Annotated in this window: 107 protein-coding genes, 1 pseudogene and 3 riboswitches (1 of these 111 cut by a window edge); of the genes and pseudogenes, 86 read left to right on the top strand and 22 right to left on the bottom strand. The window is 44.2% G+C overall.

Translation table 11 applies throughout. From position 1 onward, the window contains the following. The 15 genes from AB4Z30_RS14595 to AB4Z30_RS14525 all read left to right on the top strand — a co-directional run. Window positions 1-710: the 3' portion of a hypothetical protein gene (locus AB4Z30_RS14595; protein ID WP_441927510.1), read on the top strand. 4 nt of this gene lie to the left of the window's left edge; 710 of the gene's 714 nt are visible here — the last part of the coding sequence; the start codon falls outside the window, past its left edge; its stop codon occupies window positions 708-710. Next, a complete protein-coding gene (locus AB4Z30_RS14590; RefSeq protein ID WP_441927508.1) occupies window positions 707-1,537 on the top strand; it encodes a hypothetical protein in 831 nt (276 codons plus the stop codon). Before AB4Z30_RS14595 ends, AB4Z30_RS14590 begins: the two co-directional genes overlap by 4 nt. A gap of 7 nt (window positions 1,538-1,544) precedes the next feature. Beyond that, window positions 1,545-3,371, top strand: a complete 1,827-nt coding sequence (locus AB4Z30_RS14585; RefSeq protein WP_441927506.1) for a pilus assembly protein CpaF — start codon at window positions 1,545-1,547, stop codon at window positions 3,369-3,371. Then, entirely contained in the window at window positions 3,361-5,427 is a 2,067-nt protein-coding gene (locus AB4Z30_RS14580) for a hypothetical protein (RefSeq protein WP_441927504.1), read from the top strand. Before AB4Z30_RS14585 ends, AB4Z30_RS14580 begins: the two co-directional genes overlap by 11 nt. Window positions 5,428-5,490: 63 nt before the next feature. Beyond that, window positions 5,491-5,976 carry an ABC transporter permease gene (locus tag AB4Z30_RS14575; protein ID WP_434750760.1) on the top strand — a complete coding sequence of 162 codons (486 nt, stop codon included), beginning with the start codon at window positions 5,491-5,493 and terminating at the stop codon, window positions 5,974-5,976. A gap of 16 nt (window positions 5,977-5,992) precedes the next feature. Beyond that, window positions 5,993-6,391 (top strand): hypothetical protein, encoded by a 399-nt coding sequence (locus tag AB4Z30_RS14570; protein ID WP_441927502.1) that lies wholly within the window; start codon window positions 5,993-5,995, stop codon window positions 6,389-6,391. Beyond that, complete coding sequence (locus AB4Z30_RS14565) at window positions 6,388-6,939, top strand: hypothetical protein (RefSeq protein ID WP_441927500.1); 552 nt, start codon at window positions 6,388-6,390, stop codon at window positions 6,937-6,939. The genes AB4Z30_RS14570 and AB4Z30_RS14565 overlap by 4 nt, the downstream gene beginning before the upstream one ends. Beyond that, window positions 6,926-7,948, top strand: a complete 1,023-nt coding sequence (locus AB4Z30_RS14560; protein WP_441927498.1) for a hypothetical protein — start codon at window positions 6,926-6,928, stop codon at window positions 7,946-7,948. The genes AB4Z30_RS14565 and AB4Z30_RS14560 overlap by 14 nt, the downstream gene beginning before the upstream one ends. 54 nt (window positions 7,949-8,002) lie before the next feature. Beyond that, window positions 8,003-9,556, top strand: a complete 1,554-nt coding sequence (locus AB4Z30_RS14555) for an ABC-F family ATP-binding cassette domain-containing protein (protein ID WP_441927496.1) — start codon at window positions 8,003-8,005, stop codon at window positions 9,554-9,556. Between the two features lie 39 nt (window positions 9,557-9,595). Next, a riboswitch (TPP riboswitch) is annotated at window positions 9,596-9,705 on the top strand. 241 nt (window positions 9,706-9,946) lie between these two features. Continuing rightward, window positions 9,947-10,630 (top strand): thiamine phosphate synthase, encoded by a 684-nt coding sequence (locus AB4Z30_RS14550; protein WP_441927494.1) that lies wholly within the window; start codon window positions 9,947-9,949, stop codon window positions 10,628-10,630. Between the two features lie 84 nt (window positions 10,631-10,714). Beyond that, the gene (gene thiO / locus AB4Z30_RS14545; protein WP_441927492.1) at window positions 10,715-11,959 is read left to right on the top strand and encodes a glycine oxidase ThiO; all 1,245 of its coding nucleotides are present in this window, start codon (window positions 10,715-10,717) and stop codon (window positions 11,957-11,959) included. Further along, window positions 11,956-12,159, top strand: a complete 204-nt coding sequence (gene thiS, locus AB4Z30_RS14540) for a sulfur carrier protein ThiS (RefSeq protein WP_441927490.1) — start codon at window positions 11,956-11,958, stop codon at window positions 12,157-12,159. Before thiO ends, thiS begins: the two co-directional genes overlap by 4 nt. An 83-nt stretch (window positions 12,160-12,242) precedes the next feature. Continuing rightward, window positions 12,243-13,010, top strand: coding sequence for a thiazole synthase (locus AB4Z30_RS14535; protein ID WP_441927488.1), 768 nt, complete (start codon window positions 12,243-12,245; stop codon window positions 13,008-13,010). Continuing rightward, a complete protein-coding gene (locus AB4Z30_RS14530) occupies window positions 13,007-14,056 on the top strand; it encodes a ThiF family adenylyltransferase (RefSeq protein WP_441927486.1) in 1,050 nt (349 codons plus the stop codon). The genes AB4Z30_RS14535 and AB4Z30_RS14530 overlap by 4 nt, the downstream gene beginning before the upstream one ends. A gap of 146 nt (window positions 14,057-14,202) precedes the next feature. Next, window positions 14,203-14,904 carry a winged helix-turn-helix domain-containing protein gene (locus tag AB4Z30_RS14525; RefSeq protein ID WP_441927484.1) on the top strand — a complete coding sequence of 234 codons (702 nt, stop codon included), beginning with the start codon at window positions 14,203-14,205 and terminating at the stop codon, window positions 14,902-14,904. A gap of 139 nt (window positions 14,905-15,043) precedes the next feature. Here AB4Z30_RS14525 and AB4Z30_RS14520 read toward each other — a convergent pair whose 3' ends face one another. Both AB4Z30_RS14520 and AB4Z30_RS14515 read right to left on the bottom strand, forming a co-directional pair. After that, window positions 15,044-15,544, bottom strand: a complete 501-nt coding sequence (locus AB4Z30_RS14520; protein WP_441927481.1) for a C40 family peptidase — start codon at window positions 15,542-15,544, stop codon at window positions 15,044-15,046. A gap of 340 nt (window positions 15,545-15,884) precedes the next feature. Further along, complete coding sequence (locus AB4Z30_RS14515; RefSeq protein WP_441927479.1) at window positions 15,885-16,526, bottom strand: thiamine diphosphokinase; 642 nt, start codon at window positions 16,524-16,526, stop codon at window positions 15,885-15,887. Between the two features lie 187 nt (window positions 16,527-16,713). Here AB4Z30_RS14515 and AB4Z30_RS14510 point away from each other — a divergent pair, with 187 nt between their 5' ends. Together AB4Z30_RS14510 and AB4Z30_RS14505 are read left to right on the top strand one after the other, a co-directional pair. Further along, a complete protein-coding gene (locus tag AB4Z30_RS14510) occupies window positions 16,714-17,409 on the top strand; it encodes a trimeric intracellular cation channel family protein (protein ID WP_441927477.1) in 696 nt (231 codons plus the stop codon). 6 nt (window positions 17,410-17,415) lie between these two features. Next, complete coding sequence (locus AB4Z30_RS14505) at window positions 17,416-17,883, top strand: low molecular weight protein-tyrosine-phosphatase (RefSeq protein WP_441927475.1); 468 nt, start codon at window positions 17,416-17,418, stop codon at window positions 17,881-17,883. Window positions 17,884-18,089: 206 nt separating this feature from the next. Here AB4Z30_RS14505 and AB4Z30_RS14500 read toward each other — a convergent pair whose 3' ends face one another. Then, complete coding sequence (locus AB4Z30_RS14500) at window positions 18,090-18,824, bottom strand: alpha/beta hydrolase (protein WP_441927473.1); 735 nt, start codon at window positions 18,822-18,824, stop codon at window positions 18,090-18,092. A 254-nt stretch (window positions 18,825-19,078) separates the two neighbouring features. Between AB4Z30_RS14500 and pdhA the strand changes: the two genes are divergently transcribed. The 9 genes from pdhA to AB4Z30_RS14455 all read left to right on the top strand — a co-directional run bounded on the left by pdhA (window position 19,079) and on the right by AB4Z30_RS14455 (window position 31,109). Beyond that, the gene (gene pdhA / locus AB4Z30_RS14495) at window positions 19,079-20,146 is read left to right on the top strand and encodes a pyruvate dehydrogenase (acetyl-transferring) E1 component subunit alpha (protein ID WP_056690070.1); all 1,068 of its coding nucleotides are present in this window, start codon (window positions 19,079-19,081) and stop codon (window positions 20,144-20,146) included. Between the two features lie 104 nt (window positions 20,147-20,250). Further along, complete coding sequence (locus AB4Z30_RS14490) at window positions 20,251-21,228, top strand: alpha-ketoacid dehydrogenase subunit beta (RefSeq protein ID WP_441927471.1); 978 nt, start codon at window positions 20,251-20,253, stop codon at window positions 21,226-21,228. Between the two features lie 175 nt (window positions 21,229-21,403). After that, window positions 21,404-22,726, top strand: a complete 1,323-nt coding sequence (locus AB4Z30_RS14485) for a dihydrolipoamide acetyltransferase family protein (protein WP_441927469.1) — start codon at window positions 21,404-21,406, stop codon at window positions 22,724-22,726. A gap of 3 nt (window positions 22,727-22,729) precedes the next feature. Further along, window positions 22,730-24,145: a dihydrolipoyl dehydrogenase gene (gene lpdA, locus AB4Z30_RS14480; RefSeq protein ID WP_441927467.1), complete on the top strand. Its 1,416-nt coding sequence runs from the start codon at window positions 22,730-22,732 to the stop codon at window positions 24,143-24,145. Between the two features lie 282 nt (window positions 24,146-24,427). Then, a complete protein-coding gene (gene thyA, locus AB4Z30_RS14475) occupies window positions 24,428-25,222 on the top strand; it encodes a thymidylate synthase (protein ID WP_441927465.1) in 795 nt (264 codons plus the stop codon). 30 nt (window positions 25,223-25,252) lie between these two features. Beyond that, window positions 25,253-25,741, top strand: a complete 489-nt coding sequence (locus AB4Z30_RS14470; RefSeq protein WP_441927463.1) for a dihydrofolate reductase — start codon at window positions 25,253-25,255, stop codon at window positions 25,739-25,741. A gap of 580 nt (window positions 25,742-26,321) precedes the next feature. After that, entirely contained in the window at window positions 26,322-27,809 is a 1,488-nt protein-coding gene (locus tag AB4Z30_RS14465) for a glutamate synthase subunit beta (RefSeq protein WP_441927461.1), read from the top strand. Between the two features lie 397 nt (window positions 27,810-28,206). Beyond that, the gene (gene fur, locus AB4Z30_RS14460; protein WP_441927590.1) at window positions 28,207-28,674 is read left to right on the top strand and encodes a ferric iron uptake transcriptional regulator; all 468 of its coding nucleotides are present in this window, start codon (window positions 28,207-28,209) and stop codon (window positions 28,672-28,674) included. 125 nt (window positions 28,675-28,799) lie between these two features. Beyond that, complete coding sequence (locus AB4Z30_RS14455) at window positions 28,800-31,109, top strand: DNA topoisomerase 3 (protein WP_441927459.1); 2,310 nt, start codon at window positions 28,800-28,802, stop codon at window positions 31,107-31,109. A gap of 32 nt (window positions 31,110-31,141) precedes the next feature. Here AB4Z30_RS14455 and AB4Z30_RS14450 read toward each other — a convergent pair whose 3' ends face one another. Then, complete coding sequence (locus AB4Z30_RS14450) at window positions 31,142-31,906, bottom strand: HAD family hydrolase (protein WP_441927457.1); 765 nt, start codon at window positions 31,904-31,906, stop codon at window positions 31,142-31,144. A gap of 58 nt (window positions 31,907-31,964) precedes the next feature. After that, on the bottom strand, window positions 31,965-32,885 hold the full coding sequence (locus tag AB4Z30_RS14445) for an ArsR/SmtB family transcription factor (RefSeq protein ID WP_441927455.1): 921 nt from the start codon (window positions 32,883-32,885) through the stop codon (window positions 31,965-31,967). A 221-nt stretch (window positions 32,886-33,106) separates the two neighbouring features. Between AB4Z30_RS14445 and AB4Z30_RS14440 the strand changes: the two genes are divergently transcribed. The 5 genes from AB4Z30_RS14440 to AB4Z30_RS14420 all read left to right on the top strand — a co-directional run bounded on the left by AB4Z30_RS14440 (window position 33,107) and on the right by AB4Z30_RS14420 (window position 38,691). Further along, window positions 33,107-34,288, top strand: a complete 1,182-nt coding sequence (locus tag AB4Z30_RS14440; protein ID WP_441927588.1) for an MFS transporter — start codon at window positions 33,107-33,109, stop codon at window positions 34,286-34,288. A gap of 83 nt (window positions 34,289-34,371) precedes the next feature. Next, window positions 34,372-35,097 (top strand): phosphonate ABC transporter ATP-binding protein, encoded by a 726-nt coding sequence (locus AB4Z30_RS14435; RefSeq protein WP_154890435.1) that lies wholly within the window; start codon window positions 34,372-34,374, stop codon window positions 35,095-35,097. A gap of 29 nt (window positions 35,098-35,126) precedes the next feature. After that, window positions 35,127-36,425: a hypothetical protein gene (locus tag AB4Z30_RS14430; RefSeq protein ID WP_441927452.1), complete on the top strand. Its 1,299-nt coding sequence runs from the start codon at window positions 35,127-35,129 to the stop codon at window positions 36,423-36,425. Window positions 36,426-36,439: 14 nt separating this feature from the next. Next, window positions 36,440-37,138 (top strand): response regulator transcription factor, encoded by a 699-nt coding sequence (locus AB4Z30_RS14425; RefSeq protein WP_090916668.1) that lies wholly within the window; start codon window positions 36,440-36,442, stop codon window positions 37,136-37,138. Continuing rightward, window positions 37,135-38,691 carry a sensor histidine kinase gene (locus AB4Z30_RS14420; RefSeq protein ID WP_441927449.1) on the top strand — a complete coding sequence of 519 codons (1,557 nt, stop codon included), beginning with the start codon at window positions 37,135-37,137 and terminating at the stop codon, window positions 38,689-38,691. Before AB4Z30_RS14425 ends, AB4Z30_RS14420 begins: the two co-directional genes overlap by 4 nt. 101 nt (window positions 38,692-38,792) lie before the next feature. Here AB4Z30_RS14420 and AB4Z30_RS14415 read toward each other — a convergent pair whose 3' ends face one another. Then, window positions 38,793-40,019, bottom strand: coding sequence for a glucose-1-phosphate adenylyltransferase (locus AB4Z30_RS14415; RefSeq protein ID WP_441927447.1), 1,227 nt, complete (start codon window positions 40,017-40,019; stop codon window positions 38,793-38,795). Window positions 40,020-40,245: 226 nt separating this feature from the next. On the opposite strand from AB4Z30_RS14415, the gene glgB reads away from it, so the two are divergent. Both glgB and glgA read left to right on the top strand, forming a co-directional pair. Then, window positions 40,246-42,237 (top strand): 1,4-alpha-glucan branching protein GlgB, encoded by a 1,992-nt coding sequence (gene glgB, locus AB4Z30_RS14410; protein WP_441927586.1) that lies wholly within the window; start codon window positions 40,246-40,248, stop codon window positions 42,235-42,237. Then, the gene (gene glgA, locus AB4Z30_RS14405) at window positions 42,234-43,667 is read left to right on the top strand and encodes a glycogen synthase GlgA (RefSeq protein ID WP_441927445.1); all 1,434 of its coding nucleotides are present in this window, start codon (window positions 42,234-42,236) and stop codon (window positions 43,665-43,667) included. Before glgB ends, glgA begins: the two co-directional genes overlap by 4 nt. Window positions 43,668-43,870: 203 nt before the next feature. Here the strand turns inward: glgA and AB4Z30_RS14400 are convergent, their stop codons facing one another. After that, the gene (locus AB4Z30_RS14400; RefSeq protein ID WP_441927443.1) at window positions 43,871-45,046 is read right to left on the bottom strand and encodes a M20 family metallopeptidase; all 1,176 of its coding nucleotides are present in this window, start codon (window positions 45,044-45,046) and stop codon (window positions 43,871-43,873) included. A gap of 224 nt (window positions 45,047-45,270) precedes the next feature. Here AB4Z30_RS14400 and AB4Z30_RS14395 point away from each other — a divergent pair, with 224 nt between their 5' ends. The 3 genes from AB4Z30_RS14395 (at window position 45,271) to AB4Z30_RS14385 (ending at window position 48,472) form a co-directional block, all read left to right on the top strand. After that, a complete protein-coding gene (locus AB4Z30_RS14395) occupies window positions 45,271-46,710 on the top strand; it encodes an ABC transporter substrate-binding protein/permease (RefSeq protein ID WP_441927584.1) in 1,440 nt (479 codons plus the stop codon). Next, on the top strand, window positions 46,697-47,419 hold the full coding sequence (locus AB4Z30_RS14390) for an amino acid ABC transporter ATP-binding protein (protein WP_441927441.1): 723 nt from the start codon (window positions 46,697-46,699) through the stop codon (window positions 47,417-47,419). The genes AB4Z30_RS14395 and AB4Z30_RS14390 overlap by 14 nt, the downstream gene beginning before the upstream one ends. Window positions 47,420-47,602: 183 nt before the next feature. Continuing rightward, window positions 47,603-47,798, top strand: a riboswitch (cyclic di-AMP (ydaO/yuaA leader). 2 nt (window positions 47,799-47,800) lie between these two features. After that, window positions 47,801-48,472, top strand: a complete 672-nt coding sequence (locus AB4Z30_RS14385; protein WP_441927439.1) for a 3D domain-containing protein — start codon at window positions 47,801-47,803, stop codon at window positions 48,470-48,472. A 126-nt stretch (window positions 48,473-48,598) separates the two neighbouring features. Here AB4Z30_RS14385 and AB4Z30_RS14380 read toward each other — a convergent pair whose 3' ends face one another. After that, the gene (locus AB4Z30_RS14380; protein WP_441927437.1) at window positions 48,599-49,417 is read right to left on the bottom strand and encodes a polysaccharide deacetylase family protein; all 819 of its coding nucleotides are present in this window, start codon (window positions 49,415-49,417) and stop codon (window positions 48,599-48,601) included. A gap of 151 nt (window positions 49,418-49,568) precedes the next feature. Between AB4Z30_RS14380 and AB4Z30_RS14375 the strand changes: the two genes are divergently transcribed. The 5 genes from AB4Z30_RS14375 (at window position 49,569) to AB4Z30_RS14355 (ending at window position 52,560) form a co-directional block, all read left to right on the top strand. After that, window positions 49,569-49,904 (top strand): hypothetical protein, encoded by a 336-nt coding sequence (locus AB4Z30_RS14375; protein ID WP_441927435.1) that lies wholly within the window; start codon window positions 49,569-49,571, stop codon window positions 49,902-49,904. A 188-nt stretch (window positions 49,905-50,092) separates the two neighbouring features. Next, window positions 50,093-50,764, top strand: coding sequence for a PspA/IM30 family protein (locus AB4Z30_RS14370; RefSeq protein ID WP_441927433.1), 672 nt, complete (start codon window positions 50,093-50,095; stop codon window positions 50,762-50,764). A gap of 95 nt (window positions 50,765-50,859) precedes the next feature. Further along, on the top strand, window positions 50,860-51,261 hold the full coding sequence (locus AB4Z30_RS14365; RefSeq protein ID WP_441927431.1) for a DUF350 domain-containing protein: 402 nt from the start codon (window positions 50,860-50,862) through the stop codon (window positions 51,259-51,261). 31 nt (window positions 51,262-51,292) lie between these two features. Next, window positions 51,293-51,799 (top strand): DUF4178 domain-containing protein, encoded by a 507-nt coding sequence (locus tag AB4Z30_RS14360; RefSeq protein WP_441927429.1) that lies wholly within the window; start codon window positions 51,293-51,295, stop codon window positions 51,797-51,799. 11 nt (window positions 51,800-51,810) lie between these two features. After that, the gene (locus tag AB4Z30_RS14355) at window positions 51,811-52,560 is read left to right on the top strand and encodes a DUF4247 domain-containing protein (RefSeq protein WP_441927427.1); all 750 of its coding nucleotides are present in this window, start codon (window positions 51,811-51,813) and stop codon (window positions 52,558-52,560) included. Between the two features lie 134 nt (window positions 52,561-52,694). Here AB4Z30_RS14355 and AB4Z30_RS14350 read toward each other — a convergent pair whose 3' ends face one another. Then, window positions 52,695-52,985, bottom strand: a complete 291-nt coding sequence (locus tag AB4Z30_RS14350; protein WP_441927425.1) for an HNH endonuclease — start codon at window positions 52,983-52,985, stop codon at window positions 52,695-52,697. A gap of 304 nt (window positions 52,986-53,289) precedes the next feature. Here AB4Z30_RS14350 and AB4Z30_RS14345 point away from each other — a divergent pair, with 304 nt between their 5' ends. Continuing rightward, window positions 53,290-54,558, top strand: coding sequence for a molybdopterin molybdotransferase MoeA (locus AB4Z30_RS14345; protein WP_441927582.1), 1,269 nt, complete (start codon window positions 53,290-53,292; stop codon window positions 54,556-54,558). Window positions 54,559-54,564: 6 nt separating this feature from the next. Next, the gene (gene mobB, locus AB4Z30_RS14340; protein ID WP_441927423.1) at window positions 54,565-55,293 is read left to right on the top strand and encodes a molybdopterin-guanine dinucleotide biosynthesis protein B; all 729 of its coding nucleotides are present in this window, start codon (window positions 54,565-54,567) and stop codon (window positions 55,291-55,293) included. A 958-nt stretch (window positions 55,294-56,251) separates the two neighbouring features. On the opposite strand, the gene xerS is transcribed toward mobB, so the two are convergent. Further along, window positions 56,252-57,343 carry a tyrosine recombinase XerS gene (xerS, locus tag AB4Z30_RS14335; protein ID WP_441927421.1) on the bottom strand — a complete coding sequence of 364 codons (1,092 nt, stop codon included), beginning with the start codon at window positions 57,341-57,343 and terminating at the stop codon, window positions 56,252-56,254. A gap of 198 nt (window positions 57,344-57,541) precedes the next feature. Here xerS and AB4Z30_RS14330 point away from each other — a divergent pair, with 198 nt between their 5' ends. The 3 genes from AB4Z30_RS14330 to AB4Z30_RS14320 all read left to right on the top strand — a co-directional run bounded on the left by AB4Z30_RS14330 (window position 57,542) and on the right by AB4Z30_RS14320 (window position 59,981). Beyond that, window positions 57,542-58,030 (top strand): GNAT family N-acetyltransferase, encoded by a 489-nt coding sequence (locus AB4Z30_RS14330; protein ID WP_441927419.1) that lies wholly within the window; start codon window positions 57,542-57,544, stop codon window positions 58,028-58,030. A 51-nt stretch (window positions 58,031-58,081) separates the two neighbouring features. Beyond that, window positions 58,082-58,855: an SDR family NAD(P)-dependent oxidoreductase gene (locus tag AB4Z30_RS14325; RefSeq protein ID WP_441927417.1), complete on the top strand. Its 774-nt coding sequence runs from the start codon at window positions 58,082-58,084 to the stop codon at window positions 58,853-58,855. A gap of 235 nt (window positions 58,856-59,090) precedes the next feature. After that, the gene (locus AB4Z30_RS14320) at window positions 59,091-59,981 is read left to right on the top strand and encodes an aldo/keto reductase (protein WP_441927415.1); all 891 of its coding nucleotides are present in this window, start codon (window positions 59,091-59,093) and stop codon (window positions 59,979-59,981) included. A 377-nt stretch (window positions 59,982-60,358) separates the two neighbouring features. On the opposite strand, the gene AB4Z30_RS14315 is transcribed toward AB4Z30_RS14320, so the two are convergent. After that, complete coding sequence (locus AB4Z30_RS14315) at window positions 60,359-61,588, bottom strand: DUF418 domain-containing protein (protein WP_441927413.1); 1,230 nt, start codon at window positions 61,586-61,588, stop codon at window positions 60,359-60,361. A gap of 268 nt (window positions 61,589-61,856) precedes the next feature. Here AB4Z30_RS14315 and AB4Z30_RS14310 point away from each other — a divergent pair, with 268 nt between their 5' ends. The 5 genes from AB4Z30_RS14310 (at window position 61,857) to AB4Z30_RS14290 (ending at window position 65,230) form a co-directional block, all read left to right on the top strand. Further along, a complete protein-coding gene (locus tag AB4Z30_RS14310; protein WP_441927411.1) occupies window positions 61,857-62,552 on the top strand; it encodes a response regulator transcription factor in 696 nt (231 codons plus the stop codon). Continuing rightward, window positions 62,539-63,846, top strand: coding sequence for a HAMP domain-containing sensor histidine kinase (locus tag AB4Z30_RS14305; protein WP_441927409.1), 1,308 nt, complete (start codon window positions 62,539-62,541; stop codon window positions 63,844-63,846). The genes AB4Z30_RS14310 and AB4Z30_RS14305 overlap by 14 nt, the downstream gene beginning before the upstream one ends. Before the next feature lie 76 nt (window positions 63,847-63,922). After that, complete coding sequence (locus AB4Z30_RS14300) at window positions 63,923-64,510, top strand: RNA polymerase sigma factor (protein WP_441927407.1); 588 nt, start codon at window positions 63,923-63,925, stop codon at window positions 64,508-64,510. Window positions 64,511-64,527: 17 nt separating this feature from the next. Beyond that, a complete protein-coding gene (gene psiE, locus AB4Z30_RS14295; protein WP_441927405.1) occupies window positions 64,528-64,971 on the top strand; it encodes a phosphate-starvation-inducible protein PsiE in 444 nt (147 codons plus the stop codon). Further along, window positions 64,946-65,230, top strand: coding sequence for a barstar family protein (locus AB4Z30_RS14290; protein WP_441927403.1), 285 nt, complete (start codon window positions 64,946-64,948; stop codon window positions 65,228-65,230). Before psiE ends, AB4Z30_RS14290 begins: the two co-directional genes overlap by 26 nt. 250 nt (window positions 65,231-65,480) lie before the next feature. Here the strand turns inward: AB4Z30_RS14290 and AB4Z30_RS14285 are convergent, their stop codons facing one another. The 3 genes from AB4Z30_RS14285 to AB4Z30_RS14275 form a co-directional block, all read right to left on the bottom strand. Continuing rightward, complete coding sequence (locus AB4Z30_RS14285; RefSeq protein ID WP_441927401.1) at window positions 65,481-66,122, bottom strand: LysE family translocator; 642 nt, start codon at window positions 66,120-66,122, stop codon at window positions 65,481-65,483. Between the two features lie 190 nt (window positions 66,123-66,312). Further along, window positions 66,313-67,062: a YqcI/YcgG family protein gene (locus AB4Z30_RS14280; protein ID WP_441927399.1), complete on the bottom strand. Its 750-nt coding sequence runs from the start codon at window positions 67,060-67,062 to the stop codon at window positions 66,313-66,315. Between the two features lie 387 nt (window positions 67,063-67,449). Beyond that, window positions 67,450-67,806 carry an AMP-dependent synthetase and ligase gene (locus tag AB4Z30_RS14275; protein ID WP_441927397.1) on the bottom strand — a complete coding sequence of 119 codons (357 nt, stop codon included), beginning with the start codon at window positions 67,804-67,806 and terminating at the stop codon, window positions 67,450-67,452. A gap of 137 nt (window positions 67,807-67,943) precedes the next feature. Here AB4Z30_RS14275 and AB4Z30_RS14270 point away from each other — a divergent pair, with 137 nt between their 5' ends. Together AB4Z30_RS14270 and AB4Z30_RS14265 are read left to right on the top strand one after the other, a co-directional pair. Beyond that, window positions 67,944-69,386 carry an amino acid permease gene (locus AB4Z30_RS14270; protein WP_441927395.1) on the top strand — a complete coding sequence of 481 codons (1,443 nt, stop codon included), beginning with the start codon at window positions 67,944-67,946 and terminating at the stop codon, window positions 69,384-69,386. Window positions 69,387-69,598: 212 nt separating this feature from the next. Beyond that, window positions 69,599-71,170 carry a glycoside hydrolase family 43 protein gene (locus tag AB4Z30_RS14265; RefSeq protein WP_441927393.1) on the top strand — a complete coding sequence of 524 codons (1,572 nt, stop codon included), beginning with the start codon at window positions 69,599-69,601 and terminating at the stop codon, window positions 71,168-71,170. 143 nt (window positions 71,171-71,313) lie between these two features. Here the strand turns inward: AB4Z30_RS14265 and AB4Z30_RS14260 are convergent, their stop codons facing one another. The 3 genes from AB4Z30_RS14260 to AB4Z30_RS14250 form a co-directional block, all read right to left on the bottom strand. After that, the gene (locus AB4Z30_RS14260) at window positions 71,314-72,822 is read right to left on the bottom strand and encodes an amidase (RefSeq protein ID WP_441927580.1); all 1,509 of its coding nucleotides are present in this window, start codon (window positions 72,820-72,822) and stop codon (window positions 71,314-71,316) included. A 194-nt stretch (window positions 72,823-73,016) separates the two neighbouring features. Then, the gene (locus tag AB4Z30_RS14255) at window positions 73,017-73,997 is read right to left on the bottom strand and encodes a DMT family transporter (protein WP_441927391.1); all 981 of its coding nucleotides are present in this window, start codon (window positions 73,995-73,997) and stop codon (window positions 73,017-73,019) included. Window positions 73,998-74,142: 145 nt separating this feature from the next. Then, window positions 74,143-74,292: riboswitch (FMN riboswitch) on the bottom strand. Window positions 74,293-74,375: 83 nt separating this feature from the next. Further along, the gene (locus tag AB4Z30_RS14250; protein WP_441927389.1) at window positions 74,376-74,879 is read right to left on the bottom strand and encodes a DinB family protein; all 504 of its coding nucleotides are present in this window, start codon (window positions 74,877-74,879) and stop codon (window positions 74,376-74,378) included. Window positions 74,880-75,041: 162 nt separating this feature from the next. On the opposite strand from AB4Z30_RS14250, the gene AB4Z30_RS14245 reads away from it, so the two are divergent. The 9 genes and pseudogenes from AB4Z30_RS14245 to AB4Z30_RS14205 all read left to right on the top strand — a co-directional run bounded on the left by AB4Z30_RS14245 (window position 75,042) and on the right by AB4Z30_RS14205 (window position 87,563). After that, a complete protein-coding gene (locus tag AB4Z30_RS14245; protein WP_441927387.1) occupies window positions 75,042-75,614 on the top strand; it encodes a CGNR zinc finger domain-containing protein in 573 nt (190 codons plus the stop codon). A gap of 219 nt (window positions 75,615-75,833) precedes the next feature. Further along, window positions 75,834-77,210 carry an amidohydrolase family protein gene (locus tag AB4Z30_RS14240; protein WP_441927385.1) on the top strand — a complete coding sequence of 459 codons (1,377 nt, stop codon included), beginning with the start codon at window positions 75,834-75,836 and terminating at the stop codon, window positions 77,208-77,210. Window positions 77,211-77,536: 326 nt separating this feature from the next. Beyond that, complete coding sequence (gene licT, locus AB4Z30_RS14235) at window positions 77,537-78,376, top strand: BglG family transcription antiterminator LicT (protein WP_441927383.1); 840 nt, start codon at window positions 77,537-77,539, stop codon at window positions 78,374-78,376. Between the two features lie 149 nt (window positions 78,377-78,525). Beyond that, on the top strand, window positions 78,526-80,391 hold the full coding sequence (locus AB4Z30_RS14230; RefSeq protein ID WP_441927381.1) for a beta-glucoside-specific PTS transporter subunit IIABC: 1,866 nt from the start codon (window positions 78,526-78,528) through the stop codon (window positions 80,389-80,391). A gap of 13 nt (window positions 80,392-80,404) precedes the next feature. Then, a complete protein-coding gene (locus AB4Z30_RS14225; RefSeq protein WP_441927379.1) occupies window positions 80,405-81,859 on the top strand; it encodes a glycoside hydrolase family 1 protein in 1,455 nt (484 codons plus the stop codon). A 571-nt stretch (window positions 81,860-82,430) separates the two neighbouring features. Then, a complete protein-coding gene (locus AB4Z30_RS14220; protein WP_441927377.1) occupies window positions 82,431-83,840 on the top strand; it encodes an amino acid permease in 1,410 nt (469 codons plus the stop codon). A 293-nt stretch (window positions 83,841-84,133) separates the two neighbouring features. Next, window positions 84,134-85,222, top strand: coding sequence for a hypothetical protein (locus tag AB4Z30_RS14215; RefSeq protein ID WP_441927375.1), 1,089 nt, complete (start codon window positions 84,134-84,136; stop codon window positions 85,220-85,222). Between the two features lie 91 nt (window positions 85,223-85,313). Then, a complete protein-coding gene (locus AB4Z30_RS14210) occupies window positions 85,314-86,249 on the top strand; it encodes a tyrosine-type recombinase/integrase (RefSeq protein WP_441927373.1) in 936 nt (311 codons plus the stop codon). A gap of 155 nt (window positions 86,250-86,404) precedes the next feature. Then, window positions 86,405-87,563 (top strand): annotated as a pseudogene (locus tag AB4Z30_RS14205) (chromate transporter). 213 nt (window positions 87,564-87,776) lie between these two features. Here AB4Z30_RS14205 and AB4Z30_RS14200 read toward each other — a convergent pair. Beyond that, window positions 87,777-88,706, bottom strand: coding sequence for an L-lactate dehydrogenase (locus AB4Z30_RS14200; RefSeq protein ID WP_441927371.1), 930 nt, complete (start codon window positions 88,704-88,706; stop codon window positions 87,777-87,779). A gap of 349 nt (window positions 88,707-89,055) precedes the next feature. Between AB4Z30_RS14200 and AB4Z30_RS14195 the strand changes: the two genes are divergently transcribed. From AB4Z30_RS14195 to AB4Z30_RS14090, 22 genes are all read left to right on the top strand, one after another. Continuing rightward, window positions 89,056-90,333 (top strand): WD40/YVTN/BNR-like repeat-containing protein, encoded by a 1,278-nt coding sequence (locus AB4Z30_RS14195; protein WP_441927369.1) that lies wholly within the window; start codon window positions 89,056-89,058, stop codon window positions 90,331-90,333. 232 nt (window positions 90,334-90,565) lie between these two features. Continuing rightward, entirely contained in the window at window positions 90,566-90,775 is a 210-nt protein-coding gene (locus AB4Z30_RS14190) for a hypothetical protein (protein ID WP_441927367.1), read from the top strand. A gap of 193 nt (window positions 90,776-90,968) precedes the next feature. After that, window positions 90,969-91,328, top strand: a complete 360-nt coding sequence (locus tag AB4Z30_RS14185; protein WP_441927365.1) for a hypothetical protein — start codon at window positions 90,969-90,971, stop codon at window positions 91,326-91,328. A gap of 498 nt (window positions 91,329-91,826) precedes the next feature. Next, window positions 91,827-92,399 (top strand): histidine phosphatase family protein, encoded by a 573-nt coding sequence (locus AB4Z30_RS14180; RefSeq protein ID WP_441927363.1) that lies wholly within the window; start codon window positions 91,827-91,829, stop codon window positions 92,397-92,399. Between the two features lie 45 nt (window positions 92,400-92,444). Continuing rightward, window positions 92,445-92,780, top strand: coding sequence for a hypothetical protein (locus tag AB4Z30_RS14175; protein ID WP_434750884.1), 336 nt, complete (start codon window positions 92,445-92,447; stop codon window positions 92,778-92,780). 56 nt (window positions 92,781-92,836) lie between these two features. Next, window positions 92,837-93,616 (top strand): phosphotransferase family protein, encoded by a 780-nt coding sequence (locus AB4Z30_RS14170; protein ID WP_441927361.1) that lies wholly within the window; start codon window positions 92,837-92,839, stop codon window positions 93,614-93,616. A gap of 32 nt (window positions 93,617-93,648) precedes the next feature. After that, a complete protein-coding gene (locus AB4Z30_RS14165) occupies window positions 93,649-94,437 on the top strand; it encodes an HAD family hydrolase (RefSeq protein ID WP_441927359.1) in 789 nt (262 codons plus the stop codon). 24 nt (window positions 94,438-94,461) lie between these two features. Beyond that, window positions 94,462-94,938, top strand: a complete 477-nt coding sequence (locus AB4Z30_RS14160; protein WP_441927357.1) for a GNAT family N-acetyltransferase — start codon at window positions 94,462-94,464, stop codon at window positions 94,936-94,938. 85 nt (window positions 94,939-95,023) lie between these two features. Further along, entirely contained in the window at window positions 95,024-96,106 is a 1,083-nt protein-coding gene (locus AB4Z30_RS14155) for a CHAP domain-containing protein (protein ID WP_441927355.1), read from the top strand. Between the two features lie 63 nt (window positions 96,107-96,169). Then, window positions 96,170-96,736, top strand: a complete 567-nt coding sequence (locus AB4Z30_RS14150) for a GNAT family N-acetyltransferase (protein ID WP_441927353.1) — start codon at window positions 96,170-96,172, stop codon at window positions 96,734-96,736. Window positions 96,737-96,768: 32 nt separating this feature from the next. Beyond that, complete coding sequence (locus AB4Z30_RS14145) at window positions 96,769-97,254, top strand: AAA family ATPase (protein WP_441927351.1); 486 nt, start codon at window positions 96,769-96,771, stop codon at window positions 97,252-97,254. A 67-nt stretch (window positions 97,255-97,321) separates the two neighbouring features. After that, window positions 97,322-97,876 carry a GNAT family N-acetyltransferase gene (locus AB4Z30_RS14140; protein WP_441927349.1) on the top strand — a complete coding sequence of 185 codons (555 nt, stop codon included), beginning with the start codon at window positions 97,322-97,324 and terminating at the stop codon, window positions 97,874-97,876. After that, complete coding sequence (locus tag AB4Z30_RS14135) at window positions 97,873-98,484, top strand: C39 family peptidase (RefSeq protein WP_441927347.1); 612 nt, start codon at window positions 97,873-97,875, stop codon at window positions 98,482-98,484. Before AB4Z30_RS14140 ends, AB4Z30_RS14135 begins: the two co-directional genes overlap by 4 nt. A gap of 208 nt (window positions 98,485-98,692) precedes the next feature. Beyond that, entirely contained in the window at window positions 98,693-99,091 is a 399-nt protein-coding gene (locus AB4Z30_RS14130) for a DUF2500 domain-containing protein (protein WP_441927345.1), read from the top strand. 207 nt (window positions 99,092-99,298) lie between these two features. Continuing rightward, complete coding sequence (locus AB4Z30_RS14125) at window positions 99,299-100,048, top strand: SDR family NAD(P)-dependent oxidoreductase (RefSeq protein WP_441927343.1); 750 nt, start codon at window positions 99,299-99,301, stop codon at window positions 100,046-100,048. A 145-nt stretch (window positions 100,049-100,193) separates the two neighbouring features. Beyond that, window positions 100,194-101,954, top strand: a complete 1,761-nt coding sequence (locus AB4Z30_RS14120) for a hypothetical protein (RefSeq protein ID WP_441927341.1) — start codon at window positions 100,194-100,196, stop codon at window positions 101,952-101,954. 178 nt (window positions 101,955-102,132) lie between these two features. After that, window positions 102,133-102,555 (top strand): cell wall hydrolase, encoded by a 423-nt coding sequence (locus tag AB4Z30_RS14115; protein ID WP_251503986.1) that lies wholly within the window; start codon window positions 102,133-102,135, stop codon window positions 102,553-102,555. A 114-nt stretch (window positions 102,556-102,669) separates the two neighbouring features. Next, window positions 102,670-103,131: a spore coat protein GerQ gene (gerQ, locus tag AB4Z30_RS14110; RefSeq protein WP_434752968.1), complete on the top strand. Its 462-nt coding sequence runs from the start codon at window positions 102,670-102,672 to the stop codon at window positions 103,129-103,131. Between the two features lie 227 nt (window positions 103,132-103,358). Next, entirely contained in the window at window positions 103,359-104,894 is a 1,536-nt protein-coding gene (locus AB4Z30_RS14105) for a sigma-70 family RNA polymerase sigma factor (protein ID WP_441927339.1), read from the top strand. A 420-nt stretch (window positions 104,895-105,314) separates the two neighbouring features. Next, the gene (locus tag AB4Z30_RS14100) at window positions 105,315-106,607 is read left to right on the top strand and encodes a hemolysin family protein (RefSeq protein ID WP_441927577.1); all 1,293 of its coding nucleotides are present in this window, start codon (window positions 105,315-105,317) and stop codon (window positions 106,605-106,607) included. Window positions 106,608-107,149: 542 nt separating this feature from the next. After that, on the top strand, window positions 107,150-108,613 hold the full coding sequence (locus tag AB4Z30_RS14095; RefSeq protein WP_441927337.1) for an Msr family ABC-F type ribosomal protection protein: 1,464 nt from the start codon (window positions 107,150-107,152) through the stop codon (window positions 108,611-108,613). Between the two features lie 233 nt (window positions 108,614-108,846). Next, a complete protein-coding gene (locus AB4Z30_RS14090) occupies window positions 108,847-109,374 on the top strand; it encodes a hypothetical protein (RefSeq protein WP_441927335.1) in 528 nt (175 codons plus the stop codon). A 1-nt stretch (window position 109,375) separates the two neighbouring features. Here AB4Z30_RS14090 and AB4Z30_RS14085 read toward each other — a convergent pair whose 3' ends face one another. The 4 genes from AB4Z30_RS14085 to AB4Z30_RS14070 all read right to left on the bottom strand — a co-directional run bounded on the left by AB4Z30_RS14085 (window position 109,376) and on the right by AB4Z30_RS14070 (window position 113,708). Continuing rightward, window positions 109,376-110,317 (bottom strand): hypothetical protein, encoded by a 942-nt coding sequence (locus AB4Z30_RS14085; protein ID WP_441927333.1) that lies wholly within the window; start codon window positions 110,315-110,317, stop codon window positions 109,376-109,378. Continuing rightward, the gene (locus AB4Z30_RS14080) at window positions 110,295-110,885 is read right to left on the bottom strand and encodes an RNA polymerase sigma factor (protein ID WP_123066513.1); all 591 of its coding nucleotides are present in this window, start codon (window positions 110,883-110,885) and stop codon (window positions 110,295-110,297) included. The genes AB4Z30_RS14085 and AB4Z30_RS14080 overlap by 23 nt, the downstream gene beginning before the upstream one ends. A 265-nt stretch (window positions 110,886-111,150) precedes the next feature. Continuing rightward, a complete protein-coding gene (locus tag AB4Z30_RS14075) occupies window positions 111,151-112,383 on the bottom strand; it encodes an aminopeptidase (RefSeq protein ID WP_441927330.1) in 1,233 nt (410 codons plus the stop codon). A gap of 92 nt (window positions 112,384-112,475) precedes the next feature. Then, a complete protein-coding gene (locus tag AB4Z30_RS14070; RefSeq protein WP_253494267.1) occupies window positions 112,476-113,708 on the bottom strand; it encodes an aminopeptidase in 1,233 nt (410 codons plus the stop codon). A 265-nt stretch (window positions 113,709-113,973) separates the two neighbouring features. Here AB4Z30_RS14070 and AB4Z30_RS14065 point away from each other — a divergent pair, with 265 nt between their 5' ends. Next, on the top strand, window positions 113,974-114,240 hold the full coding sequence (locus tag AB4Z30_RS14065) for a hypothetical protein (RefSeq protein ID WP_441927328.1): 267 nt from the start codon (window positions 113,974-113,976) through the stop codon (window positions 114,238-114,240). Window positions 114,241-114,424: 184 nt separating this feature from the next. Then, window positions 114,425-115,234 (top strand): MBL fold metallo-hydrolase, encoded by an 810-nt coding sequence (locus tag AB4Z30_RS14060; RefSeq protein WP_441927326.1) that lies wholly within the window; start codon window positions 114,425-114,427, stop codon window positions 115,232-115,234. Window positions 115,235-115,343 lie beyond the last annotated feature (109 nt).

Raw genomic sequence — 115,343 nt, 5'->3', positions numbered from 1 at the left:
ATATATGGATTTTTGCAGGTTTATGTGAGAAAAACGACCTGATGTTATATCTATGTAAAATACTTGCCTCGACAGGTAAACGAGTTCTACTAGTGGATGGCACGTTGCAACAAAAATATGGATACAGGGTTGGGGATCATCAGCCATCTTTACGGGTTGTGGAATTTGAGGGATTTGACATTGCTTGTCATTTTGTAACTGGGGCAGCGGTGGAACATCATTTGCAGATGAACGGTGAGCATCTGGACAATTATGATTATGTGTTATATGACATAGAAACTCTGCAATTTGCTTCAAGAAATGTATGGCTAACCGCAGAAGTTCGCGTCTGGGTGAGTGATTATAAGCGATACAATCTGGAGCGGGGGAAAGGGTGGCTGGAGCGACTACTCACCGAACAGGAACTTCCTGAAGAGTTGGCTTTCCAGCGAATGTTGATCAATGGTGTGGATTGCAAACTAGAAGCCCATTATTTGTGGGCCTATCTTGAGGGTGGTCCTTTTCGTTGGACTGGTGAGTCCCTAATCCTTCCGTGGGATGAGCTGAGCGCGGCGGTCCAACTAGAAAATGAACATTATTACCGTGTACAGCTTGACCCATTGTCCAGAAACTACAAAAAATCGTTATGTCGTGTTGTAGAACAACTTACAGGTTGGGAAGGCGTTCGCAGCCGCCGAGCGATCAAGGAAGCAGGGAGGCTGAGGGCATGAGTACGATCGCTTTTTGGAGTCCTTTTGCTGAAATGGGATGTTCATCAAGTACATTAATGAGTGCTTATGCGACAGCATTCCAGTATAGAACCAGGGTGCTACTAGTCAATACAGGTCAGGCAAACTGTGGTATAGAAGCAGGTATATTTCAAGATGAGAAGCTTCCTGCTGATGTATTATATTCATTTGAAGAAAGTGGTTGGGATGCTATTGAACGACTGTTTATCAGTGGTAGTCTTAACAAACATAATCTAAGGGATTACACGAAGCCGCTGTTGAAAGATCGACTTGATCTGCTTACCGGGAGCATGAACAAAAGTGAGCGATCTGCGAGTGAAAAGGGGGAAGTATTAAAAAAGCTTCTGGAAACTGCTAATCAATGTTATGATCTCGTGCTTTTGGATGCAGAGCGCTCTAATATCAATCCACAGCTTATCGTGCAGCAAGCCGATTATGTAGTCGTTGTTCTGAATCAAAATATGAGGAATCTTAAACAATTTTTTGAAGAGATCCTGCCTGAACAATTGAGTGAACAAAAGCTACATGTACTTATTAATAAGTATGATTCACATTCTCGTGTTACACTCTCCAATATCAAGCGTGGTTTCAGGTACAAAGGGAGTATTTCCGCGATTCCGTATACAACCGGGTATTTGGATGCGATGAATCGGAGAGATGTTGCCAGGTATCTTCAGCTTGAGAATCTGAGTGAAAAAAAGGACGTTCGTAAGGGGAGTTTGACCGCTGGCATAGGGGAACTCACTCGCCTGATTATGGATGGTGCGGGGATGCGCACTATGCTGAAGAGGCTAGAAAGGGGAGCCTGAATCTCCAATGGTTTGGAATGCGATTATTATAACGATTATTCTGATTGCGGGTATATATTATGTCTGGTTTAAGTATCGAGCTTATACTCGGGAGAAAAGTGGGCGTGTACCTGAGCAGGAATCTCTTACAATCGAGACATTAATTGAACAAGTTAAAAATTTATTGCATGAAATAAGTCATAGCCAGCTTGCCGATGCAGGTTTACACGAGGAAGAGTATCGCCGCAGAATCAATCAGCGTGCTGAGATGAGAAAAGCACTCAAAGGCTGTGTGTCTGGAAGCATCAGTGACAAGACGTATGTCAAAAATCTGATTGGTGACTTGCTGACAAGAAGTATTGGTCTGAACAAATCCAATGTGGATGAAGTGATGATGTTCGCTGAACCCGAACGGTTAAACACGCAAGATCGCTTCGAGATCGTATTTTATTTATACCGTCAACAATTTGGCACAGATGCACTCTCCAGAATGATTGATACGTATGATTTAGGTAAACTAAGGCTGGAAGAAGGTTCACAAGATGGCGGCAGTTATTATATTACCGAGCAAGATATCCAGTATGTCTTTGATTGTGAATACCGGGAACTGAGTTTCAGAGAAAAGGTTGAAATTATCGTGCAGCGCATCTACCAGCACTATAAAGGATTCTCAGTCGTGGATGAGATCAGGGATCAACGGATTGATGGCGTAAGTGGCGGGGTAAGCGGGATTCTCGAAACGCTTCCACATATGGGGAATCACGCACCGGCTTCTTGGAATGATCTTTTGGAACATGCTTTTGAGGATGAACCTGAGGAAGAACCACTTAGCGGGATGGAGAGTGTCTGGATTTTTTATAAGGGTAAGTCCATACACCTGTCTTTTTTGAGCTTTGGCAGCATTCGAGAGTTGAAAAGAGTGTGTCAGAACATATACAAATACAATTATCCTGGTCAATTGTCGGAAGCAAGTGGTTATAAAGTGAATGAAATGAAAGACGGCTCACGTGTCGTCGTCGTGCGTCCTCCTTTTGCTGAATCATGGGCATTCTTTGTTCGGAAGTTTGATATTCCCAATGCTTCTCTTGAACAATTGATTACAGGTAACAACGCACAAATGCCAATAGAACTGTTGCAATATTTGATGAAAGGCAGTCGGATCACGGCAGTAACCGGAGCACAGGGCTCTGGTAAAACAACATTAATGATGGCCATGGTTAAACATATCTATGCTTCCTATACTTTGCGAGTACAGGAGATGGCATTTGAGCTGCAATTAAGACGGATATACAGTCGCCGTAACATTCTGAGTTTTCGGGAAACGGAACATATATCGGGTCAGCAGGGGCTGGATCTACAGAAAAAAACAGATGGGACAGTAAACATTCTCGGTGAAGTTGCGAGTGATGAGGTGGCTACGTGGATGATTCAGATGTCACAAGTGGCGAGTCTGTTCACCCTGTTTACACATCACGCCAAAACATTTCGTGACCTGGTGTTTTCACTCCGGAACTCATTGCTCAAAACAGGCATGTTCCAGCACGAGCATATCGCCGAAGAACAGGTTGTCAGTGTCATTAACTTTGATGTCCATATGAAAAAAGATGCAGAGGGTCGCAGATATATTGAGCGAATCACCGAATGTATCCCCCATTTCCGCGAAGCAGTGGACGTTGAAGAGAGGGCGGGGTTCACATTTAGAAATGTAGTGGAGTATCACCAAGGGAAATATGTGGCTACTGCTCCAATCTCCGCTGCGAGCATTTCGGATATGCAGGAACAAATGACGCTACCGGATGCCGAGAAATTCAGGCAGTTTATTGGACAACACTGGGGTGAAAGCTATGAGCATTAAATGGCTTTTGTTATTTGTAGTCGGCATTTGTGCAATTGGTTTAGCCACGACGTTAATTATTCTTCATACAGTGCGGCGAAGAGAATCTGTCTCATCATACGCTGCCGCGAATGTCGCCCACATTCAAGGTAATAAGCACAGAAATTGGGGATCGTTCTTATTGCAAGCGTATCAAGTTGGTATGAAGGTGCCCTTCCTTTCGGTGTATATCTTACAGGTACAAAAAAGAATATCCTACCGCTATGCCAAGGATGAACCAGCGCTTCGCAGAGTAACAATGAATGTTGTTCTGATCATTATGGGCGGGTATGGAAGTATCAGTGTTGCGCTGTTTTGGTTGCAGCCTGGCCTCACTTTTATCATTCTAGCCATCCTTTGTGCTGTCGTAGTAAACAGTCTTGTGCTGGATATGTGCTTGAGTCGTATGGAGAAAAAACTTCTGATGCAAATGCTTGATCTTTTTGCAGATGTAAGACATCGGTATCACCAACATGGAATGGTTGAGGAAGCACTGTATGAAGCATCCGAGGCGGGGGCAGGAGAAGCAGCCGTGCAAGTCAGACTGATCTATGAAGCACTAACTTCTCCCGATCCGAATGAGGCACTTGAGCGTTATTATGAAGTGGCACCGAACCGTTTTCTCAAAGGTTTTGCTGGTGTTTCTTATATGGTAATGGAGTTTGGAGATAAGGACAAGGAGCAGGGGTCTATTTATCTTCAAGGATTGGGTAATCTGACTAAGGAGATACATCTTGAAATTTTGAGACGTGATCGGCTTGATTATCTGTTGCAGGGATTAAACGTGATTGCGCTTGCACCTGTTCTGTTTACAGGGCCAATTGAACGTTGGGCTCGAGTCAGTTTCCCGACAATGGATGAGTTTTATCGTAGCAAGCTTGGTTTCGTCACCAAAATATCCATCTACGTGATCATCATTGTTGCCTATTTGCTGTTACAACGTCTTCAGCAATATGATGAAACGCGCTATCGCTCTGGACAGAAGCAATCCGGACTGGATCGGTTTCTGTACAAACAAATCTTTTTACGGAAAATGGCTATGCTTTTTGCTCCCAGACCCGGAACTGCCTCGTACAACCAGACGATCAGATTAATGAGAGAGAGTAATGCCGAGTTAAAATACGAATGGCTGGCTATTCGCAGATTCTTGTTGTTCACAAGTTGTGTGGTTCTTAGTATAGGATTGACTCTTATGTTGCATCAAGTCGAGCGTAATCACATATTGTACGATCCAATTAGGGATGACCGTATGTTTGGTGCGATGTCCGAGGCAGATTTGAAAGTAGCCAGAGAGCAGACGGCGCTTGACGAAACGGTTATGGCGTATGTTGAAATGCAGCGCGGAGCCACATACGAGGATATCTCCAATGCACTGTTACAGCTTGCGCCAGTCCAACTTGACCATGATACACAGACTGCAACAATTCAGCGGATTATGTCGAAGTTAAAGGCGTATAACAACCAGTATATGCGATGGTGGGAAATTGTTTTGTCACTATTCATGGGTATAGGCGGCTACTATTTGCCGATCTGGCTCATGTTGTTCCAACGTAAAATGCGAAACTTGGATATGCGGCATGAAATCTATCAATTCCAGACGGTGATTTCGATTTTGCGTGAGATGGATCGTATGTCTGTGGAGGAGATTGTGGAATGGCTCAATCGATTCGCTGTTATTTTTAAAAGGCCACTGCAAAAGTGTCTACTTCACTTCGAACATGGTCCTGAGCAAGCTCTTGAACAATTAAAAGCGGAAGTGGGCTTACCTGAATTTCAACGTTTAATTGATAAACTTCAACTTGCTTTAGGTAAAATATCCATTCGGGAAGCTTTTGATGATTTGGAAAGCATGATGGCGTTTTATTTTGAACAGCGCAAACAAGAGTACAGCAAAATGATTGATATCAAGGCAGGCTGGGGAAGAACGATCGGTTTCACACCTATGTACGCTCTGATCTTCCTTTATCTCGTAATTCCGCTGGTTGGTATGAGTTTCATGCAAATGAACATGTATTATGAACAAATTCAAAAACTGTAGTGTTTGGCTTTTAGAAACATCTGAACATAAAATCAAACATTTCACTCTAGGAGGGCATTTCATATGAATAATGCATCAAGTGCTTTAAAGGTGGCAGCAGGAATATTTTTGACCATTGCTTTGATTACGATTGTGGTGTTGTTATTTATTTCGGCTCAGGAGGCAACGAAAACAGCCCAGAATAACTTTGCAGATATTCAAACAGAATTGTCTCAGGCAGCATTTACCGTGTATGACGGAACAACCATCAGTGGTTCACAAGTGACCAATGCTTTACGTAAATACGCGGACAAAGATCAATTTGGTATCCAGGTCATTACGGGAAAAAATAAAAGCGGACAATGGTACGGCAATCAGCTCAACATCTCTCAGGATCTGAATAATGCTGACTATGGGTCTGTGATTGCCCCTGATGACAAGGTGGGGAGCATCAATCAGACGATGAGTGAAAAAGACAATCAATACGTTAATCCTAGCGGCAAATTCAAGGCCATTATCGTTAAAGACAGATCCAATGTGGTTAGAGGTCTGATCTTCCAGCAATCCTGACTGGAGCTGGTAGAACATGTCGCGGAACACACAGCATCTGATGCTGTTCTGTACAGCGGTTGTCCTTTTTGTGACAGCCTGCTTGTACGGGCAGTGGAACATCCGTTTTTTAAACGAGGCCTTGAACGACAGGGTGAAAACAAATGTGGCCATGGAAGGCAGAGTACACACGACACTTCAGACGAGCGGAATGGTCAGTTATACAGGAGCTGAGGTTTTGCATACTGTGCGGCAAATGACAGGTACAGGAGTTCAAGTGGAGGTGGACGGTCATGCGTATATAATTGATCCACTTCTAGATCCATCAGCGATAATTCCGGTTGAACTAAAGGGGAAATATCGACCTGAATATAACCGAAGTGCACTCGGAGAATTGTTAAAGCTTTCTTTTTGGAAGGAGGTAGAGATACAGTGATCAATGCAGCATCCAAGTTGTTTGCGGTATTGCTTGCCGTTCTTCTGCTCTATGTGTATCCTGCGGCAGAGACCGCCGAACGTCAGGATGATATTGCGCGCTTGACAGCGACTCAGAGTGTCACACGATTTGTGGATGCTGTCCGCACTAAGGGATATATCTCACCTCGAATGCTGATGGAATTCCAAGAGCAGTTAGCACAAACCGGAAACAACTATGATATTTCCATGGAACATTTACATAAAAAATATGTTCCTCACTATACAGATCCGATAATTCAAAACAGCTTCACGGGTACATATGAGGTTGTTTACGATGCGTACTACTTGTCCCAGATTCAGGAGCGTTTATTTCCATTGTCTAGTACATTGTCAATCGGTGATCCGGGGCGCAGATATACACTAATCATGGGTGATTTCTTCACCGTCAGTCTTAAAAGCACCAATCGTACCCCTTCTATGATGATAAGGGAGTGGTTACAAGGCACAGCCCAGGCTTCTGCGGTTTTTGCTTCGTATGGAGGCATGGTATTGAATGAAGATTACTGAGCTTTCCATTGTTTTTGTACTCATATTCTTTCCTCTCTTTTACATTCTAACGTTCCATACGCATGATGCGCAAAAGGCCAGTGAACTGTCTTATCGCTACCAAACGGCACTTCAAACCGCAGTGATGGATGCTGGTGCAGTTATGCACCAGAATGAAAAACAAGATGCTGAAGCAGGTTATGATTCTGCCAAGTTCGTGAAGGCGGATAAGGAGCTGGCTTTGTTTACCTTTACTCAAACGATGGCATTAAACATGGGCATACAGGATGACAAGGTGGCTATCCAACATATGTTTGATTACATCCCTGCGATCGTTATTCTGGATTACGACGGTTATTATATTTTTGCTAAGGAATCCGAGATGACAGGCACGATGGAAGCATCTTTCATACAGGTGTGGAGTCCGAAAAAACCATATACATATTCAGATTCGGAAGGCAACAGCATTAATTTCACACTTGATGGTTATGTACATGCTTATGATGCCAGGGCACGGAAATGGATCGAAGGATTTCAGCATGAGTTGGCCACGAGTTCAACAATTGCACTGCTTCAGGATTCAATACTTTTTGAACAGGTACGGCGCACCCACATCGTGACTCGTGTTCAGGACGAGCTGGCAGGTGTAATTAATCGCCATAATGAGTTCGCAAGAAAGAATGGGGTGTCTTATTTGTTTACGATGCCCTTAATCTCGCAAGAAGATTGGTACAATTCGATCAATGATACAGGTATCATGGCTTTTATACAGGGCATTGCTGCAGGGAGTCAGAAGATTAACAATTATGCGATTGGCGGAGGCAGACTAGTCAAAAAAACAGCAGTTGTTGGCGGAGTTGATCCCGCAACAGGGATTAAATATCATTATCCTGCCACCTGTAACCCCGGTTTTCGTGCTGAAGAGGTATTCACGACTGCAAAGCAGGCAGCGGCCAGGGGTTACTTTGAATATGATTGCTCTGCCCATTTTTCATTACTTTCAGAAAAGACTGAACCTGTGCTAGAATAGGGGTTTGAAACGATAACTAAAAGTAATGTAAATAGATAGGAGCAGTCTCATCTTATGAGTTTATTGTCAGTAGAGAACGTCAGTCACAATTTTGGAGACCGTACGTTGTTTAAAAATGTTTCTTTTCGTCTACTAGCCGGAGAACGAGTTGGTCTGGTTGGAGCTAACGGTGCCGGAAAATCAACCCTCATGAATATCCTGACTGGAAAATTGCTTAAGGATAGCGGTAAAGTGGAGTGGACCCCTAAGGTCCGTTACGGTTATCTTGATCAACACACGAAGTTAACACCAGGCAAAACGATTCGTGATGTACTCAAAGATGCTTTTCTCCCATTGCTGGAACTGGAAAAGGAAATGATGGCGATCACGGATCAGATGGCTGATGCCGATCCAGAGAAGCTGGAACAGTTGCTTGAAGATATGGGCGAGATTCAGGAACAGCTGGAACAGGGCGATTTTTATCTGATCGATGTGAAAGTGGAAGAAATGGCAAATGGTCTGGGATTAAATGCCATCGGCCTTGATCGGGATGTTGCAGCTCTTAGTGGTGGACAACGCACGAAGGTACTTCTCGCGAAGTTATTATTGGAAAAACCTACTGCCCTTTTATTGGATGAGCCGACCAACTATCTGGATGTAGAGCATATTGAGTGGCTAACACGCTATTTGAAAGACTATCCTTATGCTTTTCTGCTGATCTCTCATGATACGGAGTTCATGAATGAAGTTGTTAATGTTATCTATCATTTGGAGTTTGCCAAATTGACTCGGTACGCTGCAAACTATGATAAATTCCTGGAGATGGCAGATATGCAGAAAGCACAGCATATTGATGCCTACGAGAAACAACAGGAATACATCAAAAAGCAGGAAGATTTCATTCAACGCAACAAAGCTCGAGCTTCGACCTCTGGTAGAGCGAAAAGCCGGGAAAAACAACTCGGAAAGGTCGAGCGAATTGATCGACCGGACGAAGCCGCAAAACCAACATTCAAGTTCAAGGATGCGCGCGCGAGTAGTAAAACTGTTTTTGAAGGTATCGACTTTGAAATTGGTTATACGTATCCGCTATTACCCAAGATGACGATGACGATTGAACGTGGAGAAAAGATTGCGATTGTGGGATGTAACGGGGTAGGTAAATCAACACTTCTCAAAACAATTTTGGGTAAAATTGCGCCGATCAGCGGTAAAACATTCCTTGGAGATTACTTGGAGACAGCTTACTTCGAGCAGGAAGTGAGAGCGGGAAATATTACACCGATCGATGATGTATGGAACGAGTTTTCACATTTGACACAGAATGAAGTGCGAGGTCATCTTGCACGCTGTGGGCTTAAAAATGAGCATATCACTCGTCCTCTTAACATGCTGAGTGGAGGAGAGCAGGCTAAAGTGCGATTATGTAAGTTGCTGATGCGTGAAAGCAACTGGGTTCTGTTTGACGAACCGACGAACCATCTGGATGTAACAGCAAAGGCTGAACTGCAGCGTGCGTTGCAGGAATACAAGGGAACCGTTTTACTTGTATCTCACGAACCGGATTTTTATGAAGGCTGGGTCACCAAAACGTGGAATGTAGAAGAGTGGTCTGAAAAAGCACAATGACAAAAAAAACCGGTTGTGGTAATATAGGCTACAACTTCATATGAACACTAGGGGGGCCGCACGATGCGGCTGAGATGGAAGAATGCGATTCCGGACCCTTCGCACCTGATCTGGATCATACCAGCGTAGGGAAGTGGCGCGTTTCAGCGAAAAAGGTAGTAAATGATTCTTCAATGTAAAGATGGGATCTTTACTACATCGTGATGCAGGCATCTCAATACATGAGCAGACAGTTATAGGGTTACCGATTAAACTGTTTACCAGGTATTCGTCGAATGTTTGTTATTGAACTGAACCTTTTTTAATACGCAGCCACTCCCTACGGGAGTGGCTTTTTTTGATTTTATTTTCGTTACGCCGCTCCCAAGTCTGAAAGGAGGGAAAACGAGATTGCATCCTACGGTGACTGAGCATGAAGAGAACGAATTAAATGAATGCTCAAAAAGCCATCCCTGTTTTGAGTTACATGTGATATCTACGAATCAGAGGGAACAGGTAGCTATGTTAAAGGCAGCCAAAGAGATATGGCCTTATGTGCAATACATTCACATCCGCGAAAGGCAGCTTTCGCAGCAGGAATGCTTCAACTGGGCGAAGTTGATGGTAGAGTCGGGTGTTCCAGCCTCCCGCATTGTGATCAACGGTGCGAATCTGTTTTCGTCAGGCGATTTTTATCGCGGGGCACATTGGAGCCAAGATATGCTGCAAAAAGCGAAAGTAACGGTAACGCAGAAAAACAAGCATAACCCGCGGCTTCGGTTAGGAATATCCGTGCATTCCTTACACGAAGCAAAAATTGCAGAAGAGTATGGCGCAGATTATCTTTTTTTCGGGCATGTATACCCAAGTGCAAGCAAACCGGATATAACACCAAGGGGATTAGAAGCATTAACCGAAGTATGCTCGGGTGTGAAAGTACCTGTTATAGCAATCGGTGGGATTCAGACGAATAACATTCAGGCCGTCATATCTGCGGGAGCCAGGGGTGCCGCTGTGATCTCAGGTGTATTACAACAAAAAAATCCTGCCCATGCTGCTGCTCTTTTAAAACAGGCTATGGAAGCGGTAAAGTGAATGCTTCTCAATCAAAATAATGTGAATGATCTCAAGTAAGCGGTATCTGAATGTTGCTTAATATGCAATGAAGGAGATGAAAAAATGAATCAGAGCGGAATGAGTCAACATGAGGGAACTGTCGCCCCATCGAATGATGAACATAAGTTTGCAACAATGTCCATATCCTCCACTTCAACAGAATCACAGGGAGCTTGGCATTCAGAAACGATCATTGTGGGCGGAGGGGTTATAGGCTGTGCGATTGCTTTTGAGCTGGCATCGAGAGGCCAGGAAGTACTTCTTGTTGAGCAATCCCAGATTGCCAGCGGGGCCTCCAGCGCAGCTGCCGGCATGCTTGCAGCAGATAGTGAAGCTTTTGCACATCCACTCATGGTAAAAGCCGCGTATGATAGCAGAGAATTGTTGCATAAGCACAAAGAGCAAATATCTGCTCTGACAGGTATAGACTTTGGATTGAGACGCAGTGGCTTTATCACACCGTTTCGATCATACAGTGATTTAAATCAATACAAGAACAAATGGAAAGGTTCTTCGGGCGCAGAGCAGTTTTGGTGGGACCGTCCCACGGTGCAACGAGAAGCGGAATGGCTAAACAGGGAAACATATGGCGCTTATTACAGACCACTGGAGAGTGAAGCGCTGCCTGTGTCGTTGACTAGAGCTTATGCGAGGTCTGCTCAGATGATGGGTGCACGGATATGGGAAGGAGTGCAGGATGTGCGTCTGGTCGTGAACAACGATGGAGTCCGAGGGGTTGCCACTGCCAAGGGTGAAATATCTTGCAAACATGTTATCGTGGCTGCTGGTTTGCATGGAGGGGAACTAATGTATCAAGTAGGTGAGACCTTGCCTACAAGACCAGTGAAAGGTGAAATTATGGCCATCCGTTTTCCACAAGATCAAGCGGTATACAGACCTGATCGCACTATATATGCAGAAGATGTCTACATCGTTCCAAAAGTAAATGGCGAGGTGTGGATTGGAGCAACCAGTTTGCCAGGAAGAAAAGATCACAGCGTATCTGCAAATAGTGTGCAACGATTACTTGGTGCGGCAAGTTATTGGGTTCCGGGAATCAAGGGGGCAGACTTTGTACGGGCATGGGCGGGAGTAAGACCAGCCACCCCGGATGGGTTGCCGTATATAGGAAAATGTGAAAACATTGCTGGCTTGTACACAGCATATGGCCATTTTCGCAATGGAATATTACTTAGTGCAATAACTAGTCAATGGATTGCTGACATGCTGGAGGGCAAAAGTGCGCAAGAGATCGGAATTGAAGCATTCTCGCCAGATCGATTGAAGAGAAAGGGTGTTATGTTGTGAACATTATCGTGAATGGCCAAAAGATGCAGGTTGACGACGGGGTAAATCGTGTCGACAAATTACTGCAATCATTCAACCTGCAAGTGAAAACGGTAGTGGTTGAATTGAATCGCAATATTTTGACCAAAGACCACCATGAAACAACTATGTTAAGAGAAGGCGATCGGATTGAGATTGTTCATTTTGTCGGAGGTGGCTAAGCGAAGTAATACTCAGGCGATGGTTGAAAACTATGGAATAGTAGTTGAAGGTGAAAACGTATTGAATACTAGGAGGTCATAGGGTGTTAACTATTGGAAAATACTCGTTTGAATCAAGGTTGTTGCTTGGAACAGGCAAGTTCAGCGATTTGGAAGTCCAGAGCCAAGCTGTGGAAGCCTCAGGAACGGAAGTGCTAACCTTCGCAGTACGTCGTCTGAATCTGGAGGAGACGGGCAAACAGCACTTTTTGGATACGTTGGATTTAAGCAAATATACGCTGCTTCCCAATACTGCAGGTGCTTCAACTGCTGGGGAAGCTGTAAGAATTGCAGAGCTTGCGCGAGCTTCGGGGCTTTGTGATATGATAAAAGTCGAAGTTATCGGAGACGGAGTCACGTTACTCCCTGATCCGATTGAAACGTACAACGCTTGCAGCATTTTGCTTGAAAAAGGATTCACCGTGCTCCCCTATATCTCGGACGACGTCATTTTAGCTAAACGGCTCCAGTTGCTGGGCGTACATGCAGTCATGCCAGGAGCTTCTCCGATCGGTGCAGGTAGAGGGATCATCAATCCGTATAATCTGGAAATCATCATCGAACAGGCTGTAGTGCCTGTTATCGTAGATGCAGGTTTGCGATCACCAAAAGATGCAGCTTATGCCATGGAACTCGGGGCGGATGGCGTTCTGCTTAATACGGCTGTATCTGGATCGGGTGATCCTGTTAACATGGCAAAAGCTATGCGACTTGGGGTTGAAGCCGGTAGACTGGCTTACGAATCAGGCATGATTCCAATGAAGCGTTATGCTGCAGCAAGCAGTCCGGTGGAAGGAATGGTTCATACATGACAGATCAGTTACATCACGCAGAGCAGGTGGATCGCTATTCCAGACAGGAACGATATGCGCCACTCGGTAGAGAAGGTCAAGCAAGATTAAAAAATAGCAAAGTTCTCATTATAGGAGCTGGAGCACTCGGAACGGGTATTGCAGAAACGCTGGTTCGTTCCGGTGTTGGACAGATTACCATCGTAGACCGAGACTATGTCGAATGGAGCAACCTGCAGCGGCAACAGCTTTACGTGGAGCAGGATGCCATTGATCGTATGCCAAAAGCGATGGCGGCGCTCAAACGCTTAACAGCCATTAATTCAACAGTCCGCATCGATGCCAAAGTGATGGATGTGCGAATGGATGAGTTGGAAGAGCTTGTTGGACAAACCGATCTAATCATGGATGCAACCGATAATTTTGATACAAGACTGCTTATTAATGATATGGCACAGAAACATCAAATTCCTTGGATTTACGGCGGGTGTGTGGGCAGTTACGGTATTACGTTTACGTTTTTACCTGGTGATACACCTTGCTTGAACTGCCTTTTGGGTGAAGTTCCACTCGGTGGAGATACTTGTGATACATCTGGCATTATTCCTCAAGCGGTTCAGATGGTGACCGCGAATCAGACAGCGGAAGCGATGAAGTTGCTTAGCGGTAACAGAGCTGCTCTTCGGCGTAAGCTGTTGTCATTTGATGTATGGCGAAACGAGTACATATCCATTAATGTGGACGGGGCAAAAAAGCAAGACTGTGCTTCATGCAGTAAAGCAGCCACGTATCCGTTTCTGTCTGCATCCAATCTGGAGAAAACTGATGTTTTATGTGGCAGGGATACCGTACAGATTCGGCCTGCCCGGCGCATGCAACTGGATCTTTCACAAACAGCAGATCGATTAGAGAGGCTTGGGGAAGGAAAAGTGGAGAGTAATCCTTTTCTAGTCTCATTTACAACCGGACAACATCGTTTAGTTATTTTCCAGGATGGTCGTGTACTTGTTCATGGAACAAAAGATACGGCGGAAGCACGTACAATGGTTCACCGCTATTTTGGCTGAATCACATTAAACATAGACCTAAAATATCCTTCATCTACTAACAAAGTCTGTTCCCGCGGGAATGGACTTTTTCTTTTTATGGCATCCTAACTGTACAATCCATGCCAATTAGCGGCGGCGGAATACAGACGGGCCGGGTGAAAAAAATGAAGACAACCATCATCCTGGTGGGCACTGGTGAGTTAGTGCGCCGGATCGAGCATGTTATGCAAGAAGAGGGCTATGGAATAAAGCATATTGAATGGCCTGAGTTGAACGACAAGATAGATATAAATTCCGCTCGTCCACATCTGATTATTTTAGTGGATCGAGAGCCAGAACATGTGAATCAGAGTGAACCGGATAAAATTGCTTTGAAAAAATGGATGAATCAAGGCTTGTCCTTACCTTTAATGGTTATCATGCCTGAGAATTCTCCGCAGCGAGTTATCGATTGGCTTGATTTTGGAGCGAATGATGTGATGGAAGAGCCTTTGCATTGGAAGGTTATGCTGGCCAGAATTCGTAGCTTGCTCCGGTTGTTCTCAAGTGCAACACATGAAGGCGAGGAAATGATTGTGGTTCAAGATCTCAGGCTTAATCTTCGCTCGAGAAGAGTGAGTCGTGGAGGACAATATCTGAACTTAACTCCTAAAGAGTATGAATTATTAGAATTTTTGGCGATTCACGTGAACGAAGCTTGTACAAGAGGCGATATTTTGCGTGAGGTGTGGGGCTATGAGTTTGCTATGGATACCAACGTTGTTGACGTGTACATTAAACATCTGCGGGTAAAAGTGGATAAAGGAAGAGATGTGAAGCTAATCCAGACGGTTCGTGGAGTCGGTTATATGCTGGAGGGCGGCTGATTTTTAAAACCCACCATTCTCCAGTTTGAAAGAAGGCTTGATCTGGGTATTTATAAAGACAGTAAAAAGACAGGATGATATGAAAAAACCGGATCAATTGATCCGGTCATCAGCTAGTTTGTATAAGGGAGAAGTTAGGCTAGAGGACGCGGCGAGCTGTAATGTACGTTCTTTTCCACGTACCAGAGTTCAGATCTGACAAGGTCACGCCTGGTGAACCGTAAGTGTGAAGAATTTTGCCGTTTCCTGCGTATACACCAACATGAGTGATATTAGAACCGGTGGAACGGCTGCCACTTGAGAAGAATACCATGTCACCAACACGAAGATTGGCTTTAGAAACAAATTTACCTTCTTTGGATTGCTGTGCGGAAGTGCGCGGAAGATCTACACCATACTTTTTGAAAATGTACTTCATAAAAGAAGAGCAGTCAAAATTTTTGGTTGTTGTTGTTGAAGCACCGAAGTTATATGGAGTTCCCATAAATTTTTTACCGTAGTTTACAATTTGTTGTCCTGTTGATACCGATGAAGTTGCGGCTTGTGCAACAGGTGCATTTGTCATTAATACAGCTCCAAAACCTAGTGTAGCGCACAACCCGACGGTTACGGCCTTTTGGATGAAGAAGTTTGTTTTCATGTAGTTAGTACCTCCAAAATTCGTTTTCGTTAAGTTGCTAGAGCGAGTATAACAGCTTTGTAACACCCTAGAAATTGGATACATAAGCAAAAAGCCTGATAGGCCAGTCGTTTGCACGTATTTATTAAAATATGATTAAAAATGTCAAAAAATTAATCATTGACGAATGGAAAACAAGGATTAAAAATAAAAACCCCCTTGAAAATCAAGGGGATTTCTTCATGAAAGTCTATTTTATCTTCAAAATCCAGGTTACAAAAAAGTAATAATTAAATGCTAAGCTACGTGCGATAAGCATTATAATTTTACTGAATTATCAAAGTCAAAGCGATTCCAATAGTCAATCCTTGCTCTGAATTATAAGTAACATACCGCTATCGATTGATACTGTGCCCGATTCGTCGAGTAATTTGTTACTAATGCCCAAGGATTGCCCCATATGTATGGTGGCTTGATCGAGAGGATACATGAATCCTTCCAGACATATTCCTGTAACCTCATGCGTTAAAGGAAGTAGAGACACATAGGTATAACCTCTCTGCTCTACTATAGCACTGGAAGTGGTCAATGTCATATAGTTGTGCTCGTCCTGAAGTGCACAGGAGATATGATGCTGCATAGCCCGAACCATAATATGAACATTAGCAAGTGTATGGTCCATTCGAGTGCCTGTCGCACCAAAGATGAGAATATGAGTAGGTTCATGATCAAGGGCCGTCTCAAACGCCATTTCGGTATCTGTAAGGTCTTTGTGGATCGGGTCACAAGCAATAAACTTTACGCTGTTGTTGCTTACGATCTCTCGTTCATCATCAGTAATGGAATCGAAGTCGCCCACTGCGATGTGTGGTTTGATACCATGCTCGATTAAATACAGTGCACCGCGGTCTGCTGCAATAATGACGTCATCGGGTTTAATCTCATCAAGGAATTGCTTGGCGAGTTGGCCTCCTGTGAAAATGACAATACGTTTATGATGCATTCTATTTCATCCTTCCTAATTAATAGAGGGAATACATATCAGGTTTATTAAATAATTCTGTACTAAAGCTCTAAACTATACACCAATCCAGTATAATCGACAAAATGTGGTTGCACAATTTCTGTACTCGCGGATACAATGGGGAGAGCGACATGGAGATGACTTGAAAAGTGAGGTTTGAACAGAGTTGGACTTACACATTTTTGAAGTATTCAGCATTATTGGCACAATCGCATTTGCAATGTCCGGTGCATTTGTAGCTATGGAAGAGGAATATGATATTTTGGGCGTGCTTGTGCTTGGGCTAGTCACTGCATTCGGAGGCGGAGTGATTCGGAATGTGCTCATTGGTGTGCCTGTAACGACACTATGGAGCCAGGGCTCGTTAATTATGCTTGCACTGATTTCGGTAGCCGTTGCTTTTGTATTACCTTTGAAGTGGATAAGCCATTGGAAACGGACAGAAGCGTTATTTGATGCGATTGGACTAGCTGCGTTTGCGATTCAAGGCGGATTGTATGCGGCCAACATGGGCCATCCAATTAGTGCCGTGATTGTTGCAGCTGTATTGACGGGAATTGGCGGAGGTATCATTCGGGATCTTCTTGCCGGGCGTAAACCGCTTGTTTTGCGTGATGAGATTTACGCAGTGTGGGCAATGGCAGCCGGGTTTGCCATCGGAATGGGTTGGTTCACAACAAATATTGGATTGCTGATTTGTTTTGTAACAGTTGTCTTTTTCCGAATGTGTTCTGTACATTATAAATGGAAGCTGCCGCGTCGTTCGTTGACTCCAAGCGAAAACGTCAATCTGAAGCCGGAGAATCTGCTTCCGCAGCATGCACCATCTGTGATTCAAGGGACTTTGAGCAAAGGGGAGTAACATAAGATGATTAATGTTGTATTTGTATGTCTAGGGAACATTTGCAGATCACCTATGGCAGAAGCGGTTATGCGCCATAAAGTTCTGGAGAAAGGGCTTGGAGAACTGATTCGTATTGATTCGGCTGGTACAGGCGACTGGCACGTAGGAAAACCTCCGCATGAGGGGACACGCAAGTTGTTGGATGGATATCAAATCTCCTATGCCGATATGACCGCAAGACAATTTGTGAGTGGAGACTTCACTGAATTTGATTACATTATATGCATGGATAATTCCAACGCAGAGAATGTGCGGAGCCTGCCGGGCGGGGAAGAGGCAGAGATTATCAAGTTCATGGACTTGCTGCCGAACGAAAAGCTCAGAGAAGTACCAGATCCGTATTACACAGGTAACTTTGAAGAAGTGTACGAGCTGGTGAATGCAGGTTGCGATGTGTTGTTAAACAGAATTAGAGAAGAGCAATCATTATAAAAGCATTGGTGAAATGGCAAAGAAGCAGGAACGGAACGAACCGAATCTTGCTTCTTTTTCAGGGTATGAATGTAAGCGGTAACAAATAGTTGGCAAGAAAACTGAAAAAGAAAAGCGGCTATGCAGCCGCCTGTTCAACAAAATGTTTGATGGTTCTTGAGATTGTTTGATACGTTCCTGAAGGATAATTGTGTGATGTGCTTCTATTAACTTTCTTGCAAAAAGTAAAGCAAAGCATCTGGCAGTTCCTTTTGCCAGAAGCCCCACTGGTGATTCCCGTCTTTCTCCTGATAGGAGACGAGAGCACCACGTTTCTCCAGCAGATCCCGAGTATCCCGGTTTAGTTGAACAAAATCGTACGTTCCGGTGTCGGCTTCAAACGCCGTCTCCTGCAAACCGACAATCATCCAGATCGTCAGCCAGGACAAGTCTTCTGCAGCCGCGTAGATTTCCTGGGAAGCAGAGTAGAATGCTCCAGACATACTGATGACACGGGTAAACAGGTCTGGATACATCAGCGCCAGATGTAATGAAACACTGCCTCCAAGCGAATCACCGGCAAGAACTCGTTCCTGTGAAGAGCGTCTTACAGGATATTTCTCTTCTACATAGGGAATAATCTCTTCTGCGAAGCACTTTGTATAGGCTTCAAATCGGCTTCCAAAGGGAGCGTACTCCTGAGTCCTTACAGAGACGTCCACCTGAACTCCTACAATAATGAAAGGTTCGGCGCCTTCATCCAGAATGATCCGATTCGCCGTGGTAGCAATTCGGCCAAAGTTGAAAAATTCTTCGCCATCCTGACAATAAACGACAGGGTAGCTGAGCAGTTCGTTGTAGCCTGGGGGAAGATAAATACGCAGAGTGCGTTTCTCACCGAGAAAACGGCTCTCGATCTCTTCTTTAACAATTGTGCGTTTCAAATAGCGGGAATCCGTCATAAAACGTCACCTTTCCGGGTTATTTTTGCATTCGACCTTGCAATACGGTAAGATTAACCTGGTGCGAGGATAGGTCGAACACGCAATCATGTATTATGCTGTTATACCAATATTAAACCTCTGTTATACATACAATCCGAAAGGAAACATAAAAATATTACGGATTTCTTTGACGTATGCAGTGAAACAGGTGTATAATAATAATATAACAGCGGAACTTGATATTCAAATTTTTTGTTGAGGTGAAGAAAAAAATGAGCAAGGTTCCTTATGAAGTGTATACAGAGGATGTAGAAGCTCTGTCCGTGCTGTCTCCTGACGGCGAAATTGTTAACAAAGACATGATGCCTAAGCTTTCCGATGATCAATTAAAAGAAATTATGTATCGCATGGTATTTACCCGTACTTGGGATGACCGTGCAGTAAACCTGGGCCGTCAAGGTCGTCTTGGTTTCTATGCTCCGGTATCTGGTCAAGAAGCTACAATGGTTGGTAGTGAATTTGCAATTGAAAAAGAAGACTTTGTATGTCCTGGCTATCGTGACATTCCGCAACTCGTATGGCATGGACTTCCTCTTTATCAAGCGTTCTTGTACTCCCGTGGACACCAACATGGTGGACAAATCCCGGATGGCGTTAACGTGTTGATGCCGCAAATCATCATTGGTGCTCAAATCCTGCACGCAATGGGTATTGCTATGGGTTACAAATTGAAGAAACAAAAACAAGTAGTTATCACATACACAGGTGATGGCGGTTCTTCCGAAGGTGACTTCTATGAAGGTCTGAACTACGCTGGTGTATACAAACTGCCTGTAATCTTCTTCGTACAAAACAACGGCTATGCCATCACAACTCCTTTTGCTAAACAAACAGCAGCTCTGTCCATCGCTCACAAAGCGGTAGCAGCAGGGATTAAAGGTGTTAAAGTTGACGGTATGGACATCTTCGCTGTTATCAAAGCGGTTCAGGAAGCTGCTGAACGCGGACGTAACGGAGAAGGCGCAACGTTGATTGAAGCAGTAACCTATCGTTTCCGTCCACACTCCCTTTCCGATGATGCTTCCAAGTATCGTACGAAAGAAGAAGAGGCTGAGTGGAGCGTAAAAGATCCAATTGCACGTTTTGCTAAATATCTGGAGAAAAAAGGTCTGTGGACTGAAGAAGATACAGCACGTGTGAAAGAAGAAGCAAAAGCTAAAGTGAACGAAGAGATCAAAAAAGCGGAAAAAACCGAGAAAATGACGATTTCAGGCTTGATCGACAGCATGTTCGAACAAACGCCTAAGCACTTGGAAGAGCAAAAAGCTGATTTCCAATAAGTTTTTTCCGATAAAGCATAACATCCGGCGCCTAATTTGGTGTCTCGGTATACATGTATGAATTCAAATGTGAACTGTCAATGTTTAAGGAGGAAATGAAGCAAATGGCACAATTGAACATGAAAGAAGCAATTCGTGATGCGCTTCGCGTAGAGTTGAAACGTGATCCTAACGTTCTGCTTTTCGGTGAAGACGTTGGTAATGTAGGCGGCGTTTTCCGTGTAACGGAAGGCTTGCAAAAAGAGTTTGGCGAAGAGCGTGTATTTGATACACCACTGGCTGAGTCCGCAATCGGCGGTTTGGCTGTAGGTTTGGGTATTCAAGGCTTCCGTCCGGTAGCTGAGATCCAATTCGTAGGTTTTATCTTCGAAGCCCTTGACCAAATGGTAGTTCAAGCTGCTCGTATGCGTTTCCGCTCCGGCGGTAAATACAATTCTCCGATCGTATTCCGTACACCATTTGGTGGCGGCGTAAAAGCGGCAGAATTGCACACAGACTCTCTGGAAGGTTTGCTCACGCAAACTCCGGGTATTAAAGTGGTAGTTCCTTCTAACCCTTACGATGCGAAAGGTCTGATGATCGCTTCCATCCGCGACAACGATCCAGTATTCTTCATGGAGCACTTGAACCTGTACCACGCTTTCCGTGCAGAAGTACCTGAAGAAGACTATGTTGTTGAATTGGGTAAAGCGAACGTTGTTCGTGAAGGTTCCGATGTTACCATCGTTACTTACGGTATGATGGTTCATACTTCTGTGAAAGCTGCAGAAGAGCTTGAAAAACAAGGTATCAAAGTTGAAGTTATCGACCTTCGTACGATCAGCCCGATCGATATCGATACGGTTGTTGCTTCCGTTAAGAAAACAAACCGTGCAATTGTTGTACAAGAAGCTCAAAAGAGCGCAGGCGTTGCAGCTGAAGTCATTGCACAAATCAATGAAAAAGCAATCCTGCACTTGGAAGCACCGGTTCTGCGTGTAGCTGGCCCGGATACAGTTTATCCTTTTGCACAAATCGAAGATACATGGTTGCCTAACCCGGCGCGTATCATTGCTGCGGTTAACAAAGTCATGAATTTCTAATTCAATCATCTGACATGCCGCAAGGCGCAGTATGGTGATTCACATCGCAGCGCAGCTGCACTGTAAACAGCCATTAGCCCCTTGATTGACAGTTATTTGCACTCGCAGTAACAGTTAGTTTGTGGAGCTAAGGGTTGTTTTCAGGATGGAGCAAATAATCAAGGAGGTTTTTCAGTTGGCTAAATTTGAATATAAATTCCCTGAACTAGGCGAAGGCCTTCACGAAGGCGAAATCATCAAGATGCACATCAAAGTCGGGGACAAAGTAACTGACGACGATATCATCATGGAAGTACAGAACGATAAAGCGGTTGTTGAAGTTCCTTGTCCGGTAAACGGAACAGTAACTGAAGTTTTCGCTAAAGACGGTCAAATCTGCCACGTTGGTGAAGTTGTAGCAGTTATCGATGCAGAAGGCGAACTGCCTGAGCAAGACGACGCTCCTGCTGAAGACCAAGGCGCACAAGAGAAAGACGCAGCACAAGGTGGAGCAGATACTAGCGGCTCTTCTGCAGCAGCTTCCAGCTCCAATGCAGCTCAAGAAGGCGGCAACAACAGCGTTCCTGCAGTTCCTGCAAAAGACGTTTTGGCTACGCCAAGCGTTCGTAAATTTGCTCGTGAGCAAGGTGTAGACATCGCTCAGGTTAACGGTACTGGCAACAACGGTAAAGTAACTAAAGAAGATGTAGAATCCTTCAAAAATGGTGGCGGTTCTTCCGCAGTGGCATCTTCCGACGCTCCGGCTCAAGAAGAGAAAAAATCCGCAGCGCCTGCAGCTGCAGCAGCTGATCAACGCCTTGAAGAAGAGCGCGTACCATTCAAAGGTATCCGTAAAGCGATCTCCAATGCAATGGTTAAATCGGCTTACACTGCACCGCACGTAACAATCATGGACGAAGTGGACGTAACTGAACTGGTTGCATTCCGTACGCGCATGAAACCAATTGCAGAGAAAAAAGGCACAAAAGTTACTTACTTGCCATTCATCGTTAAAGCATTGGTTGCAGCTTCCCGTCAATTCCCGGCGTTGAACGCAATGATTGATGAAGAAGCAAATGAAATTGTGTACAAAAAATACTACAACATCGGTATCGCTACTGATACAGACAACGGCCTGATCGTTCCTGTAATCAAAGATGCTGATCGCAAATCCATCTGGATGATCGCTGATTCCATCCGTGATTTGGCAGCTCGTGGCCGCGATGGCAAACTGAGCGCGAACGAGATGAGAGGAAGCACAATTTCCATCAGTAACATCGGTTCTGCTGGCGGTATGTTCTTCACTCCAATCATCAACTTCCCAGAAGTTGCAATCCTGGGTACAGGACGCATCAGCGAAAAAGCGGTTATCAAAAATGGCGAAGTTGTTGCAGCACCTGTAATGGCATTGTCCTTGAGCTTCGACCACCGTATCATCGATGGCGCAACAGCACAAAACTTTATGAATTACATTAAACAGCTGCTCGCTAACCCTGAGCTGCTTGTTATGGAGGTGTAAGATATGGTAGTAGGCGACGCTTCTCTCAATATCGACACATTAGTAATTGGTGCAGGACCTGGCGGTTATGTAGCTGCCATCCGTGCCGCACAACTGGGCCAAAGCGTATTGATCGTAGACAAATCCGAACTGGGCGGCGTATGTTTGAACCGTGGATGTATCCCATCCAAAGCTCTGATCTCGGCTGCACACCAATATGAATCCGCTCTTCACGGCGAAGCATTTGGTATCTCCGCAGAGAACGTAAAAGTGGATTTTGGCAAAACTCAAGAATTCAAAAACGGCGTTGTTAAGAAAATGACTGGCGGCGTAGCTGGTTTGCTCAAAGGCAACAAAGTTGAAGTTTTCAACGGTGAGTGCATGTTCATCAACGAAAACGAAGCGCGTGTATTCAACGATCACGAATCTCCGCGTTACAAATTCAAAAATGCAATTATCGCAACAGGTTCCCGTCCAATCGAACTGAAACCTTTCCCGTTTGGCGGACGCATCTTGTCTTCGACAGAAGCATTGAACCTGCCTGAAGTACCAAAAAGCATGATCGTTATCGGCGGCGGCTACATCGGTGCTGAGCTTGGTCAAATGTACTCCAAATTCGGTGCTAAAGTAACGATTATCGAAGGTTTGGATACTGTACTGCCAGGTTTCGATAAAGACATGACTAGCCTTGTGGCTAAAAACATGAAGAAAACAGGCATCGAAATCGTAACGGGTGCAAAAGCGGAAAGCGCTGAGCAAACAGATAAAGATGTAACTGTTAAATATTCTGTAAATGGTGAGTCCAAAGAAGTAACTGCAGATTACCTGCTCGTTACTGTAGGCCGTCGTCCTAATACAGACGGAGAACTGGGTCTGGATATGATCGGCGTTGACGTTGACGAGCGCGGTTTCGTTAAAGTTGACCACCAAGGTCGCACAAGCATCCCTCACATCTTCGCAATCGGTGATATCGTATCCGGTCTCGCTCTTGCACACAAAGCTTCTTATGAAGGTAAAGTGGCTGCGGAAGCAATCGCTGGACAACCATCTGTAGTAGACTACAAATGTATGCCAGCTGTTGTGTTCACAGATCCGGAGTGCTCTAGCGTAGGTTACACGGAAAAAGAAGCAAAAGAAAAAGGTTACAAAGTGAAAGCAGGCAAATTCCCTTATGCGGGTAATGGCCGTGCAGTATCTTTGAACCATGCTGAAGGCTTCGTGAAAATCGTTGCTGACGAAGAAAKTGGCCTTGTATTGGGTTGCCAAATCGTTGGTCTTGAAGCTTCCAACCTGATTGCAGAGCTTGGTCTTGCAATCGAGATGGGTGCAACTTTGGAAGATCTGGCGCTGACTATTCACGCTCACCCAACTTTGGGTGAAATCGTGATGGAAGCAGCGGAATTGGTAATGGGTCACCCGATCCACATTATCTCCCGTTAAGATCATCGAAGCATCGGATTCGTCCGTAATTATATGTACATTCAAAAGAGGCGAATGGCGCTAACGCGTTGTTCGTCTCTTTTTTGAGTTGTAATTGAGAAGATCAGAATATCGGTGTGCATAAAATGACGGAAGAATACACTCCTCAACTTGTTTAGTGAATTCATTTCATCCTCGTACTCAATTGTGGTACACTTTAGTAATGATCAGACTTGACTAGTCTGCACCCTAATGGGTATAAGTGAGTGTGAAACATATATAGAGATGCGAGGAGATACCAACATGAAAAACTATCTCGATTTATTACAAGATATATTGGATAATGGCGTACACAAAGGGGATCGGACCGGAACGGGAACGCAATCCGTATTTGGCAGACAGCTTCGATACGACTTGTCCGAAGGTTTCCCACTTGTAACGACCAAACGAATTCACTTGAAATCGGTCGTTCATGAGTTGTTGTGGTTTTTGAGCGGAGATACGAATATTGCCTATTTGAAAGAAAATGGTGTGAAGATCTGGGATGACTGGGCCGACGAAAACGGTGATCTTGGACCAGTGTATGGCTCACAGTGGCGTACATGGGAAGCACCGAACGGGGAGAAAATAGATCAGATTGCAGCAGTTGTGGATTCGATCAAAAACAATCCAGATTCCCGCCGTCATTTGGTGAGTGCGTGGAATGTGGCCGAGATTAACAACATGAAACTGCCGCCTTGTCATTTTGCGTTTCAATTTTATGTAGCTGAGGGTAAATTATCCTGTATGCTGACGATGCGTTCCGTGGATACTTTTCTCGGTTTGCCGTTTAACATTGCGAGTTATGCACTTCTGACACATATGATTGCACAGCAATGTGATCTTGAAGTAGGTGATTTCATTTGGTCTGGCGGTGATGTGCACATCTATTCCAATCATGTGGAGCAGGTGAGAACGCAGCTGGAGCGGGAGCCTTTTGCTTTGCCTAAGCTGGTGATCAAGCGTAAGCCTGATTCCATTTTTGATTACAAGTTTGAGGATTTTGAATTTGAGAATTATGAGCATCATCCGGGCATTAAAGCTCCAATTGCAGTTTAAATAAATTCAATGGAGGGGAGTGTACGACCTTTGAGTATTGAACTAGTGTGGGCAATGGGAGAGAATGGCGTGATTGGACGTAATAACTCTCTTCCCTGGCGATTGCCGAAAGATATGGCCTTTTTTAAGCAGCAAACGATCAACAAAACGATTATTATGGGACGCAATACGTGGGAGTCTTTTGGTGGTAAACCCCTTCCACAGCGTCGTAATATTGTTGTCACTCGGGACTTGAATTATAGAGCGGATCAGGCTGAGATCGTACATACGATTGAAGAAGGAGTGAAGGTAGCTCAGGGTGAAGATCTTTGCGTGATCGGAGGTTCTCAGGTATATCGGGAGTTTTTACCGTTTGCAGATCGGCTCATTGTGACCAGAATTCATGAAGAGTTTGAGGGAGATACGTTTTTTCCTGAAGTAGACTGGTCAGAATGGGAGTTAACGAAGCAGATTGAAGGCGAGCAAGACGAAAAAAATATTTATCCTTTTACATTCGAGTTTTATGAGCGTAAAAGATAGAAGATATCAATGACACTGGCTCCGCGAATTTTTCGTGAACAGTGTCTTTTTTATGTAATTGTAGGTAATCATGTCTGAATGGAATATTCTTCACATCAATATAACATAGTAGATGGTTGATTTTGCATAATATGCATAGACTGAACAAGTGAAAATGACTGAATAGTCTAAAAACTGTAGGGTTTCAACGTTGTAAAGCTTTAAATCGAACTTGAATTTCCTAAATGAGTATAATTTCTCTAAAAATCTTGATTTTAATGACAATTTATCTTACATTTATATAACGTTATTACAATTTTTCTTTTCAACTTTCGTTTTTAAGAAAGTAACATGCTGTGTTTTATGACCAAATTTTAAGCTATTGACCATACGTTCATATGAACGCTATGATGTATAAAATACAAATAATTATGCGGATAATCCATTTAATATTCACTGTCGTAAATGCTACTATAATTGAAATATCTTTGAGTAGATTTTGTGATACAATAGACAAAAACTCAGGTAAAAGAGTAATCCATTTCATATAGAGTCATGCGCATGAAGGGATTAAGACAAGAACGGATGGGGGAAACGTAAGATGTCTACACCTACTGGATTTATGGAATACAAACGGCAGCTCCCTGCCGATCGAGAGCCAGCGGAGCGCATCAAGGATTGGGAAGAGTTTCATAAACATATGGCTGAAGAAGAGCTCAGAACACAAGGTGCAAGATGCATGGATTGTGGTACCCCTTATTGCCATACAGGTATAGATATGACTGGCGGTACGTCAGGCTGCCCGGTTCATAACTTGATTCCAGAATGGAATAATCTCGTTTACCGTGGGTTGTGGAAGGAAGCATTGGAGCGCCTTCACAAAACGAACAATTTCCCAGAGTTTACAGGACGTATCTGCCCAGCTCCTTGCGAAGGATCATGTACAGTGGGCCTCATTGGTCAGCCTGTAACGATCAAAACGATTGAAGAAGCCATTATTGAAAAAGGGTTCGAAGAAGGCTGGGTTGTACCACAACCACCGGAGAAACGCACAGGCAAGCGTGTAGCTGTAGTCGGTTCAGGTCCAGCGGGACTTGCAACAGCGGCTCAATTAAACAAAGCTGGACATACGGTAACCGTATATGAACGTTCAGACCGTGTCGGCGGATTGTTGATGTACGGAATCCCTACGATGAAACTGGATAAAAAAGTGGTACAACGTCGTGTAGATCTGCTGGCAGCTGAAGGAATTGAGTTTATTACGAATACAGAGATCGGAAAAGATATTCCGGCTGAGCAACTTGTTAATGATTATGATGCTGTTGTTCTGTGCGGCGGTGCAACCAAGCCGCGTGAATTTAACATTGAAGGTGCTGACCTGAAAGGTGTACACTATGCGATGGACTTCCTGAATGGAAGCATCAAAAGCTTCCTGGACTCCAACCTGGAGGATGGCAACTACATCTCTGCGAAGGATAAAGATGTCATTGTTATTGGTGGCGGGGATACAGGCTCTGACTGCGTAGCTACATCGCTGCGTCATGGGTGCCGCACGATCACTCAATTTGGTACACATACTCAGGCTCCGCTGGAACGTGATCCAATTAACAATCCTTGGCCACAATTTCCGAACGTATACACACTGGATTACGCGCAAGAAGAAGCCAAAGCCTTGTTTGGTCAAGACCCGCGTGAATTCTCCATTATGACGACCAAATTCGTTGGTGATGATGAGGGTAATCTCAAAGAACTGCATACGATTCAAATTGAACGTATCGTTGATGAGACAGGTCGCAAAATTTATCAGCCTATTCCAGGTACAGAGCGGGTATTCCCTGCACAAATGGCAATGATTGCTATTGGTTTCGACGGACCGGAACAAACGCTGGTTGAACAACTGGGGCTTGAAACGGATCGTCGCACAAATGTCAAAGCACGTTATGGCAAATACAACACGAATGTGGACAAAGTATTTGCAGCTGGTGATATGCGTCGTGGTCAAAGTCTGGTGGTATGGGCTATTAATGAAGGTCGTGAAGCCGCTCGTGAAGTCGATAAATATTTGATGGGCGCAACTGTATTGGTCTAAGCTTGTTTTTGTAGATCATTTTGTTGTTAATATTTTGATATTATATAATATGAGTAGAGTCCATATAGCAATAAATAACCCTCGCATATGCGGGGGTTATTTGCTGTGTATGTTTACAAAAAAACACCTCGAATTCCATTCAGTTTTTATGAAAGTGTGATTGAAAGCATTGCATTTTATAAGATAAAGACTTATTATTAGATTATAATTATTATAAATAAGAGATGATAATGAAATTAAATGATGATGTAAGCTGGATTTAAAATCTAACAATATAAGACTTTAAAGTTAAAGATGACATAACGTGAGTACTTGAAAGAAGAATGGTTTAAGTAAGAAAAAGCAACTTAATTTATAACGGAGGTGCACCCGTATGGCTAACAATCGGGACAAGTCCATTTCGGAGCAAATTCACCAAATCAAAAATCAATTGGTGGATAAAGGATATAAGTTAACCCAACAACGTGAAGTGACGGTACGTGTACTGTTGGAACATGAGAAGGATCATTTTAGTGCGGAAGAAGTATTTCTCCTGGTGAAAGAAAAGTTTCCGGAGATCGGGCTCGCAACGGTTTATCGCACGCTGGAGTTACTTAGTGACCTGCAGGTTGTAGAGAAGATTAACTTCGGCGATGGGGCGGCTCGTTTTGATCTGCGCAGCACAGACGGCTCTCATCATCATCACCACTTGATCTGTACGGAATGTGGCAGTGTGGAAGAAATTATGGAAGACGGACTGCTTCGATTGGAGCAGCAGGTTCTACGTCAGTATGGTTTTGCTGTCACAGATCATCGGCTTGATTTTCAAGGAGTATGCAAAGAGTGCAGACAAAAACATGAGCTTAATGAGCCAGCAGCGGGTTAATTCATGCCGAATAGGTGCTCTTGAATCCAAAATCTGATATAATGAGTTTCAGAAGCAAGGGGCTTCCGTCGGCGGAAGGCCCCTTTTTGCCGTCGTACTGGCGGTATAGGAGGAGAGATGGACGGATGAAGACACTGGTTATTGCGGAGAAACCCGATATGGGGAGAACCATTGCCGCCGTCATAGAACCAAAAGCCAAAAATAATCGCACCTACCTGGAGGGTGAACAGTACATTATCACTTGGGCGATTGGGCATTTGCTTGGACTGGCTGAACCGGATGCCTATGATTCAAAATACAAACGCTGGAATATCGCGGATTTGCCGATCATCCCGGAGCAATTCAAAATTGTTCCGAATCCGCGTACAAAGGATCAGCTCAAAATCATCGGAGAACTCGCAAAGCGTGCTTCAGCGATCGTTAACGCTTGTGATGCCGGTCGGGAAGGACAGTATATCTTTGCGCTTATTCAGCAGCAATTGAAGCTGCGACAGCCTGTAAAACGTCTGTGGATATCGGATTTGACAGCCGAAAGTATTCGGCGCGGATTTGATGGACTGAAAGATGCCGCAGAATTCGAAAATCTGACACATGCTGCGCGTGCACGAAGTGAAGCTGACTGGCTGATTGGCATGAATGCCTCGCGGGCGTTTACAACAAGACATAATGCACTTTTGTCTGTAGGACGTGTTCAGACACCTGTATTAGCGTTAATTTATGATCGTGAAATCGAGATTGAGGCATTTCAGTCACAGACGTTCTATGAAGTAGCGGCCTGGTTTCGCCAAGAAGGTGTTGAATACCGTGGCGTGCGTCAGGGCGATAAACTTACGGATGCCGAAGAGGCGGAGTCGATTGCGACAAGTGTGAAGGGTAAAACAGGCCAGATTATTAAATATGAAGCCAAACAAACGAAGGACTATCCATATCGGTTGTATGACCTTACCCTTTTGCAACGGGAGGCGAATGCGAAATATGGTTATGGTGCTAAAAAGACGTTAGATATTGCACAGGCTTTGTATGAAAAACATAAAGTGATCTCTTACCCACGTACGAATTCCAACTATGTGACCGAGCAGAACATTGAAGGCATGCACAAAACGCTGAATTTACTTAAAAACGGAACGTACAGCGAGCTGGCTATAGGGGCAAAGCCTGAATTGGTGCATAAAAATAACAAAGCGGTCTGTAATCCAAGCCGGGTAGAGGATCATCATGCCATTTTGCCAACATTGAAACGACCGGGAACGCTGTCTAAGGACGAGCAAAATATTTATGATTTGATTGTGAGACGTTTTCTGTCTCATTTCTATCCACCAGCGGAGTATAAGCAGCATACTGTACTTACGGAAGTAGAAAATTATCAGTTCAAAACGTCTGTAAAAGAACTGTTGTCCATCGGTTGGAAGGTGGTACTTGGTTCAGGTGATCCGGAGCAAGGGGCTTCGGGTAAGAAAAAAGCGAAGAAAAACAGCAATGAAGAAGAGGAGGCAGAGGAATGGACGGACAAAGCCTTCGCTGTACAGCCTGATTTGCCTGTTCATTGTACGAAGAGTGAGTTCAAAGAGAAAGCGACCCAGCCGCCCAAAAGCTATACCGAGGGTACGCTGCTCAAGGCGATGGAGAGTGCAGGCAAACAGATTGAGAATGAAGAGTTGCGTGATGCGATGAAGGATAGTGGTCTGGGAACCCCGGCTACACGAGCAGCTACGATCGAACGTCTCAAAAACGTAGGTTACATTACGATGCAAGGGAAGAAGATGCAATTGACCCTTAAGGGACGAACGGCGATTGAATTGATCCGCCGTGCAGGTGTAGATCTGTTGACGTCGCCTGAGATGACTGGACAATGGGAGCGCCGGTTATATCAAATCTCCAAAGGTGAAGCAGGACAGGACAAGTTCATGGAAAACGTCAAAAAGTTCACGTTGTCTATTATTGAAAAAGTTCGTGTCCAGGCTCCAGCAGCTGCTGATGCATTTGGTGAAGATGCGCGAGGCAAAAAAGGCAACGGAAAAGGCGGAGGCGTTGCGAGCAAAGCGGCGAGTAAGTCTTCCGTTGGTGCCAGAGCTCCGAAGGCATCGGTTGCAAACACGGCATCAAGTACTCGCACGACCTCTCAAAAGAGTACGACTCCTTCTGGCGCAAGGGAAGTACTTGCTTCATGTCCATCACCTGACTGCAATGGGTATATTATCGAGGGCAAGAAGGGATATGGCTGTTCCCGTTTCAAAGAAGGATGTACATTCGTAGTCTGGAAAGAATACGCTGGCAAAAAAATAACAAGTGCGATGCTGAAGTCCTTGGTAGAGAAGGGCAGCACGCAAGTTCTTTCATTCAAACGCAAGGACGGAAGTACAGTGAAGGCGCGTATTATTCTGAAGGATGTTGTCACAGGTCAGTTATCCGGAGAGAAGCTGGAAACCTCATCGTAAAGTTTGATAGGCACAAAAAGAAAAGAACCCTTTTATCCAAGGGTTCTTTTTTGCTGTTGCTGCTCTATATCTTCATGAATAACTTTGGGGACCTCTTCCAGTGCAGTAATTGTATACATGGAAGTCTCCGGATTCGGCTGCAGCTCAACAATGTTATATTGCCATTCATTGGGTTGTTTGATATAGATGCTGTGAATTCCGGCATTCACGGCAGGCATAATGTCTGTGCGAAGCGAGTTGCCAATCATCCAGGTTGAGCGCCGTTCAAACGGGCCTTTGGACAAGATGCCTTCCAGTGCTTCAATATTTTTGTGCTGACGAATATAGATCCGATCATCGAAATAAATGGAGAGCTTCATCTGATCAATTTTTCGCTGCTGGATTACGGTCTCCCCACCAGTATATAAATAAAGAGAGTGCCCAGCAGATTTAAGCTCTTCCAACGTTTCAACCATATGCGGGTAAGGCTCAACTTCCTGAGTGTAAACACTCATACCGAGTTTGCTTAAATACGTTTCTTCTCTGGTTGACGTCGGTCGGGTATACTTTTGGGAAAAATATCGATACGTATCAATCAGTGACTGTGGAAAATGGTGACTTGCAAATCCGACTTTGTTCACACCGGTAACATCGATTTCGAGCTGCTTCTCTCTAATCTGTTGTGTAGTCAGGGCATGCCCATCAAACCATTGCTGCATATTTTCGAAGAATTCTCCCAGAACAAGATTGAAATATTTGTTGCAATACACGAGTGTATCATCCAGGTCAAACAATATATGTTGTTTTAGTAAAGTCAATGCTAGTTCACTCCTTGCCTGCGCTTGTTGCGGATAACTCAAAATTCGTTCACATCACTCAGATGCGAATGTAGGATTCCAGAAACATATTCAATTCAGATACACCATCTGGACGAATGCTGTATTTTTCTTTACGGTTGCTTCCGAGCAAATGTGTACGCAGCAAACCTGCAATACGAAGAGCCATAACCTGATCCTTCACAGGGTCTTCGTCTTTGCCCAATTCCTCACACATTTCCGAGAGTGACTTTGGCTCATCCGATACATATCTTAACAGGCGAAGTCTTTCAGGATCTGCCAAAGCATGCGTGAATCTTAGCAAACACGTTGGCGGTTCATCTTCATTCTCTTCAGGTGTATCTACCGGATATTGCATAATCATCATGCCTTCATAAAAGCAATACATGTTGATTGGACGGTTATGCACAGTAGGAAACAGAATCACTTCGTTTAAACCAGGCATCGGTTCAACGATAACACCCGCAGTAGCATATTCAATTAACAGTTCAGGGCCCATCTTTTCAAGCAGAATACGCTTTTCTTCAGCGTCTTCTTCAAGCCATACGCGGTGATCTTCGCTTATATTCTGACAGTAGTGCTGATCCCATAGTCGCAATAATGGGACGTAGCTGTTTCGAATACGCATCGATTCTTCTATTGTAATTTCAGGCATTAAAGGAGATATGCGCGCAAACAATTCATCAGCTGAAAGTTCTGCGAGCATGTCCAGAAATTCCTGATTCTCTGAGGTTGTGTTCTGATATGCCGCCCAGGCAAACAGGACATCGAAATCGTCAAAGGGCCACGTGGCAGCAGGTGCAAGCGCAGCCCGCACGTTGGAACTTAGCTTGCCTTCAACGTCCAGAATCCATTCAGGACCAATGTCCAGATGCTGAATCCACTTTTTCGTGACATATACCAAAAAGCTGTTTAGCATCTCATATATCGGTGAGACATCAATTTTAACGTGATAAGCCATAATGATGCAGAATCCTCCCGTCACATCTAGGTATTCACAGCGACTTATGTACTATTATGGCTTGTTTTACCGGGCGTTGTCCACTATAATGTTCAAGTTCGGGGCTTAGACCCGATTTATAAAGAAAGTATACACCCATATAAATAACAGCCTAGAGATCGTCAGCGATGGCGATTTTTCTTTGTTTGCGCTTGCAGGAGGAATGAAATGTCGTGGCATTGATGTTCAAATCTAAAATATCACCCTCAACTTTAAATTACTTGATCCTGATTACCGTAATTGTGGTAGCTGGGATCAGTCAGGGACTATTACTGCCTGTGTTATCGATTTTTCTGGAACAGCAAGGCGTTTCTCCAGGGGTAAACGGGCTGAATGCTGCTGCGCTTTATATTGGCTCATTCGCCATGACACTGGCAGCCGAACGTTTACTCGGAGCTCTGGGGTTCAAAAAACTGATTGTAGGCGGTTTGATTCTGGTTATGCTTCCTTTGATCCTGTTTCCTTATTTCCCCGACATAAAAATATGGTTTGTGCTCCGCCTTATTGTTGGCATCGGAGACAGCGCCTTGCATTACGCTGCCCAATTGTGGGTGCTGCTAGTTACTGCGCCGGAGAAGAGAGGACGTTATATTTCACTTTATGGCATGTCTTACGGCCTTGGATTCAGTATTGGACCATTAGGTATCAAGCTGCTCGGGTTTGGTGATGCAGTTCCTTTCCTGGTGCTATTTGTAGGCGTAGCGGCCGTACTCATTCTGGTACTCATGAAACTGCCGGACACCAAGCCGGAAAAATTAGAACATGCTCATTTGCCGGAACGACGCTTTAGCCGCAGTTTCGCTTGGGCATGGTATGCACTGTTGCCAGCTCTTTTATATGGTTATATGGAAGCTGGCATGAACAGTAATTTCCCGGTTTACGGACTTCGAATCGGATATGACACCAATCAGATCGCCTCATTGCTTCCTTTTATAGGGATCGGCGGATTGTTTCTTCAGCTTCCGCTTGGGATATTAAGTGACCGTTATGGCCGAAAAAGAATTCTCATGATAGCTGGAATTGGCGGCGGCCTTGCATTTGTACTAGTACCATTTTCGGGTACGCATTTTTGGATGACACTTGTGTTGTTACTTATTGCAGGAGGACTTGTTGGTTCATTTTTCTCGCTGGGACTTGCTTATGCCGCAGATATTTTACCTAAAGGGTTACTACCTGCAGCCAATGTAGTAGCGTCATTCCATTTTACGATTGGAAGTATAGTCGGACCGAATCTGGGAGGTCAACTGATTAACTGGGTTTCACCTGGAAGTATGTTTATTATGCTTGGTTGTATGTATTTGATTTTTGGTGTAACAGGACTATTATTTCGACGTAAACGTGAAGCGGAATTTGTGTTAAAATAGAAGCTGGTGTTCGCATGGAAATTGATGTCCATTTCCGAGTACACTAGTAGTAGGGAAAAACATGGACAAGAGGAGACATCGCGATGATCAGAGTGGAGAACTTGAGTAAATCCGTTGGAGCGGATCGTATTCCGATTCTGCGTGATATTCGTTTTGATATGCAACAAGGAGAAATGATTGCGGTGGTCGGGTCCAGCGGGAGCGGCAAAAGCATGTTGCTGAAATGTTTGGCAATGAAGGAGACATGGGATTCAGGACGTTTTACCGTTGACGGCATGGATATTTTGAAAGAAGGCTGGAGCGGTAAACAAAAAATCCGGCGGGAATGGGCATACTTGGAGCAGAACCCGCAACTCTATCCCAGAAAAACTGCACTGAAAAACGTACTTATCGGTCGCTTTGGACAGACACCATTGTGGCGGATGGCAACGGGCATGGTACGATCAGATGACTACATGGGAGCGATGGATCACCTCGAAGGTCTGGGATTACTCGATAAAGCACACCAACTTGCTGAAAAAATGAGTGGCGGTGAAAAACAGCGTGTTGCCATTGCAAGAGCGCTTGCACACGGTGCAAAGGTGGTCCTAGCAGACGAACCGGTCATTGGACTTGATCCTCATACGGCTGATGCAGTATTGGAAACGCTACGTAAATTATGTGAAGAGGAACGAGCTACGGTCATTGCCGTGTTGCCAATTGAGCTGGCAGAGAAGCACGCTTCCCGAATCTGGGGAATCGCAGAAGGCAGGATCGCTTTTGACATACGAGGACGGAGATTGACTCAGCAGGAGAAAAATCAGATTTAAAATGAGTGCATATGAAAAGAGTGATGAGATTGCTTAATTCGCGATGGGGACGCTGTATGACGGCAGGTGCGATGGCTGTTCTGCTCGGAACGGTGCTGAGTGGATGTACGGTAATCAGTGACCCTAAGCTTCTAATGAAGCCGCCGATGATGTCTACGGACAAGGAGAAATTGTATAACATTGTGCAGAAGGAAACACCGCCTGAAAGTAAATTGATTCGGCCCAAAGATATGAGCAACACCAGTATGATTCGTGTAGAAGATCTGAATGGTGACGGCATTCGCGAGGCCAGTGTTTTTTATGAGACACCTAATGAAAATGTGCGTATCCACGGCATGATTTTGGAGGAGCAAGGGGGTGCCTGGGTCAAAAAACTCACGTTTGATGTACCAGGCAATGAGCTGGAGTCATTCAAAGTCATGGATATTACAAACGATGGAAACCCGGACATTATTGTCGGTGTCAGCTTGCAGGATCAGAAAGCCTTAACGGCATATTCTTATAAAGGCGGAGTCTTGGAACAAGTGCTCGGTGGCGTACCGTACAATCAGGTGATTATTGATGACATGCAAGGCAATGCGCTTGATTTAAGCGGAGATGGTAAGAGTGATTTTGTTGTTGTCTCGCTGAACGCCAGCGGATTCGCCAGCATTGCTCTGTATCAGTATCAGGATGACAGTTTCAAGGAAATCGATCGTGTCGTAACGGATTATACGGTCAAAGAAATATATAATGCCCTTGGCGGTGAGATTGCCGAAGGAAAAATGGGGATTGTGCTCGATGCAGATCTCGATGATCGAAGTTCGTTTACACAAATTATGTATGTTAAAGACAACAAACTCGTCAGCGCTTTTAAATCTCCCGATCAAACGTACAGAGATGACAAAATTTTAAGCGGTGATGTGAATAATGATGGTATTATTGAGTTTGGATTGAAAGAAACACCAAAAGGCTGGGAGCACTACGTATTTGATTCACGAATGTGGTTTTATACATTCTACCAGTGGGATGGAAAAGAGGGGAAGAAGTTTGTGTCATTCCAGTTCCGGGATGATGCCGATTTGTTCCATCTGAACTTAAAGCCTGAATGGTATGGCAAGATCACAATTGATACCAAATCGGAGAAGGAAAAATATATTCGATTCAAAATGATCAAAACGGATGAAACCGTAGCCGAGATCAAATATTTTACGTTTTCTCAGTGGGATCTTGAAAAGGGGAAAAGCTGGAAGGAAATTACTCGCACGAAAGATCGGGTCATTGCATCGCGTGTTGCACAATCTGAAGCGGGCAAGGATGCATTAAGCAAAAACTTCTCAGCTGAATAGAAAGGAAGAACTTGATGAGTAAAGTACTTATTCTTGAGGATGAAGAATCCATCCGCAGTTTTATTGTCATTAATTTGAAAAGAAACGGGTTTGAAGTGCTGGAAGCGGGTGATGGTCATGAAGCCTTGCGTATCTTGCAATCCGTTCCGGATATTGATCTGGCATTACTGGACGTTATGGTTCCCGGCATTGATGGATTTGAAGTGTGTAGACGGATTCGTGAAACGAACGAAAGACTCGGTATTATTTTTCTGACAGCCAAAGTACAGGAGCAGGATAAAGTATATGCCCTTTCCGTTGGAGCAGACGATCACGTAAGCAAACCGTTCAGCCCGACTGAACTGATTGCACGGATTCAATCGTTGCTCCGTCGTGTCAATGTACATCGTGAAACCGCAGCTAAAGTAACGTTTCAATCAGGGCCGTTTTCACTGGATCTGATCTCCAAACAGTTTAAAAAGAATAATGAAGCAATTGAATTGACACCTACCGAATTCTCGTTAATCCAGTTCTTCCTGGAAAAAGAAAACACACCGCTGAGTCGTGACCTGCTGCTGGATCACGTATGGGGCAAAGAGTATATGGGTGATCCGAAAATTGTTGATGTGAATATCCGTCGTTTACGTCAAAAAATTGAGAACAATCCTTCCGAGCCTGAATACCTGCAAACTGTGTGGGGTCACGGGTACAAATGGAAAGGCCGGGATCAATGATTAAAAAGGGGATCACGCGGCAGATCGTACTACACTACTTTATTGTCGTTTTCCTCGCTCTGGTGCTTGTAGAGTTTGTGTTTATGCTGGCTGTGCAGCGGTATTATTATGAGAGCATTTACAATACCATCAGTACTCACATTACCAATAACAGGGACTTCCTTGAGCCCATTGCCAGAGCCAGTAATGGGGAAGATGGCAATAATAACTTGTCCCGGCTTCTGGTTCGTCTTGCATTAGACAATACCGAACTTGAGATTTTGGATCTGAATGGACGTGTGCTGGCGAGTTCGACGGCATTTGAGTCAGATCGAGCGGTGCTACAAACGAGTGACATTATGCAGGCATTAAACGGAGATATGGGACGGTGGATTGGACGACAGCCTAATACCGGCGAATCGGTGATGGCGGTTGCCAACAAATTTGACCTAGGTGGTGAAAATACGTACATTGTGCGTTATCTGACATCACTCGAATCTGTAAACTCTAAATTACTCGTCATGGGGTTGCTGGCAATTGCCGTAGGTGTAGGTGTACTCGCCATCGTGTTAATTATCAGTATTGGCATGGCCAACTCCATCGTGCGTCCCATCAACAGTATCACAGCGGTATCTGCTCAGATGGCAAAAGGGCGACTGGATGTGAGGGTTAAAGGGAATTACAAGCATGAACTTGGTGAACTTGCATCAACACTTAACTTCATGGCTCATGAAATTGTGCGAAGTAACCAGATTAAGGACGATTTCATTTCGTCCATTTCCCATGAATTGCGTACACCGCTGACCAGTATCAAAGGCTGGAGTGAAACACTCGATTCAGGTGGATACGACCCGGATGAAACACGCATTGGCATGGGCATCATCGCCAAGGAAACAGAGCGTTTGATTGGACTCGTGGAAGAGATGCTCGATTTCTCCAAACTGCAACAAAATCAGATGAAGCTGGTTAAAGGCACGGTTAATATCCGTGAAGTTGTGCAAGAAACCATGCTGAACGTTTGGGCCAAAGCTGAACAAAAGCAGGTACATCTAAAGTTGGAGACGGACGAGACACATGCCTACAATGTATATGGTGATGGCAATCGTTTGAAGCAGGTGTTCTTAAACATCGTGGACAACGCAATCAAATTCTCACATGAGAATTCATGGATCTTCCTGACAGTGAAAGAAGAAAATGATCAGATCGTTGCGGTTGTGCAGGATACAGGCATCGGGATCAGCGAAGAACATTTGATTAAAGTAAGGGATCGTTTCTTCCAGGTAAATCACCAAAATGGAGGCACAGGACTTGGTCTTGCCATCACCCAAGAGCTCGTGGAGCTGCATGATGGTACCATCACGATGCAAAGTGAACTGGGATCAGGAACGACTGTGACTGTATCCTTACCTATGCTTAAGCAGGAGGTAACTCCTGTTGAGCAAGATTTAACATTCGAGGAAGCGCTGAGCGGCGGAATTGATACATCAGGGAAACCAGCTAATGTAACTTCGGAGCCTGATGAGAGTGAACGGATACAGGCTGATGACCCATCGGCGGAGGGCGAGAAGCGCTAATCCGTCATTGTCATTGTTGTAGCAAACAACGAACAACGACAATTATACAGAGAAACGAAAAAGGCGAGGCCATAATGGCTCGCCTTTTTATATCTATTTTGTTATGAGGATAATTCACCAGCACGGAGACGGCCGCTTTTCTCATACACTTCTTTAAGTATACGTACAGGCTGTGTGCGAACGGCTGGTTTTGGTGCAACGATCTCGTTGGGTCCAACGACAACAATTTCGTCTGCAGTACCCTTAACGATGGCGCCATCTTTGATAATGGCTCCTTCGCCAATAATTGCACGTTCGATATGAACCCCGCGGCCTACGCGTGCATTAGGCATAATGACGCTGTCCAGTACCTCAGAGCCTTTACCCACTTCAGCTCCGCAGAAGATGACAGAGCGTTCAGCACGGCCTTCGATGGCGCAAGAATCGTGAACCATAGAAGCGAGATGCTCCATCTGTGTCTGTCTTGTTTTAAGTGCGCTAGGTTTGGAACGCCATTCGCGAGTAAACATAGGCCAGTCTTCTCTCTGAAGGCTCCAGTTTTCTTCGTTATATAACAGATCCATGTGTGCATCCCAAAGGCTTTTCACCGTACCAACATCTTTCCAGTATCCATTGAAGTTATATACATAAAGGGAATTGGTTTCATTTAACATCTGTGGAATGACGTCTTTACCGAAATCATGACTAGAATTGGGATTCGCGGCATCCTCAAGCAAATGACGCTTCAGATATTTCCAGTTGAACATGTAGATGCCCATCGAAGCCAAATTACTTTTAGGTTCAGCCGGTTTTTCGGCGAATTCGGTCACGCGCATATTTTCGTCCGCAGCCATAATTCCGAATCGATGTGCTTCGTCCCAAGGCACTTCCATGACAGAAATCGTAGCCAGGGCATTATTGGCCTTGTGTTCCTCGAGCATCTCACGATAATTCATATGATAAATGTGGTCACCCGACAAAATTAGAACATTTTCGGGGTTTTGCTGGTCAATATAGTCGATATTTTTATATATGGCATCCGCAGTTCCCAAGTATTCGTCATTTCCTGTATGATAAGATGGAAGCAAGGAGATTCCGGTCTCATTTGAATCACCATGTGTCCATGGCTCTCCTTGACCAATATGTTCGTGCAGTGATTCCGCTTGGTACTGCGTCAGAACACCTACAGTGTCGATTCCTGAGTTAACGCAGTTACTGAGAGGAAAATCGATAATCCGGTAATGCCCGCCAAACGGTACAGCGGGTTTTGCAATCCTCGAGGTTAAAGGGGCTAATCGCTTTCCTTCTCCTCCCGCCAACAGCATAGCGATGCAATCTTTATTAAACATGATCGTTTCCCTCCCAAAATATTTGTGCAGTGTAGTACATTAGTAAACGAAAGCGAAGCCTCTGAAACGATAGCTATTGTAAAAATTCTGAAAAAATACATCATTTTTTAAAACAACGCATTTTTCTTTTCAAGTTGGCTAGAATGGGGTAATGGTTAGCGTTATATCTATTTTCTGGAGAAAAGAAGGTGATCCTTTGGCTATTGAACCGCTGGCACAACCGGATATGTTATCTGAGCATATTTATTTATTTCATGAAGGTAATCTTCATCACAGTTATCGAATGTTGGGCGCGCATCCAGAGACTCGCGATCACCGTCAAGGGTTCCGCTTTACCGTATGGGCACCCAATGCCGTAGAAGTGGGACTGGCTTTGGACCGCAATGGATGGCAAGGTGAAAAGGAACCTTTATATAAGATACCCGATTCGGGATTTTGGAGTCGTTTCTTTMCGGGAATTGAAGAAGGTACTTTATACAAATTCCGCATTTTAACGGAAGATGGAACCGAATGCCTCAAAGCAGACCCTTATGCATTTCAGGCTGAAATACGTCCTCAAACGGCATCTGTCACAAGTTCCATTGAGGGATACAAGTGGAATGATGGCGCGTGGCGACGAAAACAACGCACGATGTATAACAAACCTTTACATATTTATGAAATGCACCTAGGGACGTGGAAACGCAAGGATGATGGCAGTCTGTATAGTTATCGTGAGATAGCGGAATTGCTTATTCCTTATTTACTCGAAATGAAGTATACCCATGTTGAAATGATGCCCCTTAGCGAGCATCCGTATGACCTGTCATGGGGATACCAAAATACCGGTTTTTATGCACCAACAAGCCGTTATGGGCAGCCAAAAGATCTGATGTATCTGGTGGATACACTACATCAGGCTGGAATTGGTGTATTGCTGGATTGGGTGCCTGCTCATTTTGCCAAGGATGCGCACGGACTACGTCTGTTTGATGGTACCCCTTTGTTCGAATACGCAGATCCAATGATAGCCGAGAAGCCGGGCTGGGGTACACTTAGTTTTGATTATTCCAAACCGGAGGTGCGATCCTTCCTGATTTCCAACGCATTGTACTGGATGGAGATGTACCATTTTGACGGGCTCCGTGTTGATGCGGTAACGAGCATGCTTCGTCTCGATTTTGAAAAGACACCAGATCAATATCGAACCAACGACGAAGGTGGCCTAGAGAATAAGGAAACTGTTGCTTTTTTGCAAGAATTGAACAAAACTGTTTTTGAATATTTTCCTTATGCTTTGATGATGGCCGAAGAATCCAGTGCGTGGCCAATGGTCACCATGCCAGTGGACAAGGGTGGTCTTGGTTTTAACTACAAATGGAATATGGGCTGGATGAATGATACGCTCGACTATATGGAATCTGATTTTCATGAACGTCCTTCCAAACATCATTTGCTGACTTTCCCGGTTGTATACTCCTTTTCTGAAAATTACGTGCTTCCTCTGTCTCATGACGAGGTGGTACATGGTAAAAAGTCTCTTTTGAACAAAATGCCAGGAAGTTATGAGCAGAAATTCGCAGGTATGCGCGCGTTCCTCGGTTATTTCATGACATTCCCGGGCAAAAAGCTGTTGTTCATGGGTGGAGAGTTTGGCCAGTTCATCGAATGGAAAGATGAGGATCAACTGGACTGGTTTTTGCTGGATTATGACAGTCATCGAAGCCTGCACAAGTTTGAACGTGAGCTTTCCGAGCTATACGTTCGTGAAAAAGCTTTATGGGAGCTTGATCATTCCTTTGACGGTTATGAATGGATCACTCCGGATGATCAAGGCCAAAGTGTCATTTCATATGTTCGCAAAGGAAAAAAACCTGCGGATACACTCCTTGTGCTCATTAACTTTCAACCAGTTAAAAGGGAGCGTTACCGGATTGGCGTCATGCGTCCCGGTATGTATACCGAAATTTTGAACAGTGATCATTCGGATTACGGTGGCTCAGGGATAACTAATGATATGCAGATCCCTACAGAAAAAATTCCATTTCACGGGCATGCAAACAGCTTGGAAGTGGATTTACCACCGCTCAGCATCGTGATTTTAAAAAAGAATACACGTCGGAAAACGGAGCCCATCGCTGAAGGTAGCGCTTCCGTGAAATCGAAAAAAAAGACAGAAAAAAATATAGAAAAAAAAGAGAATAGCACGTTAAAAACGGATAGGGGGACAAAGGCATGAATATTTTATTTGCAGCGGCCGAAGCACATCCTTTTATTAAAACGGGCGGACTAGCAGATGTGATTGGTGCACTTCCACAGGCTTTGAAGAAAAACGGCGCAGATGTTCGAGTGATTTTGCCAAAATATAAAGGGATTTCCGAAGAACACAAAGAGGCGATGAAGCCTGTCCTTGTTACGGATGTGCCTTTGGGATGGCGTAGAGCATATTGTGGAATTGAAATGCTGGAATTTGACGGGATACCCGTTTATTTTGTAGACAATGAGTATTACTTTGGACGGGACGGAGTCTACGGGTACATGGATGATGGAGAGCGATTTGCTTTTTTCAACCGTGCTGTACTTGAGGTGCTTCCGCAGATTGATTTCAAGCCGGACGTCCTGCACACACATGATTGGCATGCGGGTATGATACCCTTACTTCTTAAAGCTCACTATGCGCATGATGCCTTCTATAGTGGGATCCGAACGGTGTTCACCATACATAACTTGTTGTATCAAGGTGTATTCCCACACGAGTTATTCAGCGAAATTCTGGAACTTGATGATCGGTATTTCACGATGGAAGGCGCCGAATATTATGGGAATGTCAATTTCTTAAAAGCAGGAATTGTGTATTCTGATCATGTGACAACGGTGAGCCCAACCTATGCCAGAGAAGTGCAGACTTCGTATTATGGGTATGGACTTGATGGACTATTGAGTTCGCTCGGTGATCGCTTCAGCGGCATAGTGAACGGCATAGATACCAAAAGTTATAACCCGGCAACAGACAACAAAATTGCAGTCAAATACAGATCAAGCTTGTCCAAAAAAATTGAGAATAAAATCGAATTGCAAAAAGAACTGGGACTTCCGGTTCGTCCAGACGCACCTTTGATGGTCATGGTAACCAGGCTTGTTGATTCCAAAGGACTGGATCTGGTATGCCGTGTTCTGGATGAACTGCTCTACTATGATGACATTCAATTCGCCGTGCTGGGGACTGGAGATTCAGCTTATGAACATTGGTTCAGAGAGGCGGCTAATCGTTATCCACTAAAAATGTCAGCACAGATCACATTCAATGACGGGTTATCTCGCCGTTTTTACGCAGGCAGCGACATCTTCCTGATGCCATCCAAATTTGAGCCGTGTGGAATCAGTCAGTTGCTGGCATTGCGTTATGGAAGTGTACCACTGGTAAGGGAAACAGGGGGACTAAACGATACGGTTCAAGCTTACAATGAGTTCACAGGAGAAGGTAACGGCTTCTCATTTACTAGTTTTAATGCACATGACATGATGAATACCATTCGGCGTGCAGAAGAGTTCTATCGTAAGTCGGATGAGTGGAAGAAAATAGTTAAAAATGCAATGAGTGGGGAATATAGCTGGGATGTATCGGCGGAGGAATATATGGATATTTATCGTCGAATTCATGTGATCTAAGAATAAGCTTTTATTTATGCATGGAGAGCCGCAGTTTAAAAGCTGCGGCTTTTGTTATTACGTTGATATTACAAAAAAATGGGAAGTTTGGATTCCGGACTTGAATGACATCATTCAATGCGGTCCAAATATATCCCTGAATCACATGCGATCCTTCTTACTTAAAGATGGTTCGGTGTATCTGTGATCGAAAAAAAGCAGTTTTAGCGACTGAATTGCTCAAATTCCTTACGGATGGCTTGTAGTAGTTCAGGCTTGCTCAAAACATCATAAGCTGTAGCAGCGAGCGCTTTGGCTCCCAAAATCATGCCGTCCAGAGCACGTTCTTGCAACGCCAAATCACGGAATTCAATGGAGTGCAACGTATGAACTTCATCAACAACACGGATATAAGGATGAATTGCTGGGCATCTCAGAGAGACATTACCGATATCCATCGAGCCATGGTCGTTTCCACTGACGATTTCTTCCTGCGGAATGCCAAGTTCCATTAAATTCTGACTGAACGCGTCAGAGAAGGTCTCATTTGTAACCATCTCATCATAGGATGTTTCGTAGTTGGATGTCACGAGTTTACATCCGGTCTGAAGTGCAGCACCTTGTGCAATCTGAATGACCCGCTCGGTCAGCACATTCAGTTCTTTACGTGTGGCTGCACGTACATAAAACTGAGCAGAAGCATAGTCCGGAATAATGTTGGCAGCCTGTCCGCCGCTGTTAATGATTCCATGAATACGAACATTGCTCTTTACTTGCTGCCGGAAGGCATTAATTCCAGTGAACGTTTGAATGACGGCATCGAGTGCATTAATTCCTTCATGCGGACTGGCTGCCGCATGTGAGGATTTGCCATGAAACTCAAATTGCACAGCATCAATAGCGAGGGAACTGCCTGATTTTTCGTAGGCATAGAACGGATGCGCCATAAGTGCAACATCGCTATCATCAAATAACCCCGCTTCCGCCATCGGAACTTTAGCCCCGCGTGTTTCCTCAGCAGGTGTACCAAACACCTTGATCGTTCCGCCGACTTCGTCCACAATGGCTTTCAGGCCAACGCCTGCCCCGAGGCTCATCATACAGATTAAGTGGTGTCCGCAAGCATGACCAATTTCCGGCAAAGCATCATATTCACATAACAATGCAATCGTCGGGCCCGGCTTGCTTGAAGTGTAAGTTCCGATGAAAGCTGTATCTAATCCAAGAATCGGAGCTTCCACAACAAATCCATGATAGGAAAGTTCTTCCTTTAAACGGGCGGAGGCCAAGTATTCTTCATTGCCAAGTTCAGGATGGGCTCCAATATATGATGAAATGTCTTTGAAACGGGAAGCATATTGATCAATAACGGTAAAGATCTGATTTTTATTGGTTGTCATAGCTTAACTCCTTAGGCAAATTGAAAATAATTTAATGATTATAACATGTTTGCAGTATTTTTTCAGAAACAAGTCAAGATTCAATCTTGAAAATGCATTGCATAATCATGCATTGTACTTTATAATGACTCAGTCATCAACATGACTGACGAATCAGTATGTAATCGTAATTATAGCATTGTAAGGGGAGAACAAGGTTGAAATTAATAAGTCGTTATACCGTAATGCTGTTAACGTTCCTTCTTTTTCTTACGGCGGCTGCACCTGCGGCGCTGGCGAGTGGAACGACTGACAACAGCTCAGGCGGTAAAAAACTGGTGCTAGGGACAAGTGCCGATTTTGCACCGTATGAATTCCACAAAGTCATCAATGGCAAAGACGAAATCGTTGGATTTGATATTGCAATTGCCAAAGAAATTGCAGCGGATCTCGGAGCCGAGCTCGTTATTGAGGATATGGGTTTTGACGGACTACTACCCGCGCTTCAGAGTGGCCGTGTAGACTTGGTCGTCTCGGGCATGACACCGACGGATGAGCGTAAGCAAAGCATTGATTTCTCAGATACGTATTATAGATCCAAACAAGTGATTATGGTTCGCAATGTCGACAAGGACAAATATCCAGACATGAAAGCACTGGAAAATGTCAAAATCGGTGTGCAGAAGGGATCCATCCAAGAAACGATTGGACAAAAGATTCCAGGAGCAAAGCTAACTTCACTGGATAAAATCTCCGACATCGTGCTTCAACTGCAAACAAAACGTGTTGACGCAGCCATTGTCGAAGATACTGTAGCTGCTGGGTATCTGGATGACATTATCGGTCTTGCTGCAGCTGTTCCAGATGAAGAGCAGGCTGAGGCAGCTGTCGGGATTCGTAAGGGCAATACAGAGCTGTTAGCCTCTGTGAACAAAACCTTGGATCGCTTGAAAAGTGAAGATAAAATCAACCAAATGGTTACGGAAGCAAGTCTCCTGATGGCTGATAAAGTCAACAAGTCTCAAAATATTTTTCAACTGTTCTGGCAGTACAAAGGTTTATATGCGACAGGTATCGGTTACACACTCCTGCTGTCGGCTTTGGGTGTATTATTCGGAGTTATTATCGGGCTGATCATCTGCCTGTTCCGTCTTCATAATATGGCAATTCTCCGCTGGATTGGTACTACCTATGTTGAGGTGATCCGGGGTACGCCAATGCTGGTACAACTCATGATTATCTATTACGGGGTGTCCTTAACCTTTGGTATTAACTTCTCGGCACTTCAGGCAGGGATTATGACGCTTTCCATTAACAGTGGTGCGTATCTCGCCGAGATTTTCCGCGCCGGTATTCAAGGCGTTGATCGTGGTCAACTGGAAGCAGCTCGTTCACTTGGGATGGGCRGAGGCGCAGCGATGCGTTACATTATTCTGCCACAGGCCTTCAAGGCTGTTTTGCCAGCTATCGGTAACGAGTTCGTAACGATCATCAAAGAATCATCGATTATCTCGGTTATCGGTATGGTGGATATTATGTATCAGGCAAGTGTCGTTAAAAATCTCACATTCCAGGGTCTTAACCCGTTCATTATTGCAGCAGCGATATACTTTGTCATGACATTTATTTTGTCCAAGCTGCTCGGACGATTGGAAAGGAAGTTGGGTGCAAGTGATAGACGTTAGACAATTACACAAATCATATGGTAAAAATGATGTTCTGAAAGGCATTGACGTGACGATTGGCAAGGGTGAGGTCGTTGTAGTTATTGGTCCTTCGGGTTCGGGGAAAAGTACTTTTTTGCGCTGTCTTAACCTGCTGGAGCAGCCAACATCGGGACAGATCAATTTTGAAGGCGTGTCGATTACCGATCCCAAGCATAATATTAATGCTACGCGTGAGAAGATGGGCATGGTGTTCCAGCATTTTAACCTTTTCCCACATAAAACTGTTCAGCAAAACATTACGATTGCTCCAATCAAGGTGAAAAAGCAATCCACGGATGAAGCAAACAAAATAGCCGAGGATCTTCTAAAGACAGTTGGTTTGGCGGACAAAAAAGATGTATATCCCAATCAACTGTCAGGCGGACAAAAGCAACGGATTGCGATTGCAAGAGCACTCGCCATGCAGCCGCATGTTATGCTGTTTGACGAGCCAACATCAGCTCTTGACCCAGAGATGGTCGGAGAAGTGTTGGAAGTCATGAAACGGCTTGCCGAAGGCGGAATGACGATGGTTATTGTAACGCATGAGATGGGTTTCGCGCGTGAAGTGGGCGACCGGATTCTGTTTATGGATGGCGGGGTTATCGTCGAAGAAGGCACCCCTGATGAGGTGTTCGGAGCTCCGAAACATTCGCGTACACGAGACTTTCTTGCAAAGGTACTTTAATTCATCCAATCTTATATATAGAATCAAATGGATAACAGCGTTATCGGATCAAATAATCCGGTAACGCTATTTTGTTTTAGTATGATAGGTGATGTGGGAAAGTAACGTTTCTGTTACCTGATTATCATATCAAAACGCCAAATGGAAACATTTACTACAGCTTAAGGTTACAAAATTGTGATATATTCAAGTCTGCCGAAACTTCCGAAGCGGAAGTGCGGGGGACGTAACGATGCAGATAGGTTTATTTATTCGATAAACATACTGCTTGGGGTGAATTAGGAATACATATTGCTTCAACATGTCAAGTAAGCCTATAGGGTGGGCTCCTCCATCCGAATCCGACAACTAACTTCGCAGGCATCATGAGGGAGGAAGACCATGTATAACAAGAAACGTTTAGCCAAAACTGCCATCGCACTACTGACATCGATTTTATTCATTCAAGCCGTTCCAGCTCACGCGGATTCCGTTCATGTGGCCAAAGAAGGGGACACCTTCTTCACCTTATCCAAGCAATATGGCATTGATATGAACACATTAATCAAAACGAATAAAGACATTTCACCTTATAACATCTATGGTGGTCTGAAAATTACCATTCCGGGTAACGAAAATAAAGCCGTAGCAGCACCGGTTCAAGCGAAGTCGCAGGAAACGACGGTTACAACTGCAAGCCTTGACGTGAATCCGGATAATAAAGTGGTACAAGCTTGGGGTAAGACACTTGACTACAGCAAAACGCTGAATGTTAAAGCAACAGCATATTCCGCGGATGCTTCCGAAAATGGTGGATGGGGCCCTGTTGATTATTTTGGTAACCCGCTCGAATTGGGCACGATCGCAGTGGATCCAAAGGTAATTCCATTTGGAACAAAGGTATTGGTGACTGGCCATACACATCCAGGGTTGCCTAAACAGGCTTTCATAGCAACTGCTTTGGATGCAGGCAGCGCGATTAAGGGGAATCGCATCGACATCTTCATTCCTGGAAGCAAACAGTTTGTAAGTTCGTTTGGTTTTCAGGATATTGAATTGTACATTTTAAAATAAGGCTTAAACCCTCCCCTTAATGGATTTGGGTCATAAGTTGAGTGGAGTATTAACTTAAACAGGGTGTTCTTGCGTCATCATGGTAGGCATGATTCATGATGACGCAGAGGACACCCTGTTTTTCACTCAGTGTTTCTCTTTTGGCAGTTTAAGCATCTCGTCCAAGGTAACTAGTTCATACCCTCGGTTTCGCAATTCCTCAATAACCTCAGGCAACGCATCTACAGTACCTTTCAGGTTCGAACCTGTACCGCCGCCAGCATGTTGTAATACGATGGAACCGGGTTTCACTGCGCTGAGAATATTATGTTTTACCTTTTCCTTGGATAGTCCTTTCCAATCGAGAGAATCCACATTCCAATTCACGATGCTGTAATGCTGTTTTGCGGCCCACCGCAACTGCTCTTCGTTAATGTCCCCATACGGAGGGCGAATCATTTTGGGCGTATATCCTGTCAGACGGTGAATAATATCGCCGGTATGTAATATTTGTTTGCGAAAGGCAGTCATCGATAACTTGCTGAATTCAGGATGATTGTAGCTGTGATTGCCGACGATATGTCCTTCTTTCACCATACGTTTCACCAAGTCCGGGTGTTTCTCCGCACGACTGCCGACAACAAAAAAGGTAGCGCGAACCTTATATTTTTTTAATACATCAAGTACCTGCGGCGTAAATCTTGGATCAGGCACATCATCAAAAGTTAGCGCAACTTGCTTGGTTGAAGGGCCATTGGTTTTGAACGTATCCGCGTATTTCTGCCGAAGCTCGCCCAGAGTCAACTGTTCTTCTCTAACATCTGAGCCAGAAGCCGGTGTATCACTCGGGTTTGAAGAAGGTTCCTCCGATGAAGTAGCAGGCAGAGGAGAACCGGCTAAAGGAGCTGTATAAACCCCAGAACATATAATAGTAACAAGTGCGAGCATAACGAGGCGTATTCGCATGTTATCGGCCTCCTTTTTCCAAAATTGCGTTCTCTATGGTATGCCCGTTGCATGTTTCTTTTATGCGTGTGTGAGAAGTTTCATTGCATCATCAGGTCATGAAAGCCATAATTCCACCATATATAACATATAGAGAAGGATAGGTGGAGAGATGATGAGTACATATGATTTGAAATCCATTCGTTTAGAGGTTTTTAATGCAGGACAGGACAAGGTGTTTTTGGTTACGGGAGGTAAAGCTCATATTGGGGCTGTGGCTACATTCTATGTTGACCATGAGCGGGTTAGTGGAACGACGGTACATATCCCGGGGCATAAGGAACAAGAGCTATGTGAGCGGCTCGCCCGCAAAGCGGCTCTTCAATTGAAAGTGACGGTAACTGTTATTATGGGAATCCATTTTGACAGTATTACACGCATGCAGATCGATGAAATCGTGCAGACTGCAGAGAGACTTATGGATGAACAACTGAATAAAAAAGAGTGAATTAGAATCTTCTGCGTAACAAGCCAAAAGTTAAATGTCTGGATAAGTGAAATCTGAAGTGGTAATCCTCCTTATATTAGAGGTTGTCATCAAGTTTTAATTTTTTTTCGCAAAATTGAAACGAGTTGCAGGTTGCTGCGTATGTATCTTTATATACAATGCACTATCCACTGGGAGGAATAAACCAAATGTCCATTTTTAAAAGATTACGTGACCTTACAATGTCCAACATTAACGCGATTATCGACAAAGCTGAAGATCCAATCAAGATGACGGATCAATATATCCGTGACATGCAAGAAGATCTGGAAGATGCAGAGAAAGCAGTAGCTTCGCAAATCGCGATCGAGAAGAAGTTCAAGCAATTGTTCGAGGAACAGGAAGCACTTGTGAAGAAACGCGAAGAGCAGGCTCACACGGCAGCTCGTGCACAGAACATGGACCTTGCTCGCCGCGCTCTTGAAGAGAAAAAAGCAGCAGAAGAGAAAATGGTGGAATACAAAGCCAGTTACGATCAAAACAAAGCATCTGCAGACAATCTTCGTGGTAAGCTTGATGAGATGCGCAAACAATTGACTCAAATGAAAAATAAACGTGAAACGCTGGTTGCTCGTTATAATGCAGCTAAAGCACAAACGGAAATCAATAAAGCACTGAATGGATTTAGCGCGGACACCGCAAGCGCAGGCATGAAACGTATGGAAGAGAAGATGATGCAGATGGAAGCACAGGCGGAAGCAAGCAACGAAATGTCTTCCAAAGGCAAGTCGCTTGACGAAGAGTTCGAGAAGCTTGGTAAGGATGCGGCTGTTGAGGACGAACTTGCTGCTCTTATGAAACAGTACGAGAATAAAAACTAACACCTTGGCAGTCAGCAGGGTTAACCAGCGGAGGAGAACAATGTTTCTCCTTCGCTTTTAAATGCGAATCATGTTGATAAGTGGAGGCTGTGTAAATGGATTTGAATATTTTGGCGATGCTGGTCTGGACAGTTTCAGGTTCGGTTTTGCTCTTTGTACTGATGTATGTGGATTCACTCTTTACGAAATACAAGGACTTTGCTGAAGTCAAGGCTGGTAATATGGCGGTAACCACCCGGATGGTGATGAAGTTGTTTGCGCAAGGTTACGTGCTTGCAACATCCATCTCAACGGCAGGACATCTTGGAGAAGCGTTGCTCGTTTCTGTCGTATCTTTCATCATTTTATTGATTCTGGAAAGTGTGGTTCACTTTATGATTCGCAGATGGGCCACATTGGATCTGGATACGGGAATACAGCAAGGTAAGACAGGGTATGGATTGTTCTCCGGCGCTTTGCATATCGTAGGCGCCTTGATCATTGCAGCATGCCTGTAAGCCGATAAGATAAGGAACAGGAGTAATTGGCATGAGTGTATGGAAACGTATAAAAGGAATACTAACAAAGCCGGAGCCGCCCAAAGCGGAAAAAACGATGCTTCAGCTTGCTCCTGGTGATATCTGCGAAGTGTCTCTGGTCACTTATGAAGTCGTTGGCAGGGTGCAGAATCGAGCTCGTAATGCAGTTGTATTAACGCTACAGGACGGTAGTTTATTCCGATATTTACATGTGGAAGAGCGTGAGATCACACGTTACGCCCTGTATACTCCTATTGATGGGAGACTTGATGCGCCAGACGAGGTGCCTACCATTCTTGAACTGGATGATCATGTGTATCATTTGGAGGAAGAGTATGGAGGTATGGTGCAGACCGTCGGCAGAACACCTTATGGTCAGGCTGGTGAGCAACTGGTGTGGCAGTATCAATCGGATGATAACAAACTTCTTCGTGTGGAATGGCAAGACAGAAGATTTAACCTCTATGAAGGTGAGTCCATTCTTCCTGCGGATATCAAAGTGATTCGTTCGAACTAGGAGAGGTTCCAATGAAAAAACGCTTGGCACATGGATTAAAATTAATGCTGGTCCTCAGCCTTGTGATGTCTCTGTTGTCTGCGTGCGGTGCCGCTCCTTCCGTACAGGATACATATCCTCTTGAATCGGTAAGTGGTAGCGGTCAATCCACGTCTTATGTGTACCGGGCCGTAGATCGTACGGTTCCTGAAGTGGCAAAGGAACTGTCTGATCAACGAAAGCCGGATCAGATTTCGGCAGAAAGTACAGAGCGAATGTTTCTGGTGTATCAGGATCAATATTATCATCTACAACAAGATCCCAAGAAGCCAGAAGATACGCTCGTCGAAGTGGATTCCAAGGAATATGTACGTCAGAACTATAGCTCTTCCTTCTTACAAGGATATCTGACGGCAACCTTAATTGGAAATTTATTTGATACTTTTGGTGGACGCGGATCTGGAAACTATCGAGGATACACAGACAGGGATACGTACAAACCGAGTGCGGGTTCTTACCGTGCCCCAACGAGTAATGATAAAAAACTGGCTCCGCCTCTTACCGTTGAGCGGAAAGGCTCCATTACTCGGCGCGGTAGTGACAAGGACACAAGTGTTGGTTCTGGCGGCGGATTATTTGACCGTAAAAAGGAACAAAGCAGAGGAAGCATTGATCGCAACAAAAGTAGTGGTGGCTTGGGTGGTTTGTTTGATTCACCGAAAAAATCCTATAAAAAGCCAAAGACCAGGGTCGGTGGCGGCAGAATTATGAGGCGAAGATAACATCTCGCGAGCCTGGTAATTTCGATGTATGGAATGATCGTGATTTAAAGGATAATCATTATATACAGGACAAAATAACAGTAACAGGGTGAGACTGACGAATGTGTCAGTGAGCATCTTGTTACTGTTATTTTTTATGATTTACGAACGTGATGGGACTTACGAACACGAGGGATCGTAGAAGCAGGCTGTTTACGTATCCAGCGCAGGTATGGAATGATCCGTTCATCTGTCCGCAGAGATTGCAGATCGGTCAGTCCCAGCGTAACGAGATCCCGATTCGTAAATAACGAATGAATTTGTTTGTGGCAAGGAATACATAGATTGGCTGTGGGCATGAAGCTACCACCCATTTCCTTTGGTGTTAGATGATGAACCGTTGTCTCAACGGGTTCTCTCCCACATAACTCACATTGATGAATCATCGTGATCACCTCCCGTTATCGAATGCTATTATGTGCAGTGATAGGGTATTTCATGTTGCCTATTTTAGACCTGATCATAGTAATGAGAAGTCACAGTAACCATGTTGTTAATTCGGATGACCTTCTATCATGAACTCTTTTAGAGTGTGTAAGTTAAGATACATCCATTACCATATACATTTTTTCTGTTCTGATTCAGTGAGCAATCGACTTGTCATCGGCGTATATTCGGGCTACACTTTCTTAAATGAGAAAAGACTTCAGGAGGAATGCTACTGTGAAACAAAGTTCACATTCATATGATATGAGCACTGCCAAATTCCATCGTACGGCTGTACAAGTGACCGAAGCGCAGGCCAGAGTTGCTGCTCGGGTATTCGCAGGCCGTATTGAACATGTGTCTCTTAGCGACTCACACGGTCGCACACTTGCAGAGTCGATTGAAGCGCCGCATGCATACCCTTTTTTCCGCAGATCAGGTATGGATGGTTTTGCGATTCAAAGTGCAGACACAGCTGAGGCCACAAGTGAACATCAGGTTTGGTTTCGTGTTATTGATGAAATACCGTGCGGATATACACCAGAACAACATATTACACCTGGGACGGCAGCTAGAATCATGACCGGTGCTCAAGTACCAGATGGTGCGGATGCTGTAGTAATGATGGAGATGACGGAAAGCAAGCAAGAACAAGGTGAGCAATGGATCGCACTGAAACGTCAGATCCAGGCTGGGGCTAATATCACTCCTATTGGGCTCGAAGTGCAGGTGGGACAGATGTTGATCGAAGCTGGTACAGTGATTGGAGCTGGTGAACAGTCTGTACTGGCAACATTTGGTGTGGCTGAAGTTCCGGTTTTTGAACGGCCAAAGGTGGCTATTTTTGCTACAGGAACGGAGTTGCTTGACATCCATGAGCCATTGCAGCCTGGAAGGATTCGTAACAGCAACAGCTATATGCTGCGTTCTCTGGTTATTGAAGCCGGGGGAGAGCCGGTGATGTACGGAGCCATCGCAGACGATGTGAATACAGCAAGGGCCAAGCTGGAGGAAGCAGTCCGGGACAATGATATCGTTGTGACGACAGGCGGCGTGTCGGTTGGTGACTACGATATTATGGGCGAACTCGTGCTGGAAGAACAAATGCAGCTTCTCTTCAACAAAGTTACTATGCGTCCAGGTAGTGTAACTACGGCTGCTGTGTATAGGGAAAAGCTGTTATTTGCATTATCAGGTAATCCGGGAGCTTGTTTTGTTGGATTTAATCTGTTTGTGCGTCCAACACTTCGTGCGATGCAAGCGGATGCCCATCCTTACCTGGAAGAGTGGAATGTAATCCTGGAGGACGGATACGCCAAAGTGAACAATTTCACGCGCTTTGTGCGTGGGCGTACAATGATTCGGGCTGGAAGAGTATATGCTGCTCCAGCAGCTTCCCGTGTGGATGAGTCAAGTGTCATGATCACAATCAAAGACAGTGATTGCCTGATTGTGATTCCGCCTGAGAAAAACGGTATTGCCGCAGGAGAACAGGTCACGATTCTCAAACTTCCTGCCGGGCATACAAGGTAACTGGACATGGATAAAACAAGTGCAGCACGACCTCAAATTATCCAGGTTGTTGGATATAAAAATACAGGCAAAACAACGATGACAGCTACGTTGATCGCTGGGTTTGCCGCCAAAGGTTTGAAAGTGGCTGCCATTAAACATGATGGGCATGATCATTTTGAAATAGACCAGGAAGGTACGGACTCGTACCAATTTGGCAAGGCTGGTGCGTCGGCAGTTGTAGTAATGTCTAAGAACAGAACGGCGATCATGAAGCAGCATAACACTCGGCTTGAGGAGATGCTGAACCAGTTGTCAGACTATGACTGGATTGTCATTGAAGGGTTCAAGGATGCCCCGTATCCTAAATTGGTGATGGTGCGCGAAGCTCTTGATCTGACGCTGGTACGCGAGCTTCAACAGGTCGTCGGCATTGTTTTTTGGTCGCCAAAGCTTTTGGAGGAAGCAGCTGCGGAAGTGTTAGTTGAAAGAGATACAAATGCAAATACAGATTTAGATGCAAATACAAATAAAGAGGTAGATACAGGGCTGGGTTCAGTAAGGACAAAGGGCGAAACAAATCCTCACAATAAAACAGAAGCAGAAGCAGAAGCAAAGACAGAAGCAGAGGCAGAGGCGGTAACAGTAGAAACAGAGACAGAGTCAGGCAGAGAAAAAAAATTACCAAGGTTCCTGTTTCAGGAACAGGAAGTCATTGTAAATGCTGTGCTTCGGCTAAGTGAAACAACTATGTAAAAGTAAGCAGAATGAGGGAGAATCGCGCAAAGGAAGCAAGTTGCGTGAAGGAAAGTGCTGTAGAAGTAATTAGTGTGAAACAAACCTATGGAATAAACGATGGAATAAACCGATGAAATAAAACGTTGGAATAAGTATAGGGAAATTTAAATAGTGGAAGGTAAACGCCATAAAAGTAATTAATCCAATTAATCCGGCATCAAATGTGGGAGTAGGTATGTGTGTTTCCTCTAACGATCACCACAGACGCTATTTCGCCGAATTTTAACGATTTTATTTTTTAACGATCACAGGAGAGCTTATTTCAAGGAATGGATATGAAAATGGGTGTTTGATCTAAATTTTTAGCCAAATAAGGCCTCTGGTGATCGTTAGAATTCCAGATTGCCTTATATGGGCTAAATAAGCTCATCTCAGATCGTTAGAATGATGAAGATATGTAGAACGCTCAGTTTTTAACGTAACTATAATTATGTAAACCATTTTCCTGAATACACATATGCGTCGCGTACACATCCAGATCCATACACAGATACACACAAAAAATACACATAGATACACACACAGATACACACGTAAAAAGTAGCGCTTTTAACTGTCTCAGATATAACAAAGATTCGACTTAATACCCATGATTTGATATGTATATTGTTACAAATGTATATTTGATCCATCACTCTAAAAAATATGAAGTACAAATGAGACAGCAGGCCATCGATCGAATGGATAAACCACTATCAAGCTTCAAGCTGCTTTTTAACAGCTTCCTGTGTTAATCCTATTTCTTCGATTGGCCTGCAATTTCCAATGGATACGGATGCTTATTACGCACCGCGTGTAGCATGTAGTATTCTGCTTCATGACAAAGATGTCAGCAACAAGATCATTGTCTGCGACTCTTGTGATGACACATTAATTGAGTCATAGCTTTAGTTTAGCTTTTAACATCATTCTAGCATTAAGCATTGTCTTCGACACGGCGTTCAATGGCCTCAGACATCGTTTTGTCAGTCAGATGCGCATAAATTTCGGTTGTTTCGGTGGAAGCGTGGCCGAGCTGTTCTTTTGTTTTATAAATATCATTTTGCAAATAATAGTCGGTGGCAAAAGAATGGCGTAATTTATGCACGGTCAGATACGGTTTGCCAAAACATTTAGCGTATTTCATGATCATCGCCTGAATTGCACGTTTGGTCATTCGGCTACCTTCGGATTCCCCGTTACGGAGTGCAATGAAGAGCGCTTTTTCTCGTTTGGGCGTGCGATAACGTGATTGGCGCAGGCTTGTATAGGCTGCTAGTTCGTCTTTGGCCTGTTCTCTGAAATATACGGGCGTTTTGTACGTTTCATCATTATTACCTTTGCGATAAACATATAGCAGTTTATTGCCCAGATCGAGGTCATCCACATTCAGGTTAACGACTTCGGATACTCGCAGACCTGAGTTGAGGATAAGACTAGCAATACATGCATCTCGTTCTTTGTTTAGCTCATGGGAGTATAGAGCCTGCTTGTTCTTTTGCATATCAATAGCGTAGCCTTCAAGAATGTAACCGATGAATTCGAGCAACTCATTTTCTTCTAATATTTTTCCTTTCAGTTTTGCGGCGGTGTCTTTTGGTTTATGTGTGCGTTTGATCTCAATCTTGGCCATGATATTACGTTTGAGTAGTGGATAGAAGTCTTCATCTTCAGCAATTTGACTTAAATAATGAAATAACGAGCGCAGGGAAGAAAGCTTGCGCGAAACTGTAATTCTTGAATTGGTACCTTCACGTCTGGTAGTCAGGAAAAGTCGGTAGGCAGTCACTGAATCCATACGAAGTACTTCCAGTTCGGTTAATGTTATTCCTTGGTTTGATTCTGCTTGAGACAATCCTTCTGCACGTAGCCAGCTGAAAAATGTATCATAATCCCTCAAGTACTCCAGCAGTGTAGAAGGAGATAGATCAGGCAGTTTATAGTCAATGAATTGCTGAACAAACCAGGGCATTGATGGTAGTTTTTCATCCAGCTTACGTCGGTCAATCTCTTTTTGCACGTTGGTCAAGTTCGGCACCTCCATGTGAACGATTATTTTTCTACAAGTATATTAAGTGTACCATAATTTACATGCAATCATCCTGTTGATTATACTGATAGTACGGTAGGCATCGGGCTGCACAGACTACATTTTGTCACATGGTTGCCCTTCATCTTATAAAAGTTTACAGTATGTTATACATGCAGGTCAGAGGAGGCGAACCACATGAATATGCAGATTGAACTGGTTCCCCGCGAACGCAGTCAGGTGATTCGGCATCTCATGCAATTTTATCTATATGATTTCACCAAATATCTGAATATTGATGTCGATCACAATGGTATTTTTCCAGAGTATCCAGGTCTGGAGGCTTTCTGGACGGAGAAAGGACGCAAATTCCCCTTTTTGATCACGAGTGATGGAGCCCCAGCGGGATTTGCACTTGTGGAGAAGTTAGATCCCGGGAGCAAGGATAATGACTACTATTTGACTGAATTTTTTGTTATGCAAAAATACAGACGTAGCGGTGTTGGAACAAATGCGGCATACGAATTGTTTAAACGTTTCCCTGGACGGTGGAAAGTAACACAGGTTCGAAATAACGTGATTGCGCAGGCGTTCTGGCGTAAAATCATTGGCGATTATACCGGAGGACGTTTCCGAGAAAAATTCCATCCGGAATTGGGCAATCCCAGTCAGTATTTTGTTACCTGATATAGCAGTTCTCAAATTAGCGATTTTTATATCGAAAAAGGAGGAGCTAATATGATCTTACCGGCATTTCACCTTGATGGACAGACAGCATTGGTCACAGGTGCGGGCAGAGGTATTGGTAAAGCGCTCGCCATCGGCCTAGCGGAATCGGGGAGTAATGTCGTTCTCGTATCCCGCACCATGACGGAGATCGAAGAGACAGCAGCAACGATTAGTGAACAAACAGGACGTAAAGCCGTGGCTCTATGCGCCGACGTAACTTCTAAAGAGCAATTGGAAGAGACTTTTCAGCAGGCGATTTCCGAGATGGGACGTATTCATATTCTCGTAAACAACGCAGGTATGAACATTCGGACACCAGCACTGGAAGTGACGGAGGAACAATGGGAAACGATCATGCAAACGAATCTTAAATCGGCATTTTTTGCCTCACAATTGGCTGGTCAGCATATGAAGCAGTATGGCGATGGGAAAATTATTAACATCTCATCGGTAGGCGGACATACAGCATTGCGAACAGGTGTCGTTTATGGATCTACGAAAGCGGCTTTAATCCATATGACGAAGGTGCTTGCGCTGGAATGGGGGAAATACGGTATTCGTGTGAACTCGGTCGGGCCATGGTATTTCCGCACGCCATTAACGGAGAAATTACTTGATGATCCGCAGTATTTGCAAGAAATTATTAATCGCACACCGCTTGGGCGTGTTGGGGAATTACAGGAGGTTGTTGGGCCTGTTGTGTTTCTTGCTTCGGAGGCAGCCGGATATATTACTGGTCAGACTATATTGGTGGATGGCGGAATGTCCATTTACGGTTTTTAGAAGTAAGTTCGTTGTACTACCGTATTGATGATAAGAGAGAAAGTTAATAAAAATGTGCCGTCTTGTGCATAAACGGGTAATAACATACGAACATGATCTAAAGCATGAAAATAAGAAAACGGGTAAACAAGTAAACATGCAACTTACGCAAATAAGATTATTCGAAAACTAGGGAAGTCTCTTGAATTGTATTTATCTTGTTTAAGCCTTTAACCTAATTTGGAGGAGGATTACAATGGAACTTCGAAATTACGGAAATACCGGGATGAAAGTCAGTACACTTGGTTTTGGTGGCTCTGAGATTCGGGATGCATCCAAGGCAGACGTGGAATTGTTACTTAACCGTGCTCTGGATGCCGGGTTAAATATGATTGATACAGCGGAATGTTACGGTGACAGTGAGGAAAAAATCGGTGACGTGTTGGGACACCGCCGGCAAGAATATTTTCTGTTTACCAAATGTGGACATGCTGCAGGTGTGAACGGGCCCGACTGGGATGCCAAAGTGCTTGAGCAAACCATTGATCGTAGTCTGAAGCGTTTAAAAACGGATTATGTGGATGTAGTGCATCTGCATAGCTGTTCGGAAGAAGTGCTTCGGCAAGGTGATGTGATCGAAGTGTTACAGCGAGCAAAAGAGGCAGGAAAAACTCGTTTTATCGGGTATAGCGGAGATACAACAGATGCACTATACGCCATTCAGACAGGTGTATTCGACAGTCTGGAGACATCATTGAATATTGCCGATCAGGAAGCGATTGAACTGACTTTACCTGAAGCGCGTAAGAGAAATATGGGCATCATCGCAAAAAGACCGATTGCTAATGTGGCATGGATGTATGATAAAGTGACCGAAGAGGATTATGCGTATCATTATTGGAAACGGTTAAATGAGCTGAAATATGACTTTTTGACTGAGGAAGCACAACGAGTGGTGGAAATCGCATTGCGATTTACGCTGAGCACCGAAGGTGTGCATACCGCCATTGTAGGAACCGTCAAACCTGATCGTTGGCAGCAAAATGCCGAACTGGTAGCGAAGGGACAGCTAGAGCAGGAATTATATGATGCCATTCGTGTACGTTGGAAGGAAGTAGCGCGAGCTGACTGGACAGGGCGTATCTAATCTGAGTTAATATAAAAAATCTCCATCAATATTTGGTTGGGAATGGTTCACGATTGCTGAAAAACTGCCTTGGTTGGCAGTTTTTTTTGTGTTCAAAGGAGGTTAGAGAGGGGCAGAGAGGAAAGGGACTATTAATAGCTCGAAATATTATTTTTTCAATATATGAAAAATTCATAATAGATAAACATCAAAAGAAAAAACCGCGTATTAACTCCGTACTAACCCAGTACCAAATGTGTACCAGAAGTGCCGGATGGTTTCATTTGTTTAAACTTCTTTTATTGAGAAAAGTAAAAAGCATACAAAAAGACCCCTAAGAAGAGGCTTTTTGTATGAATTATATCGTATCCGCTAAATGAATAGAATTTAATTGTTGCTTATTGACGCATATCATTATTCAATGATTGCACAAGTTTTACCGGTGCTGTTCTGGAAGCAGAACTGAGCTTGCCATACGTAAGCTTGCGCCAGATCGATTCCATTGGCCCGATCTTGAAGCGTTTTAGCCACAATGAAGCGAATATGATGAGTACAACATACACAGCGATACTAAGCATAAATGTACCAATAGGTTTAATTGAACTAGCCAATCCAAATCCGTATGGAAGCAGAATCATGGTTCCAATGATCGAATGAAGGAGGTAACAGGTCAGCGACATACGTCCAACTTTGGTAAATACCATCAACGCTTTTCGAAGCGCAGGAACATACAAAAACAGCATCGCGAGACTGCTCATATAAAACATGCTACCGGTTAAGTTCCCCTGTTGAGCCAAAGTCATAAAAAGCTCTATCAAAAATGTGTTTTCACTTGAAATAAGTGTATTCAGCATGGTGCTTAATTGCGTGAGTATAAATGCACCCAAGCTAATGAACCAAATTCGCTTCCAAATCGAATGCTTTGATTCCATGTTTGTGAAGAAATCCATCTTTACAAAATACATACCGATCAGGAACATCAGGAACATGGAATAAACTGTAGAAAATGAACTTGCCGCCATCACCCCCATGTCTGCCCATCTTGCTATCAAGGAGTCCCAATAGGTTAGGCTGGTATGACTGTTTAATGTGAAATCGAAATAAGTTGGCATCTCCGGTGATGCAGTTCTCATCGCATTATAGATCATCATAAATACGGAAGCTAGAAATTGCATCGATATAAGAGCGATAATCCAGCGCAATATTGTTTTAGGAGTCCGAGCATAGAACGCGAGTAGTAGAAATCCGGCTACAGCGTAAAAAGTCAATATGTCGCCAACCCATATAAAGGTGATGTGCAATAATCCAATACAGAATAGAATGATTAACCTGCGGGCAAAAAGCTTTCGAGGATGTTCCACTCGTTGTACAGCCCGGTCCATAAAAATCATAAATCCTACACCAAATAGAAAAGAAAATAACGTGATGAATTTTCCTTCGGCGAATGTGGAAACTAGGTTGTGGACTAGATCGCTTGAATTCATATCAAATCCCTTCACCGAGTCTACGATCAAAAAGTAATTCACAATAATAATGCCGAGCATAGCAAATCCGCGAACGATATCCAGAAAATGGACACGTTCCTTCAGACTAAGCGGTTGTGCAAGGTTCTCTTTTTTTTCATTCATAACATATCTCCTTTTTATCGTTATGTTTAATATCAAGTGAATTATGTTGTATGTAGACGTTGCTCTCACCTTGTATAACAATAAAGAATGATTCTTAACAGTTTCTGAAAGGTGCTTTATTTTCCGAAACTTGTGACAATTTTGTGACGTATACTTACTTTCATAAATGGTTAAGATTTGTGATTTAATTTATAACGTAAGTGTTTCTTATGGACGATATATAGTGAGGACACATAAATTACATCAGGAATCATGAGGTGAGAAGGGCATGACCCATCGGATATTAGTCGTAGAGGATGATCATGATATTGGTGATCTATTAGAAGAGTCCCTTACACGGGCGGGCTATGAGGTGTCAAAAGCCAGAGATGGGCAGCGGGCGTTGCAGCTCGTTGATGACGAGCTGGATTTGGTAATTTTGGATATCATGATGCCAGGTCTATCGGGGATCGAAACATGTGAGCAGATTAGAACCTATTCCAACGTTCCTATTCTGTTTCTGACGGCTAAATCGAGTACTTTGGACAAAACGGAGGGTCTTTTGGCCGGCGGGGATGATTACATGACAAAGCCATTTTCAGAAGAAGAGCTTCATGCCCGGGTCATCGCTCAACTACGCAGATACAAGATTTATAAAGAGAAAAAAGAGAGTGGAGATACGTTCCTTGTTGGAGGTAAGTTAAAAGTCAATGAACATTTCAATGAGGTCTGGAAAGATGCACAACAGCTTAAGCTGTCTGATCTGGAGTATCGCATTTTGAGACTTTTGATGAGTAAACGCAGCAAAATATTTTCTGCGCAAAATATTTACGAGAGTGTATGGGAACAGCCGTATTTTTATTGTTCAAACAACACAGTGATGGTGCATATTCGCAAACTGCGAGCAAAGATCGAGGATGATCCGGCTCATCCGGTTTATATCCTTACCGAATGGGGGAGAGGATACCGTTTTGGCACACCGTAAATTTACGCTCACCAAAAAATTAGCTTTGATCATTTTGCTCGCGGCTACGGTAAGCGGTCTGATTTTTTTGACGCTACAGAAGGTTAGCAATGGGTTGATCGATAGATACCTTAACTCCGAGGCCTATTATGAGAGTGAATCCTCCAAATCCATTGCGAAGTTTAGCAAGTATGTTGAGGCGAATAATTTATCTTCAACCGATCGAAAAGCATTTGGGCAATGGGTGAAAAAAGAAAACTACATTATGCTTACCATCTACAAAGATCAGTTGTTGCAATATGATTCCAATTATTCGGCGGAAGATGAGTCTGGGTACGGGGTAGAGCGGGAAACGCAATATGTTCAAAAACACTCATTTCCAGTTATGTTTAGTGACGGTGAGGGGAGAGTGACGGTGGACGGGTTTTTCTCATCCCGATATTACGATGTCGCTTTTACGCTGGAACTGCTCAGCGCTACGATGATTTTTCTGTTGATTGTACTGCTGGGCATTCGTCAAAGTCTCTCATATCTAAGAACGATTCATGAGGAGATCCATATTCTTGAGGGTGGGGAACTGGAGTATGAGATGACGATCCGGGGTCATGACGAATTAGCGATGATCGCTGAAAGCATTGAGGAGCTGCGTAAAGCCTTTCTGGATAAACTGAATGCGATTGAAACATTACAAGCAGAGAGTCGCAGTCTTGTCACGGAAATGTCTCATGATATGCGGACCCCACTGACCTCATTGATCATGTATTTGGAGTTTGCCAAGAAAGAAGACGGTGAGTTCGTTTCAGACAAGGACCGTTACATCATGAATGCATACGGGAAAGCCATCCAACTCAAGAAGCTGTCCGATGATTTGTTTGATTATTTCCTTTTGGATAAGGAACAGGAGGCAGACCTTGAAAGCATTGCAGTGCAGGAGGCTATTTATGATCTCATATCCGATCAGATTGCCATTCTGCGGCAGGAGCAATTTAAAGTCCGCATTATAGGTGAACTGCCGCAAGTTTATATCACGGTAAATTTGGAGGAACTCGGGCGGGTCTTTGATAATATTCTTTCCAATCTGTTGAAGTATGCAGAACCCAAGGATGAAATCTGTATTACATTCAACTCGAATGCGGAGATATTTGAAATTCAACTGACCAACACCATTAAGATTGCAGGGGGTTCTCCCGAAAGTACAGGTCTGGGGGAGAAGATCATAAGCCGGATGATGAACCGCATGCAAGGGGGTTTTTTGAGCAAACAAGAAGGAGCAAAATACAATGTTGTGTTGAAGTTCAGAAAATCCAAGGTCTAAAACTAGCAATTGAAGTGCATTACAATTTTCAGATAAAAAACACAAGGGGTTTAATTACATCTGTGGAGGAATCAGAATGAACCCGATAGAGAAACCTATGAAAGGTACCTTATTTGCAACCCAACCCACTTTTACGTCACTTATGGCCACTTATCAATCGATGGTATGGCGATTAGCTTCGCGCTATTTCCGAGACCCACAGGATCGAGATGATGTCGTGCAGGAGACATTCCTGCGGGTATATACGCATATTGAACAAATGAACACTCAAAAGAATGTCGTAAACTGGATTTATACCATTGGGAGAAACGTATGTCTGGATGTTCTGCGCAAGAAAAAGAGACAGAATCTTGCCACAACTTCGTTGTATGTAGAGGATACCAAGACGTCCCCAGATGTGACAACTGATCTAGTGTCCCGCGAACCTGGCCCTGAAGAAAGGCTGATTCAGAATGAGACTTCTTCCGAGCACAAACGTCGGATCAATGATGCATTTTATCAGATTCCAGGAAAATGGAGGCACTACGTCTATCAGCGGTACTACTTGGAAATGACCGTCAAAGACATCAGTATATTGAATGATATACCTGAAAATACGGCCAAAACGTATCTATTTCGGGGAAGAAAACATATGAAGCAACAATTAATTGACATCACGTATTGAACTAGGAGACATGACAAATGAAAGATTTCATTACTAAATTCCAAAAAACGCCATACATTCTACAAGCACTTTTGAACATATGCCTGTTCTTTCTGGCCTTGGCTTTAAGCGCACTTCTAATTAGTGAGACATGGTATATCGTACAAATTGTGTACCAGTCTTTTGTAACTCGTCAGGATAGCTACTATGAAATGTTATCCGAATTGCTCGTTTTCTTCTTGTACTTTGAATTTATCGCTTTAATTGTGAAGTATTTCAAGTCTAATTTTCATTTTCCTCTTCGTTACTTTATCTATATTGGAATCACGGCGGTGATTCGCTTAATTATCATAGATCATGATAACGCAATGTCGACGTTCTGGTGGTCGTTGGCTATTTTGGTCATGGTAGGTGCTCTTTTTATATCAAATCGACGGAATCCAGGAGCTCAGAAACATGAAAAAAATGAAAGTGATCATTGATGGGAAAACGATAGGAAGCGTAGAAGATCTGCAGCGCTTACTCCAGACCGAATTTTCGTTGCAGCCAGCTCATTTCGATAGTATGGACACACTATGGGAAGCTTTAGTATGGCATGTGCCAGTGCCAGTTACGCTGGAATGGATTCATTATAATGACAGCAGAGCTGCGATTGGACCTTATGCAGATCAACTAATGAACTTACTGTATGAGGTCGATGAACAGCTGGAGGAATTGTTTAGATTTGTACTAAAATTATAAAAATTCATTATATGAAAAATTCACAATAGAAAAACATTTGTGCACCATTGTGACATCGCTATTGGATAAACCATCGTACTCTAATCAACTCCGAGTAACGTATTAACGAACTTCTACATTCTAAAGTAAACGTCAATAAAAAAGCTGCTCCTTTCTCCATGAAAGGGCAGCTTTTTTTCAATCTTGCTGTAAGCAAGTTGTGTAGCCATTCAGATGATAGGCGACGAATGAATGTACAGGAGCTTTATTCTTAAAAAACAACTTGCCATAGTGCGATGACAAACTTGTACAAAAAGTAAAACGCAAAGCCAATCAGAAGAACTCCGGCCAGGCTGGAGACGAGTTGCACCATCTTGGGACTCATCATTTTGCGTGTGATGGATACGATGGTAAGTAGGCCAAGATCATGTAGTAAAATGCCGCATAATATTCCGATTGCTGCAATGATAAAACTGAGCTTACCTGCGGATTGATAGGAGTCGGATAACACAACACCAAAGACAGAAACCCAAAACATCAGATTCCCTGGGGAGATCGCAACCAGCAAACCGTTACGATAAGTCCGCCAAAAGGAGGGGGCTTGTGCTCCTTTTCCGTCCGTGGTGGACAGGTTCACATCTGAGTTGCGTATGGAGTCATATCCCAAATAAGCCAAAAATCCTGCGCCAGCCAGCCATAACGGAATCTGAACGAAAGGAATGGACAACAGTGCAGCAAATCCAAAATACATCGCAATAATCAAAGCCATATCCAGTGTCATACCGCCCAGACCGACCGCCCAACCATGAAGGAATCCGTTTCGTAGTCCCTGCTTGGTCATCTCTACCGTGATGGCTCCTACAGGCATCGCAATAGCAAGACCAATCAGGATAAACTTCACATAAATCTCCATAATCATATCCTTTCTGACAGGTTAGAATAAAAGATACTCACAGCTTGTCCATTTCTATTTAAAAAGCTCCTTTGGACACGTCTATGTACCACCTTATATCAAGTGAAAAATAAAAAAAGTCCGCTCTCCTCACATACTTTAGGCTGGTATAAAGCTTATTCGGAGGAGAGCTTGTTTAGAATGCGAAATTCTATTCTCTCGCTTTTTCTTGCTGCAATGAGCGTAGAAAAGGACACTTGGATGGGGCCGTATCATCATCTCGCAGAAAATACTGTTTGTATTCCAGATTACCTTCTGCCCCGTACTGCTTTAATTCAGGATGTGCGGGAACGGTGTCGTAGGCAGCAAGCCTGGCACGAATCCTTGGGCCAATCGCTTCAGCCCGCTGGGGCTGTTCATTCCACAGATTAAGTACCCAGCGAGGTGTCATAGCAAGCATAAAATAGGGAAAATGACGACTTTGTCTTGAGTTATGGGCCGGTGTACCACAATAAACGAAATACCGTTCATCGTTATAACAGTACTCCCACAGGGGATTCTCCGGGTCCTCGGGAATATCTGCTGGCCAAGATTCGGTATCGAGACTTCGCATCTCACTTAACAGGTTCCAGAATGATTGTTCGTAAGTGAGCACATCTTTGGGTTCTTTTTCTTGTTCAAAAAAAATGACTAGTGATGAATAATCTCCGAAGGAACGTGAAGAAGCTCCATATTCCGATACAATTTTTGATAATTGCTCCGCAAGAGAAAGACGTTTGGACTGAAAGACAAATCCATATCGAAGATGACCCAGTGCGTATGCCTGGGTTGCAGGAATGCAGGGGAACCTGGCCTCCCGGTCACTCATCTTGGCGGAGAACAAACGATAAGCATCCCTTTGCCACAAGTCCAGCGGGAGCTCACCATTTTCCATATCAGTAGAAGAAAACAATAGCGACATCAGTAAGCCTCCTTTTACTTATAGGATATCGCCCGCAAGTAAAATGGTGACTGTCCATTTATGAAAGTAAACATTAAAGTAAACATTGATGGAGAAGGGCAAAAAAAGAGGGGACAAGCTCTTGCTCTGGCGTGTTTTTGTCGTTCCCTAAAGATTACTAATAATAAAAGTACATATATTTTAAAAATCATAGGAAACTAGAAATGCAAGCAACGATAGAGTTGATGAATGCCATGCCTTTCTATCGTGCAGAGCTGATTAATCTGATTGCACCGTACAAGCGCGATTCGGCGGCATTTTTTGGATCTATATGAGTTTAAACAGCAAAAGGAACCCGTTAAACGAGCTCCTTGTTTCTCTTAGCATGATAGACCAAATCTTCTGAATCTATTGGCGGTGCTGGTTCGAGAAGTTTCCGAAAGATTGACCTTGGCCCTGGATTGTCGTGTTTGGTGTGTTGTAAGGTTGATCGATGTAGGATACATGCTGTGAAGAGGTGTTCGCAAGCTGTTGAGCAAGGTTAGAAATCTGTTGCAATTGTTGAATTGCTGTCTGATGTCCTTGCAGGGCCGTTTGGATAATATGTGCAGCCTGCTGCTCGCGCGCAGCCAATTGCTCCAGTTGTTGTGCATTACTTTGCTCTTGTCGTAGCAATTGTTGATATTGCATGGATGCTTGTTGGGTTTGTTGCGTCAGCTGTTGAGCGAGTTGCGTAATCTGTTGAGATTGTGAAAATTGGTTCATGATATTACCTCCTAAGTGTTTGAATTTACCTGTGTATTATGTTGAGAGGCATGAAGAAATATTCAGTGAGATGTTTTGCTCTAATTGGGGAAGGCTACCTGCTGCGACGACTATCAAGAGTGGAAAGGATTGACGAAATGAGTCAGGCTTCAAGCAAATCATCAGGTGAAAAGAAATTGAAATGGTGGCAACTCAGTCTGCTGGGTGTCGCGGGAACCATTGGAACGGGCTATTTTCTAGGATCAAGTCTAGCTATTACCATTGGCGGTCCTGCCGTAGTTATTGTTTATGCGCTTGCTGCGCTAGGTACATACATTGTTTTTGATGCACTCGCACGCATGACTTCAGATCATCCGGAGCAAGGATCATTTCGTTCATATGCGAAGAAGGCGTTTGGCGCATGGGCAGGTTTTGCGAGTGGATGGGTCTATTGGTTTTCGGAGCTTCTCATTATGGGGAGCCAATTGACTGCACTTTCTATCTTTTCGCGCTTCTGGTTTCCGGGCGTGCCACTCTGGATCTTTGCCGCAGGGTATGGAATCGTCGGTTTATGTATTGTGTTCTTTGGAAACAAGGGATTCGACCGGGTTGAAAATGTACTCGCAGTCATTAAAATTGCGGCTATAATCATGTTTCTGGTTCTGGCGGTCGCTTTGCTTGCCGGTTGGATTGGGGGCACCAAATATGCACATAAGGTACCGATGGACATGGCTTCTATTTTTCCAAAAGGTGGTCTCGGTTTGTGGTCTGCATTCCTGTTTGCGTTCTATGCGTATGGCGGTATTGAAGTACTCGGTATTATGTCGTATCGACTAGAAAAACCGGATGATGCGCCCAAGGCGGGTAAAGTCATGCTTATTTCGCTGTCCGCGGTGTATGTTGTATCCATTGGTCTTGCATTAACGATGGTGCCGCTGTCTGCTTTTAATCCGAAAGAAAGTCCGTTTGTGCTTGCACTGAGCAGTGATCACCTCGCTTTTGTACCGCATTTGTTCAACGGTGTTCTCATTGTGGCCGGGTTTTCTACCATGACCGCATCGCTTTATGCAGTAACGTCCATGATGATTACGCTGGCGAAGGAGGGGGATGCACCCAAGTTATTCTCACAGAAATGGAAGAAGAAATACCCTCTATTTGCCTTATGTCTAATTGGATGCGGTTTGATTGGTACGATTATCATGTCGTTACTGCTTCCTGGAAAAGTCTATGAATATGTAACGACAGCAGCAGGTTTAATGCTGATGTATAACTGGCTGTTCATCTTGCTCTCCTCAGGTCGGTTGCTGAAATCTCGCACAATAGATGTCATAAAACGCTGGACTGGATTGGTTCTGATTAGCATGGCTATAACAGGAACTCTTTTTCATGGCCTAAGCCGGCCTGGTTTCTTTATCAGTTTACTGCTGGTTTCTCTGATTGCTCTAAGTGATATCATCGTTCAACGTAAGCGCAAAAAAACACCATTTGCTCCAGATAAGGAGCAACGCGAACAGACGGAGCGAGCAGGCGAGAGCAGCCCCTCGGAGAGAGCAGGCTTTCATATTACGGGTATTCGAAAGCAGAGGAGCAAAATCAAATAAACTTCATCTCGGCGAGGAGTTGCGTATGTTCTGATTTAATTCACCAATGTTTTTCTTGTCAAACACGATCCCTGTAAAACATCGGGAGCGTGTTTAATTCTATCTAATTGAATAAATTTCAAGTATTATGATGATTACGAGATTCGTAGTTTAATGTATCAGAGCTCAATATATAGGTTATCGGCATCCCAGAAAAGCGATGGAGGAGAACGATGATGAACAAAGATTACGTTTTGTTTTCCCGTGAAGGAAAATGGGGCGACCAAGGGGACGGTACTTATGTCAACCCAGTCTTGCCCGGAGATTACTGCGATCCAGATGTGATAAACGTTGGGGAAGACTATTATGCGATCTCATCTACGTTACATTGTTCACCAGGTCTGGCTGTTCTGCACTCTAAAGATCTGGTGAATTGGAATGTGATTAGTCATGTCGTAGAGGATTTAACCGTGATCGGACCAGAATATCGGTATGATCGAATGAACCGTTATGCAAAAGGAGTCTGGGCAGGCGCTATCCGTTTTCATGACAACAAATTTTGGGTGTATTTTTTTACGCCGGATGAGGGATTGTTCGTGAGCACAGCAGCAGATCCTGCTGGCCCATGGGAGCCTCTTTATCATAGTTGGGAAATTGCTGGCTGGGATGATTGTTGTCCTTTTTGGGACGATGACGGTCAAGGATATCTGGTGGCTACCAATTTTGCTGACAATTACAATATTTATCTGTTCAAACTTAGCGACGATGGAAAACAAATTTTGCATGATAGTGGTGTCGTGATCCATCAATATAAAGGTAGCGAAGCGAGTAAAATTTACAAAATAAACGGACTTTATTACATTTTCCACAGTGAGGTTCGACCAAGAAATGGTGAGGAGGTAAGGGTTGTTATGATGCTCCGTTCGGAGCATTTATACGGTCCTTACGAAGAAAAAGAGTTAATTCATACGCATGGTGTGGAAGTGGACCGCGAACCGAATCAAGGCGGACTTGTGCAAACACCGTCTGGGGAGTGGTATTTCATTAGTCATCAAGGAGCCGGTGGCTACTTTGAGGGCAGAACTCTTCACCTGCTTCCCGTTACGTGGGTTGAAGGTTGGCCAATTATTGGTGAGGATACAGACGGCGATGGTGTTGGAGAGATGGTATGGGGAGGAACAAAACCAATTCACGGCTATCCCAAAACTATTTTAACCGTAAATGATGATTTCAATCGCCCGGTACTACAGTCTCATTGGGGATGGAATCACCAGCCCAAGAATGGATCGTGGTCTTTAACAGAGAGACCTGGATATTTACGTTTATATGCTTGTCTTCCTTCTGAAAGGGACGATTTCTTTAAGATACCGAATACTCTTTCCCAACGAGCATATCGTGTTCCTCATAACGTAGTGACTGCCAAGTTTGATATGCGGGGTATGGTTGACGATCAGGAATCGGGTCTATGCCATTTTGGGCAAACTTATTGTACGATCGGTGTTCATCAGCAGCAAGGAACGCGGGTATTGAAGTATAATCAGTCAGGTACAATGGAATGGGGTCCATCTATTGATGCTGATGCGACTAACCTGTGGTTAAGATCGATTTGGAACTTGCGTGGTGAAAACAGGTATGAATATAGCCTCGATGGCGAGAAATTTATTCCCTTTGGTGATGTCTATCAACTGGGATGGGGACATTATCGTGGAGATCGCGTTGGTGTATATAACTTGAACCATGAAAGAGAACAAGGATACGTAGATGTGGAATACTTCAATTACGAGTCGGGAGATGAACCAGTCTAATCTCTATACGTTTTTTCTCGCCATCCGGCCTTTTCATTTATAGTTCAACATGCACATTACATCATTTTTATTATGTAAACCAATTTACTGAAAAAAGCCAAGCAGTTATGTCCTGCTGGCTTCTTTCCTTAACTATGCAATTGTTAAGCTATAGTCGAGGTTGGAAACATCGGATTATTCTGCATGCCAACCCACAGCTCTGTATTTTCAAGTTGTCCCGCCAGATGTAATAACCAATCTTCACGGCCTTTCGTTGCCATAACTTGTACGCCCATTGGCAACCCTTCCGTTGTCAAATGTAGAGGAAGACTAATGGCAGGTTGGCCTGTCAGATTCGCAAGTTGCGTGAAAGGGGTATAGGTGAGGCTTGGTTTGAACATCTCATAAATGAGCTCTTGTTGCGCTGTTTTGCCCAGATCACTGACAGACATCAGATGTTGAATCTGCTCCGCATGTGGTGTCAGTTCTCCAACCCGTGGTGCTGGAAAAGCATTGACAGGTGTGATGTAAAAATCATACCGTTCAAACAAGGTAGACATCTGCGCAGCCGCCACGTCCCATTCGGCCAAACTGTGAACAAATTCAGCAGCAGATACTTTTTTGCCCGCTTCAGCCAGTACCCAGGACTCAATCTCCATATCATCTGCGGTAAGTGAGCGACCCAAGCCATATTCCATGGAAGAAATCATGGCAGCCATCTCGCCGCTGTTCATCATATAATAGTTCTCCATCAGGCGTACGCCATTGACTGGACTTAACTTTTCCTCGACATGATGCCCTTGGGTTTCAAGGAAACGGACTAGTTTCATCACCGCCTCTTTGGCATCTTCACTGACAGGTGTGCCGACAGGTGAATCCGTCGTATAGGCGATACGCCACTTGCGTTGGTGAGGATAATTCATATCAGCAAGGTAACTTCCCGGGAATAAAGGTGCATGGAATGCGGCCTCCGGTTGGATAATCTGGAGCGTATCCAGCAGTGCAGCACTGTCTCTGACGGAGCGGGATAAGGCAAAATCAATTGAGGCTCCCTGCCACTGGCGTCCAACGCCCGGACCAACCGGAGTGCGTCCGCGTGTTGGTTTCAGTCCGAATAAACCGCTGAAGGAAGCGGGAATTCGAATGGAACCACCACCATCGCTTGCTCCGGCAAGCGGCACGATACCTGATGCCACAGCGGCAGCGGCACCGCCGCTTGAACCGCCGGGAGAATGATTCACATTCCATGGATTACGTGTAGGGCCATGCAGCCGGGGCTCGGTTATATTTTTTAATCCGAATTCTGGTGTATTCGTATGTCCGATCACAATAAAGCCTGCTTCAAGCAAACGAGTTACGAAATTGGAATTGCGAAGAGCACGATGTTCGCTGAACAGACGTGAGCCGGAGGTAAGAAGTTCACCTTCCAAAGATTGAGAAATATCTTTGAGTAGCAACGGCACACCTGCAAATGGCTGTTCTCCAGGACGAACCTTATTGGCTTCCTGCCGAGCCCGAGTTTCATATGTACGAATAACGGCATTAAGTTGTGGGTTCACTTCTTCCAGACGTGCATAGGCAGCTTCGAGCAATTCAACCGGGGAGACTTCCCTGGAGCGAATCAGTTCGGCGAGCCCTATGGCGTCATAGGAGGTATATGAGAATGAAGACATTAATAATCGTTCCTCTCTGAAAATAATTCCTTTAAGATTACATGTTCCAAGTTTCATAAACCATCGTACCACCTAGGTAGACAAAAGACAAAACGAGAAGCCATTATAATAGAAGAAAAAACGGCAGAATAAAAGCACTGCTCACCTCGAAAGTAGAAACAGTGCTTATATTGTTTGAACCAGATGAAAATGTATTACTCTGTGCGAAGTTTGGGTGCGGCCTCGGCGATTGGTGTAGAGCGTTCCTGCTGTTTGGAGATCAGGAATAGTGCGATCCAGATCAGGATAAAGCCAAGCAATTGCTCCCAGGTTATCAGCGTACGGAAGGCAATCCAGTTCACGAGCACACCTGCCATCGGGAAGCTTAGTTCCGCCAGGGTTGCAACAGAAGCTTTGGTTGAAGACAATCCTTTATAGTAGAGAAGCAGACTGAGCAAGCCAGGCAATAGTGCCTGCCCCAAAATATTCAGAATAACAGCTGCTTGTGCACCTGTACCTGCGGGAAGTGTCCAAGGAGCGCCTTCATTCCAGGTCATGAAGATCAGGAGCGGAAGTGCAACGACAAAGCGAAGGGAGGTCACCGTTTCATATCGCGCCTGCCCGAGCATTAGCCGGCCCATAACGGTAGAACCACCCCATAAAGCTGCGGCACCAAGAGACAGCAGGCTGCCTGCATGAATCCAGTTATTCCAGTTGCCGAGCGGTAGCGAGAAGCCAAAAGTAAGCAGATATGTTCCTGCCAGCGCAATGATGAACAGTCCGCCGAAGTGACGCGGGAGTGTTTCTTTTAATATTAATTTCGCAAGTACAATCGCGAAGAGTGGCTGCATTTTTTGCAATAACAATACCGTGTTGGGATCGTTATGGGTTAGTGCCAAAGTGAATAATACTGTTGCCAGGGCTGAGCCTCCCCAGGAGATAAAGATGACAGCGATCCAGTGACGTGCACGCAATTTTTTTAGATCATCTCGGAATTTCCATAATACCGGTATCGCAACAAGACTGACGATGATGTGTTCGATTAGAACAATCTGTGTAGAAGTCATCGTTTTTAGCAAAAGGATGCGGAATAAGGGGTCTACGCCCCAGAGGGCTGCGCCTAGCACAACTAGCCAAAATCCGGTGTTGCCTCGTTCCTTGCGATACAATGTTGATTCAGTTGATGTGTTTTCCATATTCAGGACTCCTTCGTCAGAACACGGAATCTTCAGTTGGCAAAATCGACAAAATCCCCCGTCCTTGGCGTACGCCAAATAAACGGGGGACCATTCAAAGACAAGGCGTCAGGGAAAAAGACTTCCCTATATGGCCTGCCATTGTGTTGATCTTCTCTCATCCGGACTGTACCGTCGGCCTTGGAATTTCACCAAGTCAGTCGCTGCGAAGTGGTAACCTAAACAGCGAGTCGCGGGCTGGTTCTATAAGAACATCACCGCCGGTTGGGAATTGCACCCTACCCCGAAGATCCTATTCAATTAATTAGTGTATTGAACAAGTTGTAACCTTATGAAGTTCATCTTATTCCTGTAAACGCTATCAGTTCAAGTGTTTTTTTAGAAAACAATACTCCAGCATCCCTGTTGTCTACGTAACAGCACAATTTGACCTGCATGATAAGCATCGTGGAGAACCCAGCGGGCAAGCGTCTGAGCCCAATTTTGTTCGGAATCCATATAAGCTTCTTCGAGTTTCGCTTCCGGTAATGTAGCAAGGGTATCGCGCAACTGCTCAGCCAGTTTCGTCGTTTGTTCCATAAGCTTGCTCCAGCCTGCTTCGTTCAAGGGATCCCCGGACATACCAAAAGTAGCTACGTTAGAATCGGCAGCGGGTGCAGAGGGAGTTTTTCTCTGGAGTCGATCCAAGATCCGTTGGTTGTAATAAAACATATGATTGACCAGTTGCCATATGCTAAGTCCACCTGAAGGCGGAATCCAGGCAGCCTGTTCAGTGGTCAGCCCCTCCAGAGCCTTGGACAATGGGACGATCCAGTTACATTGATCCCAAGTATCATCATTCTGAATAACCAATACATCCAATGCTGTGGTTACCGTTTTCATTTTTAAAATTCATTCCTCTCCTGACAGACTCATCTCGTTCTTGCATCTTCATGTTGGTAACTAGCTAATGTGGGTTGAAATGGTTACAATTAATATAACACAATTTTAATTAATGTAACCATCTTATTATAATTTAGATAGTTACATTAATCGGAGGCTCTCATGGATAGATTATGGACTGATTTTGTGAACAGCGATTATCATGATTGGCGTGGTGGGGATCGATCAGAAGACAGACTGGGAAACGCAAGCTGGCAGCAAGACTTTTTAAATCGGTGGCAATTAGAAGCGCCAATACCGGCATCGATTGAAGAGGAATCCGCATTGAGAAGTTTTAGAGATGATTTACAGTCTCTGGCTATCCGTTTGTCTAACGGGAAGTCCTTCACTGAGAAGGATCAAGCCTGGTTGAATGACTTTATGCAGGCTGGTGAAGTCATCAGACGATTCATCTCAAAGGAACAAGGATGGGAAGTTACACTGGTTCCCGTTCAAGCACATTGGGTTCAGGTGATGGCAGAGGTCGCGGCTGATTTTGCTATTACGCTCGTGGAGGGTGAGGGGAAGAGAATGCGCTCCTGTGACAATCCGGACTGCCGCTGGATCTTCTATGATGATACCCGGAGCAGGACCCAGAAATATTGTGATGATAAGATGTGCGGTAATCTAATGAAGGTGAGACGTTTTCGAGCGAAACGAAAAATGCACTCTAATGAGGAAAAAAATGAAGTTTAACAATCAAGTTTACCAATTAAGTTCACCAGTTAAGTTCAAACCTTTACAATCCGTGAAATCTCCATATAGGTCGAAGGTAGCTCTTCCAGAATTTGATAAATATAAACATTTGATATATAATATATATATACTAGCGAAAATATAGTCATAAATCATTTGTAAGAACAAGCAATGCAGATCAGATCATTTTACAAACCATTATGATGGGAGAGGTGTCTCATGGGGACAAGTTATCTTTTGAAAAACGGTTGTGTATTATCGATGGATGCTCGTATTGGTCAGTATAACCGGGCAGATGTACTTATTCAGGATTCTTTAATCGCGGACATTCAACCGAATATCGAGGTGTCAGATGCTACAGATATTGAGCTCATCGACGCTTCAGATATGATTATTATGCCTGGGCTGGTGGATACACACCGGCATATGTGGGAATCGCTCGTCAAAACAGCCGGTACCAACTGGTCGCTGCCCGTGTATCTGCAAAATTTGTACTATGGAGCTATGGGAAGCAAGCTTCGTCCTCAGGACAGCTATATCGCCAATCTGCTGGGATCTCTGGAAGCGCTTAATGCAGGTGTCACCACGGTGCTGGACTGGAGCATGCCATACTCGGCTGAGCATACGGATGAGCTGATTCGAGGACTTCAGGATGCAGGAATTCGTGCTGTTTTTGCCCATGGTGTGCCAGGGGAAACGGCGTATTGGAATCGAGATAGCAAGCTGTTGTATCCCGAAAATGTTAGAGGTGTTAAAGAGCGATATTTCTCTTCGAATGATCAACTACTCACCTATGGACTTGCGATTCGTGGACCAGAGTTTAGCCATTGGGATACAACGGTGCAGGACATTCGGCTTGCAGAAGAACTGGATGCGATTTGTTCGATGCATGTCGGTTTCGGAAGCTGGGGATCTGTAGATCGTTCGATCAACCGAATGTATGAGGCAGGACTACTCAGCCCGCGCATTAATGTTGTTCATGGTAATACGATGGGCATGGATGAATTCAAAATGCTCGCAGACAGCGGAGCCTCTTTGTCGGTCACACCTGAAGTCGAGATGATGATGGGACATGGTTACCCGGCTACAGGATACTTTCTGGAGCATGGAGGTACGCCAACGCTTGGCGTAGATGTTGTGACTTCGACGGGCGGAGATATGTTTTCACAGATGAAATTTGCGTTGCAAGCTGAGCGTTCAAGAACGAATGAGCACCTTTTGCAACAGGGTGAGATGCCGGGTGAACTCAGTTTGCAGGCAAGTCAGGTTCTGCGATTCGCAACCTCCGCGGGTGCAAGGGCTTTAGGACTGGAGCAAAAAACAGGTACGCTCACGCCGGGAAAAGAGGCAGATGTAATCATGATTCGCACGACGGATCTGAACCTGTTCCCCGTGCATGATCCGATTGGTGCCGTTGTGCAATTCGCGAATCCGTCCAATGTAGATACGGTTTTTATTGCGGGGAAACCTGTGAAGCGAGAGGGCAAGCTGTTGCATGTCAATTTGAATGAAATTCGGCGGAAAGCCATGCGGAGTACAGAATATTTGTTAACGCAATATCGGATGTCCGATGCGAATCGGGTTGTTTTCTCATAATAGAGCTGTCATACAATAAATAAGGCGAAGGGGCCGTTCATCCACAATACGGCTCTTCCTTGTCTTTGTTCTCTAATCCGTTTTTTGAAAGTTGTTTTCTCATGAAATTGAGGTTGGAGTAAGTAATGTGTGTTGACAAATAGAACGCTTTCTACTAAGATAGCGGTATAAGTTAATAATGAATTTAATCAGGATTGTTACTGATCAGCAGGCAAGACCGATTGATAATGCAAACATGCAGAATTGTATTTTTCCATGTGTGCATGATTAATGGTCTTTTTTTGTTGCTAAATTCTGTTAACGTTTCATTTTAAAAGGAGATTCCGATGAAGATCACACGAATTATTAACAACAATGTCGTCTGTGCAGTCAATGAACGGCGCCAGGAAATGATGCTTTTAGGCAGTGGCATTGGATTTCAGAAGAAAAAGGGAGACGATGTGGACACAGTTAAGATTGAAAAAGAATTTTTTCTGAAATCCAAAAATGTAACTGGTAAATTATATGCCCTGCTGGCACAGATCCCGATGGAATATATTCGTGTATCCGATAGTATCATTCAGTATGCCAAGCAGTCCTTAAACAAGGAACTCAATGAAAATATATATCTAACGTTAACGGACCATATTAACTTTGCCGTGGCACGTTATAAGCAAGGTATGAATTTCAATAATGCTTTGCTGTCTGAAATTAAAGCGTTTTATTCCAATGAATTTCGTGTGGCTATGAAAGCCCGGGATATGATTAATGAGGAATTTAACATTACACTGCCTGAAGATGAGGCAGGGTTCATTGCGCTTCATATCGTCAATGCAGAACTGGGATCCGAAATGGAAGAAACCATGAAGATTACGCAGTTGATTCAAAAAGTCTTGAATATTATTCGATATCAGTTTAATATACATTTTAATGAAAGTTCACTCCATTATTCCAGACTAGTCACACATTTGAAGTTTTTCGCCTATCGCTTGTTTAATCATACGGTTATGAAAAGCGGTGACAGTGATTTTCTCCATATCATTAAAGAAAAGTATGCGAATGAATATCAATGTAGTCTCCGAATTGCACAGCTGATTCGGGTCGATTATGGAAAAGAATTAACAGAAGATGAATTGGTATATTTAACGGTTCATATCAAAAGGGTTATTGATGAAGAGAAGGATTAATCCTTCATCGGCCACTATAATGTGTATACTAGGATTGTTACTGGCGAGGCAGGCAAGACCTAGAGTTCCATCGTGTATAGAGCTTATCTATATTCGATAGAATTCTAGGTCTTTTTTTATACCTAAAAACGTTTGAGGGGGAGCAGTACATGAAACATGAAAGCACAGCCGCCGAGATTTTGAAACTGGTCGGTGGAGAAAAAAATGTAGATAGTGTAACACACTGTGCTACAAGGTTGAGATTTAATCTGAAAGACGAGAAGGTCGCGAATGATGAAGCTTTAAAGAATGTCCAAGGGGTTGTAGGTGTTGCCAGCAGTGGTGGGCAGTATCAGGTCATCATTGGTAACGAGGTAAACAATGTGTATAAAGCTTTGACGAAGCTGGGGAACTTTACAACCAATGACGACGCTCCTACTGTGAAAAAGGGAAAACTGACTACGCTTCTGGACACGATCTCCGGAATCTTTACACCGATCCTGCCAGCCATGATTGGTTGTGCGATGATCAAAGCCGTTCTTCTTATTTTGAAAACATTTGATCTTGTTGATCTGGATGGACAATTCAATACGATTATGACCTTTATCGGTGATGCGGCGTATTACTTCTTGCCGATGCTGCTTGCTTGGAGTGCGGCTGTCAAGCTTAAAGCTAACGTGGGCTTTGCATTAACCATTGCAGGTGTTCTGCTGCATCCTTCATTAGGGGCGTTGATGTCTGCAGGTGAGCCTGTTGCGTTTTTGGGACTACCTGTCACACCAGCGACGTATACTTCGTCGGTTATTCCAATTATTTTAGCGGTATGGATCTTGTCGTATGTGGAACGCTTTGCTGAGAAGTATTCTCCATCGGTTATTAAATCTATTCTTAAACCATTGGTCGTTATTCTTATTATGGCTCCACTAACACTGATTGTACTAGGTCCAATCGGTGCCATTGCAGGTAACTACCTTGCGTCAGCCGTTTCTTTTGTGAATACACATGCAGGATGGTTAGTATCTGGTATTATCGGCGGGGCATTCCCGTTCCTGATTATGACAGGTATGCATTATAGTTTGGGACCTGTTGTGCTCACTGCTTATGCACAGACGAAGACGGATAGTATTGTTGGTCCGGGTATGCTTGTACACAATATTTCTCAAGGTGCTGCTGCACTTGCAGTTGCAATGAGAACTAAAAATAAAGCATTTAAACAAGTTGCTTATTCTACCAGTATAACGGCACTTCTCGGAATTACCGAGCCCGCCTTGTTTGGTGTGAATTTACGTTTGAAAAGACCGCTGATCGCTGTAATCGTTGGTGGCGCGGTAGCGGGTATATATGTCGGATTGTTCGGTGTAGCTCGATCGGCTCTGGGTATTGCAGGTATAGCTACGCTACCCGCATTTATCACAGATCATCCATGGAACCTGGTTCATGCTGCAATTGGTTGTGTGATTGCATTTGTAGTTACATTCATCATGACTCTTATCTTAGGATTTGAAGATGTACCTGAGGATGGAAAGAATCAAGCAACACAAGAAAAAACGTCTACGAACGATCGTACAACGGTTGCCGGTGTTTCTGAACATGTCCTCACTGCTCCGTTGACTGGTAAAGTTATGGAGTTATCTACGATTAATGACGAAGCTTTTGCAACTGGCGCTATGGGAAAAGGAATCGCTATTGTGCCTACAGTTGGAAAACTTGTAGCACCAGCGGGCGGTTTGGTATCTGCGGTTTTCCCTACGTCCCATGCCATTGGTATTAGTTCAAATGATGGTGCGGAGCTTCTCATTCACATCGGAATGAATACCGTAAAGCTGAAAGGGGAGCATTTCAAAGTACACGTCCAAGAAGGCGATACTGTAAAAGCTGGGGATTTGCTCATTGAGTTTGATACGGATGCCATAGCGGCTAAGGGTTACGATCTGACTACACCGATCATTGTTACGAATTCGGATGATTTTGTAGATGTCATCACAACGGATAAAGAATCAATTACAATCGGTGAAAATCTCATCAAGATTATTTAAGGAGGAATGTTTCATGAATAACAAAAATACTTTCCCTGAATCTTTCATGTGGGGCGGTGCAACAGCGGCGAATCAATATGAAGGTGCCTGGAACCTTGATGGAAAAAAAGCGAGTACAGCCGATATGATGACGGGCGGAACCCATACGGTTCCCCGTCGCATTACGATAACGACTGAAGAGGGGGTTCATTACCCTTCTCATGAAGCTGTAGATTTTTATCATCATTACAAGGAAGATATCCGCTTGTTTGCAGAGATGGGTTTCCGTAGTTATAGAATGTCCATCGCATGGTCCAGAATTTTCCCTAACGGAGACGATGCAGCGCCGAATGAAGCAGGGCTTCAATTTTACGACAATGTATTCAATGAATTGAAAAAGTATAATATCGAACCGATCGTTACAATTTCCCATTATGAAGCACCGTTCGCTTTAACCGAGAAATTCAACGCTTGGGCTTCCAGAGAAATGATCGATTGTTACGTAAAGTATTGCGACGCAATCTTTAATCGTTACAAAGATGTGGTGAAGTATTGGATCACGTTTAACGAGATTAATAGCCTGATTGTTCCGGCAGGTGCCTACTTGGCAGGAGGACTTCTGGTTGATAAAAATGGCGGTGTATTTAACAATACATCAGTAGACAGCACGCAGATGAGATTTCAGGCGTTGCACCATCAATTTGTGGCGAGTGCCAAAGCTGTCAAACTTGCGCATCAGATCAATCCAGACTTCAAACTCGGTTGTATGATCAATTACAGTCATGGTTACGGAAGTACATGTAAACCGGAAGATATGTTACAAGCGCTAAGAATGGATCAAATCAACAATATGATGAGCAGTGACGTACAAGTTAGAGGCGAATATCCTGACTTTGCCAAGAGGTATTTTGAAGAGAAAAATATCCACATTCAAATGGCTGAAGACGATGAAGAAGTTCTTAAACAAGGTTGTGTGGATTTCTATAGCTTTAGCTACTATAAATCTCATGTGGTGGGTACGCGACCAGAGGGTGATGAGACCCAAGGTAACGTCTTTGGTGGATACAAAAATCCGTATCTGAAAGCGACGGATTGGGGCTGGCAGATTGATCCGGTCGGGCTCCGGTATGTTTTGAACCACGTCTATGATCGGTATCGCATCCCAATGATGGTTGTAGAGAATGGTCTGGGTGCAGTGGATGTCGTTGAAGAGGATGGCACTATTAACGATACGTACCGGATTGAGTTTTTGCGCGCCCACATTGAACAGATGAGAGAAGCTGTCCGCGACGGCGTTAACTTAATCGGTTATACAGCTTGGGGTTGCATCGATATTGTTAGTGCTTCCACGGGTGAAATGGCCAAGCGCTATGGCTTCATACACGTAGATAAGGATAATGAAGGCAAAGGTACACTGAGAAGAAGTAAAAAGAACAGTTTCTATTGGTATAAAAAAGTGATTGAATCCAATGGAGAAGACCTGCAATAGGATTAGGAGTAAGGATTAGTACCGTTGCTCGATAATCATTAGTCGAGAGATATGGATATTGCGCAACAATAGGATGATTTAAAAGATTTTATGCAGCCGCTGAATTTAGCGGCTTTTTTTTATTTAACAACACACCTATTCATCCAAAACAGAAATTAGGCGGTGGGAGGCGCGCTCATCTGACGAATTAAGGGAGGAGATGACAGCAGAAAAAGCTGAAAATGTCTTTCTTCTGCGATAATTCATATAACAACCGAATAAGGCGTATTCTAGTTCGTGAGAGTATACGAAAAAACTGCGTATAATATAAATTATACGCAGTTTTTGTTTTAATCCATTTTCATAATTCAGCCTGGGCAACAGAACATGATATTTTTCGCGGAAAAAGGTCAAAATAAGCTATCTCTCAAAAAAAATTTAATCATTCAACGCGATAACGTGTAGAATTCGATAGGTTTTTATAGGTGATGGATAAGATAGAACAAATGAGTTTTTCGTAGAACAGATGAGACAACCTTCGTCGTTATTACGTGGCAACACATTCAAGCTTCACCATGAAAGGAACATGCGTATGAGCAGAAATGAAAAAATCAGTGTGTTATTCCGTAAAAAACCAATCGGTAGCCAAACAAATGAGAGCGGTGCTTTGAAGAGGGCACTTGGAGCCTTTGATCTAATGACGCTAGGCGTTGGGGCGATTATTGGTACAGGTATTTTTGTACTTACAGGTGTAGCAGCTGCCAAGTATGCAGGCCCTGGTCTGGTGTTATCCTTTTTACTGGCGGGTATTATCTGTGCTTTTGCCGCTCTATGTTACGCTGAATTTGCTTCGACTATCCCGGCATCGGGAAGCGCTTACACGTATAGCTACACCGCATTTGGTGAAGTAATTGCGTGGATTCTGGGTTGGGATCTCATTCTGGAATATGGTTTTGCGAGTGCGGCGGTAGCCAGTGGTTGGTCGGGGTACTTCCAGACTTTATTATCCGGGTTCGGAATAGAGTTGCCTCATGCGTTAACGAGTGCTTTTAATCCGGATAAAGGCACATATTTTGACATTACAGCAGCTGTGATTACGTTAATCATAACGTTCCTGTTAACCCGTGGGGTAAAGGAAGCGGCACGAGCGAATGGAATCATGGTAGCGATTAAAATTATTGTGGTACTGATCTTCATTGGTGTGGGTGTGTTTTACGTTCAGCCAGCGAACTGGCATCCTTTCTTGCCGTTTGGTTTCTCAGGTGTGACCGCAGGAGCAGCTACGGTGTTTTTTGCTTATATCGGATTTGATGCTGTATCCACTGCAGCTGAAGAGGTGAAACGTCCGCAACGGGACTTGCCAATTGGTATTATTTCATCACTTGCAGTTTGTACCATCCTCTATATTGTGGTATCTCTGATTCTGACAGGTATCGTACCGTACAACATGTTAAATGTCAGTGATCCGGTCGCTTTTGCATTTGAATTCGTTCAATTAAATGGTTTATCGTGGATCGTATCCCTCGGGGCCATTACGGGAATCACAACGGTGTTGCTCGTCATGATGTATGGTCAGACACGTCTGCTTTACTCCATGTCACGTGATGGTTTGTTGTCTCCCGTTTTCTCCAAAGTAAGTGGAAAAAGTCAGACGCCGGCAGTTGGAAGCTGGCTTGCAGGTATAATCGTTGCTTTGTTTTCCGGATTTATCACTCTCGGCCATCTGGCAGAACTAACGAATATAGGAACGTTGTTTGCTTTTGCTGTAGTGAGTATCGGGATTATCGTATTGCGAAAAAATAACCCTGATCTTAAACGGGGATTCCGCGTTCCGCTGGTACCGTTGATTCCGATCTTGAGTGCTCTCGGCTGTTTCTACCTGATGACTCGCCTCGCGGCACTGACATGGATTACATTTTTTAGCTGGCTTATCATCGGATTAATCATCTATTTTGCCTATGGTCGCCATCATAGTCATCTGAATCCGTTTCGGCGGAAGTGAATCCAAACTTAAACTATAATTGAATCCCACTCCTTCAATAAACGAAGGACTGGGATTTTTTTGTGCGTTCACATGAGTCGAGAAAGGCAAGAAATGATGTTAACCGCATGAAGAAATGATAATGAAAATTTAATGTTAAATGCATTTTAAGTGAGTTAGACAGGTTGTTCAAATGGGTAACGTTTAGAGGGAACAAACTGGATTCATCATCAGGTCGGGGTTGCGGCTAAACCAAATATGAAATATATTTGGGGGTGTGATCTGCAACCAGAACCGAAGAGAGGGGTTAATTTATGAAGGAATCATTACATAACAGTTTTAATGAACACTCGTCGCATTTTGGGTTTGCACTTGCGGATTCAACCGTTCTCGCCGAGGCGAAGCTGATTATATCACAAGAGGATGGTGCAGATGATGTGCAGTTGGACATCGATCCGCAGCGACATCTGGAGGATAGCCGTAAAGTTTCCGTGATTGCCCAGCAATTGCAGACACCTATCCACCGAGAGGATGCTGGTATTCTCTATGGAACTGAAATATCGTTTGTGCAATATGCGATTTATTTGACCGAGAATAGCCGGATTTCAATGGCTTCGATTCAAGGCATAAATGATCCGATTGAACTTGATCTCGCGCCTTATAAAGAGGGAGAATATGAAGTGCGCATTGCTTTGCACCGAAAAACACCCCGAATCGCAGAAGGGCCGTTAGAACCGGAACAGCTAGCGATGGTGAAATACGCACAAGTGAACACGGTACATATCACTCTGTTCCCGGCAGAATCCCCGATGCTCGATTCGCCATCTGCAGAATGGACTCGAAATCATCATGTGTTTGACTCCTACGGCCGGAGAGGATTCATTCTTGCAGACCTAGATCGTCTCGCGAAGCGAGTAGAGGAACTGCTTGGGCCAGGTAACCATAATTTGATTGAACATTTTACTGAAGGTAATCTGGATATTTTATTGGAAGAAGGGCTTATGGCGGTAGTATGGGGTATGACTCCGTGGTGTTATTCCATCTACTCTCCACCAAACGAGCAAGGCGCTAATTTGTTGGCATGGGACAAGCTTGAGGATGGGCCTGAGCGACAAGCGATATTTTACATTGATCCCAAGGTGCAGCAGTTAAGCATTGTTCCAGCGAATGAGCTGGCTTTTTGGGCGGATTGCATTCGCAAAGATTGGCCGGTTATTGATATTCCAGGCGAAGGAGAAACACTTCTTCTGGATCTGTATGTTCAAATTGCGGAATCGGTGAATGAGATTCATGAAAATCCAATTCCATCGTTTGTGCTCACACGTAGCACGGGTAAACCGGATACAATTTTGCTAATGGCTGATGTCGTTATTGTGGAAGAAGTTGATTTTCCATTGACCTGAGCGTCCATGTTCTGTCATCGGATTGTAGATGATAAGATCGTTTCATGCAGGGAAGTCAGTACAGGAGAAATCAGAGGAGGTGAGGGAGCAGATGATTAATGAAGAGATTCAGGAGCAGTATGCCGATGAACTGGAAGCTTTTCATATTTGGATGAAGGATGCCGGCTACACAGGACATACGGTCAAATCCTACACTGGGGATGTGGTGGAGTTCCTCATTACTATTCAGGGGAAATCGCTGGAGCAAGTGAAGAAGCTGCATGTGCTCTCTTATCTGTCTCGTGCGCGGGAGCGTGGCGTCAGTGATGCTACTCGGAATCGTAAACACGCGGCGATCAACTGTTTTTACAAATCCCTCATCGAACTTGAAGTACTGACAAATAATCCGGCTTCGGGTATTAAAAAATCCAAAACGGAGAAAAACCGTGCCCCCGTCTTTTTGGACGAAGGTGGTTTGACCCGCTTTCTGGCATCCGTGGAAGGCAAGTATCGTACCCGTAATTTAGCGGTGTTCCTGCTTATGGGGTACATGGGGCTACGGGTGGGGGAAGTTCATGCCCTCAATTGTAAGGACTACAATCCCGAGCGGCGCACACTCGATGTGTTTGGTAAGGGGCGAAAATGGCGCTCCATCCCGGTTCCCGAAACGGTTGCAGAGGTGTTATCTCAGGCTCTTGGAGAGCGGTTGAACCCGTGGCGCGGCGAGAAAGAAGAGGCCTTGTTTATTTCGCAAAAAGGAAAGCGTCTATCCATTCGCAGTATTCAGCTCATCTCTACGGAAACCTTCGGACGCTTCCAGCAGGAAGCTCCTGCGCATCAACGCCAAAATTATTCAAGCCATAAGCTGCGTCACTCATTCGCCACCATGATGTTGCGGCGGGGAGCTGATCTGCGCACGGTACAGGAGCTGYTTGGACATGCCTCCATTCAAACGACAACAGTATACACCCATGTTACTAGCCGGGAAAAAGAAGAGGCAATGGCTTTACTAGAGGTTAAACTTCCAGCCAGTGAAGCAACGAATTAGAATATAAGAACAAGTTTTCTCGCATTCAAAATGAGGACTAACTTTAATTTACAGGGACATCAGCGTACATTACCTGCTAGGAGAGATGGGCGAGCATGAATATAGGCGATCCAGCTTCCAATCATCAAGATCAAGATATTCCACCAAATTGATGGCTGACACTGTGGGAAGTGTTAATCGTAGCTACCAAACTGGGACTCACTTCCTTTGGAGGCCCGACAGCGCACTTGGGATATTTTCATAATGAATATGTACGAAAAAGAAAATGGATCGATGAACAGAATTACGCTGATCTCGTGGATTTGTGTCAATTTCTCCCTGGACCAGCTAGTAGTCAGGTGGGGATTGGCATCGGTGTCATGCGGTCAGGTCTGCTTGGCGGGTTAATGGCCTGGATCGGATTCACTTTGCCATCCGTGCTCGTCTTAGTGGCATTTTGCCTTTTTGTTAAAGGGATATGATGTGGGCCAAGCGGGTTGGATCAGCGGATTGAAAATCGTAGCTGTAGTTATTGTTGCGCATGCCATTCTGGGCATGGCTCATAAGCTCACCCCTGATAAAGTAAGGATTACGATCGCTGTGTTAGTGGCTGCGGCGGCTTTGCTATGGACAGTTCCTTATAGTCAGGTCATATTGATCCTGCTTGCAGGTCTCATTGACTGGAGGATGTACCGCGATACCCCCAACGCTCCTGTTATGCTAATGAATGTTCCAATCCGCCGCAGCTTGGCTGTGCTGTGTTTAGTCGTATTTGCAGGTTTGCTTTTGTTATTGCCGATCCTGCGGCAGATCATAAATTCGGAGTGGATTGCCCTGTTTGATTCCATGTACCGAGCAGGCTCCATGGTATTTGGTGGGGGTCATGTGGTGCTGCCGCTGCTGGAGCAGGAACTTGTACCGCACGGGTTAGTAAACAAAGATGATTTTCTGGCTGGTTACGGTGCTACGCAAGCAGTCCCTGGTCCGTTGTTTACCTTTGCTTCGTACCTTGGGGCTGTTTCTATGGGTGGAGCAGGGGCGTTTATTGCTACGATTGCTATATTTTTACCGGCGTTTTTGCTCATTATTGGTGCATTGCCCTTCTGGAATGTGCTTCGCAGTAACCCACACATGAAAGGGGCGCTGGCGGGAATAAACGCAGGAGTCGTAGGGCTTTTGCTTGCTGCACTCTATCAACCGCTGTGGACAACGGCCGTGTTCTCACCTGCCGATTTTGCGTTGGTATGTATTTTGATTGTGTTGCTGAACTTCTGGAAGTGTCCACCATGGGTTATTGTTTTGTTAGGTATCGTTGGAGGTATGATCGTAAATTGAGTTATAGTTTCCGTCATTATTATTATGTAAACTATTAGTTGTAGTTAATATAATAAGTTAAAGATTGAATCATTAATTATAATCATCATTATTAGTTGTGATGAAAGCAATATTTTTTAGGACAAGTGGGACAATCTAAGGCCGACAAAATAAGACCATCCAGAACTCTGTGCAGAGTCTTGGAATGGTCTCTTTTATTGGATAATGTATATGTTATTCCAGTCCAGCTATCTGTTCTTTTAGTTTGTTCGCAGATGCCTGGAAGGCTAATTTTTCAGTCTCATTCAACGGAAGCGGCAGAATCTCACGCACGCCATGACGATCTACGACACAAGGCACACCTAGATACACATCAGAAACGCCGTTGTAATCTTCAAGCAATGTGGATACGTTCAGAACGGAGCCTTCATTACCCAGGATTGCAGCCACAATACGGTCCAGTGCAAGTGCGATTGCATAGGAAGTAGCTCCTTTGGCATTAATAATCTCGTAGGCTGCATTTTTGGTGCTGTTAAAAATGTCCTGCTGTGTTTCTTCGTCGAGTTCAAGATCCGTTCCTGCAACGTTGGCAAGACTCCAGACAGGTACCTCGGAATCCCCGTGTTCACCGATAATGTGAGCGTGAATACTGCGTGGGTCAATGCCTTTATTTTTACCAATCAGATAACGGAACCGTGCGCTGTCCAGCAATGTACCTGAGCCGATGACCCGGGAAGCTGGCCAGCCGCTTTGTTTCCAGGAAGTATAGGATAAGATATCGACAGGATTAGTCGCAATTAACAAAATACCATGAGAGTTAACCTCTGTAATCCGATCGATGATATCTTTGAAAATGCTTGCATTTTTCTTCAGGAGATCAATTCGTGTCTCGCCCGGCTTTTGTGAAGCGCCCGCAGTAATGATAATAATATCAGCATCTTTGCAGTCGGAATAGTCCCCTGCCCACACTTTAACGCCACCGGTAAATGGTAAACCGTGGTTCATATCCAGCATTTCGCCGGTTGCCTTGTCATGATTCACATCCACAAATACCAACTCGGACGAACGCTGTCTGAGCATAAGCGTGTACCCCGTTGTTGTTCCTACCGCACCCATGCCAATAATAACGACACGACTGGGCTTCAATGCTGAACTTGTTGTCATAATCTTTATCCTCTCCTTTTTGGGTATACTACCATCCATATTAAGGGATATGAGGAGATAAAGCGAGTTTTGTCTATAACTTTTTTCACAACATGAACCAATTTCAAGGAAGATTCTTCAGAAAAGGGTTGATAAATGGACTTCAAACGACCAAAAGCGACATACATATTTTTATTCGAGGACAACAATCAGCAATAACATTCAACATTCGGCAGGTTCCCGAGGTGGTGTGAGCCTTTAGGTCGAAGTTTGTGGTAGAATAGGAGCAGTGGATTCTGATGAATTGTAAATATAACTTCGTCATAGAGACTTGCGCGTCTGTCTGATGGATGAGAGAGGTGGAACCCACTTGCGTTCGCAATGGAAAAAAATCGCGCAGACAGCACTGCTGTCTATAGGAATCATCATTTTGTTGGCTGCATGTACCAAAACAGAAGCACCGCCGGCTGCAGAACTTCCGGAACAGGATGACGGTGGTAACGTGGGTCAGACCCTTACTGTAGTACCTCCGACAAACAATAATGCAGAAGCGGCGGAGATGGCTAAATATCAAATTCAGACTCGTTTGACCGATTTTCAGCTCATTAATGATAACGGCGGGTTGGCCTGGGGAGTTACGCGTAATGCGCTCCGGCTCTATTACACTCAGGATCAAGGGAAAACGTGGACCAACATTTCGCCGTCAGAGAATGTGCAATTCCCGGCTAATCCAAAATATGGAGAAAGTATTTATTTTGTAGATCGTATGCATGGCTGGATTGTTCGAGAGGGAATGGGAGGCACAGATACAATTGTGCTTCGTACCAATAACGGTGGCGTGAGCTGGAGTTTGTCTTCGTTGTCCAAGACGGACAAGGTAACAGCGATATCCTTTGTCTCTCCAGAGAAGGGCTGGGTTCTGACAACACTCGATACGGGAATCGGCAAACAGGACAAGAACCTGTATCGTACTCAGGATGGGGGCACAACCTGGGAACGAATGACTTCCAGTGATGAGAAGGATAAATCAAAAACGGGTGAAATTTCAAGACGTGGCTACACCACGGGGTTGACATTTTCGGACTCTAAGCACGGATTTTTGAGTGCCATAGAGTTTGGTACACCGAAACTGTATGTGACATCAGATGGTGGAGAGGATTGGCGTATAGTTTCCACATTTTTTGACCGGGATAAATACAGTGCGTGTGGTAATTTCACGATTAGTGCTCCTCAATTTTTTGGACGTGAAGCCAAGTCAGCCTGGATGTCCATGTCTTGTGCCAGTGGAGATAGCATGACCTTCAGTGGATTCTTCACAGCAGATGGGGGCGTAAGTTGGAAGGCATATGCGTTTAATCTGAACAAACAAACGGGTATCAATCGCAACCTGGCACCTGTATTCCTCAGTTCATCCGAAGGTTGGGCGATGCAGAAGGGTATCATGTATTACACGAAGGATACGGGAAAAACGTGGAAAGCGTATCCTGCGAGCAGCGTTTTAGAAAAGATTTTCAAAGACTATCCTGAAATTGTGAAAATGCAGATGGTATCACCGAAGCTTGGCTGGATTCTGGTCGAGAATACAGATGCAAAACGATCGCTACTGCTGCAGACTGTAGACGGCGGAGAACATTGGCAAGTGTTGTAATCACCGATTGTGGTATAACATAACGGATAGTTTGAAGCGTAACAGATGTCAATCGAAGTAAGTGGAGCTAACTGTTGATCTGTACTAGAATTGTAAATGAAGGGGCATCTCGGATGAGAGTGCCCCTTTATTTATTATTTTAATTTATTTTTTCAATACATTGTGAAATAAATCACAAATATTAAATGAAGATGATGTTATATTTAACTCAAGAAGAAAAGGAGTGATGAAGATGAGAACCAACGGTCAAACTCAATTCACGCAGGCGGATGAATTAACAAGATACATGCTTCACTTATGCTACACATGTGACGATGCCAATCGTTGCACCACTGAAGATGCCGTGAAAGCTTGTATGGCTGCACATGCAGAGACAGAGCAGCTGGAACCAGCAGAAGGTGTAGATGTAACTCGCGGATTTATGGATATGATGTACGCTTAGTGAAAGAAAATGGAGCTGAAAATGCAGTTGTATCAACGAATTACCCCCGAAAGGGGGTTCTTTTTATATACAGTTATATGTTTTTACAATCCACTATTTAATCTTGTGTGATATTATTTGTGTATATATTGGAATTTTATTGAAATATTCTATTATATTTCATATAATACTACATATCATACGGTGGTCACAGATGGATAATTCTTTAAACATAAGGAGTAATATGATGAGGAAAATTAATTTCACTTCGATTTTGATTGCAGTAGTAATTGGGACTGCAGCAATTATAGGAACATCTATGATTCAAGCTTCTGAGCGTATTGATGTTGACTCGAATGAAATTCCAACCGATAGTCTTCCAGCTAGTTTACAATACGATATTAAGCATCCTGGGGAGATCTACATAAAGGATTGCGGTGTATTCGTAAAGGCGGACTCAAATTCAGTTGATTTACATGGAAAAGATGTAGTTTATGATGTGCAAAAAGCTACAGATACAACTGAAGTCATTATAGACTATGATGCAACCTACGTGAAAACAAGGGACTGGTAATAAAACAATGCCATATTGAGGAACGCAAGGAGGTAATTTTCCTTGCGCTTTTTTGTGTCTTGGATCGAATTTTCACGATACTTGCTCACAATAGGTCACGTAACATAAAATGGGAAGTAAGATATCTTTATTGCTTTATAGAAAATAGGTGTAAACTAAAATTAACTAGTATTTGAATTGTTGAAACCCATTTCATCAATCGTTGTATAGGAGGGATCACGTTTGAATTTTTGGCAACTTCTCATTACGTGGATTGGCATCATTTGTTTGGTTATCGGATATAAGGATCGTGTGAACAAATGGATCTTGTACCCTATATCACTTTTGTGCATATTTGGAACATTAGTTTTCACATTATATAAAACAATAAACCTCAATCCATAAAAGAGAGCAATAGATCTAAAGGCAGCCATTGACGAGTAGCAGAATTATGTGGTAGCTTCGTTTCACATGGAAGATGCAGGAATGCATGAGTGTTTCTAGAAAAGAGGAATACATATGGCTATGATTGGCGTTATCCGCCACGGTGTAACCGACTGGAATGATGAATATCGGACGCAAGGACATACCGATATCCCGCTCAATGCTGAGGGAAGAAGACAGGCACAATTGCTTGCTAACCGAATTAAATCCGAAACATGGCATGTTATTTATTCCAGTGATTTGTCGAGAGCATTGGAAACGGCTAGCATCATTGGTGAGGCCGATTCAATTGAGATACGTATAGATTCCCGGCTGCGTGAGATGGACTGTGGACAGATTGAAGGTACAACAGAGCAGGAACGTGTAGACAAGTGGGGATATGGCTGGTCCAAACTCGATCTGGGCATTGAGTCACATGAGTCTATTGTAAAAAGGGGGAGGGCTTGTCTTTCTGACCTGGCTGACCGACATGCAGATCAGAACATATTGGTGGTAAGTCACGGAGCATTTCTGAGTCTCACTATGAAAAGGTTGCTTGCTCATATGGATATCAGGGAAAATCTATCAAACACATCGGTAACACACTTGCACAGCGGGCATCCCCAGTGGAATTGTTCGTTATATAACTGTACTAAACATCTAACTTAGGCTGCTTCTGACTCAAGTAGGAATAAAGGAGAAAGGAGGTTTATAATGTACAAATTAGTGCCTCTGCGTATCCCGTCTGGCTGGCGGGTAGTTTGGAATGATTTCACAGAAGCTGAACCTGAACAATTTACGGATGCTCGTGACGAGATTCGCTGGGAGTTTAAAGAAGATTTGATGCTGTTAGAACATGATCGAACCAATAAGCGGGTAGATCTCGGTTGGTATCCTGAGTTTAAAGTCGAAGGTGAGTATTTCCTCAGACTGGTGTCCACCAATCAGAATCTCGATTCACATTCTAATCATGGGGATGTCATCAAGGAATTTCGTTCTAAAAGCAGGACAGAAATTGAGCGTAAGATTGAACAGTTCTTGACTACATAATGAATAAAACTCTCACATGGTAATAGGAGAAGAAGCTGTTTATAGGAGGAATTCCCTTGCAAATTGCAGATATTCCATCTGAGATATTAGAGCAAATCGGAAGCGTGAAGCAAATAACTTTTCCTCGTCAAGGACATACATCTACCGTAGCTATTTTGGATACAGCGGATCAGAGATATGTCATCAAAAAAACAGAGCACGAACTCTTCAATGCCTGGTTGTCTGATGAGTATGCCGCTTTGCAGCTTCTTCAAGGAACAGGACTCCCTATTCCGAAAACGCATTCATTTTACATAGAGAACCACTCCAGATGGCTGTTGATGGATTATGTGGACGGAATATCGTTGAGGCAATTTCTCGCCAGTCATCCGCCTCAGAAAGATAAAGAAAAGGCGATTGTCAGCTTCGGACGTTGTTTGATACAACTGCATGAATGTCCATGTCCGATTGAATGGCAACAGGTGAAGCCCGCTTGGCTTGATCATATATTAACGAAAGCAGAGTATAATCTAGCTCATTATTCAGTAGACGGGAACGAGGATATGCTCACTCATTTGAAAATGAACCGACCAAGCCGAGTGCAGCCAACCTTAATACACGGGGATTTCACCATTGATAATGTTCTTGTCCGTGATGGTGAGGTAGTGGGAATGATCGATTGGGCGGGAGCTGCCTATGGTGATCCCAGGTATGATGTGGCTTTAGCAATCCGGCCTAAACTGAATGCATTTGAGAATGAGCGGGACAAGGAGATCTTTTATGATGCGTATGGCACACGGAGATTAACGGAAGAAGAATATCGATATTTCGAAGATGGAATATATAACTTTTTTTGAAAAGTGTACAGAAGTGGGATAGGAGAGAGCCTATGAAATTTCCAGTAATCGTTGTAGATTTGGATGGAACCCTATTGAAGGCAAACAAAGAAGTTTCCGAGCGAAACGTAAAGGCGATTCTGGAATGTGCCCATCATGGGATGAAATTCATATTTGCGACAGCGCGTCCACCGAGGGCAGTGAAAGCTTTTTTGCCGGAAGAATTGCTGGAGCTTGGTTCATTTGTGTATTATAACGGCGCTTATGTTGAATGCAGACACACGGGGAGTAACGACCATATTGGGATTACACCTGAGATAACTGCTGAAGTTCTGGATTATTGTTTAGCCTTTAATCCCGATCTAGACATTAGTTTAGAAGTGAGAGACGAATGGATGAGCATGAGGCCCTATGATGCAGAGACAATAATGAAAGTAAAAGGCCAGCCGATTGTCAAATCATTGATGGAGCTTAAACAGCAAGAAGCTTCCAAGATTCTTTTTACAGGGGATATAGACAAAGCTGCTTTTCAGCGTAAATTCGAAAGGCGGTTAAACATATTGATCACGGATCAAGGGGAACTAACGCAGGTCTCGGCGCCAAAGGCTTCCAAGGAACATGCGGTTTCAGTCATCTGCGATACCATGGGGGTTGCACTTCAGGATGTGATGGTTTTTGGGGATGATGCGAATGATATCGGCCTGTTTGAACAATGCGGCTGGCCCGTGGCGATGGGAAACGCGATTGAAGAACTGAAAAGCAGAGCCAAAGAGGTTACAGCAACGAATGAATGTGACGGTGTGGCGGTTATTTTGGAGGGGCTGTATCAGGAATGCCGTTAAAGAAAGGTATGGAGGTCCAGAGCTATGAGATTTAACGTAAGATCAGCTGTTGCTGGGGACATCAATGGACTCTGTTCTGTTCGGAATAACGAAAATTTATTCGCGCTTTATATGAGACAGCAGGAGAGTAATGAAGTCATTTTAACGGTTGCAGAATCCGATGACGCAGATCGCATCATTCTGGGGTTTGGTGTTCTTAAATTGCAGGGGCAGCTGTTTCCTAAATTAAGTGATTTATACGTTAAGGAAATATATCGTGGTCAAGGTACTGGGTCAGCATTGATTCGGTATAGAGAAGAGCGTGCGATAGAATTGGGTCATAGCGAAATGTTTGTGAGCGTTGATCCTGTCGAAAATCCCAAAATGATCAAGTTGATCTCAAAGCACGGCTACCTTGCCATCTCGGAGCCGTACACGAAGCAGGCTGTTTACTACAATGAAGATGGTTCAAGTTACGAGAAAACGTACATACGGATGGATTTGAAAAAGCAGCTGCTGTAGAGTTGGTTTGCTTGGCTCACGAAGTTGTTACTTTGCTTTTGCGAGTCGCCGGATGACACGCAAGGTATTGAAAGGCTGAGCTCAGATGAATACAGATGGTACAATAGGAACCCAAAATAACAGAATGGACCAAGTGTATCGTGTCACTCGTGCAATGTCTAACGAAGGATTCTCGGGTCAAGAAGAGGTGTGGATTCAACTTGTGGGTGTTTCCAGTTTCGCTTCCTTGCTTGCGGCTCGAAGAGGAGTAAACCAGGAACTGGCTGCCATCACAGGCTTACTTCACGGCTGTTACCTTTATAGAACCGGGATCCATGTTTTTCGGGGCCCTAATAGCGCAGATACTGCATGGCAGCTCCTTCGGGGCTTACAGTTATTCAGCGAGGAAGAGTTGAGTATCATACTGAAAGCAATTTTTTATCAAGAGGAGTGCAATCAGCTCCAGGGGCCATACGAAGAGATTTTAAAAGATGCCATCCAGTTGCAAATGATATTCTCCCCTGTAAGCCAGAGTTTAACGAAGATGGAGAAAGTCAGATTACATCATGCATTGTATGAGCTTGGAATGACGGTTGAGGTAGATGGAATGGATTCCAGAGACTCAACGGTAGAAGTACAGGGTTACTGTGAACAAAGACGATCGGCCCTTGCTGATTACGCAGAAAAGTTGGCTAATCAAAAGATTATCGGAATTCCAGAGGATGAACACTTTCAGGAAATTTGCCAGTATTGGCCGGATTCCGATATCCACACGATACTCAAGTCTAATTGGTGCGCAGCTTTTGTGTATCATTGCTGTATGCACGTTGGCATTAAACTGCCTATTCGTTATCCGAACCGGACGTACCGGTTAGCTGGAGTAGGAGCTTGGCTGGACTGGTCCAGATTACCTGAAACAGGATTTTTCTATGTTGATCAGGAGGACGGTTTCAGGCCAGAGCGTGGTGACTTGGTCGTTTATGAAAAACTTCTGTCCGATAACTCGCATGATCACATTGGCATCGTTATGTCTTGTGAGGTCGATTATTTACTCGTCGCAGAAGGAAACGTGGATAATCACAACTACTCGGGCATCGTGAACAGACCCAGAGGAGATTGTATTCTTGGATACATTCGGATCAGCGACGACTACCAATTTCATTTTCAAGGAGACTATAGACCGATCTAAGATTTGGAGCTGGCTGGCAGCAGATCAAGGAGGCTTTAGAATAAACGTCTGGGAGGGTTCATCATGTTTAAGCACACCTTAGATGGTACGGATACAGCGTACCTTTCGCTGTTTACATCCAATGACGCAGCAGCGTTATTTCGGTTGATTGATCGTAACCGGGAACATCTCGGAGCCTGGCTCAGGATTCCTGACATGACTTTGACTGAAGAGGATTCAGCAGGTTTCATTGAACGAACTCGTCTGCGTTACGCGCGAGAGGAGGGATACTGGTTAGGGATCTGGTTTCGAGGTGAACTGGCGGGTTCGATTGGATATTGTGACATTGACCTTGAAAACAGGAAGGCTGAGATTGGTTATTGGCTGGGTCAGGAGTATGAGGGAAATGGTCTCATCACGAAAGCAGTCAACGTACTTATGGAGCACGCATTTGAGCAGCTTGGCTTGAATAAAGTGGAGATTGGTGCAGCAACCGACAATCGGAGAAGTCGTGCCATACCTGAGAAGCTTGGTTTTCAACGTGAAGGTGAGCTGCGAGATTATGAGTTTTTGAATGGGAGATTTCTACATCGAGTAATGTACGGCCTAAGGGCCGAGGAGTGGAAATCTAGCGATTTACAGCGAGACTAGAGCGTATAAAACACAACAGGAGGAACATTTTAATGAGTAAACTACCTTTATTTGTAATCACAGGTGCGAGCGGTACGGGCAAAACAACGGTGGCATCACATGTGCGCGAGCTTTTGCCTGAATTTGACGTCTTTGATATGGATATCATCAACAACGTCGATTGGCAGATTGCCAAAGAGAATTGGCTGCGAGTTGCTTATAGTATCTCATTAAGCGGAAGAGGTACCGTTCTATGCGGAACGATGGTACCCGAAAATATTGCATCCTCCCAATATATCGAACGATTTGATCGTATTCATTATGTGAATCTGCATTGTGATGATGCGACGCGTGAGATGCGGTTACAAGCACGTGGCTGGGACCGGAATGCGATTGAAGATCATCGCAATTTTGCGAACTGGTTGTTACAGAACGCGGATAAAGCCTTTGACCCGGCGATGCCAACGGTGGATACAACGGATCTGTCTTCCGAGGAAGCTGCAAAACAGATTGCAGAGTGGATAAGGAAGAATTGGTAGATAAGTTTAGAATCGGTATGACGAAAACGTTCAGAACGTATCATATATGGATGATCGGAGGGTTCGCATGCTCCCTTTTCAAGTCAATGATTCTATTCAGTTAAAGCTAATACAATCGCAAGATCGAGATAAACTATACTCCTTAATTGATGAGAACCGAGTGATGCTAAGAGAGTGGCTGTTGTGGGTTGATAAACGACAATCTCCTGACGATTTGGACCCTGTAATTGAAATGTGGACACGTAACTTCGAAGAAAGAAATGGTTTCGATGCAGGAGTATGGTTTAACGAAGAGTTGGTGGGTATGATCGGTTTGCATTATATCGATTGGAAAAACAAAGCAACGAGCATTGGATATTTCTTATCGAAATCGGCTCAAGGGAAAGGCATCATCACAACATCGATTCAAAAATTGAGTACATATCTATTCAATGAACTGAAGTTAAACCGAATTATTATTCAATGTGCAGAGAACAACATCAAGAGCAGAGCCATTCCTGAGAAGATGGGATTTATAAACGAAGGCACATCCAGACAGGCTCAGTGGCTATATGATCATTATGAGAACATTGTGACGTACAGTTTGTTGTCTAGTGATGGGCAGAAGGAAGTTTTGAAATGATATTCAATATTATTTTGTGGCTAGCAATCATTTGGTTGATTTTTCGCTATTACAGCCTACCGAAGAAGGATGATATGTACAATGTCAAAGTGTCCTCTACATATTTCATTCAGGCTCCGAATAAGACAGAAGTACAGAAGAACGTCGAATGTGCTGCTTTTTCCAGTGCATATGTGTTAAGGCATTTTGGCATCGAATCCGAAGGAAATGAGCTGTATCGAACATATCCGCGCAAACTATTGGATGGCACATTTTATCCAAAAGCTATTATTGTTTTTTTCAAAAAACTGGGGTATCCAGCCATGTATTTGCGTGGCAATATGAATACGTTAAGGAAGCAGATTAGTCGCGGCGTGCCTGTCATCCTGTTTATCAGGGTTCATGCAGACCGGAGATTTCTACACTTTGTCCCTGTGGTCGGGTATGACGAAACCCATTTTTATTTGGCAGAATCACTCGATTTCAAGCGGAATTGTGATGAAGCACAGTACAACCGGAAGATTAGTATAGATGAACTGGAGTCGTTATGGAACACATGGCTGCCTTTCAGTCACCACTCTTATATTGTAATAGAGCCACAGCCTGATTCACTGGATAAATCTGCGTAAATAAATCGTCCTATTGAATGGAAAACATTAATGATTGTTGAGTATATTCAAAACAACGTCAGGGTTCCAACAACGTCAGGGTTCCGTCCAAGATATACGATGTAAATATTTCATCAGGTTAACAAGTTCTCTGTTCGTCCGCATATACATTTACAGAAGACGAGTCAAGACTCCGGCTGTCCGAAGTGTATGAACGGAGGGGAGAGACATGGGCATTGAATCATCCTGGATGTTTGATTTGTTTGGAACCGTCTTTCCGGTGGCATTTGTCCTGATTCTGGGTATTGTGCTGTTATCAATGGGCAAAGAAGTATGGAGGTGGGGGCGTAACAATGCGGAGCCACTGCTGACTGTACACTCTCGCATCACCAGCAGAAGAGTAAAGATGAGCCAGCCGACTTCCGATTCCGGCAGCACGACTGCCGCACGAACGTTGTATTATGTCACCTTTGAAGTGGAGAGCGGTGATCGCTTGGAATTCAAAGTGAATGGAGAAGAGTATGGCATGTGTGCGGAGGGGGACGAAGGGCGACTCTCGTTCAAGGGAACGCGGTATATTGGATTTGAACGAACGAATCGCCTGTACACTGAACGTTTGCGAGGTTAAAAGAGATTAAAAATGGAACAGCTTGCGCCTAAGTGGCGTAAGCTTTTTTTGACTGATTCGGGGACAAGCGTTTCTTAATGGGACGAACGTGTTTGTATATAAGTATAGAGTTAGAGGAAATCGATAAGAAAAGAATGAGGTAACAGGTACAGTATAACAAACCAAATAAAACAAAACAGAGAGTCTAACAAGAGGAGGAATATTGTCATGTCATTTACGGATCAGGTTGTAGTTGTCACTGGAGCTGCCCAAGGGATTGGCCGAAGCGTTGCTGAAGCTTACGCGGTTGCCGGGGCTAAAGTCGTGCTTGCCGATGTTCAGGAAGCCGAGGGAGCAGCTGCGGCAGCTTCGATACGCAATGAGGGCGGCGAAGCTATCTTTGTACATTGTGATGTAAGAAAGGAGCAAGATATTCAGCAGTTATTCGATACCACTGTGAAAGAGTTCAAACAAGTTGATGTTCTGGTCAATAATGCTGGAGTGTCCAGGTGGAAATCGCCCTATGAGCTATCAGTTGAYGAATGGGACGATGTGCTCAATACGAATGTCAGAAGCTGCTTTCTGGCAAGTCGGGAGGCGGCTCGGCATATGAAAAAAAATGAACATGGCGGCGCCATCGTAAATATGGCATCGACTCGTGCGATGATGTCTGAGCCGAATAGCGAGGCATATGCCGCATCAAAAGGTGCAATTACTGCACTGACACATGCAATGGCAGTCTCACTTGGTAAAGACCAAATTCGGGTCAATTGTATCAGTCCTGGCTGGATTGAGACTGGAGACGTGTCCAAACTTAAAGCAGTAGACCATGAGCAACATCCATCTGGCCGAGTTGGCGTGCCATCGKATATTTCAAGGGCCTGTCTGTATTTGTCCGACCCTGCTAATACCTTTGTCACAGGGACTAATCTCGTAGTTGACGGTGGCATGACTCGAAAAATGATATATGAGGACTAGAACCGGGACGTCGACCCGAAGCTGGCTTTCGAAGCTCCTCGAAGCTGAAATAAGCCCAAGTTAAGCACTTGGGCTTATTTGTTTTTGATAACTCGGTTGCTATAATGAATGTGATTTTACAACAGAACAGGAATGGAGGGAGTGTATGTTCGGGAAAACATCCCGGAAAGTATTTTTGCTGTTATTACTGATCGGAGGAATGATAATGATCGGGATCAAGTCACCTGCTACAGCAGAAGATGTGGATATACGAGCAGCCTGGGTTTGGCAGGCACAGTCTGTTAAAAGTGCAGGAGATGAGCTGCTGGAGAATGCGGCTAAACATAAGATTAACCGACTGTATGTAAACGTGGACATGACCATATCCAAAGAGGTGTATCGGGCATTTATTGCCAAAGCGGATCGTAAAGGCATTGCCATTGAGGCATTGGGCGGCGATCCCTCCTGGGGCGTTCAAGGACGTGAGGGTCCTATGCTTCGATTAACTTCTTGGGTACAGGATTACAATCAGGGTGTGGAAGCGAGCGAACGTTTTGATGCAATCCATCTGGATGTTAAACCATACGTGCTACCTGCATGGAAGGAAGACGCCAAACCTTTGGTGCAGTCCTGGATCAGCAATATGAAAATGGTACTGAAGCAGGCTAAACAGGATGGTGGAATAGCCGTGAATGTTGATTTGCCTTTCTGGCTCGATTCATACACGGTCAAGGGCAATCGTGTTGCTGAAGATGCAGATAACGAAGCGGTGTCACACTGGTTTATTCAAAATGTAGATCATGTGACACTGCTTGCTTACCGTGATAATGCACAAGGAAGTAACGGGATTATTCGTTTGACTGAACAGGAAATGCAGTGGGCAGATGCGAGTGGTACCAAAATTACTGTAGGCGTAAATACCAAGCCGATGCCTGGTGAAGAGTTCACCAGCTTTGCTGGCAAAGGCGCATCGCAGCTGGAATCTGCTCTTCAAGAGGTCGCTACTGCATTCCGAGAGCATAAGTCCTATGCCGGTTCAGCTGTACATGATCTAACATATTGGGGAGAGCTGGAGCCTAATGATCAACCGTTGCCCGAAAAACCTGTGAACCCGCCTGCAAGTGCACCCGAGATTCGTGGCACCTATATCTGGGAGGCTTCACAAGTGACGGATGATGGGGGCGAACACATTCTGGCTTTTGCCAAGAAGCAAAAGATCAACTGGTTATATGTACGGCTTGATCTGGATCAACGCTACTCTAGTTATCGCAGTTTTGTAAAAAGAGCGAAAGCCCAAGGAATCGAAGTTCATGCGATGGGGGGACACCCGATCTGGGGAAAAAAGGAAAATCGCCCTCGAATCAAACGGCTGATCGATTATGTGAAAAATTACAATGCTGAAGTAGAACCGGATGAGCGTTTCAAGGGCATCCATCTGGATATTGAGCCGTATACACTGCCCGAATGGGAGGCTAATAGGGATACACTGCTGACCGAGTGGGCATCGAATATCGCCTATTTCCAAGAAGAAACGAAGAAGGACAGCAACCTTGAAACCAGTGCGGATCTCGCAGTATGGCTTGATACTTTTCCGTTGCCAGGCAAGGGGATTTCCGTGACCGAGTTCATGATTGATACGCTTGACCATGTATCTCTAATGGCATTTCGTAACACAGCAGAAGGTTCCAACGGGATAGCTGCAGTTGTGAGTCAGGAAATGGAGATTGCAGATCGACTAGGTAAAAGACTGCTCATTTCCGTCGAAATGAAAGAAAATTTTGAAGGTACACATATTTCATTTCACGAAAAAGGAGCAGCGGAGATGGAGAGCCAGCTCAGTAAACTACCCGACCTGCTCTCTGAATATAAGGCGTATCAAGGCAATCTGGTACATGCCTATGATTATTGGATTGAAGCTAAACCGTAATGGCGTTCATAGGGGTTGGAAAAGCATAACTACGTGTTAGAAATAAGCTTTGGGACTTCACCTTGCGTGAGGTTCCAGGCTTTTTTTATGGAAAAAATCTGGAATAGTGTCACCGAATAGGCTCCTGCACAATACGATGTACGGTGATGAACAGCTGCTACAAGGGAGGGAACAGACGATGGCAGTAATTAAGACCAACTCGGAAGACGTCAAGCTCCTGGCTAGACTAATGCGAGCAGAAGCCGAGGGTGACGGGGAACAAGGCATGTTGCTGGTAGGCAATGTTGGCGTGAATCGTGTGCTGGCGGACTGTCTCGATTTTGGCAACATTCGTGATATGAACCGTATGGTCTTTCAGAATCCGGGGGGCTTTGAGTCCACGCAGAAGGGATACTTCTATCAGCGGGCGAGACAATCCGAGATTCGGTTGGCGCAACGGGTCATCAACGGGGAACGTTTCTGGCCGGCAAGTAACTCGTTATGGTTTTTCAGACCGGTTGGAGATTGCCCGGCGACGTGGTATAACCAACCCAACACGGGACGTTTCAAGGCACATTGTTTCTTTAGTCCAACAGGAGAAGACTGTCCGGACGTCTATTAATCCATTACCAATTTTCATATTCAGGGAGGAATTATCGTGATTAACACACCTTATCAACCAACTCAAACTATGGGTCAGCAAGCCAATTCTGTATTGGGTGCACAAGCGAATCCAATGTTAGGAGCACAAGCGAATTCTCAAGTTCAGGGAACATCTTACAAAGTCGGTAATGGCATGCCGTCGATGTCACCAACACCAGGAATGGTATCGCCAAGCTCCACCAGTGTACCGCCACTCGTATCCAGCGGAAGCCCAATGACACCGTCAGGAACGGTCGTTTCCACTACTGCTCCACAGTTTGAGCAATCATACATTGAGAATATTTTACGTTTAAACCTTGGTAAATTCGGTACATTTTACATGACATATGAAGGAAACAAAGAATGGAACGCTCGTATTTTCCAAGGTATTATTGAAGCAGCTGGGCGTGACCATATCATCATCAGTGATCCAAAAACCGGCAGAAGAATCATGCTATTGATGGTTAACTTCGACTACGCAACGTTTGATGAGCCGCTGCTGTATCAATACCCGGGCGTTGTCGGCAACTTCCCGCAAGCGCCAAGCAGATTCTAAACAAATCTTATCTCGCTTCATCCTAAGTTATTCTTGTATAACAGATACGGGGAATATAGGCTGTCCTGAACGCAGTGCACATCTGCAGACAGGACGGCTTTTGCTTTTTTGGTAGAAAATAAAGTAACCTAATCAAGAGTTCGTGGCACTTACATATGAAAAAGAAAAGTTGAGCAATCAATATACTAAATCAGACAGCAAAGAATGACAGCTGAAAGGAGTCCACGATGTTGGAATCATGGATTGAAGGAGCATTAGAGGGAGAACCGGAAGCTTATGAGCAACTGGTAAGCCAGTTTCGAGGAATGGCACTTTCCGTGGCTTATCAGCAGTTGCAGGATGCACATGGCGCAGAGGATGTGGTGCAGGAGGCCTTTACCGAAGCATTTGCCAAGCTGGGCAAATTGGATAAGCCAGAAGCTTTTCCTGGATGGTTCAAAGTCATCGTAGAAAGGCAGTGTTATCGCTGGCTCAGACGCAAGCAGCATTCGGTGGTTTCCATAGACGAAACGGAGACTGTATTTCGTACAGAAGATCAGGCGCATGATCCCGCAGCTTGGACCATACAAAAGGAGCTGCAACAGACGCTGCGTGATTCAATCGCCCAATTGCCATCTTCGATGCAAGTTGTGGTTGACCTGTTTTATTTCCAAGGCTACACGCTTAAAGAAATATCGGACTTCCTTGATGTTAATGTATCTGCATTGAAGAAAAGGCTGTTTGATGCCCGGGCTAAACTCAAACGTTCATTGCCTGTGCGAAATCTGGCGTCTATGTTCACCGAATTTCATGAAGGGGGTAAAGGGATGTTGCATATTATGAACGGAGATCATGCGGCCAATCGCTTGCGCGAGAGCGGTATACAAGGAGAGATTCTGGTTTGGAGGGAATTGTACACGTATGGCCCTGTAACTACAGTTATGGCAGACAGGAACGCACGTCAGCATCGTGCTGTTATATTGGAAGAGCAATTAGGCATACCGCAGCAAGTATATTTGCAAATTAAGGAACTAGAGCAGAGACTTCGCTCGTTCCAGAAGTATAAAGAGATTGTGCTGTGGTTTGAGTACGATCTCTATGATCAAACGATGTTATCCTATTTGCTGCACTATTTTAGTGAACAGGATCTACAGAATGTACGTCTGAATCTTCTTTGTATCGATTCTTACCCGGAGGTGGAGTTTTTCAGGGGGCTGGGGCAGCTTACTTCGAAGCAGATCGGAAGTTTGTCAGGTCACTGGCATGTCATTGAAAAGCAGGAACTCCAGGCAGGTAAACAGTTCTGGGAAGCATACACCTCGTCTGATATTCGTCAGCATCAGGAATACTTACAGTGTGGAGCGTATGAACTCCCGTTTGCAAAAGCTGCATTTGAGGCGCATTTGTCCAGGTTGCCGTCCGTAACTAATGGACTAGGTAGTATTGAGCAGACAACAGTAGAAACGATCAGAACGGGTATTCATCGTCCCTATGACCTGTTTCGTAAGGTAGGAGACAAGCTGCATGTGCTCGGTATGGGAGATCTGGAATACTGGGCTCATTTGAAAAGGATGTCGGAAGGGCCACATGCACTCATTCGAATGACAGGAGCGACAACATTTCCAAAGTATAATCAGCATGATCAGGCATTTCATGATGCTGTGTTGTCTTTGACGGAACTGGGCGTTCAGGCGTTGAATGGTGAAATCGACTGGAGCATCTTGAGTGAGGATGAATACTGGGTTGGTGGATTGCTTATTGGAAAAAAACATCAATCCAGTTGACGCTGGAACCCGACTGAAAAGATGCTATGTGAGAAATAGGAATCATTTGCTTCTCAATTAAGAACAAAGAAGCATGATAACACTGTCCCGTGTGTAGAATGATTCTACACGCGAAGTCTGCCTAAATTCTTGAAATGTGAATAAAACAGCGAAATCACTACTTTTGTAAACGAATTGTGTCGATTTGGCCTTTTAAGTGTCATAGGACACGGATTGACTGTGTAGTGTAGAATTATATAATAAAAGAAGCATATCCAAGTTATTCAGTCACAAACAGCAGGAGGTGGAAGCATTGGGAAGTTGAAATTGCATATGAACGGCAGAATGGCTAATATCCTACATTTTCGAAGGAGGTGGACCTATTTGCCGAACGATAACGGCGAATAGGAAGAACATTTGAGTGACCCCTTACCGAGTATTATGAGTTTAATTTTAATTGGTTTACTGGTATTGATGAATGGTTTCTTTGTCTCGGCAGAATTTGCGATGGTGAAGGTGCGGAGCAGCCGAATTGAGGCTTTGGTAGAAGCGGGTAATCGAAATGCCAAATATGCGTCAAACATTATACGTAATATGGATGCATATTTGTCAGCTTGCCAGCTTGGCATTACTTTAGCTTCACTTGGACTCGGATGGCTGGGAGAGCCCGTCATTGCACGACTGCTGGAGCCTGTGTTTACTGCATTTGGACTGGGTCCGGTATATGTGCATGGCATTTCGATTGTCATTGCCTTTGTTATTATTACGATTTTGCATATTGTCCTGGGCGAACTCGCTCCCAAAACGATGGCTATTCGCAAGTCGGAGGCCATTACGCTGTGGTCTGCGGTGCTGCTGACGTTCTTTTACAAGTTGATGTTCCCTTTCATCTGGGCGTTGAACGGCATGGCTAACGGATTGCTCAGACTGTTTCGAATGGCACCTGCTTCGGAGCTGGACGATGCACATAGTGAAGATGAAATACGTATTCTCATGAAAGAAAGCAATAAGAGCGGTTTAATTGATAACACTGAATTAGCACTTGTTGATAATATATTTGATTTTACGGATACAACCGCCCGTGAGATCATGATTCCGCGGACGGAAATGATCTGTCTCAACGCCAATCAGTCCATGCTGGAAAATATGGAGATTGCGAGCGAAAGCATGCGTACCCGGTATCCGGTATATAACGGAGACAAGGACCATATTATCGGCTTTATTCACATTAAGGATCTGATGCGTTCACAGCTAACGGACACCATATCCGTTATTCGTCCGATTCTGGCTGTGCCTGATACGACGCTGATTAGTGATTTGCTCAAACGTATGCAGCGCAGCAAGACTCAGATTGCTGTTCTGATCGATGAATATGGAGGAACCTCCGGTATGGTCACACTTGAAGATATCATGGAAGAGATTGTTGGTGAGATTCAAGATGAATTTGACCAGGAGCGTCCGACCATTGAACAAGTGAATGAAATGGAATACTCGATTGACGGATTAATGCTGATCGAAGAAGTCAGTGAACGATTCGGCATCGAGATGGATCGAACGGATTACGATACGATTGGCGGCTGGTTATATTCCAGAGTGGATGCAATTCCGCCTGAAGTGGGTCAATCCGTTGAGTATGATGGGTATTTGTTTATCATTAAGGAGACAGAACACAAGCGTATTTCGCGTGTGAATGTAGTGAAGCTTGAAATGCTTGTTGAAGGAGAAGGTGCGTAGCTTCTCGGTGAGCATGAAGTCCATGTTTTTGAATTTATCGATGTTCTTAAAGTGTTCTAAAGGTTCTTTACATGTAAGCCGCTACTATTTAGCGGCTTTTTTGATCGCTTTCTAACAAGTTTTTGTTCCAGGTTGACGTATGAAGAACCTCATGGTAATATTCAATTCAATTAAAGAAGAGGAGGCTTGTTCCTATGACTCATTCCATACGTCTTCGATAAGTAGATCAAAAAAGCTTATTTTTCCACAATCGTGGGCTTTTTTGATTTGCTTATTTTACGTATGGCGAGACATAGGTTTCGAAAGAGGTAGCTTATTTGTGCTATGCTAATTCGAAGTGTCTTCTATACGTGAGTAATGCAGATTTAAGTCCATAGTGGACTCGGATCTGCATTTTTTATTACACCCAAAATGCTTGACACAGAAAGGAGGGAAGACCTCATGAGATATATGCATTGGTATTTCTTTATATAATCCCCCTTCTTAAATCGCAGGTCATCCTGCGAGCGTGTAAACTGCGATTTTTGAAGGAGGAACCTATAATGAGTTTGTTAATTAAAGCAAAAGAGATTGTAGTGGAATATTCGGGCCGTGAAGTATTAGATATTGAACATTTGGAACTTTATGAATACGACCGAATTGGTCTGGTTGGAGCCAATGGAGCAGGTAAAAGTACATTGTTGAGAGTATTGCTGGGTGAGATTCCCGAATCTTATGGGAAAGTAGTGAGGAACGGCAGTTTTGCTTATATCCCGCAGATGGAGCAGGACGGGGCTCAGGGGGAAGTGGATTACGCACTGGCAGGCAAGCTCGGCGTAAACCGATTGGATGGAGAACAGATGAGTGGCGGGCAGGAAACAAGGCTCAAGATTGCTCAGGCTTTGTCCAGTTCAGTGCACGGTATTTTTGCAGATGAACCCACGAGTCATCTCGATTCGGAGGCAATCCATTTCCTGATCCATCAGCTCTCTTTTTATACGGGAGCGTTGCTGGTCATCAGTCATGATCGGTATTTTCTGGATCAAGTGGTTGATAAAATTTGGGAGCTGAAGGATGGGAAGATTACCGAGTATTGGGGTGGATATTCCGATTACTTGGCTCAGAAAAATGAAAACCAGAAAAAGCAGGAAATCCAGTATCAGCAATATGTGAATGAACGAGAACGACTGGAAAAAGCGATGTCTGAAAAAAGGAATCAGGCACGGAAAATCGATCAGAAAGAGAAAGGGGCTGCAAGAAAAAATAGCTCTGATCACGGTGGCAGACTTGCTCATCAGAAATCTGTGGGAAGTAAACAAAAGAAACTTCATCAAGCCGCCAAAAATATGGAACAACGGATTGAAGCGTTAGGTGATGTCCAAGCACCAGAGGTGAATCGTACGATTCACTTTCGTCAGTATCATGCGTTAGAACTCCACAATCCATTTCCGATTATAGGAAAAGAGATGAACAAAGCATTTGGTGATACTGTCATTTTAGAAATAGCCTCTTTTCAATTCCCGCTTGGGGCTAAGATTGCGCTTACCGGTGCAAACGGTGCGGGGAAAACAACGTTGCTTAACATGATCTTAAACCGTGAACAGGGCATCACCATATCGCCTAGAGTAGAGATCGGTTATCTTGCGCAACATGCATACACACTTGACCGCCATCAGGTCGTCATGGAATTCATGCAGGAGAACTGTGACTATCAGGTATCGGAGATTCGAGCTGTATTAGCATCTCTCGGATTTTCTCAGCATGATGTACGCAAGCGATTAGCTGTATTAAGCGGTGGCGAGATCATGAAGTTGCAGCTGGCAAAAGTACTGCTTGGCCGATACAATATTTTGCTTATGGATGAACCGAGTAATTTTCTTGATCTTCCTGCAATGGAAGCGTTGGAGCACTTGATGAAAAGCTATGAAGGCACGATTGTTTTCATCTCACATGATGCACGTTTGATCGAAAATGTTGCCGATCAGGTATACGCTATAGAGCATAAACAAATCATTCGAATCAGGTAATCAGAAGATGATGTTGTTTGCATAAAGTAGATTTAGATTCCGCCGAATTAAGCCTATTCTTCATCATACGAGATGGATTATTTTAGGTTTCACGATTTTATTTATCTGGAAAATGTTTAAAGGACGCTACCGATTGAACCATCGGGCGTCCTTATTTTTTTGAAACCAGTTATCCATTCCGTCCGTTTAATAGATTACACCAAAAATTAAAACAGAGCTGAGGAGGAATGAAGATGCATAATATCCTTAGACGAGGTAGACAAATATGCCGTACGCCAATCTTGAAAGTAAGTTTGATTCTGGCTTTGACTGCGCCAGTTTTCCTTATCCTGTCTGCCGATCCGTCTGCAGTTGCAAGTCCGATCATCAACGTGACATCGGGAGCTCGAACCGCTCCGCCGCCACTCGAATCTCAGGAGTATTTCCTCCAATCAAGGGCTGCCAAACCCGTACATATCTATCAGGCGACTTGTACATTAACACGCGGAGACGGACTTCATGCCATCGTAAAAACAACGACTAGAACATTCAAAGACATGAAAACCTTGTCTGTGAATTATCGATTGGAGCGCTGGACAGGAACAGCTTGGGTAATGTTCGCAGGCAGCTCCTCAACACAGACCCAAATGAATCTTCTTCGATCCAATTCGGATTGGGAGGTCACATCCGGTTATTATTATCGTGTCACTAGTGTTCATACTGCTCATGATGGGATGACATCGGATCAGTCTACACATACATCACCTAGTGTATTGTTTTAATTTATTTTGATTTGGCAGGAGAATTTTGCTCCAGAAAATCGTTGGCGATTGCAAGCATCTCCTCTTCAGTCACGGTTCCAAACAGACTCATACTTAGAGAACCCGTCATCCACTGAATAGAATTGAAGGGTGGTCCCACATACATGAGTGCTTCACTATCATCTGCAAGCTTCACAACAGTGCTTTTCTGCAGTGATGTTTTCTCAAGAGACTGCCCTGGCTTAACGTATTCATAATCGAACTGGATAAGCTCGTCTATATCACTTTTACCTTGGATGGAGTATTTCACCCTCATCATATCGGACTCGTAATAGTTGTCAGGATTGACGGGATTCTCTGTATCCAGTACGAGTTCATATTTTATCTTGTCAAAACGGGCAGGAATGGCTTTGGATATAATAAATTCACCGATAAATCCATCACGAGCGATCTTTTCCGTAACCGCAACGGGGCGGAAAACATGTTTGTTGAGTTCAAAGGCAGGAATGTCTTCCGCTTCATCATGGATAATTGTGCTCGATTCAAGGTCGGGTGGTGGCGGTGTTTTGGCGGTTGAGGGATCGGGACTCAGATTTACAGACTTATCCTCAACCATGATCGATTTCATGCCATTTCTCCAATCCTTGATCGATTGAACAATAGGAGATACGGCTTGTGTTCCTGAGGGCAGACTGAAAATAACGGCTCCAATGGTCACAGAAGCTGCCACGATGCCCGATAGCTTGAAGGTGCGTATTCTACGTTTACGTGCCCCGATTCGTTCGATCTCTTTCTGTACTTTTTGCCAGGATTGCTGCATGGATTCCGTACGGAAGGCAGAAGGGGCGGAGGCAGCTTGCTGGAAAGCTTCATCAAACGCCTGCTCAAACGTTGCATCAAAGTATTCATCTTCCAGACCTGAATCGAATGGCTGTTCAAGCTTATTTAGCTTGCCTTTGCTCAATGCTTCCACCCCATTCCTTATGTAATTTCTTCTTGATACTACCACGTGCCCGGAATAAACGCTGTTTAACAATGTCTTCAGTTGTGTTCAACAACTCAGCGATTTCCCGATAAGAAAAGCCTTCTTTCCACCGTAACTCAACGAGTACGCGATATTCTGGTTTCAACTGGGAGAGATAATGCTCGATGGACTCCTGCATCATCTGTGTCTCCACCATGCTTTCCACCGAGACTGCTGTCTGGTTCATGGTCTCTATATCTATAAAGACACTGTCCGAGTCCAGTTGGTTACGATTATTTTTATTTTTTCTCAAATAATTTATTGCGGTATTCCGGGTGACTACTTTGAGCCAGGCTTTAAGTTTAACCTCATCTTCGAAGAGGGGTTTGTTTTTGATGATTTTAATAAAAGCTTCCTGAATAATATCTTCTGCCGCTGCACGTTCCTTGATGATATATACGATTAACCCATACACCATATTATAGTATTCGTAATAGACTTCTTCCTGAAGTACAGGTCCTAATTGATGAAAATCGGATGCAAGTAAAAGCTGGAGCCGATTGGCCATGGTGTTCTCCTTTCTGGTCAACAGTCCACAAACATTGGTATCATTACATTTTACAACAGATTATGGAAACGTTACAATGTCCGATAGACCTGATTACAGTCCTGAAAAGAGGGAGTTCTGGCCCTGTTTGATGTTTGCTGAAAAAGAAAAAACAGACGATCTTGCAAACCATGGAATCCATGTCAGCAAAATCACCTGTTTAATTTTAAGTGTTTAACGTAACGCAGGTTATAAATATGAAATCGTGGTTACACACAAGTTTTTTTTAAAACGCCCAATTTCCTTTCAGGAAAATCGGTTCACGGTCACCACTCGCTGTAATGCCATAGATATCAGTCTCGGGAGAACCCATCATGAAATCAACATGGGTTATGCTCGTATTCATGCCGCGTTCTGCAAGTTCTTCAGGAGACATCGTTTTGCCTCCTTCGATATTGGAAGCATAAGAGCTGCCGATGGCCAGATGACAGGAAGCGTTCTCATCATACAGTGTTGTGTAATACAGAATGCCGCTTTCCGAGATCGGAGAGTGGAAAGGTACAAGCGCAACTTCGCCAAGATAATGAGAACCTTCATCCATGGAAATGAGTCGCTCTAACGTTTCCTGACCTTGCTCTGCATGAAAGTTCACAATCCGTCCCTTCTCAAATGTGAGGGTAAACCGGTCAATAATGCTACCGCCGTAACTTAGCGGTTTAGTACTGGTCACTGTGCCGTTCACACCGTATTTCGCTGGAGCGGTGTACACTTCTTCCGTTGGAATATTGGCTACAAAAGGGGTGCCTTGTGCGTTTACGCTACCAGCCTGCGCCCAAATATGCCCTTCAGGAAGCTCTATCGTAAGATCTGTGCCTGGGGAGATGTAATGTAATGCATGGTATTTCTTGTTATTGAGCGCTACGGCTCGTGACTCCAGGCGTTCGATATGTTGTTCCCACGCAACGATCGGATCTTCAACGTCCGCGCGTACTGCGGCAAATATCGCATCCCAGAGCTGATTCATCTGTTCTGCTTGTGGAAGATCAGGGAATACCTTGGCTGCCCAATCCGGTGAAGGGCAAGCAATGCCAGTCCAGCTCATCTTATCAGCTTGCAGATACTGACGATATTTAGCCATCGCCTGACCAAAGGAACGCTGGTTCGCCGAGATTCTAGCCGGATCAATGCCTTTCATCAGATCAGGGCTGGAAGATAAAATCGTCAGAAAAACGGCATTATTCTCCGCAAGTTCCTCCATCTCTGCCGCATGCCACTTTGGAAGTTCATCGAAGGACTCCTTGGGAGCCATTTCAAAGCGAAGACGATTGACCGTTTCATCGGAGTATTTCACGATAACTTGTTTGGCCCCGGCTTCATATCCTTTGCGTACCAGTAGTTGCACAAGTGGTGCTGCATCAATCATGGCATTGATGACAAAAATCTGCCCCGGCTGCACGTTTGCCCCAACTTTGACAGCGAGTGCAGCGTATCGATCCAGCTTTTGTTTAAAACTTAACATCGAATGTCCCTCCATAATCTTTAAATATGAGTACGACGATTTTCAGGCACAGGAAAAGAGAGGAGAAATCTCCTCTCTATGCATGGAGCAAATTAGAATGCCCAGTTTCCATTTACGAAGATCGGTTCTTCGGCACCTTCCGAAGTGACACCATTGATGTTCATCTCACCGGAACCGATCATGAAATCAACGTGCGTCAGACTGGAGTTCATGCCATGTTCGATCAGCTCTTCCTTGGACATCGTTTTGCCGCCTTCCAGACAGAAAGCATACGCATTTCCGATTGCCAAGTGATTGGATGCATTCTCATCAAACAAAGTATTGTARAACAGAATATTCGTATCCGAAATTGGAGATTGATGTGGAACAAGGGCAACTTCGCCCAGATAATGTGCGCCTTCATCCATTTCGACGAGGTTCTTCAGTGCATCAAGCCCTTGCTCAGCAGTGTAATCAACAATGCGTCCATTCTCAAATGTGAGGGAGAAGCCATCAATCAGATTGCCACCGTAACTAAGCGGTTTTGTGCTGCGGACAGTACCGTTCACACCGGTTTTCAGCGGTGCAGTAAATACTTCCTCTGTAGGCATATTGGCAATAAACACATGTCCTTGCTCGTTTACACTGCCTCCCGATACCCAGATGTGACCTTCGGGAAGTTCGATGGTTAAGTCTGTACCTGGCGCGGTGTAGTGAAGTTTTTTATATTTTTTGCTGTTTAGCAAATCTGCGCGCGAGTCAAGGTTTTGCAAGTGAGTTTTCCATTCAGCGACAGCATCTTTTTCACCAATTCGTACCGTTTTGAAAATAACATCCCACAGGCGGTCCACTTGCTGCGCCTCAGGCAGATCCGGGAATACTTTAGCGGCCCATTCAGGGGAAGGGACAGCAACGATGGACCAGCTGAATTTATCAGCCATTTGATAGGCACGATATTTCTCCAGCGCTTTGCCGCGCACTTTCTGACTCGTTACGATGCGCTCCTGTGCAACTCCGTTTAGCAGATCCGGATTTTCCGCGATAACATGCAGGATTGCCGCACCTTCTTCAACAAGCTCTGTCATTTCACCTGCAAACCATTTCGGTTCAATGGAGAACGCTTCATCTGGAGCCAGATCATAGTGAAGTCGAGTAACCGTTTCGTCACTCCAGTTGACCTTGACCAGTTTTGCACCCGTGTTGTAAGCAGCCTTAACGATCAATCGTACAAAATGAGCTGCCGTGATTGGCGCATTTACGACTAAGGTTTGTCCAGGGTGGACATTGACACCTACTTTGACAGCCAGTTCAGCATATTGTTGCAGATTTGATTCAAAATTGTTCATGCTATTTTTTCCTCCAATGTGATATGAATATCGTAGCTGACGGTCTATTATAGTCCTCTTTGAAGTTTATGAGGAATCAGCATAGGGCCTTCATTGAATAATGTATACGTTGCTACGATATATATTGTACAATTAACCAATAATAATTACCAAACAGCTTTGCCAGAAAGTTGGAGAAAAGCGCCAAAAGAGAGATTTTTGGACGTTTTAATCGAGGATTTATTGAAGTGAGGCCTTAAACGAGAGATTAAAGGAGAGTATAAAAGTGAGTATTGAAATTATTCGCGCAGAAATGCGTCGTGAGGATGAAAAAAGTTTTGTAGGTAGCACGGTGTTCAAAACAGAGGGTAATAAATCCGTATATGAAATTACGTTTATGAGCAAGAACGGCAAGGATTGGGACTACAGCCTGCACTTCACGGAACAATCAGGTGACGAAGAAGAGTTACTGAAAATGGACGAGTTGCTTGAAAATGATGATGATTTGTACAATCAATTGCTGGATGCAGCCTTGGATGCTTACCCGGCTTAATGTAAAGTAAATGTTCTTGTTCTATTGTCCGGATTGCCTGACTATACTAGACGGTGTGTGCCTTGTGAAGGGTTCGCACCGTCTAGTTTATTTTTTGAGATTCCGAATAGATGTTCCAGAAAAGGGAAGTCTACGATATGAACTTAACCAGAGAGACAATTCGCCTGATGGGAGGTAATCGTGAATGGCATTTGACAATCTGATTACATCAGGAATGACCAGCGCCCAGGAAATTGCTCCTGATATTTTGAGCTTGCGTACCCTTTTTGTGAATGTCGTGTTCATTGGAAAACCAGGAAGCAGGAGCTGGGTCCTCGTGGACACAGGAATGTCAAAATTCACGAATCACATTGTTGATGTGGCAACCGAGCGTTTTCAAGGTCCGCCGTCTGCCATTATTTTAACGCATGGTCATTTTGATCATGTGGGAACGGTAATTGAACTGGAGCAATTCTGGGGAGTGCCGGTGTATGCGCATCCGCTTGAAATACCTTATCTTACAGGTTTGAAAAATTATCCTCCGGCAGACCCTTCCGTGGGTGGAGGCCTGATGGCGCAGTTGTCATTTACGTATCCGAACGAAGCGATTAATCTGGATGATCGGGTATTCAGTCTACCCCAAAATCATACGGTGCCAGGCACAAAGGATTGGAGCTGGATTCATACGCCAGGTCATACACCGGGGCATATCTCCTTGTTCCGCGAAGCAGATCAATTACTAATTGCCGGTGATGCGATTGTCTCGGTCAAACAGGAGTCGCTCTGGAGTGTTCTGCTTCAGGACAAACAGTTACACGGCCCTCCGGCGTATTTTACAACGGATTGGGAGGCAGCACATGAATCGGTTCAGCGGATCAGGCAACTGAAGCCGAGAACGGTTGTGACAGGGCATGGACATGTGTTAAGCGGAGAGTTACTACATGAATCACTCCGCCATCTCGACATGCATTTTGAAGAAGATACGGTACCCAAGCAGGGCAAGTATGTAGAATGAGACAACATAGACCCTCACTCGTGAGTGACTTGAAAAGCGATGAAGACCAACAAAGACTAACAAAGACCAACAAAGAGTGATCAAGGCAGCTGATTGAGCAGCTGTCTTT

This window comes from Paenibacillus sp. 2TAF8 (assembly GCF_052114825.1).
GTDB lineage: Bacteria > Bacillota > Bacilli > Paenibacillales > Paenibacillaceae > Paenibacillus.
The sequence above is the reverse complement of the archived record's forward strand: the minus strand, read 5'-3'. Positions and strand labels throughout refer to the sequence as shown.

Coding starts and splice junctions, on each gene's coding strand:
- AB4Z30_RS14355 (WP_441927427.1), top strand. CDS start 51,811: ATGAAAAAACGCTTGGCACATGGATTAAAATTAATGCTGGTCCTCAGC.
- AB4Z30_RS14465 (WP_441927461.1), top strand. CDS start 26,322: ATGTCTACACCTACTGGATTTATGGAATACAAACGGCAGCTCCCTGCC.
- AB4Z30_RS14320 (WP_441927415.1), top strand. CDS start 59,091: ATGGAACTTCGAAATTACGGAAATACCGGGATGAAAGTCAGTACACTT.
- licT (WP_441927383.1), top strand. CDS start 77,537: ATGAAGATCACACGAATTATTAACAACAATGTCGTCTGTGCAGTCAAT.
- AB4Z30_RS14075 (WP_441927330.1), bottom strand. CDS start 112,383: ATGTTAAGTTTTAAACAAAAGCTGGATCGATACGCTGCACTCGCTGTC.
- AB4Z30_RS14505 (WP_441927475.1), top strand. CDS start 17,416: ATGATTAATGTTGTATTTGTATGTCTAGGGAACATTTGCAGATCACCT.
- glgA (WP_441927445.1), top strand. CDS start 42,234: ATGAATATTTTATTTGCAGCGGCCGAAGCACATCCTTTTATTAAAACG.
- AB4Z30_RS14135 (WP_441927347.1), top strand. CDS start 97,873: ATGATATTCAATATTATTTTGTGGCTAGCAATCATTTGGTTGATTTTT.
- AB4Z30_RS14270 (WP_441927395.1), top strand. CDS start 67,944: ATGAGTCAGGCTTCAAGCAAATCATCAGGTGAAAAGAAATTGAAATGG.
- AB4Z30_RS14520 (WP_441927481.1), bottom strand. CDS start 15,544: ATGAAAACAAACTTCTTCATCCAAAAGGCCGTAACCGTCGGGTTGTGC.
- AB4Z30_RS14415 (WP_441927447.1), bottom strand. CDS start 40,019: ATGTTTAATAAAGATTGCATCGCTATGCTGTTGGCGGGAGGAGAAGGA.
- AB4Z30_RS14380 (WP_441927437.1), bottom strand. CDS start 49,417: ATGCGAATACGCCTCGTTATGCTCGCACTTGTTACTATTATATGTTCT.
- AB4Z30_RS14190 (WP_441927367.1), top strand. CDS start 90,566: ATGAGAACCAACGGTCAAACTCAATTCACGCAGGCGGATGAATTAACA.
- AB4Z30_RS14455 (WP_441927459.1), top strand. CDS start 28,800: ATGAAGACACTGGTTATTGCGGAGAAACCCGATATGGGGAGAACCATT.
- AB4Z30_RS14140 (WP_441927349.1), top strand. CDS start 97,322: ATGCTCCCTTTTCAAGTCAATGATTCTATTCAGTTAAAGCTAATACAA.
- AB4Z30_RS14245 (WP_441927387.1), top strand. CDS start 75,042: ATGGATAGATTATGGACTGATTTTGTGAACAGCGATTATCATGATTGG.
- AB4Z30_RS14280 (WP_441927399.1), bottom strand. CDS start 67,062: ATGTCGCTATTGTTTTCTTCTACTGATATGGAAAATGGTGAGCTCCCG.
- AB4Z30_RS14360 (WP_441927429.1), top strand. CDS start 51,293: ATGAGTGTATGGAAACGTATAAAAGGAATACTAACAAAGCCGGAGCCG.
- AB4Z30_RS14240 (WP_441927385.1), top strand. CDS start 75,834: ATGGGGACAAGTTATCTTTTGAAAAACGGTTGTGTATTATCGATGGAT.
- AB4Z30_RS14585 (WP_441927506.1), top strand. CDS start 1,545: ATGGTTTGGAATGCGATTATTATAACGATTATTCTGATTGCGGGTATA.
- psiE (WP_441927405.1), top strand. CDS start 64,528: ATGAAAGATTTCATTACTAAATTCCAAAAAACGCCATACATTCTACAA.
- AB4Z30_RS14285 (WP_441927401.1), bottom strand. CDS start 66,122: ATGGAGATTTATGTGAAGTTTATCCTGATTGGTCTTGCTATTGCGATG.
- AB4Z30_RS14515 (WP_441927479.1), bottom strand. CDS start 16,526: ATGCATCATAAACGTATTGTCATTTTCACAGGAGGCCAACTCGCCAAG.
- AB4Z30_RS14275 (WP_441927397.1), bottom strand. CDS start 67,806: ATGAACCAATTTTCACAATCTCAACAGATTACGCAACTCGCTCAACAG.
- AB4Z30_RS14365 (WP_441927431.1), top strand. CDS start 50,860: ATGGATTTGAATATTTTGGCGATGCTGGTCTGGACAGTTTCAGGTTCG.
- AB4Z30_RS14080 (WP_123066513.1), bottom strand. CDS start 110,885: ATGGCCAATCGGCTCCAGCTTTTACTTGCATCCGATTTTCATCAATTA.
- AB4Z30_RS14265 (WP_441927393.1), top strand. CDS start 69,599: ATGATGAACAAAGATTACGTTTTGTTTTCCCGTGAAGGAAAATGGGGC.
- gerQ (WP_434752968.1), top strand. CDS start 102,670: ATGTTAGGAGCACAAGCGAATTCTCAAGTTCAGGGAACATCTTACAAA.
- AB4Z30_RS14375 (WP_441927435.1), top strand. CDS start 49,569: ATGATGAGTACATATGATTTGAAATCCATTCGTTTAGAGGTTTTTAAT.
- AB4Z30_RS14230 (WP_441927381.1), top strand. CDS start 78,526: ATGAAACATGAAAGCACAGCCGCCGAGATTTTGAAACTGGTCGGTGGA.
- AB4Z30_RS14095 (WP_441927337.1), top strand. CDS start 107,150: ATGAGTTTGTTAATTAAAGCAAAAGAGATTGTAGTGGAATATTCGGGC.
- AB4Z30_RS14590 (WP_441927508.1), top strand. CDS start 707: ATGAGTACGATCGCTTTTTGGAGTCCTTTTGCTGAAATGGGATGTTCA.
- AB4Z30_RS14120 (WP_441927341.1), top strand. CDS start 100,194: ATGTTCGGGAAAACATCCCGGAAAGTATTTTTGCTGTTATTACTGATC.
- AB4Z30_RS14325 (WP_441927417.1), top strand. CDS start 58,082: ATGATCTTACCGGCATTTCACCTTGATGGACAGACAGCATTGGTCACA.
- AB4Z30_RS14370 (WP_441927433.1), top strand. CDS start 50,093: ATGTCCATTTTTAAAAGATTACGTGACCTTACAATGTCCAACATTAAC.
- AB4Z30_RS14145 (WP_441927351.1), top strand. CDS start 96,769: ATGAGTAAACTACCTTTATTTGTAATCACAGGTGCGAGCGGTACGGGC.
- AB4Z30_RS14315 (WP_441927413.1), bottom strand. CDS start 61,588: ATGAATGAAAAAAAAGAGAACCTTGCACAACCGCTTAGTCTGAAGGAA.
- AB4Z30_RS14345 (WP_441927582.1), top strand. CDS start 53,290: ATGAGCACTGCCAAATTCCATCGTACGGCTGTACAAGTGACCGAAGCG.
- AB4Z30_RS14555 (WP_441927496.1), top strand. CDS start 8,003: ATGAGTTTATTGTCAGTAGAGAACGTCAGTCACAATTTTGGAGACCGT.
- AB4Z30_RS14155 (WP_441927355.1), top strand. CDS start 95,024: ATGAATACAGATGGTACAATAGGAACCCAAAATAACAGAATGGACCAA.
- AB4Z30_RS14330 (WP_441927419.1), top strand. CDS start 57,542: ATGAATATGCAGATTGAACTGGTTCCCCGCGAACGCAGTCAGGTGATT.
- AB4Z30_RS14500 (WP_441927473.1), bottom strand. CDS start 18,824: ATGACGGATTCCCGCTATTTGAAACGCACAATTGTTAAAGAAGAGATC.
- mobB (WP_441927423.1), top strand. CDS start 54,565: ATGGATAAAACAAGTGCAGCACGACCTCAAATTATCCAGGTTGTTGGA.
- AB4Z30_RS14165 (WP_441927359.1), top strand. CDS start 93,649: ATGAAATTTCCAGTAATCGTTGTAGATTTGGATGGAACCCTATTGAAG.
- AB4Z30_RS14310 (WP_441927411.1), top strand. CDS start 61,857: ATGACCCATCGGATATTAGTCGTAGAGGATGATCATGATATTGGTGAT.
- AB4Z30_RS14570 (WP_441927502.1), top strand. CDS start 5,993: ATGTCGCGGAACACACAGCATCTGATGCTGTTCTGTACAGCGGTTGTC.
- AB4Z30_RS14160 (WP_441927357.1), top strand. CDS start 94,462: ATGAGATTTAACGTAAGATCAGCTGTTGCTGGGGACATCAATGGACTC.
- thyA (WP_441927465.1), top strand. CDS start 24,428: ATGAAAAACTATCTCGATTTATTACAAGATATATTGGATAATGGCGTA.
- AB4Z30_RS14385 (WP_441927439.1), top strand. CDS start 47,801: ATGTATAACAAGAAACGTTTAGCCAAAACTGCCATCGCACTACTGACA.
- AB4Z30_RS14130 (WP_441927345.1), top strand. CDS start 98,693: ATGGGCATTGAATCATCCTGGATGTTTGATTTGTTTGGAACCGTCTTT.
- AB4Z30_RS14490 (WP_441927471.1), top strand. CDS start 20,251: ATGGCACAATTGAACATGAAAGAAGCAATTCGTGATGCGCTTCGCGTA.
- AB4Z30_RS14250 (WP_441927389.1), bottom strand. CDS start 74,879: ATGAAAACGGTAACCACAGCATTGGATGTATTGGTTATTCAGAATGAT.
- AB4Z30_RS14350 (WP_441927425.1), bottom strand. CDS start 52,985: ATGATTCATCAATGTGAGTTATGTGGGAGAGAACCCGTTGAGACAACG.
- AB4Z30_RS14105 (WP_441927339.1), top strand. CDS start 103,359: ATGTTGGAATCATGGATTGAAGGAGCATTAGAGGGAGAACCGGAAGCT.
- AB4Z30_RS14445 (WP_441927455.1), bottom strand. CDS start 32,885: ATGGCTTATCACGTTAAAATTGATGTCTCACCGATATATGAGATGCTA.
- AB4Z30_RS14185 (WP_441927365.1), top strand. CDS start 90,969: ATGGATAATTCTTTAAACATAAGGAGTAATATGATGAGGAAAATTAAT.
- AB4Z30_RS14435 (WP_154890435.1), top strand. CDS start 34,372: ATGATCAGAGTGGAGAACTTGAGTAAATCCGTTGGAGCGGATCGTATT.
- AB4Z30_RS14255 (WP_441927391.1), bottom strand. CDS start 73,997: ATGGAAAACACATCAACTGAATCAACATTGTATCGCAAGGAACGAGGC.
- AB4Z30_RS14560 (WP_441927498.1), top strand. CDS start 6,926: ATGAAGATTACTGAGCTTTCCATTGTTTTTGTACTCATATTCTTTCCT.
- thiO (WP_441927492.1), top strand. CDS start 10,715: ATGAATCAGAGCGGAATGAGTCAACATGAGGGAACTGTCGCCCCATCG.
- AB4Z30_RS14400 (WP_441927443.1), bottom strand. CDS start 45,046: ATGACAACCAATAAAAATCAGATCTTTACCGTTATTGATCAATATGCT.
- AB4Z30_RS14580 (WP_441927504.1), top strand. CDS start 3,361: ATGAGCATTAAATGGCTTTTGTTATTTGTAGTCGGCATTTGTGCAATT.
- AB4Z30_RS14175 (WP_434750884.1), top strand. CDS start 92,445: ATGTACAAATTAGTGCCTCTGCGTATCCCGTCTGGCTGGCGGGTAGTT.
- AB4Z30_RS14525 (WP_441927484.1), top strand. CDS start 14,203: ATGAAGACAACCATCATCCTGGTGGGCACTGGTGAGTTAGTGCGCCGG.
- AB4Z30_RS14215 (WP_441927375.1), top strand. CDS start 84,134: ATGAAGGAATCATTACATAACAGTTTTAATGAACACTCGTCGCATTTT.
- AB4Z30_RS14200 (WP_441927371.1), bottom strand. CDS start 88,706: ATGACAACAAGTTCAGCATTGAAGCCCAGTCGTGTCGTTATTATTGGC.
- AB4Z30_RS14300 (WP_441927407.1), top strand. CDS start 63,923: ATGAACCCGATAGAGAAACCTATGAAAGGTACCTTATTTGCAACCCAA.
- AB4Z30_RS14060 (WP_441927326.1), top strand. CDS start 114,425: ATGGCATTTGACAATCTGATTACATCAGGAATGACCAGCGCCCAGGAA.
- AB4Z30_RS14290 (WP_441927403.1), top strand. CDS start 64,946: ATGAAAAAAATGAAAGTGATCATTGATGGGAAAACGATAGGAAGCGTA.
- AB4Z30_RS14425 (WP_090916668.1), top strand. CDS start 36,440: ATGAGTAAAGTACTTATTCTTGAGGATGAAGAATCCATCCGCAGTTTT.
- AB4Z30_RS14150 (WP_441927353.1), top strand. CDS start 96,170: ATGTTTAAGCACACCTTAGATGGTACGGATACAGCGTACCTTTCGCTG.
- AB4Z30_RS14225 (WP_441927379.1), top strand. CDS start 80,405: ATGAATAACAAAAATACTTTCCCTGAATCTTTCATGTGGGGCGGTGCA.
- AB4Z30_RS14575 (WP_434750760.1), top strand. CDS start 5,491: ATGAATAATGCATCAAGTGCTTTAAAGGTGGCAGCAGGAATATTTTTG.
- AB4Z30_RS14440 (WP_441927588.1), top strand. CDS start 33,107: ATGTTCAAATCTAAAATATCACCCTCAACTTTAAATTACTTGATCCTG.
- AB4Z30_RS14530 (WP_441927486.1), top strand. CDS start 13,007: ATGACAGATCAGTTACATCACGCAGAGCAGGTGGATCGCTATTCCAGA.
- AB4Z30_RS14100 (WP_441927577.1), top strand. CDS start 105,315: ATGAGTTTAATTTTAATTGGTTTACTGGTATTGATGAATGGTTTCTTT.
- AB4Z30_RS14220 (WP_441927377.1), top strand. CDS start 82,431: ATGAGCAGAAATGAAAAAATCAGTGTGTTATTCCGTAAAAAACCAATC.
- AB4Z30_RS14260 (WP_441927580.1), bottom strand. CDS start 72,822: ATGTCTTCATTCTCATATACCTCCTATGACGCCATAGGGCTCGCCGAA.
- pdhA (WP_056690070.1), top strand. CDS start 19,079: ATGAGCAAGGTTCCTTATGAAGTGTATACAGAGGATGTAGAAGCTCTG.
- AB4Z30_RS14090 (WP_441927335.1), top strand. CDS start 108,847: ATGCATAATATCCTTAGACGAGGTAGACAAATATGCCGTACGCCAATC.
- AB4Z30_RS14115 (WP_251503986.1), top strand. CDS start 102,133: ATGGCAGTAATTAAGACCAACTCGGAAGACGTCAAGCTCCTGGCTAGA.
- AB4Z30_RS14420 (WP_441927449.1), top strand. CDS start 37,135: ATGATTAAAAAGGGGATCACGCGGCAGATCGTACTACACTACTTTATT.
- AB4Z30_RS14180 (WP_441927363.1), top strand. CDS start 91,827: ATGGCTATGATTGGCGTTATCCGCCACGGTGTAACCGACTGGAATGAT.